This is a genomic window from Streptomyces sp. NPDC126499, assembly GCF_040302485.1.
GTDB lineage: Bacteria > Actinomycetota > Actinomycetes > Streptomycetales > Streptomycetaceae > Streptomyces.
In genome coordinates, this window is sequence record NZ_JBEOUO010000005.1 from 57672 (window position 1) to 170721 (window position 113050).

General features: G+C 72.9%; 96 protein-coding genes, 1 tRNA gene, 5 pseudogenes and 1 riboswitch (2 of these 103 only partly in view). Of the genes and pseudogenes, 30 read left to right on the forward strand and 72 right to left on the reverse strand.

Translation table 11 applies throughout. The features are described 5' to 3' along the window. From ABTZ91_RS08785 to ABTZ91_RS08815, 7 genes are all read right to left on the reverse strand, one after another. Positions 1 to 2359: the 5' portion of an amino acid adenylation domain-containing protein gene (locus ABTZ91_RS08785; protein WP_352076432.1), read on the reverse strand. Its footprint begins 2594 nt before the window's first position; the window shows 2359 of its 4953 coding nt (coding positions 1-2359); the start codon lies at positions 2357 to 2359; its stop codon lies off the left edge, out of view. Positions 2360 to 2585: 226 nt separating this feature from the next. Continuing rightward, entirely contained in the window at positions 2586 to 3845 is a 1260-nt protein-coding gene (locus ABTZ91_RS08790) for a glutamate synthase-related protein (protein WP_352076433.1), read from the reverse strand. Further along, positions 3842 to 4843 carry an asparagine synthetase A gene (locus ABTZ91_RS08795; protein WP_352076434.1) on the reverse strand — a complete coding sequence of 334 codons (1002 nt, stop codon included), beginning with the start codon at positions 4841 to 4843 and terminating at the stop codon, positions 3842 to 3844. Before ABTZ91_RS08795 ends, ABTZ91_RS08790 begins: the two co-directional genes overlap by 4 nt. Further along, positions 4840 to 6288, reverse strand: coding sequence for a methylaspartate mutase (locus ABTZ91_RS08800; RefSeq protein ID WP_352076435.1), 1449 nt, complete (start codon positions 6286 to 6288; stop codon positions 4840 to 4842). The genes ABTZ91_RS08795 and ABTZ91_RS08800 overlap by 4 nt, the downstream gene beginning before the upstream one ends. Then, entirely contained in the window at positions 6285 to 6773 is a 489-nt protein-coding gene (locus ABTZ91_RS08805) for a cobalamin-dependent protein (protein ID WP_352076436.1), read from the reverse strand. Before ABTZ91_RS08805 ends, ABTZ91_RS08800 begins: the two co-directional genes overlap by 4 nt. 331 nt (positions 6774 to 7104) lie before the next feature. Further along, positions 7105 to 8364: a helix-turn-helix domain-containing protein gene (locus ABTZ91_RS08810; protein ID WP_352076437.1), complete on the reverse strand. Its 1260-nt coding sequence runs from the start codon at positions 8362 to 8364 to the stop codon at positions 7105 to 7107. Positions 8365 to 8684: 320 nt separating this feature from the next. Continuing rightward, on the reverse strand, positions 8685 to 9104 hold the full coding sequence (locus ABTZ91_RS08815; protein WP_352076438.1) for an alpha-amylase: 420 nt from the start codon (positions 9102 to 9104) through the stop codon (positions 8685 to 8687). Between the two features lie 39 nt (positions 9105 to 9143). On the opposite strand from ABTZ91_RS08815, the gene ABTZ91_RS08820 reads away from it, so the two are divergent. Then, positions 9144 to 9452: a hypothetical protein gene (locus ABTZ91_RS08820; protein ID WP_352076439.1), complete on the forward strand. Its 309-nt coding sequence runs from the start codon at positions 9144 to 9146 to the stop codon at positions 9450 to 9452. A 24-nt stretch (positions 9453 to 9476) separates the two neighbouring features. Here the strand turns inward: ABTZ91_RS08820 and ABTZ91_RS08825 are convergent, their stop codons facing one another. The 11 genes from ABTZ91_RS08825 to ABTZ91_RS08875 all read right to left on the reverse strand — a co-directional run bounded on the left by ABTZ91_RS08825 (position 9477) and on the right by ABTZ91_RS08875 (position 24534). Further along, positions 9477 to 10685: a cation:proton antiporter gene (locus ABTZ91_RS08825; RefSeq protein ID WP_352076440.1), complete on the reverse strand. Its 1209-nt coding sequence runs from the start codon at positions 10683 to 10685 to the stop codon at positions 9477 to 9479. A 179-nt stretch (positions 10686 to 10864) separates the two neighbouring features. Further along, a complete protein-coding gene (locus ABTZ91_RS08830; protein ID WP_352076441.1) occupies positions 10865 to 11536 on the reverse strand; it encodes a potassium-transporting ATPase subunit C in 672 nt (223 codons plus the stop codon). 6 nt (positions 11537 to 11542) lie between these two features. Then, on the reverse strand, positions 11543 to 13681 hold the full coding sequence (kdpB, locus tag ABTZ91_RS08835; RefSeq protein WP_352076442.1) for a potassium-transporting ATPase subunit KdpB: 2139 nt from the start codon (positions 13679 to 13681) through the stop codon (positions 11543 to 11545). Next, positions 13678 to 15342, reverse strand: a complete 1665-nt coding sequence (gene kdpA, locus ABTZ91_RS08840) for a potassium-transporting ATPase subunit KdpA (RefSeq protein WP_352076443.1) — start codon at positions 15340 to 15342, stop codon at positions 13678 to 13680. Before kdpA ends, kdpB begins: the two co-directional genes overlap by 4 nt. An 8-nt stretch (positions 15343 to 15350) precedes the next feature. After that, positions 15351 to 15440 (reverse strand): K(+)-transporting ATPase subunit F, encoded by a 90-nt coding sequence (gene kdpF, locus ABTZ91_RS08845; RefSeq protein WP_033204243.1) that lies wholly within the window; start codon positions 15438 to 15440, stop codon positions 15351 to 15353. Between the two features lie 202 nt (positions 15441 to 15642). After that, positions 15643 to 16974: an FAD-binding oxidoreductase gene (locus ABTZ91_RS08850; RefSeq protein ID WP_352076444.1), complete on the reverse strand. Its 1332-nt coding sequence runs from the start codon at positions 16972 to 16974 to the stop codon at positions 15643 to 15645. Between the two features lie 76 nt (positions 16975 to 17050). Continuing rightward, positions 17051 to 18598: a long-chain fatty acid--CoA ligase gene (locus ABTZ91_RS08855; protein WP_352076445.1), complete on the reverse strand. Its 1548-nt coding sequence runs from the start codon at positions 18596 to 18598 to the stop codon at positions 17051 to 17053. A gap of 45 nt (positions 18599 to 18643) precedes the next feature. Then, positions 18644 to 20134, reverse strand: a complete 1491-nt coding sequence (locus ABTZ91_RS08860) for an aldehyde dehydrogenase (protein WP_352076446.1) — start codon at positions 20132 to 20134, stop codon at positions 18644 to 18646. After that, positions 20134 to 21231 carry a Zn-dependent alcohol dehydrogenase gene (locus tag ABTZ91_RS08865; protein WP_352076447.1) on the reverse strand — a complete coding sequence of 366 codons (1098 nt, stop codon included), beginning with the start codon at positions 21229 to 21231 and terminating at the stop codon, positions 20134 to 20136. Before ABTZ91_RS08865 ends, ABTZ91_RS08860 begins: the two co-directional genes overlap by 1 nt. Positions 21232 to 21315: 84 nt before the next feature. Beyond that, positions 21316 to 23691, reverse strand: coding sequence for an AMP-binding protein (locus ABTZ91_RS08870; protein WP_352076448.1), 2376 nt, complete (start codon positions 23689 to 23691; stop codon positions 21316 to 21318). Positions 23692 to 23826: 135 nt separating this feature from the next. Continuing rightward, entirely contained in the window at positions 23827 to 24534 is a 708-nt protein-coding gene (locus tag ABTZ91_RS08875) for a transporter (protein ID WP_352076449.1), read from the reverse strand. A 208-nt stretch (positions 24535 to 24742) separates the two neighbouring features. On the opposite strand from ABTZ91_RS08875, the gene ABTZ91_RS08880 reads away from it, so the two are divergent. Continuing rightward, the gene (locus tag ABTZ91_RS08880; RefSeq protein WP_352076450.1) at positions 24743 to 25333 is read left to right on the forward strand and encodes a TetR/AcrR family transcriptional regulator; all 591 of its coding nucleotides are present in this window, start codon (positions 24743 to 24745) and stop codon (positions 25331 to 25333) included. 119 nt (positions 25334 to 25452) lie between these two features. Here ABTZ91_RS08880 and ABTZ91_RS08885 read toward each other — a convergent pair whose 3' ends face one another. Genes ABTZ91_RS08885 through ABTZ91_RS08895 form a run of 3 tightly spaced genes read right to left on the reverse strand, consistent with a single transcriptional unit; the run spans position 25453 to position 28248 of the window. After that, positions 25453 to 26226, reverse strand: coding sequence for a gamma-glutamyl-gamma-aminobutyrate hydrolase family protein (locus ABTZ91_RS08885; RefSeq protein ID WP_352076451.1), 774 nt, complete (start codon positions 26224 to 26226; stop codon positions 25453 to 25455). Beyond that, positions 26223 to 27593: a glutamine synthetase gene (locus ABTZ91_RS08890; protein ID WP_352076452.1), complete on the reverse strand. Its 1371-nt coding sequence runs from the start codon at positions 27591 to 27593 to the stop codon at positions 26223 to 26225. Before ABTZ91_RS08890 ends, ABTZ91_RS08885 begins: the two co-directional genes overlap by 4 nt. Next, entirely contained in the window at positions 27586 to 28248 is a 663-nt protein-coding gene (locus ABTZ91_RS08895; protein ID WP_352076453.1) for a hypothetical protein, read from the reverse strand. The genes ABTZ91_RS08890 and ABTZ91_RS08895 overlap by 8 nt, the downstream gene beginning before the upstream one ends. A gap of 159 nt (positions 28249 to 28407) precedes the next feature. Between ABTZ91_RS08895 and ABTZ91_RS08900 the strand changes: the two genes are divergently transcribed. The 3 genes from ABTZ91_RS08900 to ABTZ91_RS08910 all read left to right on the forward strand — a co-directional run bounded on the left by ABTZ91_RS08900 (position 28408) and on the right by ABTZ91_RS08910 (position 31553). Then, entirely contained in the window at positions 28408 to 29397 is a 990-nt protein-coding gene (locus tag ABTZ91_RS08900; RefSeq protein WP_352076454.1) for an alpha/beta hydrolase, read from the forward strand. A gap of 108 nt (positions 29398 to 29505) precedes the next feature. After that, complete coding sequence (locus ABTZ91_RS08905; RefSeq protein WP_352076455.1) at positions 29506 to 31170, forward strand: NAD(P)/FAD-dependent oxidoreductase; 1665 nt, start codon at positions 29506 to 29508, stop codon at positions 31168 to 31170. Next, positions 31167 to 31553 (forward strand): hotdog domain-containing protein, encoded by a 387-nt coding sequence (locus ABTZ91_RS08910; RefSeq protein ID WP_352076456.1) that lies wholly within the window; start codon positions 31167 to 31169, stop codon positions 31551 to 31553. Before ABTZ91_RS08905 ends, ABTZ91_RS08910 begins: the two co-directional genes overlap by 4 nt. A 62-nt stretch (positions 31554 to 31615) precedes the next feature. Here the strand turns inward: ABTZ91_RS08910 and ABTZ91_RS08915 are convergent, their stop codons facing one another. The 4 genes from ABTZ91_RS08915 to ABTZ91_RS08930 form a co-directional block, all read right to left on the reverse strand. Then, positions 31616 to 33223 (reverse strand): sodium:solute symporter family transporter, encoded by a 1608-nt coding sequence (locus tag ABTZ91_RS08915; RefSeq protein ID WP_352076457.1) that lies wholly within the window; start codon positions 33221 to 33223, stop codon positions 31616 to 31618. 4 nt (positions 33224 to 33227) lie between these two features. Beyond that, positions 33228 to 33566 (reverse strand): hypothetical protein, encoded by a 339-nt coding sequence (locus tag ABTZ91_RS08920; protein WP_352076458.1) that lies wholly within the window; start codon positions 33564 to 33566, stop codon positions 33228 to 33230. Between the two features lie 386 nt (positions 33567 to 33952). Beyond that, positions 33953 to 34840 carry a crotonase/enoyl-CoA hydratase family protein gene (locus ABTZ91_RS08925; RefSeq protein WP_352076459.1) on the reverse strand — a complete coding sequence of 296 codons (888 nt, stop codon included), beginning with the start codon at positions 34838 to 34840 and terminating at the stop codon, positions 33953 to 33955. 19 nt (positions 34841 to 34859) lie between these two features. Beyond that, positions 34860 to 35834 (reverse strand): nitronate monooxygenase, encoded by a 975-nt coding sequence (locus ABTZ91_RS08930; RefSeq protein ID WP_352076460.1) that lies wholly within the window; start codon positions 35832 to 35834, stop codon positions 34860 to 34862. 294 nt (positions 35835 to 36128) lie between these two features. Between ABTZ91_RS08930 and ABTZ91_RS08935 the strand changes: the two genes are divergently transcribed. Beyond that, positions 36129 to 38270 carry a SpoIIE family protein phosphatase gene (locus tag ABTZ91_RS08935; RefSeq protein WP_352076461.1) on the forward strand — a complete coding sequence of 714 codons (2142 nt, stop codon included), beginning with the start codon at positions 36129 to 36131 and terminating at the stop codon, positions 38268 to 38270. 74 nt (positions 38271 to 38344) lie between these two features. Here ABTZ91_RS08935 and ABTZ91_RS08940 read toward each other — a convergent pair whose 3' ends face one another. After that, complete coding sequence (locus tag ABTZ91_RS08940; RefSeq protein ID WP_352076462.1) at positions 38345 to 38989, reverse strand: TetR/AcrR family transcriptional regulator; 645 nt, start codon at positions 38987 to 38989, stop codon at positions 38345 to 38347. 160 nt (positions 38990 to 39149) lie between these two features. Here ABTZ91_RS08940 and ABTZ91_RS08945 point away from each other — a divergent pair, with 160 nt between their 5' ends. Then, a complete protein-coding gene (locus tag ABTZ91_RS08945) occupies positions 39150 to 40379 on the forward strand; it encodes an acyl-CoA dehydrogenase family protein (RefSeq protein WP_352076463.1) in 1230 nt (409 codons plus the stop codon). Positions 40380 to 40474: 95 nt separating this feature from the next. Continuing rightward, positions 40475 to 40882 (forward strand): FKBP-type peptidyl-prolyl cis-trans isomerase, encoded by a 408-nt coding sequence (locus ABTZ91_RS08950; RefSeq protein WP_352076464.1) that lies wholly within the window; start codon positions 40475 to 40477, stop codon positions 40880 to 40882. Positions 40883 to 40982: 100 nt separating this feature from the next. Here ABTZ91_RS08950 and ABTZ91_RS08955 read toward each other — a convergent pair whose 3' ends face one another. The 7 genes and pseudogenes from ABTZ91_RS08955 to ABTZ91_RS08985 all read right to left on the reverse strand — a co-directional run bounded on the left by ABTZ91_RS08955 (position 40983) and on the right by ABTZ91_RS08985 (position 47359). Continuing rightward, positions 40983 to 41834, reverse strand: a complete 852-nt coding sequence (locus ABTZ91_RS08955; protein ID WP_352076465.1) for a DUF72 domain-containing protein — start codon at positions 41832 to 41834, stop codon at positions 40983 to 40985. 80 nt (positions 41835 to 41914) lie between these two features. Then, the gene (gene surE / locus ABTZ91_RS08960; RefSeq protein ID WP_352076466.1) at positions 41915 to 43024 is read right to left on the reverse strand and encodes a 5'/3'-nucleotidase SurE; all 1110 of its coding nucleotides are present in this window, start codon (positions 43022 to 43024) and stop codon (positions 41915 to 41917) included. A 115-nt stretch (positions 43025 to 43139) separates the two neighbouring features. Then, positions 43140 to 44918 carry a glycoside hydrolase family 3 N-terminal domain-containing protein gene (locus ABTZ91_RS08965; protein ID WP_352076467.1) on the reverse strand — a complete coding sequence of 593 codons (1779 nt, stop codon included), beginning with the start codon at positions 44916 to 44918 and terminating at the stop codon, positions 43140 to 43142. Between the two features lie 31 nt (positions 44919 to 44949). Next, on the reverse strand, positions 44950 to 46203 hold the full coding sequence (locus tag ABTZ91_RS08970; RefSeq protein WP_352076468.1) for an MFS transporter: 1254 nt from the start codon (positions 46201 to 46203) through the stop codon (positions 44950 to 44952). Between the two features lie 215 nt (positions 46204 to 46418). After that, positions 46419 to 46604, reverse strand: a complete 186-nt coding sequence (locus tag ABTZ91_RS08975; RefSeq protein WP_352076693.1) for a prolyl oligopeptidase family serine peptidase — start codon at positions 46602 to 46604, stop codon at positions 46419 to 46421. 43 nt (positions 46605 to 46647) lie between these two features. Further along, positions 46648 to 46776: pseudogene (locus ABTZ91_RS08980) on the reverse strand (DUF1427 family protein); the annotation flags it as partial. A 22-nt stretch (positions 46777 to 46798) separates the two neighbouring features. After that, positions 46799 to 47359 carry a quercetin 2,3-dioxygenase gene (locus tag ABTZ91_RS08985; RefSeq protein WP_352076469.1) on the reverse strand — a complete coding sequence of 187 codons (561 nt, stop codon included), beginning with the start codon at positions 47357 to 47359 and terminating at the stop codon, positions 46799 to 46801. 103 nt (positions 47360 to 47462) lie between these two features. Here ABTZ91_RS08985 and ABTZ91_RS08990 point away from each other — a divergent pair, with 103 nt between their 5' ends. The 8 genes and pseudogenes from ABTZ91_RS08990 to ABTZ91_RS09025 form a co-directional block, all read left to right on the forward strand. Next, the gene (locus tag ABTZ91_RS08990) at positions 47463 to 47906 is read left to right on the forward strand and encodes a MarR family transcriptional regulator (RefSeq protein ID WP_352076470.1); all 444 of its coding nucleotides are present in this window, start codon (positions 47463 to 47465) and stop codon (positions 47904 to 47906) included. 422 nt (positions 47907 to 48328) lie between these two features. Further along, positions 48329 to 49509, forward strand: a pseudogene (locus tag ABTZ91_RS08995) (ABC transporter); the annotation flags it as partial. 2 nt (positions 49510 to 49511) lie between these two features. Then, on the forward strand, positions 49512 to 49718 hold the full coding sequence (locus ABTZ91_RS09000; protein WP_352076471.1) for a hypothetical protein: 207 nt from the start codon (positions 49512 to 49514) through the stop codon (positions 49716 to 49718). Continuing rightward, the gene (locus ABTZ91_RS09005; protein ID WP_352076472.1) at positions 49715 to 50299 is read left to right on the forward strand and encodes a methyltransferase domain-containing protein; all 585 of its coding nucleotides are present in this window, start codon (positions 49715 to 49717) and stop codon (positions 50297 to 50299) included. The genes ABTZ91_RS09000 and ABTZ91_RS09005 overlap by 4 nt, the downstream gene beginning before the upstream one ends. Positions 50300 to 50334: 35 nt before the next feature. Next, the gene (locus ABTZ91_RS09010) at positions 50335 to 51498 is read left to right on the forward strand and encodes a bifunctional class I SAM-dependent methyltransferase/NUDIX hydrolase (protein WP_352076473.1); all 1164 of its coding nucleotides are present in this window, start codon (positions 50335 to 50337) and stop codon (positions 51496 to 51498) included. Positions 51499 to 51541: 43 nt separating this feature from the next. After that, positions 51542 to 51689, forward strand: a pseudogene (locus ABTZ91_RS09015) (PIG-L family deacetylase); the annotation flags it as partial. Positions 51690 to 51900: 211 nt separating this feature from the next. Continuing rightward, positions 51901 to 52266 carry a MazG-like family protein gene (locus tag ABTZ91_RS09020; protein ID WP_352076474.1) on the forward strand — a complete coding sequence of 122 codons (366 nt, stop codon included), beginning with the start codon at positions 51901 to 51903 and terminating at the stop codon, positions 52264 to 52266. Positions 52267 to 52294: 28 nt separating this feature from the next. After that, positions 52295 to 52821: pseudogene (locus ABTZ91_RS09025) on the forward strand (FtsX-like permease family protein); the annotation flags it as partial. Positions 52822 to 52997: 176 nt separating this feature from the next. On the opposite strand, the gene ABTZ91_RS09030 reads toward ABTZ91_RS09025, so the two are convergent. Next, positions 52998 to 53071 (reverse strand) — tRNA-Pro (locus ABTZ91_RS09030). Between the two features lie 124 nt (positions 53072 to 53195). Here ABTZ91_RS09030 and ABTZ91_RS09035 point away from each other — a divergent pair. The 3 genes from ABTZ91_RS09035 to ABTZ91_RS09045 all read left to right on the forward strand — a co-directional run bounded on the left by ABTZ91_RS09035 (position 53196) and on the right by ABTZ91_RS09045 (position 56705). After that, positions 53196 to 53894, forward strand: a complete 699-nt coding sequence (locus ABTZ91_RS09035) for a transketolase (protein WP_352076475.1) — start codon at positions 53196 to 53198, stop codon at positions 53892 to 53894. Between the two features lie 47 nt (positions 53895 to 53941). Beyond that, on the forward strand, positions 53942 to 54844 hold the full coding sequence (locus tag ABTZ91_RS09040; protein ID WP_352076476.1) for a transketolase C-terminal domain-containing protein: 903 nt from the start codon (positions 53942 to 53944) through the stop codon (positions 54842 to 54844). Between the two features lie 661 nt (positions 54845 to 55505). Further along, positions 55506 to 56705, forward strand: coding sequence for an acyl-CoA dehydrogenase family protein (locus tag ABTZ91_RS09045; protein ID WP_352076477.1), 1200 nt, complete (start codon positions 55506 to 55508; stop codon positions 56703 to 56705). A 104-nt stretch (positions 56706 to 56809) separates the two neighbouring features. Here the strand turns inward: ABTZ91_RS09045 and ABTZ91_RS09050 are convergent, their stop codons facing one another. From ABTZ91_RS09050 to ABTZ91_RS09075, 6 genes are all read right to left on the reverse strand, one after another. Next, entirely contained in the window at positions 56810 to 57379 is a 570-nt protein-coding gene (locus tag ABTZ91_RS09050; protein ID WP_352076478.1) for a GAF domain-containing protein, read from the reverse strand. Next, positions 57376 to 58011 (reverse strand): ATP/GTP-binding protein, encoded by a 636-nt coding sequence (locus tag ABTZ91_RS09055; protein WP_352076479.1) that lies wholly within the window; start codon positions 58009 to 58011, stop codon positions 57376 to 57378. Before ABTZ91_RS09055 ends, ABTZ91_RS09050 begins: the two co-directional genes overlap by 4 nt. After that, positions 57989 to 58360, reverse strand: a complete 372-nt coding sequence (locus ABTZ91_RS09060) for a DUF742 domain-containing protein (protein WP_345484374.1) — start codon at positions 58358 to 58360, stop codon at positions 57989 to 57991. Before ABTZ91_RS09060 ends, ABTZ91_RS09055 begins: the two co-directional genes overlap by 23 nt. A 2-nt stretch (positions 58361 to 58362) precedes the next feature. Next, the gene (locus ABTZ91_RS09065; RefSeq protein ID WP_352076480.1) at positions 58363 to 58797 is read right to left on the reverse strand and encodes a roadblock/LC7 domain-containing protein; all 435 of its coding nucleotides are present in this window, start codon (positions 58795 to 58797) and stop codon (positions 58363 to 58365) included. 7 nt (positions 58798 to 58804) lie between these two features. Continuing rightward, the gene (locus ABTZ91_RS09070; RefSeq protein ID WP_352076481.1) at positions 58805 to 60697 is read right to left on the reverse strand and encodes an ATP-binding protein; all 1893 of its coding nucleotides are present in this window, start codon (positions 60695 to 60697) and stop codon (positions 58805 to 58807) included. Positions 60698 to 61215: 518 nt separating this feature from the next. Beyond that, complete coding sequence (locus ABTZ91_RS09075; RefSeq protein ID WP_352076482.1) at positions 61216 to 61593, reverse strand: hypothetical protein; 378 nt, start codon at positions 61591 to 61593, stop codon at positions 61216 to 61218. A gap of 81 nt (positions 61594 to 61674) precedes the next feature. Between ABTZ91_RS09075 and ABTZ91_RS09080 the strand changes: the two genes are divergently transcribed. After that, entirely contained in the window at positions 61675 to 64968 is a 3294-nt protein-coding gene (locus ABTZ91_RS09080) for an NACHT domain-containing protein (RefSeq protein ID WP_352076483.1), read from the forward strand. Positions 64969 to 65093: 125 nt separating this feature from the next. Here the strand turns inward: ABTZ91_RS09080 and ABTZ91_RS09085 are convergent, their stop codons facing one another. Further along, complete coding sequence (locus ABTZ91_RS09085; protein WP_352076484.1) at positions 65094 to 66293, reverse strand: MBL fold metallo-hydrolase; 1200 nt, start codon at positions 66291 to 66293, stop codon at positions 65094 to 65096. Between the two features lie 117 nt (positions 66294 to 66410). Between ABTZ91_RS09085 and ABTZ91_RS09090 the strand changes: the two genes are divergently transcribed. Beyond that, a complete protein-coding gene (locus ABTZ91_RS09090) occupies positions 66411 to 67067 on the forward strand; it encodes a TetR/AcrR family transcriptional regulator (RefSeq protein WP_352076485.1) in 657 nt (218 codons plus the stop codon). Between the two features lie 560 nt (positions 67068 to 67627). Here the strand turns inward: ABTZ91_RS09090 and ABTZ91_RS09095 are convergent. The 3 genes from ABTZ91_RS09095 to ABTZ91_RS09105 all read right to left on the reverse strand — a co-directional run bounded on the left by ABTZ91_RS09095 (position 67628) and on the right by ABTZ91_RS09105 (position 70584). Beyond that, positions 67628 to 68410 carry an SIMPL domain-containing protein gene (locus ABTZ91_RS09095; protein WP_352076486.1) on the reverse strand — a complete coding sequence of 261 codons (783 nt, stop codon included), beginning with the start codon at positions 68408 to 68410 and terminating at the stop codon, positions 67628 to 67630. A 234-nt stretch (positions 68411 to 68644) separates the two neighbouring features. Then, positions 68645 to 69409: an SGNH/GDSL hydrolase family protein gene (locus ABTZ91_RS09100; protein ID WP_352076487.1), complete on the reverse strand. Its 765-nt coding sequence runs from the start codon at positions 69407 to 69409 to the stop codon at positions 68645 to 68647. Between the two features lie 188 nt (positions 69410 to 69597). Next, entirely contained in the window at positions 69598 to 70584 is a 987-nt protein-coding gene (locus tag ABTZ91_RS09105) for a LysM peptidoglycan-binding domain-containing M23 family metallopeptidase (RefSeq protein ID WP_352076488.1), read from the reverse strand. Between the two features lie 4 nt (positions 70585 to 70588). Then, a riboswitch (cyclic di-AMP (ydaO/yuaA leader) is annotated at positions 70589 to 70743 on the reverse strand. Positions 70744 to 71115: 372 nt separating this feature from the next. On the opposite strand from ABTZ91_RS09105, the gene ABTZ91_RS09110 reads away from it, so the two are divergent. Further along, positions 71116 to 71913 carry a tyrosine-protein phosphatase gene (locus tag ABTZ91_RS09110; RefSeq protein ID WP_352076489.1) on the forward strand — a complete coding sequence of 266 codons (798 nt, stop codon included), beginning with the start codon at positions 71116 to 71118 and terminating at the stop codon, positions 71911 to 71913. Between the two features lie 11 nt (positions 71914 to 71924). Here ABTZ91_RS09110 and ABTZ91_RS09115 read toward each other — a convergent pair whose 3' ends face one another. From ABTZ91_RS09115 to ABTZ91_RS09200, 18 genes are all read right to left on the reverse strand, one after another. Further along, positions 71925 to 72080, reverse strand: a complete 156-nt coding sequence (locus ABTZ91_RS09115) for a DUF6126 family protein (protein WP_345484386.1) — start codon at positions 72078 to 72080, stop codon at positions 71925 to 71927. A gap of 19 nt (positions 72081 to 72099) precedes the next feature. After that, the gene (locus tag ABTZ91_RS09120; RefSeq protein WP_352076490.1) at positions 72100 to 72738 is read right to left on the reverse strand and encodes a helix-turn-helix domain-containing protein; all 639 of its coding nucleotides are present in this window, start codon (positions 72736 to 72738) and stop codon (positions 72100 to 72102) included. Positions 72739 to 72813: 75 nt separating this feature from the next. After that, the gene (locus ABTZ91_RS09125; RefSeq protein ID WP_352076491.1) at positions 72814 to 74199 is read right to left on the reverse strand and encodes an aspartate aminotransferase family protein; all 1386 of its coding nucleotides are present in this window, start codon (positions 74197 to 74199) and stop codon (positions 72814 to 72816) included. A gap of 7 nt (positions 74200 to 74206) precedes the next feature. Beyond that, positions 74207 to 75226, reverse strand: a complete 1020-nt coding sequence (gene hpnH, locus ABTZ91_RS09130; protein ID WP_352076492.1) for an adenosyl-hopene transferase HpnH — start codon at positions 75224 to 75226, stop codon at positions 74207 to 74209. 7 nt (positions 75227 to 75233) lie between these two features. Next, complete coding sequence (locus ABTZ91_RS09135; RefSeq protein ID WP_352076694.1) at positions 75234 to 75857, reverse strand: 1-hydroxy-2-methyl-2-butenyl 4-diphosphate reductase; 624 nt, start codon at positions 75855 to 75857, stop codon at positions 75234 to 75236. Between the two features lie 167 nt (positions 75858 to 76024). Then, positions 76025 to 78157 (reverse strand): squalene--hopene cyclase, encoded by a 2133-nt coding sequence (gene shc, locus ABTZ91_RS09140; RefSeq protein ID WP_352076493.1) that lies wholly within the window; start codon positions 78155 to 78157, stop codon positions 76025 to 76027. Positions 78158 to 78275: 118 nt separating this feature from the next. Then, positions 78276 to 79376 carry a polyprenyl synthetase family protein gene (locus ABTZ91_RS09145; protein ID WP_352076494.1) on the reverse strand — a complete coding sequence of 367 codons (1101 nt, stop codon included), beginning with the start codon at positions 79374 to 79376 and terminating at the stop codon, positions 78276 to 78278. Further along, positions 79373 to 80851: a hydroxysqualene dehydroxylase HpnE gene (gene hpnE, locus ABTZ91_RS09150; protein WP_352076495.1), complete on the reverse strand. Its 1479-nt coding sequence runs from the start codon at positions 80849 to 80851 to the stop codon at positions 79373 to 79375. The genes ABTZ91_RS09145 and hpnE overlap by 4 nt, the downstream gene beginning before the upstream one ends. Positions 80852 to 81557: 706 nt before the next feature. Then, positions 81558 to 82508 (reverse strand): presqualene diphosphate synthase HpnD, encoded by a 951-nt coding sequence (gene hpnD, locus ABTZ91_RS09155; protein WP_352076496.1) that lies wholly within the window; start codon positions 82506 to 82508, stop codon positions 81558 to 81560. Next, positions 82505 to 83425, reverse strand: coding sequence for a squalene synthase HpnC (hpnC, locus tag ABTZ91_RS09160; RefSeq protein ID WP_352076497.1), 921 nt, complete (start codon positions 83423 to 83425; stop codon positions 82505 to 82507). Before hpnC ends, hpnD begins: the two co-directional genes overlap by 4 nt. Positions 83426 to 83762: 337 nt before the next feature. Next, entirely contained in the window at positions 83763 to 84425 is a 663-nt protein-coding gene (locus tag ABTZ91_RS09165; protein WP_352076498.1) for a TetR/AcrR family transcriptional regulator, read from the reverse strand. A gap of 141 nt (positions 84426 to 84566) precedes the next feature. Then, a complete protein-coding gene (locus ABTZ91_RS09170; protein ID WP_352076499.1) occupies positions 84567 to 85355 on the reverse strand; it encodes an ABC transporter ATP-binding protein in 789 nt (262 codons plus the stop codon). Further along, complete coding sequence (locus ABTZ91_RS09175; RefSeq protein ID WP_352076500.1) at positions 85348 to 86277, reverse strand: ABC transporter permease; 930 nt, start codon at positions 86275 to 86277, stop codon at positions 85348 to 85350. The genes ABTZ91_RS09170 and ABTZ91_RS09175 overlap by 8 nt, the downstream gene beginning before the upstream one ends. Positions 86278 to 86327: 50 nt before the next feature. Beyond that, the gene (locus ABTZ91_RS09180; protein ID WP_352076501.1) at positions 86328 to 87212 is read right to left on the reverse strand and encodes a glycosyltransferase; all 885 of its coding nucleotides are present in this window, start codon (positions 87210 to 87212) and stop codon (positions 86328 to 86330) included. Positions 87213 to 87223: 11 nt separating this feature from the next. Further along, positions 87224 to 88003, reverse strand: coding sequence for a CDP-alcohol phosphatidyltransferase family protein (locus tag ABTZ91_RS09185; RefSeq protein WP_352076502.1), 780 nt, complete (start codon positions 88001 to 88003; stop codon positions 87224 to 87226). Continuing rightward, entirely contained in the window at positions 87981 to 89042 is a 1062-nt protein-coding gene (locus ABTZ91_RS09190) for an iron-containing alcohol dehydrogenase family protein (RefSeq protein WP_352076503.1), read from the reverse strand. Before ABTZ91_RS09190 ends, ABTZ91_RS09185 begins: the two co-directional genes overlap by 23 nt. Further along, on the reverse strand, positions 89030 to 89779 hold the full coding sequence (locus ABTZ91_RS09195; RefSeq protein ID WP_352076504.1) for a phosphocholine cytidylyltransferase family protein: 750 nt from the start codon (positions 89777 to 89779) through the stop codon (positions 89030 to 89032). The genes ABTZ91_RS09190 and ABTZ91_RS09195 overlap by 13 nt, the downstream gene beginning before the upstream one ends. Beyond that, positions 89776 to 91581, reverse strand: a complete 1806-nt coding sequence (locus ABTZ91_RS09200; RefSeq protein WP_352076695.1) for a DUF5941 domain-containing protein — start codon at positions 91579 to 91581, stop codon at positions 89776 to 89778. The genes ABTZ91_RS09195 and ABTZ91_RS09200 overlap by 4 nt, the downstream gene beginning before the upstream one ends. Positions 91582 to 91997: 416 nt before the next feature. Between ABTZ91_RS09200 and ABTZ91_RS09205 the strand changes: the two genes are divergently transcribed. From ABTZ91_RS09205 to idi, 3 genes are all read left to right on the forward strand, one after another. Then, on the forward strand, positions 91998 to 92939 hold the full coding sequence (locus tag ABTZ91_RS09205) for a cation diffusion facilitator family transporter (RefSeq protein WP_352076505.1): 942 nt from the start codon (positions 91998 to 92000) through the stop codon (positions 92937 to 92939). Positions 92940 to 93189: 250 nt separating this feature from the next. Then, on the forward strand, positions 93190 to 94455 hold the full coding sequence (locus tag ABTZ91_RS09210; RefSeq protein ID WP_352076506.1) for a bifunctional class I SAM-dependent methyltransferase/N-acetyltransferase: 1266 nt from the start codon (positions 93190 to 93192) through the stop codon (positions 94453 to 94455). Between the two features lie 140 nt (positions 94456 to 94595). Continuing rightward, positions 94596 to 95204 (forward strand): isopentenyl-diphosphate Delta-isomerase, encoded by a 609-nt coding sequence (gene idi, locus ABTZ91_RS09215; RefSeq protein ID WP_352076507.1) that lies wholly within the window; start codon positions 94596 to 94598, stop codon positions 95202 to 95204. A 142-nt stretch (positions 95205 to 95346) separates the two neighbouring features. On the opposite strand, the pseudogene ABTZ91_RS09220 reads toward idi, so the two are convergent. Next, positions 95347 to 95793 (reverse strand): annotated as a pseudogene (locus ABTZ91_RS09220) (ATP-binding protein); the annotation flags it as partial. Between the two features lie 130 nt (positions 95794 to 95923). Then, positions 95924 to 96583 (reverse strand): DUF308 domain-containing protein, encoded by a 660-nt coding sequence (locus ABTZ91_RS09225; protein ID WP_352076508.1) that lies wholly within the window; start codon positions 96581 to 96583, stop codon positions 95924 to 95926. A 64-nt stretch (positions 96584 to 96647) separates the two neighbouring features. On the opposite strand from ABTZ91_RS09225, the gene ABTZ91_RS09230 reads away from it, so the two are divergent. After that, a complete protein-coding gene (locus ABTZ91_RS09230; protein ID WP_352076509.1) occupies positions 96648 to 97391 on the forward strand; it encodes an enoyl-CoA hydratase-related protein in 744 nt (247 codons plus the stop codon). Positions 97392 to 97428: 37 nt separating this feature from the next. On the opposite strand, the gene ABTZ91_RS09235 is transcribed toward ABTZ91_RS09230, so the two are convergent. Both ABTZ91_RS09235 and ABTZ91_RS09240 read right to left on the reverse strand, forming a co-directional pair. Further along, complete coding sequence (locus ABTZ91_RS09235) at positions 97429 to 98073, reverse strand: DJ-1/PfpI family protein (protein ID WP_352076510.1); 645 nt, start codon at positions 98071 to 98073, stop codon at positions 97429 to 97431. 14 nt (positions 98074 to 98087) lie between these two features. Beyond that, positions 98088 to 99059, reverse strand: a complete 972-nt coding sequence (locus ABTZ91_RS09240; protein WP_352076511.1) for a DJ-1/PfpI family protein — start codon at positions 99057 to 99059, stop codon at positions 98088 to 98090. Positions 99060 to 99573: 514 nt separating this feature from the next. On the opposite strand from ABTZ91_RS09240, the gene ABTZ91_RS09245 reads away from it, so the two are divergent. Then, on the forward strand, positions 99574 to 100437 hold the full coding sequence (locus ABTZ91_RS09245) for an SCO6745 family protein (RefSeq protein ID WP_352076512.1): 864 nt from the start codon (positions 99574 to 99576) through the stop codon (positions 100435 to 100437). A gap of 95 nt (positions 100438 to 100532) precedes the next feature. Continuing rightward, a complete protein-coding gene (locus tag ABTZ91_RS09250) occupies positions 100533 to 102950 on the forward strand; it encodes a Tex family protein (protein WP_352076513.1) in 2418 nt (805 codons plus the stop codon). 306 nt (positions 102951 to 103256) lie between these two features. On the opposite strand, the gene ABTZ91_RS09255 is transcribed toward ABTZ91_RS09250, so the two are convergent. Genes ABTZ91_RS09255 through ABTZ91_RS09265 form a run of 3 tightly spaced genes read right to left on the reverse strand, consistent with a single transcriptional unit; the run spans position 103257 to position 106035 of the window. Further along, entirely contained in the window at positions 103257 to 103661 is a 405-nt protein-coding gene (locus ABTZ91_RS09255; RefSeq protein ID WP_352076514.1) for a hypothetical protein, read from the reverse strand. Then, entirely contained in the window at positions 103658 to 104398 is a 741-nt protein-coding gene (locus ABTZ91_RS09260; RefSeq protein ID WP_352076515.1) for a 2-phosphosulfolactate phosphatase, read from the reverse strand. Before ABTZ91_RS09260 ends, ABTZ91_RS09255 begins: the two co-directional genes overlap by 4 nt. After that, on the reverse strand, positions 104398 to 106035 hold the full coding sequence (locus ABTZ91_RS09265; protein ID WP_352076516.1) for an ABC-F family ATP-binding cassette domain-containing protein: 1638 nt from the start codon (positions 106033 to 106035) through the stop codon (positions 104398 to 104400). Before ABTZ91_RS09265 ends, ABTZ91_RS09260 begins: the two co-directional genes overlap by 1 nt. Positions 106036 to 106094: 59 nt before the next feature. Here ABTZ91_RS09265 and ABTZ91_RS09270 point away from each other — a divergent pair, with 59 nt between their 5' ends. Continuing rightward, positions 106095 to 107066 carry an FAD-dependent oxidoreductase gene (locus ABTZ91_RS09270; RefSeq protein WP_352076517.1) on the forward strand — a complete coding sequence of 324 codons (972 nt, stop codon included), beginning with the start codon at positions 106095 to 106097 and terminating at the stop codon, positions 107064 to 107066. Between the two features lie 276 nt (positions 107067 to 107342). On the opposite strand, the gene ABTZ91_RS09275 is transcribed toward ABTZ91_RS09270, so the two are convergent. The 3 genes from ABTZ91_RS09275 to ABTZ91_RS09285 all read right to left on the reverse strand — a co-directional run bounded on the left by ABTZ91_RS09275 (position 107343) and on the right by ABTZ91_RS09285 (position 111110). Then, positions 107343 to 107651: a hypothetical protein gene (locus ABTZ91_RS09275; RefSeq protein WP_352076518.1), complete on the reverse strand. Its 309-nt coding sequence runs from the start codon at positions 107649 to 107651 to the stop codon at positions 107343 to 107345. Positions 107652 to 107769: 118 nt separating this feature from the next. After that, positions 107770 to 109071 (reverse strand): M14 family metallocarboxypeptidase, encoded by a 1302-nt coding sequence (locus ABTZ91_RS09280; RefSeq protein ID WP_352076519.1) that lies wholly within the window; start codon positions 109069 to 109071, stop codon positions 107770 to 107772. Then, positions 109068 to 111110: a Xaa-Pro dipeptidyl-peptidase gene (locus ABTZ91_RS09285; RefSeq protein WP_407077922.1), complete on the reverse strand. Its 2043-nt coding sequence runs from the start codon at positions 111108 to 111110 to the stop codon at positions 109068 to 109070. The genes ABTZ91_RS09280 and ABTZ91_RS09285 overlap by 4 nt, the downstream gene beginning before the upstream one ends. A 296-nt stretch (positions 111111 to 111406) precedes the next feature. On the opposite strand from ABTZ91_RS09285, the gene ABTZ91_RS09290 reads away from it, so the two are divergent. Next, on the forward strand, positions 111407 to 113050 hold the 5' portion of the coding sequence (locus ABTZ91_RS09290; protein WP_352076520.1) for a M1 family metallopeptidase. The gene runs 57 nt beyond the window's last position; only the first 1644 of its 1701 coding nucleotides appear in the window; its start codon is at positions 111407 to 111409; its stop codon lies off the right edge, out of view.

Consider the following 113050-nt stretch of genomic DNA (forward strand, 5'->3'; position numbering starts at 1 on the left):
GTGAGCCCTCGTCCCAGACGATGTGGTGGCAGAGCAGCAGCAGGGTGGACGTGGCGCCGGTGCGGTAGAGGTGGGCGCGGACCAGCGGGCCGGTCTCCAGGTCGAAGGGGACGAGGGCGGCCTCGGCGAGCAGGGCGTCCAGGGCCTCGGTGGTGGTCTCCCGCACGGTGAACGGCAGCTCCACGGACGGGTGGACGACCTGCCGGGGGCCGTCCTCGGCCGGCTCGAAGGTGGTGCGCAGCGCTTCGTGCCGGTCGACGACACCGGCGAGCGCCCGGCGCAGCAGTTCGGGGTCGACCGGCCCGGCGAAGCGGAACACCCAGGGCACGTTGTACGTGGGCGCGCCCGGGTTCCACTGGTCGAGGAACCACAGTCCGCGCTGGAGGTTGGCCAGCGGCGCCTCGGTGGCGCCGGTCCGCTGCAACGCCGGGCGTTCGCCGCCGCCGTCCGAGGCGGCGGTGACGGCGGCGGCGAACTCGGCGAGGGTCGGTGCGTCGAAGATGGTGTACGGGGAGATCATGCCGAACACGTCGAAGACGCGGCCCACGACCCGTACGGCGGTGAGGGAGTCCCCGCCCAGGTGGAAGAAGTTGTCGTCCGCGCCTACCTCGGGCACGCCGAGCACGTCCGCCCAGACGGCGGCGATCAGCTGCTCGGCGGAGGTGCGGGGCGGTCGGCGGCCGGCAGCCGGTGCGGCGGGCACGGCCTGGGGCTCGGGCAGCGCCGTCCGGTCCACCTTGCCGCCCGCGGTCAGCGGGAAGGCGGCCAGCGGTGTGACGGTCGCGGGGACCATGTGCTCGGGCAGCCGCGCGGCGAGGTAGGAGCGCAACCGGGCGGCGTCGGGGCCCGGGGACGGAGCGTCGGAGGCGGTCCCGGTGCCGGGCCCGGCACCTGTGCCTGTGCCTGTCCCCGCCCCTGTTCCTGTGCCTGTCCCAGCCCCTGTACCTGTGCCTGTCCCAGCCCCTGTACCTGTGCCTGTCCCCGCCCCTGTACGCGTCCCTGCCCCCGCCCCTGTTCCTGTGCCGGTGACGTAGGCGGCGAGGCGGCCCTCGTGCGCGACCACGACGGCTCCGGCGACGTCCGGGTGGCGGGCGAGCACCTGCTCGATCTCACCGGGCTCGACCCGGAAGCCGCGGATCTTCACCTGGTGGTCGGTGCGGCCGACGTACTCCAGCGGGGCGTCGGCGTCGCCGGACCGGCGGACGACGTCACCGGTGCGGTACATCCGGGCGCCCGGCTCGGGGGCGAAGGGGTCCGCGACGAACCGGCCGGCCGTCAGGCCCGCGCGGCCGTGGTAGCCGGAGGCGAGCAGGGGCCCGCCGACGTACAGCTCGCCTGCCGTGCCGGGTGCGACCGGCCGCAGCCCGTCGTCGAGCACGTACGCGCGCCGGTCGCCGAGCGGGCCTCCGATCGGGACCGTGTCGCACTCCCCCGCCGCCGGGCCGGCGAGCTCGTGGACGGTGGCGGTGACGACGGTCTCCGTCGGCCCGTACGCGTTGAGCAGCGGCACGCCGGTGGCGGTCCACCAGCCGGCGGCGGCGTCCGGGTGGAGCCGGTCGCTGCCGGAGATCATCAGCCGGAGGGCGCGCGGGACGCGGCCTCCGGCCCGTAGCGCGGCCACCACCTCCTGGAAGTACCCGGCGGCGAGGTTCGCCACGGTGACGCCCTCGGCGTCGAGCAGGTCCAACAGAGCGGCCGGTGCGAGAAGTCGCTCCTCGGGTACGAGAACGCAGGCGCCGACCGAGAGGGCGGTGAGCACCTGTTCCACGGCGACGTCCACGGTCGGGCGGGCCATGTGCAGCACCACGTCGTCCTCGGTGAGGCCGAAGCGCTCGACGGCGGCGGCGAGGTGGCCGGTCAGCGCGGTGAGCGGAACGTGCACGCCCTTGGGGCGGCCCGTGGTGCCGGAGGTGTAGACGAGGTAGCCCGCGGCGGCCTCCCGGCCGCTGCGGGGCGCGCCTTGGGCCCCGGCACCGGCACCGGCCCCGACCCCGCCTTCGCCTCCGGTCCCGGCCTCGGCCCCGGCGGTCCCGGCCCCGGTCCCGACGAGTGCGCCGTCGGTGTAGGCGAGGGTGGGACCGGCGTCCTCGCGGATCCAGCGGTTGCGCTCCTCGGGCGCCTCCCGGTCCAGGGCCAGGTAGGTGGCGCCGGCGCGGAGGGCGGCGAGCAGGCCGACCACGTGGTCGAGCCGGTCGCGGCCGGTGACGGCCAGCGTCCGCCCGGGGGCGATCCGTGCGGCGAGGGCGCCGCTCAGCTCGTCCAGTTCCCGGTAGGCGACGGTCCGCGCGCCGAGTCTCAGGGCCGGACGGTCCGGGAACCGGCGTGCGACGGATATGAAGGGGAAACCGCGAGATTCCATCATCCAACCCCGATGAATTGACGACGCTGCGAGCAGTGAGGTCGACGATAGGGCGGCGTCTCGGGGCCGATCGGCAGAATGCACGGAAGTCCATCGGCAGTTTCATCTGCCGCTCGACCTGCGGTGATGTGCGAAATGCGGGCAGCCCACCGACACGCGCACGGGCGCCATTTCGGTGGGCTGCTGAAAACTGGGACTCAGGGGGATCAGAGAAATTCAGGGGAATTCAGGGGAATGCGGGGGACCAGACGTCGTCGGGGTCGAGTGCGGCCGGCGCGTATTTCCCCAGCGCGCTGATCAGCAGGCGCAGTTCCAGCGCGAGGCATTCGGCGAAGCGGACGAGCCCCGCGCGCGGGTCCTCCGCCGTGGCGAGCAGGGCCGCCCGGCCCAGGCCCACCGCGCGGGCGCCGAGCGCGAGGCTCTTCACCGCCCGGCCGCCCTCCCAGATCCGTCCGGAGACCAGCAGGCAGGGCGGGGGCCCGGCGGCGGCGAGCCGGCGCAGGCACTCCGCCAGGGGCAGGCCGACCTCGGCCGGGAAGGCGTCCGGCGCCCAGCCGGTGCCGCCCTCGGCGCCGTCCACGGTGACGGCGTCCGCGCCGGCCTCGGCGGCCACCCGGGCGGCCTCGGCGACGTCCCGGCCGGGGTGCAGCTTGACCCAGACGCGGGCCCGGGGGAAGTTGTTGCGCATCAGCCGGACCTGCTGGCGCAGGATCTCCGCCGTGAAGGTGCCGGGCGTACCGGACCGCAGCACGCGGCCGTCGCCGAAGACGTCGTCGATCCCGTACCGGTCGCCGAGCCGGGCGGCCGCCTCGGCGTCGAGCACGGTCATCCCGCCGAGGCCCGGTTTGGCGCCCTGCCCGAGCTTCAACTCGAAGGCCAGCCGACCCGATTCCAGCAGCGGGAGGGCCGCCGGGTCGCTGTAGACGAGGTTCCACACCTCGGCGTCCGCGTCCTCGGTGGACTGCTGCACGGCGACGCCGCCCTGTCCTTCCGGCAGTGCCTCGGCGTAGGCGCGGAGGCGGCCGAGGAGCGCCCGGTCCGCCGCCTCGCCGAGCCGGCCGTAGCCGTTCACCGGGACGACGTTCTCGCCGATCACCATGGGAATCCCGAGGGCGCCGGCCTGTCGGCTGAGCGCGAGGCCGAGGTCGCCGCCGGCGGCCCGGGTGGAGCCGAGCGCCGACACGTACACGGGCAGGGAGGAGGTGAATCCTCCGATGGCGGTGGTCAGTTCGACGTCCCGGTAGTCCGGCTCCCGGCCCAGGTCGATCAGCCGGGCGAGCCGCTGGGGCATGAAGACCGGCGGGGTGATCCGCAGGGCGTCGAGCGGGTCCCGCTCGACGCCCGGGCGGGGCCGGTCGCCCCGGTGCTCCGCCCCGAACAGGACCCTGCCGTACGCGCCGGGCGGCGGGAAGGCCGCGGCCGCCCCGGTCCGGGCGCGGTGCCGGACCTCCTCCTCCGGGAAGCCGGGCGCCGAGAGGTCGCTCACGGCGACACCACCCCCGCCAGTTTGGGGAAGGCGCTGGCCTGCCAGACCGCGTCCAGACCGGCGACGTAGCGGGTCAGCCGCTCGACGCCGATGCCGAAGCCCGCGCTGCCGGGGACGCCCTCGCGGACCAGGTCCAGGTACCAGCGGTACTTCTGCGGGTTCTCGCCGGTCTCCCGCATCCGGGTGACGATCTCCGCGTAGTCGTTGGTGCGCTGGCTGCCGCTGCACAGCTCGCCGTACCCCTCGGCCGCGATCAGGTCGAAGTTGCGCAGCAGCCCCGGGTTCTCGGGGTCCTCCCGGTCGTAGAAGCCGCGCGAGCCCTTCGGATAGTCGGTGACGAAGAAGGGGCGGTCCCGCCGGGCGGACAGCAACGCCTCGCCCTCCCAGTCGAGTTCGGCGTCCGTGCTCTGCGGATGGCCGAGTCCCCGGAGTTCGGCGACCGCCTCGGTGTGCCGCATCCGGCCGAAGGAGCCCTTCAGGAGCTCGGCGAACGCCTCGACATCGCGGCCGAGTTCGGCGAAGTCCTTGGGCAGCTCACGGATCGCGCTGTCGACCATGTGTACCACCAGCTCCTCGACGAGCCGGACGGCGTCGTCCCTGCTCGCCCCTGCTATCTCCACGTCGAGCTGGTGGAACTCCGCGAGGTGGCGGCTGGTGCCGGCGGTCTCCAGCGGTTCGAGACGGACGTTGGGAGCGATGCAGAAGATCTTGTCGAAGGCGAGGAGCGAGGCCTGCTTGTAGAGGATGGCGCTGGTCATCAGCTTGTAGCGGTGACCGTAGAAGTCGACGTCGACCTGCTTGGAGCCGCGTGAGCCGGGGTCGGTGACCGGCCCGATGATCGGCGGCAGCAGTTCGGTGAAGCCGCGCTCGCGCAGGAACGCGCGGGCGGAGGAGAGCAGGTGATGCTGGATCCGCAGGGCGCTGCGGGTGGCCGGGGCGGTGAGGTGGCGGCCCGGGTCCGGGAGCGGTGCGGTGGCCGTGTGCCCGTCGGTGGTCATGGTGTGGTGAGTCCCAACTCTCGTCGTGGCGTGGACGTCGTACGGGGCGGTGCGGCGGACGCTCCGGGCGGCTCGGGGGCGGCGGCGACGGCACCGGTGACGGCCGGGCGTGCGGCGGCGCGGGCGTCGTAGGTCCGCTGGACGTGGGAGAGGGACGCGAGCAGCCCGGCCGAGCCGAGGATCGGCGGACGCGGCCCGCCGTCGCCCAGTCCGGCGATGGGCATCGACCCGACGCTCGACCAGTGCAGCCGCCCGTCGGGCGCGAGCGAGCTGCGGGCCCGGCCGGCGTTGTCGGGATGCAGACAGTAGGGGACGTCCAGATACCCGGCGGCGAAGGCCCGCACCAGCGCGCGCCCGATGTCGGCGTCCAGGTCGAGAACGGCCCCGATCAGGGCCCGCGCCTCGGCCTCGATGCCGGTGTCATCGATGCCCGTGTCCGCGCTACCGGTGTCGTCGGGGCGGGTGCCCGGGTCGTACGGGCCGGGGGCGCCGGCCCGTACCAGCCGGGCGCGCTCGTGGGCGGCGGCCGTGGCGGCCGTCTCCAGCGCCCGGACGTTCTCCTCCACGGTCGGGATCCGGTGCGCCTCGGCCGTGGTCTTGACGATCAGCCGGGCCGCACCGGCCCGTACCGCGAGGCGGGCCGCGTCCTCCAGGAGCAGCCGGGCCCCGCCGGGCGAGCGCGGGAAGACGCCCATGTACGCGTAGAGGACGAGGTGATGGTCGACGTCCGGCAGCAGTTCCCCGGCGAGCCGCCCCAGCACGGTGAGTGCTTCCTCGTCCTGGCGCGGATCGGCCTGCTGGGCGTAGCTGAGCGAGATGTCACGCAGCCCGTGCTGCCGGAAGAACAGGGCTTCCAGCACGCTGACCGCGACGAGCAGGCTCGGCGGGCAGAGCTGCCCCATCAGGCAGCCGCCGAAGGTCTCCAGGTGCGGCTCGGCGCCGAACTCCCTCACCGACGCGAGCAGTTCGCAGCTGCGCCGCCATTCCTCGACCGCCTCGCGCAGCGGCGTCCGGCTGTACGGCAGACAGTACGAGACCGGGCCGCCCTCGGTGGCGTCCAGGCCGGCCGCGAGCAGGGCGCGGACGATGTGCTGCGGCGCCGGAGAACCGTGCCGGACCTGCACCGGGAAGCGCGGGTCCGCGATGCCCCGCAGCACGGCGCGGGTGGTGTCCGCGGAGTGGGTGGCGATGGGGTAGCCGTTGAGGCCGGCGCCCTCGGCGAGCGCACGCCGGGCGGCGGCGAGGTCGCCGGTGCGGGTGTAGCTGTCGAGGGTGATCGTGCCGACGGTGACGGCGTCGGCGCGCCGGGTGGAGAGCAGGCCCTCGCGCATCCGCGACGGATCGGCCATGCCCATCCTGGGCTGGACCACCAGCTTCCCGGCTGCCCTGGCCCGGGCGACGAAGGCGCCGAATCCTGCCGACGGGAGGGCGGCGGTCCCGGTCACAGGAGCACCCCCGCGCCGGCGGCCGGCGTCCCGGATCCGGCGGACAGCGAGCGGACGAAGGACGGGAACTCCCGTACCGACCGGTCCTCCTCGAAGACCCCGTCGAAGCCCGCCGCCAGCAGCGCCCGCCGCCGGGCCGGGGCGCCGGATCCGGCGATCCCCAGCTTGCCTCCGATCACGGTCGTCGTACGGGCCAGCGCGGGGCAGGCACGCAGCGCCGCGATCACCCGCAGTCCGTCGTGGAAGCCGTGTCCGTTCACGCTGCTCAGCACGATCAGATCGGGCTCGATCCGGCGGCACTCGGCGACCAGCAGGGCGTCCGGCACACATGCGCCGAGGTTGGTGACCCGGTGACCGAGCTCTTCGAGGAGCAGGTGGAGGAAGACCAGGTTCCAGGTGTGGGAGTCCGACGCCATGGTCGTCACGACGACGTCCAGACCGGCCGGCTCGGCCTTTCCGTGCTGCTCCACGGCATGCTGATCCACGGCGCAAACCCTCTGTGTCGGTAGGTGGTGGGGAGTCCCGGGGGTGGTGGGGCCTCCGGGCGTCCCCAGGTCCGGGTGTCCGGCCCGCCCGGCCGTGGACAGAACGCTAGGGAGTATCGGGGCGTCGGACCGGCAGCTCACCCGGCAGGATGCGGGCAGTATCGCCGTACGGGACGGCTGTGCGGACCGCTGTCGGGACCGCTGTACGGACTGCCCCGTACGGGGCCGCCGTAAGGGACCGCTGTACGGCCCCGAGGACGAACCCGCCGCCCGACGTGGCCGCACGAGCACCGCCGTACGAGGAGCGCGGCACGATCCCGCCGTACGAGCCTCAGCTCACCGTCGCCAGTTCCGCGTAGGCGACGCGGCTCCCGCACAGGCTCCGGCAGAGGTTCAGGACGGTGAACCGGACGCCGTCGCGGGCCTGGACGCTGCGGATCAGACCGCTCGCCAGGAGCTCGTGCACCGCCGCCAGGCACTCCTGCGGCGGGCGGCCGCTCAGGGCGACGGCGTCCTCGCCGGACCAGTCCCCCGGTTCGGCCGCGAGCCGCTCAAGCAGGTCCCGCTGGCCGAGCGTCAGCCGGTCGAGGGCGGCCCCGAGGGCCGCCCGGATGTCCGCCCTGCCGCCGTACCCGGCGGGCGGCGGCGCCAGGTGGAACGGCCCGTCCGCGAGGCGCGCCACCAGCTGGCGCGGGGACAGCACCGTGGACCAGCCGGCCACGAGCTCCAACGCCCCGGGCAGTCCGTCGAGTTGGCGGCAGAGGGCGGCGACGGCGGGGGCCTCGTCGGGTTCGAGGCGATAGCCGGGGCGCAGTCGGCGCAGGTGCGAGAGCAGCAGCCGGACGGCGCCGACCTCGGCCAGGGCGAGCGGGTCGTGGTCGAGTTCCGGCCCGGGGGTGGGCAGCGGGGCGAGCGGGATCACCTGGCCGCCGGGAAGCGGCTGCGGGACCCGGGCGGTGATCAGGACCCGGAGGCCGGGGCAGCGCTGGAACAGTTCGTCGAGGAGTGCCGTGTCCACGCCGGCGTCGGCGCCGTCCAGGACCAGCAGGGTGGGCCGCTCCCCGATCGCGCGGGCGAGGTCGGTGCGGCGTTCGAGCCCGGCGACGGGCAGCCGGCCGCAGTCGATCCAGCGCACCGACCAGCGGGAGGCGAGGTGCAGCCGTCTCGCGACCTCCAGGGCGAGGCGGGTCTTGCCGACCCCGCCGAGGCCGGCCACCGTGACCAGCCGGTCGCCGTGCACGGAGAAGGCGTCGGCCAGCACCTCGACCTCCAGGTCGCGCCCGACGATGGCGCCCCGGGCGACCGGCGGTGCGGCCGGTTCGTCCGCCGGTTCGTCGGCGAGCGTCTGCCGGCGCGCGGTGGCCTCGAAGAGGGACCGGTTGCGGCCTTCGAGGCGCAGGGCGTCGGCGAGCAGCCGGACCGTCTCCTGCCGGGGGCGCCGCACCCGCCCGCTCTCCATGTCCCGGATGGCCCGGACGCTCAGGGTGGCGTGATCGGCGAGCACCTGCTGGGTCAGGCCGACCCGCTCGCGCCAGATCCTGAGCAGCTCTCCGAAGCCCGCCGTCGACTGCGGCGACCGCACACCGTCCATGCCTCGTCCACCTTCCGTGGGATGGCCAACTACGGGGGACGGGGGACCCGGGCGGCCGTCCGGCGCGCCGAGGCGGCGCCGGACGGTGGTGACCGCCGAGCCGTCTTCCCCCCTGGCACCGATGGTCCACGGCACGGCTCTACGGGCGATCAACGGCCGATCACCAGGGCGTCGGCTCCGTCACCGACATGGTCGTCTTCGCCAGACGGGTGGCCCACCTCGCCGAGGTCACCACCGTGACCGGCCCCGTAGACGGCCCGGCCGCCTACGGGTTCACCGGCCCGCTGACCGCCGCCGCCGCGAGTGACGGTCGGAGGCGTTCACACGGCGCCGGGATCGCAGGTTCTCAGCCCGGTGACGCCATCGGGCCGCGACCCGTACCCGGCGAAGGTCGCCCACGCGCCGGGTTCGAGGACGCGGCACGGGGCGACCTGTCCGTCGGCGTACTCGACGGTGACGGCGACGGTCACGTCGCAGCCGTTCTCGACGCTGGTGTAGCGCCAGCCCGCGTAGTACCGCACGCACTCCGGAGGTGTGGATTCGGTGGCCGCCACGGCGGTCGGTGCGGCGGTCAGGGCCGTCGCCAGGAGCCCGGTGGCGGCGGTGGCGGCGAGCGCGGCAGGACGCGCGATGCGCGTGATGAGCTTTGTCATGGCCCGGATCATCGAGGTGCAAAAGTTCTTGCGCAAGTTGCTGAAACTATTTTCAGCCAGCACGCGGGGGTCGATGGCGGCAGACATGTCGGACTCGAATCGAATTCGAAACTGTATCCTGGCCTCATGGACACCGAGGCGTGTGGGACCACCTCGCACATCACCCTTCACGGGCATTCCGGCAAGGCACGGAACTGGCACAAGGCCGGCTGGAGCCGGGTCCTGCGTGAAGGAGTCGTGGGAAGCCTGATCATGCTCATACCGGCCCTGCTCCTCGGGTTCTTCCTCTCCTGGTGGATCGGCGTCGCCATCATCGGGGTGACGGCGACGTCGGCCGTCCTCTCCTCGGTCTTCTTCTCGCTGCGGGGGCACCGGCCGGCATGCTCGGTCAAGAAGGGCCTCGTCCTCGTCATGGGGTGGTGGGAGCGCCTCTGAAGGCGACTCCGTCCCGGCCGGCCGTCAGCCCGCCGGGACGGAGTCGCGCCGCTGCCGTCGGGCGAACCAGCGGGCGGCGGGCTCCGTGGTGACGCCGTGCAGGACGACGCTGAGGAGGACGGTCGCGCAGGTGACGTTGACGACGAAGGCGGCGTCGTCGTCCGGCAGCCGGCTGTAGGCGAGGGCCGCGAAGACGATGGAGGTGACGCCGCGTGAGCCGAACCATCCGATGGCTCCGCGCTCGGCCCGGCTGAAGCCCGTGCCGGTGAGCGCGGCGGCCACGGGCACGATCCGGGCGACGGTGAGGACGAGCAGCGCGTACGCCATGACGGGAAGGTCGATGCCGTGGGCGAACTCCTCCGCGATCAGCGCGCCGAAGGTGAACCAGACCGCGAGGGCCATGAGATGGCTGATGTCGTACACGAGGCCGAGGTGGTCGTCGCCGAGCGGGTGCGCGGTGTGGGCGTAGCACACGCCGGTCACGAAGGCCGCGACGAAGCCGTTTCCGCCGAGGGGCACGGCGGCCGTGTAGGCGAGGAACGGCAGGGCGAGACCGGCCAGTCGCAGCCCGGCGGGGGCGGCCCAGCCGGCGGCCAGGCACGTCCGCACCAGCCAGGCGGCCAGGAAGCCGAGGGCCACGCCGACCAGGACCGCGTACCCGGCACCCTTGAGGGCGCTCAGGACCAGGTCGCCGAAGGAGTCGCCCTCGGCCGTGACGAGGTTGGCCACGCAGAACACGAAGAGGGGGGAGACGAGACCGTCGTTGAAGCCGCCCTCGATGTTCAGGGCGGCCCGCACCCGCAGCGGGACCCGCTCGTCCCTGAGGAAGGTCAGGGCGGGGGCGAGGTCCATCGGCATCACGACGAGCGCGGCCACGGCCAGGAGCCACCCGTTCGTGCCGGGGAAGAGCAGGGCGCCGAAGAGGACGGCGAGGACGACGGAACCGGGCAGGGCGATGCCGAGGAGCCGGCTCTCGCCCACCGAGCCGCCCAGCCGCTGGTAGTCCCTGGTCTCGGTGGCGTCGGTGAAGAGCATGACGGCCAGGACGAGTTCGACGCACGTCCGGAAGGTGTGGGTGTCCATGTCGAAGGCGACGGCCGGCCGGTCGCCGCCGGTCAGCACCACCCCGGCGGCCGCGAACGCGATGGGCGCCGTGATGCTCCACCGGGTCAGCCGCTCGGAGACCAGCGACCACAGGAACAGCAACGACAGAAGCACGAGAACAGCGACCATGGACACTCACAAAGGGGAGGAACGTGATGAATCGACCCGTGCGACCATCCTCGCAGCATCGTCAGCGGGGTTCGCCTCCGCCCCCCGTGTCCCCGGCCACATTCCCGCGCCACGCACGAAGGAGTGCCGGCCTCGGACCGCTACCACCGGTCGGCGGGCGGCAGGTGACACGCCGGTCCTCAGCCCTTGGCCACCAGGTCCCTGAGCGCGATGTTGAGCTTCAGGACGTGGACGCGGGGCTCGCCGATGAAGCCGAGGATGCGGTCGTCGGTGTGGTCGGCGACCAGCTTCTCGACGGTGGCGACGGGCAGGTGGTTGCGTTCCGCCACGCGGTGGATCTGGAGCCGCGCGTACTCCGGGGAGATGTGCGGGTCCAGGCCGGAGCCGGAGGAGGTGACGGCGTCGGCCGGCACGTCGGAGGGCTTCACCGTGTGGTCCGCGGTGGAGTTGTCCTTCACCACCGCCGCCTTGGCGTCCTTGACCCACCGGATCAGGTCGGCGTTGTCTCCGGAGCGGTTGGTGGCACCGGACAGGAGGAGCGCGTACCGGGTGTTCACGGAGTTGGTGCCGAGACCCTTCGACGGGCGCGGCTGGAACCAGCGCAGGTCGGGGGTGGGGGCCTCGTCGCCCTCCTTCGACGGCAGGTCGTAGCGTTGGCCGATGAGTTCGGAGCCGACGACCCTGCCGCTCGCGTCCCGGATCTCGGAGCCGTTCGCCTTGCCGGGGAAGGCGAGTTGGGCGAGGCCGGTGACGGCGAGCGGGTAGAGCACGCCGCAGACGACGGTCAGGACGAGCAGGGCGCGCAGGCCCGCCCCGAGCACACGCCCGGTGTTTCCTACGGAGTTGTTCATCGTGGGTCAGCCGATTCCGGGGATGAGGGAGAGAAGCATGTCGATGAGCTTGATGCCGACGAACGGGGCGACCAGGCCGCCCAGGCCGTAGAGTCCGAGATTGCGGCGGAGCATCGAGTCCGCGCTGGAGGGCCGGTAGCGCACGCCCTTCAGCGCCAGCGGGACCAGAGCGACGATGATCAGCGCGTTGAAGATGACGGCCGACAGGATCGCGGACTCGGGTGAGGTCAGGCCCATGATGTCGAGCTTGTCCAGCGACGGGTAGGCGACGGCGAACATCGCGGGGATGATCGCGAAGTACTTGGCGACGTCGTTGGCGATCGAGAAGGTGGTCAACGCACCGCGCGTGATGAGGAGCTGCTTGCCGATCTCGACGATCTCGATGAGCTTGGTCGGATCGGAGTCGAGGTCGACCATGTTGCCGGCCTCCTTCGCGGCCGACGTGCCGGTGTTCATCGCCACGCCCACGTCCGCCTGCGCGAGCGCCGGGGCGTCGTTCGTGCCGTCACCGGTCATCGCGACCAGCTTGCCGCCGGCCTGCTCGCGCTTGATGAGGGCCATCTTGTCCTCGGGGGTGGCCTCGGCGAGGAAGTCGTCGACGCCCGCCTCCTCGGCGATGGCCTTGGCGGTCAGCGGGTTGTCACCCGTGATCATGACGGTCTTGATGCCCATGCGGCGCAGCTCGTCGAACCGCTCCCGCATGCCCTCCTTGACGACGTCCTTCAGGTGGATGACGCCCAGGACCCGTGCGCCCCTGTCGTCCTCCACCGCCACCAGCAGCGGTGTGCCGCCGGCTTCGGAGATCCGGTCCGTGAGCGCCTGCGCGTCCCCGGCGACCTCGCCGCCGCGCTCCTTCACCCAGGCGACGACGGATGCCGTGGCACCCTTGCGGATCTTCCTGCCGTCCACGTCCACGCCCGACATACGGGTCCGGGCGGTGAACTCGATCCACGTGGCGTGCGCCGGCTCACCCTGGTGGCGCTCCCGCAGCCCGTACCTCTCCTTGGCGAGGACGACGATCGAGCGGCCCTCGGGCGTCTCGTCGGCGAGCGAGGACAGCTGGGCGGCGTCCGCCACCTCGGCCTCCGTCGTACCGCGTACGGGCACGAACGCGGCCGCCTGCCGGTTGCCCAGGGTGATCGTGCCGGTCTTGTCCAGGAGCAGGGTGCTCACGTCGCCGGCGGCCTCGACCGCGCGGCCGGACATGGCGAGGACGTTGCGCTGGACGAGCCGGTCCATGCCGGCGATGCCGATCGCGGAGAGCAGCGCGCCGATCGTCGTCGGGATGAGGCAGACGAGGAGGGCGGTCAGGACGATGAGGGAGGTCTGCCGGTCGGCCCCGGCGTAGATCGCGAAGGGCTTGAGGGTGAGGACCGCGAGCAGGAAGACGATCGTCAGCGAGGCCAGCAGGATGGTGAGGGCGATCTCGTTCGGGGTCTTCTGCCGGGCGGCGCCCTCGACCAGGCTGATCATGCGGTCGATGAAGGTCTCGCCCGGCTTGGTGGTGATCCTGACGACGATCCGGTCGGACAGCACCTTCGTACCGCCGGTGACGGCCGAGCGGTCGCCGCCCGACTCGCGGATGACGGGTGCGGACTCTCCGGTGATGGCGGACTCGTCGACGGAGGCCACGCCTTCGACGACGTCGCCGTCGCCGGGGATGACGTCGCCGGCCTCGCAGATCACCAGGTCGCCGACGCGCAGTTCGGTCCCGGGGACGCGTTCCTCGCCCGTGGTGGTGATCCTGCGCGCCACGGTGTCGGTCTTGGCCCTGCGCAGGGTGTCGGCCTGGGCCTTGCCGCGGCCTTCGGCCACGGCCTCGGCCAGGTTGGCGAAGAGGGTGGTCAGCCACAGCCAGGCGGTGATCGCCCAGCCGAAGCGGTCTCCGGGGTTCTTCACGGCGAGCACGGTGGTCAGCACCGAGCCGACCAGGACCACGAACATGACCGGCGACTTGACCATCACGCGCGGGTCGAGTTTCCGCAGCGCGTCCGGGAGGGACGTGACGAGCTGCTTCGGGTCGAAGAGGCCGCCGCCGACACGGCCGGCCGGCTGGGGTGCGCCCGGCAGGCCGCCGTGCGGTGCCTTCGCCGTGGTGGCGGAGAGGGACATGGTGTTCTCGTGTTTCCGTACGTCGATGGTCATGCCGCGAGCCCTTCGGCGAGCGGGCCGAGAGCGAGGGCCGGGAAGTAGGTGAGACCGGTGACGATCGTGATCGTGCCGACGAGCAGGCCGGTGAACAGCGGCTTCTCGGTCCGCAGGGTGCCCGCGGTCTCGGGTACGGGCCGCTGCCCGGCGAGGGAGCCGGCGAGCGCGAGCACGAACACCATGGGCAGGAACCGGCCGAGCAGCATCGCGATGCCGATCGTCGCGTTGAACCACGGGGTGTCGGCGTTCAGGCCGGCGAAGGCGGAGCCGTTGTTGTTGGCGCCGGAGGTGTAGGCGTACAGGATTTCGGAGAAGCCGTGCGCGCCCGCGTTCGTCATCGAGTGCGCCGGGGAGTCCAGGACGAGGGAGGCCGCGGTGAAGCCGAGCACGAGCGCCGGGGTGATCAGGATGGAGCAGGCCGCGTACGTGATCTCGCGGGTGCCGATCTTCTTGCCCAGGTACTCGGGTGTGCGGCCGACCATCAGACCGGCGAGGAACACGGCGATGACCGCCATGATCAGCATGCCGTAGAGGCCGGAGCCGACGCCGCCGGGGGCGATCTCGCCGAGCTGCATGCCCAGCAGGGTGATGCCGCCGCCGAAGCCGGTGTACGAGGAGTGGAAGGAGTTCACCGCGCCCGTCGAGGTCAGCGTGGTCGCCACCGCGAAGATCGACGAGCCGGCGATCCCGAACCGGGTCTCCTTGCCCTCCATCGCGCCGCCGGCCAGCTCGAACGCGGGGCCTTCGCCCGCGAACTCGGTCCACAGCATCAGGGCCGTGAAGCCGATCCAGATCACGGCCATCGTGCCGAGGATCGCGTACCCCTGCCGGAGCGAGCCGGTCATGCGGCCGAGGGTGCGGGTCAGGGCGAACGGGATGACCAGGATCAGATAGATCTCGAAGAGGTTCGACAGCCCGTTGGGGTTCTCGAACGGGTGGGCGGAGTTGGCGTTGAAGTAGCCGCCGCCGTTGGTGCCCAGCTCCTTGATGGCCTCCTGCGAGGCGACGGCGCCGCCGTTCCACTGCCGGGTGCCGCCCGCGAACTGCCCGACCTCGTGGATGCCGGAGAAGTTCTGGATCACCCCGCAGGCGACCAGGACGAGCGCTCCCACCACGGAGACCGGCAGCAGGATCCGTACGACACCGCGGACCAGGTCGGCCCAGAAGTTGCCGAGTTCGCCGGTACGGGAGCGGGCGAAGCCGCGGACGAGCGCCACGGCGACCGCCATGCCGACGGCCGCGGAGACGAAGTTCTGCACCGCGAGGCCGCCGGTCTGCACGACGTGGCCCATGGCCTGTTCGCCCGCGTACGACTGCCAGTTGGTGTTGGCGACGAAGGACGCCGCCGTGTCGAAGGCCTGGTCCGGGTCGATCGACTCGAAGCCGAGCGAGCCGGGCAGGGCGCCCTGGAGGCGCTGGAGACCGTACAGGAACAGCACGCTCACCGTGGAGAAGGCGAGCACCCCGCGCAGATACGCCGGCCAGCGCATCTCCGCCGACGGGTCCGCGCCGATCGCCCGGTAGATCCACCGCTCGGGTCTGTGGTGCTTCTCCGAGGAGTAGACGCGCGCCATGTGGTCGCCGAGCGGCCGGTAGGACAGGCCCAGGGCGACGATCAGCGCCAGAAGCTGGAGGATCCCAGCGAGAACGGGACTCATATCCGTACTCAGAACCTCTCCGGCTTGACGAGGGCGAGCACGAGGTAACCCAGGAGGGCGGCGGCCACGAGCAGGCCGACGATGTTCTCGGCACTCACAGCTTCGCCACCCCCCTGGCGACGAGGGCCACCAGCGCGAAGAGCGCGACCGTGGTGACGACGAAGGCCAGATCGGCCATCGTGAGCTCCTGACGGAAAGAAGAGCGGATTCTCGGACGAGACGAGAAAACAGCCTTCTCGGCCGCGCTCCGGCGCCGTTGACGCTCCCCTGACGCCCTCGGCCCTCCTCTTGACGCGACCCCTACGCGCGCCGGGCGTTCCGCCGGCTTCCGTTGACCAGGTCGTTGAAACGGTCGACGGTCCAGATGGTCCGCAGCCCCGGGGCGCCCATCATCACGGGGCGGGGGAACTTCGGCTTCTTCACCCAGATCGCCTTCAGGTCCTCGTGCGCTTCCCCGTCCGCGATCAGGTCGGCGAGGAGGGAACCGACGTAGGGCGCCTGGGCGAGGCCGTGGCCGTTGCAGGCGACGGAGTAGTAGACGTCGTCGCCGATCCGCCCGGCGAGCGGAAGCCACGACGAGGTGATCGCGACCCACCCTCCCCAGGCTCGCGCGGCCGCGACGTCGGCGAGCGCGGGGAAGCGCGTCTCGAAGGCGCGGGCGAGATCGGCGACGACGGCCGCGTCCGGCGTCCGCACGGGAAGCGGGTGGTGCTTCCCCCGCTGGAGGCGGCGGACGCCGAACACGATCGTGTCGCGCGAGGTCAGCCGGTAGTTCTCCATGATGTTGTGCTGGGTGACCATCCCCGACCGGCTGGTCCACCCCAGGGCGGCCAGGCGTGCGGGGTCGATCGGCTCGGTCTCCACCTCGGTGACCCAGATCGGCGAGGAGAGCCGCCGGGGAGCGAGGGGAAGCTCGCCGCCGAAGGCGTTCGTCGCGAGCACGAGCTTGTCCGCGCGCACCTCGCCTCCGGCCGTCCTGATGACGAGGTGGCCGTCGTTCCGTGTGACGTCGGTGACCCGGGTCCGCTCGAAGACGCGGGCGCCGGACGCGAGGACGGCGTCGCGGATGCCCAGGCTGAACTTGCCGGGGTTCAGGATGCCGCCGACGGACTCGCGCATGCCGCCGAGGAATCCGCGGGGGATGCCGAGCTCCGCGCTCGTGCCGAGTTCGACGTGCGCGCCGGCCTTCCGCAGGAGCTTCGTCACACGGCGTACGCGGCCCATCTGCCCCCGGGACACGGCGGCGCAGACGTTGCCCGTCGGCTCGTAGTCGCAGTCGAGTTCCAGTCGTTCGATCAGCTGCTCCACGAAGTGCCCGGCGTGGTCGGCCATCCGGACGATGGCGGGAAACCTCCTGGGGTAGAGCATGCTCAGGAGCTGGATGTCGCCCCCCGGGGCGCCCGCCACCTGCCCGGCGTTGCGGGAGGCGGAGCCGTGGCCGCAGAACTCGGCCTCCAGCAGCACGACGTCCCGGCCGTGCTCGGCGAGCCGCAGCGCCGTCGACATGCCCGCCAGGCCGCCGCCCACGACGGCGACCTCGCAGGTGACGTCCTCGCCCAGGGCGGGGCGGACATCGGTGGGCGGGTCGACCCACCCGCTGAAGGTGGTGTACTCGACGTGGTCCGTCTTCATCTCGCTGTTCCTCGTTTCGCGCGTCGTACGCAGGGGGCGCCGGGCCGGCACGGCTCGGCCTCGGCTCGGCTCGGCCTCAGCTCAGCTCGCGCTTGAGGATCTTTCCGGTGCCGGTCATGGGCAGGCTCGACACGAGCTCGACGATGCGGGGGTACTTGTAGGAGGCCATCTGCTCCTTGCCCCAGGCGACGAGCTCCTCGGGCGTGACGGCGGCGTCCTTCTCGGGGATCACGAAGGCCTTGATCTCCTCGCCGTGGCTGTCGTGCGGCACGCCGATGACGGCCGCCAGGCTCACCGCGGGGTGGGTGAGCAGGACCTCCTCGATCTCGCGCGGGTAGACGTTGAAGCCGCCGCGGATGATGAGGTCCTTCACACGGTCGACGATGTAGTAGAAGCCGTCCTCGTCGCGCCGTGCGAGGTCTCCGGTGCGGAACCATCCGTCGCGGATCGCCTCGGCCGTCTCCTCGGGGCGGTTGTAGTAGCCCTTCATGACGTTGTGGCCCCGGACGGCGATCTCGCCGACCTCCCCGGGCGCGGTGACCTCCGTCCAGTCCGGCCGGATCAGCTTCACCTCCACGCCCCAGATCGGGCCGCCGATCGAGCCGGGCCGGGTGCCCCGCCGGGGGTCGCTGAAGGTGGCGACGGGCGAGGTCTCGGACAGGCCGTACCCTTCGAGCACGGTGATGCCGAGGCGCTCCTTGATCTGGGTGATCATCTCGACCGGCAGGGCCGCCCCGCCGGAGATCCCGATCCGCAGGTTCGCGGCGATCCGGTGGACGTCGATGTCGTCGGTCAGGGCGCCGAGCAGGCCCCACCACATGGTGGGAACGCCCGCGAAGAACGTGATGACCTCGCGGTTCATCAGCTCGACGACCTCACGGGCGGCGAAGCGGGGCACGAGGTGCAGCGTCGCGGCGACCGAGAAGCCCGCGTGCATCTGCACCGTCGCGCCGAAGGTGTGGAACAGCGGCAGACACACCAACTGGCTGTCGGTGGCCGGTTCGGCGCCGAACAGGCGGTTGCAGGCCATCACGTTCATCAGCGTGTTGGCGTGGGAGAGTTCGGCGCCCTTGGGCCGGCCGGTGGTGCCCGAGGTGTACAGGATGATCGCGGTGTCGGTCGGCTCGGTGACCACCGACTCGAAGGCGGTGCTCATGCCGGCGAGTGCCTGGCCGAGCGTCTCGGTGCCGGCGATCGGGCTGGGAGCCTCCGGGTCGGCGGTGATGACGAAGAAGTGCTCCACCGCCGTGGCCTCGCGGTATCCGGCATGGCCCTCCGCGGCCATGGCGAGTTCCGGTGTTCCCTCGAAGCAGAAGTACGCCGAGACGTCCGCGTCGTCCAGGTGGTAGGCGATCTCGCGGCCCTTGAGCAGGACGTTGAGGGGCACCACGACCGCCCCGGCCTTCAGGACGCCGTAGTAGACGATGGGGAAGTACGGGAGGTTGGGACAGCTCAGCGCGACCTTGTCGCCGGGCCGGACGCCCCGGGACACCAGCAGGTTGGCGACCTGGTTCGCCGCCGCGTCGACCTGACGGTAGGTCAGTCGCCGCGGACCGAGGACGAGCGCGTCCCGGTCCGGGAAGGCGCGGGCGGAGTCTTCGAGGAGGATCGAGAGGTTCAGCATGGGGGTTCTCCAGCGGCGGTGGGTTCGTTCATCGGGCGACGGGTCTCACAGCGGAAGGTCCGGCGAGTCGACGCCGACCACCCGGTCGCCGCAGAACACCCGTACCGACTCGGCGGGGCCGTGACCGCCGACGCCGGCCGGGCCCCAGAAGCTCTGCGCGGAGTCGTCGCCGAGGTCGGCGACCTTGGCGCCGTTGACGCGCACCTCGCCGGCCAGCACGCGCGAGCCGACCTCGATCGCACGCTCGACGTCGCCACCGAAGACGTACGCGTCGAGTCCCGACGGGTTCGCGTTGGCGATGCGCAACGCCTCCTCGTCGGAGTCGACGGCGTGCAGGGACACGAGGGGGCCGAACAGCTCCGCGGTGGCCTTGGCGGGGTCGGCGCCGGCGGCGACGGTCGGCGAGAGAAAGAATCCGTCGAGGTCCGGCAGCCGGGCCGGCTGGTGGACGGTGGCCCCGAGGGCGTGCAGTCCGTCGATCCGGCTCCGCAGCGTCGCGAAGTGGGGTGCGTTCGAGATCGGGCCGAGTTCGGCGCCCTCGTCGAGCGAGTGGCCGACCACGGTCTTGGCGATGCGCTCGGTGAGCGCTTCGAGCAGCGGCCCCACCAGGCTCCGGTGGGCGAGCACCTTGCCCGGCCCCTCGCACCACTGGCCGTTCAGCTTGGTCATTCCCTCGAAGATGCCGTCGGCGGCGACCTCGACGTCGGCGTCGTCGAGGACGAGCGCGGGGTTGTTGCCGCCGAGCTCCAGCTGGAGGACCTTGAAGTCCTCCGCGGCGGCGCGGGCGATGGCACGGCCGGCGACCGGACCGCCGGTGAACGAGACGATCTTGACGCGCGGGTCGCCGGTCAGCGCGGCGCCCACCTCGCCGCGGCCGTGCACGAGCTGCAGGGCCCCGGCGGGCAGTCCGGCCTCGACGAAGCACTCGACGACGATCTGGGCGCTGCCCGGGGCGTGCTCCGACGGCTTGAGGATCACCGGGCAGCCCGCCGCGACCGCGCTCACGACCTTCGCCGCGGGGATGAAGCTCGGGCCGTTCCACGGGGTGAGGATCGCGGCCGGTCCCCACGGGACCTTGTGGAGGCGGACGTCACGGCCGCCCGCCTCGAGCGCCCGTACGCGAGGAATGGTCACCAGGTCGGCTGCCGTCGCCCGGATCCTGGCCGGCAGGAACGCCGCCACCTTCCGGGTGACGCCGATCGGCACGCCGCTGGTGAGGGAGTCGGTGCGGGCGATGTCCTCGGCCCGGCCCTCGAGGAGCACGGCGACGCGTTCGAGGATGTCGGCGCGCTCCCGGCGGGCCTCCTCGTCCCACCGGCCGACGCCGTACACGCGCTCGGCGTGCCGCAAGGCCCGTTCGACGTCCCCGGGACCGGTCGTGACCATGGGGTGGACCCGTTCCCGGGTGTTGGGGTCGACGTTCCATTCGTCCCGGACCGTCTCGCAGTCGCTCCAGGCGTCCTCGATGTAGTTCACCGGACGGGGAATCGCCGTCTCGCCGCTCGTCATGTGCGTCGCCTCCGCATTCGTGTCCATCAGGCCTTCAGGTCGACGACGACGCGGGTCACGTCGCCGCCGCGCATCGCCGTGAAGCCCTCGTTGATCTCGTCGAACGGGATGACCTGGGTGACCATCTCGTCGAGCAGCAGACGCCCCTGCTGGTACAGGCGCGCGAGCTGGGTGATGTCCTGCCGCACCTGGCCGGAGCCCATGTACGAGCCGATGAGCCGCTTCTCGCCGAAGAAGAAGTCCGAGGCGGGCAGCGTGAGTTCGGTGCCTTCCGGGGCGATGCCGACCAGGCACGCGGTGCCGGTCGCCCGCAGCACCGACAGCGCCGTGGCCGCGGTGCGCGCCGAGCCGACGGCCTCGAACGCGTAGTCGACCCCGTCGCCCAGCAGGTTCCGTATCTCCGCGGCGACGTCCTCGGCGCGCCCGTTCACGACGTGCGTCGCGCCGTAGCCCCGCGCGGCCTTCAGCCGGGCGTCGTCCAGGTCGATCGCGACGATGGCCGAGGCTCCCGCGAGCCTGGCGCCCTGGATGATGGCCGAGCCGACGCCGCCGCAGCCGATCACCGCGACGGTGCTGCCCGGGCGGACCCGGGCGCCGCGGAAGACGGCGCCCACGCCCGTGATGACACAGCACGCCAGGAGGCAGCCCACGTGCAGCGGCACCGCGTCGTCCAGCTTCACCAGCGCGTTCTCCCGCATGAGGGTGTGCCGGGAGAAGGCGCCGATGTCGCCGAGCCGCTCGACGGGCCGGCCGTCCGGCAGTCGGAAGGCGGGCCGGGGGCGGCGCCGGATCTCCTCGACGCGCAGGCACTGCGTCGACCGGCCGGCCTCGCAGTTGAGGCACCGGCCGCACGACGGGGTCAGCGCCCCGACCACGCGGTCGCCCGGGCGCAGTCCGGTCACCGCGGAGCCGACCGCCTCGACCACGCCGGCCACCTCGTGGCCCACGACCACGGGCAGAGGGGTCGGCACCGTTCCGGTCATGTAGTGCAGGTCGCTGTGGCACAGGCCCACGTGGGAGACCGCGACGCGCACCTCGCCGGGCTCGGGATCGTCCACCTGGATCGCCGTCATCTCGAGCGGCTCGTTGAGCGCGGTGAGCACCGCGGCCTCTGTGTCGATCACGTCCAGTCTCCTCTGTCGTTCGTTGTGTGCATGTGTGCGGTGTCGCCCCCGTCTGCGTCCTCGCCCCCGTCCCCGTCCCCGGAGCTATGCGCCGGCGCCCTTCGCGGCCCAGAAGCCGTCGATGCCGGCGCTGAACACCCCGCCCTCCCAGGCGGTGCGCGCGGCGGCGTCCTCGCGGGCGAAGGCCTGCTCGATCTCCTCGGGCCGCGGGCGCAGGAGCGCGAGGTGCTGCGCCGTCGTGTTGCCGGCCGGCGTCCACGCGTGGACCAGGTCGACGGCCTGGTCGATCAGTTCGCCGGGCGGGACGATCTCGTCCAGGAGCCCGATCCGCAGGGCTTCTTCGGCGCCGATGCGCGGTGAGCCGAGGACCATGCGCATCGCGTGGTTGCGGACGAGACGGGTGAGCAGCAGGCTCGACGCGTTGGAGATCGTGATGCCGCGGCCGTTCTCGGGCTGGTAGTACTCCGTCGCCGGGGTGCCGATGCGCGCGTCGCAGCAGAGGGTGATCTCCGAGGCGCCGCCGACGGCGAGGCCGTTGACCGCCGCGATGACGGGGACGCGGGTCTCCACGACGGCCCGGGTGATGTCGTGGAAGCTCTCGAACGCCTCGCGGACCTCCTCGTACGAGGCCGGTACGGACGTGAGGTCCTCGCCGGACGAGAACGCCCGGCCCTCACCGGTGAGCACGATCCCGCGTACGTTCTCGCCGGTGCCGTACGCGCGGACGGCGCTCGCGAGGCGCAGCCGCGTGGCGACGTCGAGGGCGTTCAGCTTCTCGGGACGGCGCAGGGTCAGGACCGCCACCTCGCGGACGACGTCGACGCCGAGGAAGTCGGTGGACGCTTCGGCGGGCGCGCCGGTGGTCCCGCGTCGGGCGCCGAGGTCGTAGGTGACGCCGGGCTCGGCGGCGGCGCGCTCCTTGAGCGCCGGCTTGGAGACGCGCTCGGACGGGGTACGGGGGAAGTCGGCGACGAACTCGACGTAGCGCGGCACCTTGAAGCGGGCGAGCTGGCGGCCGGCCCGGTCGATGATCCGCGCGGCGGTCGTGCGGTCGGCCGGCACGCCGGGGGCGAGCTGGACGAAGGCCTTGACCTCTTCGCCGAAGGTCTCGTCTGGTTCGGCGACGACCGCGCTGGCCACGACCGCGTCGTCCCGTTCGAGGACGGCCTCGACCTCGGCGCTCGCGATGTTCTCGCCGCCGCGCCGCACCATGTCCTTGATCCGCCCGACCAGCCGGATGCCGCCGCCGTCCGGCTCGCGGACGACGACGTCGCCGGTGTGCAGCCAGTTTCCCCCGGCGGCTACGCCCTCCTTGCCGCGGGGACCCCCACTGCGCAGCACCCGGGCGGTGTCCTCGGGGCGGTTCCAGTAGCCGAGCATCATCGGCTTCCCCGAGACGATCATCTCGCCGGGCTCGCCCTCGGGCACGTCGGCGCCGTTCGGATCGACCACCCGGACCCGCTTGGTCGGCACCGGACGTCCGAGGCTGCCGCTGCCCACCGCGGTCACGTCGTCGACGGGACTGAACAGGTCGACGCCGGACTCGGTCATGCCGTAGATCTCCCGCCACGGCGCTCCCCAGCGTCGCTCCAGGTCGGCGTGGAGGCCGACCGGGATGCCCGAACAGAGCACCAGGCGCAGGTCGTTGTCCAGGTCGTCGGGGCTGGGCGGCTGCTTGAACAGCAGCGTGGGCATGGACCCGAGGACGTAGAAGAAGGTGGCGCGGTGGCGGCGGACGTCGGCGAAGAAGCCCGAGGCGGAGAACCGCGGGAGCACCACCAGCGGGGCCCCGACGGTCAGGGCGAGCGCGGTGTTCCACTGCGGGTCCATGTAGGAGAACGGCTGGGCCGTGAGCAGGACGTCCTCCGGCCCGAGGCCGGTCACCGCCGCGCAGGTCCACGCCAGCCGCACCCAGTAGTCATGGGTGAGCATGCACGCCTTGGGGAAGCCGGTGGTGCCCGACGTGTACTGCAGGTTCGCCAGCTTCTCGGAGGTGGCGCGCACCTTGGGCGCGGTCGCCGGGAAGGCCTCGGAACCGTCCTCGGCGACGTCGACGATGCGCAGGTCGGCCACGTCCGGCTCGCTGGAGGCGACTTCCTTCAGGAGACCGGCCCGCTCCTGGTCGGTGAACACGACCCGGGCTCCCGAGTCGCGCAGGAGGAACGTGAGATCCGCCTGCTTGTACGAGGAGTTGACCGGTACGGCCACGGCGCCGGCCTTGAGCACGGCCAGCCACACGACCGGCCAGTGCACGATGTTGGGGAGCATGAGGGCGACGCGGTCGCCGGGCCGGACGCCGTCGACGTCGATCAGCCGGTGCGCCAGCCGGGAGGTCCAGGCGTCGATCTCGGCGAAGGTCCAGGATTCGTCTCCGAAGCGGAGGAACTCCCGGTCCGGCGACCGCCGGGCGCGCTTCGACAGCAGCCCGGTCAGCGTCGCGGTGGGCGGGTCCTCTCCCATCTGCTCGGGCCTGACGGCCGGTCGCGGACGCCGCGAGGCCGCGTCTCCCTCTCGTGCGGGCGTTTCTTTCAGGGCCACGACTGCTTCCTCCGCATGGGACGTTTTCCTTGGTTCTGGTGCCTTGACCGCGGCTGCTCAGGCGCCGGCGCCCGCGACGGGGCTCTGTTCACGGCGCTCCGGCTCCGCCTCGGCCGACTCGTTGTGGGCGTGCAGGGCGCGGTAGGCGAAGTAGTACATGCACATCTGGAATCCCCACGTGCTCAGCGCGGCGATGTAGAAGAGGGTGTGCGCCGCGTCGTCGCCCGGGATGCGGACGAAGTCGTAGGTCGCGGCGATGGTGAACGCGGCGGCGGTCGCGAGGCCGGCGCCGATGGCCATTCCCTTCGCGCCGATCGCCCAGAGCCGCTTGGAGAAGTAGATGAGGAACAGCGTCGTCAGCACGTTGACGACGACGTAGAAGATGTCCAGGGCGAGGCCCAGCCGTTCGCCGAACAGCTGCAGGAAGAGCCCGACGGCGGCCGCGAAGGCGAACACCCCGACATCGGTGGCCTTGGACGGCTTGTACCGGTGCGTCGCGCCCATCAGGCCCATGACGAGGATCAGCGTGATGCCGACCGACCGGGAGAACGCGTCGAGGAAGTGCGCCGCCGTGTACATGGGGCTGGTCTCGTCGCCGCCCAGGAGCGCGTACACGAGGAAGTTCGACCCGGAGGTGGCGACGATGATCCATTCGAGGCCGAGCAGGTAGTTGCCGTAGTTCCGGATGAACTTCCATCCGAAGGTGAAGCCGACGGTGATCATCCAGACGTCGGCGAGCAGGAAGAGCGCGTCTCTGATTGCCATGGTGGGGTCCCTCCGGTGGAGAGCGGCGAGGGCTCAGGGCCTTCGCGACGGGGGTGAGGTTTATGCTGCTGCATCACGGTCGGCCGATCAAGTCATCTGACCAACTATTTCGACGCAGGGGCTCCGGCCTGGGCCGATGCCCGCTGATCCGCCTGTTAGCCTGGTGGCTGACTTGATCGATCGTCCAACTTCGACGGGGGGGGCACACGTGGCACGCGTACCGGCGGCCGAGCGGCGCAATGATCTGGTGAACGCCGCCATCCAAGTGATCGCGCGCCACGGGGTGGACGGTGCGACGACCCGCCGGATCGCCGAGCAGGCCAACGCTCCGCTGGCGACCCTGCACTACTGCTTCCAGTCCAAGGAGTTGCTGTTCGCCGCCGTCTTCGAGCGGCTGGCGGAGCGGTACCGCGAGGTGCTGATCGCGAACGACGTGCACGGCGACGTGGCCGCGACGGCGCGCGCGATCCTGCGCGGACTCATGGACTGGTACATGGAGTCCTCGGACTTCGCCTCCGCCACCGTCGAGCTGATCAGTTGGGCGCAGCGCACGAAGGAGCATCCGGCCGAGGCCGTGTACAGCGAGGCGTACAAGGTCATGAGCTCGATCCTTGGGACAGCGGCCTCGGGACAGGACGTCGCGCCGGAGACGATCGACCAGATCGGCTACGTCGTCGGCGCCCTGTCGGACGGCTTCGTCATGAACTGGCTGACGCACGCCGACCGGGCCCAGGCCGCCCTGCAGGCGGAGGTCGTCATCGACGTCCTCGATGCCTGGCTGGCCACGAAGCTCGCCTGATCGGGCGGCCTCCTCGGCGAGCGGGACCGCGGGGCCGCCCGGCACGGCGGTGGACGGCGGCCGGCGGATCCGGGCGGGTCCGCCGTCGGCCGTCGGCGGACCCGCCCGGATCCCGCTCGTCACAGGCGTTTCACGGCCTGCTCGACGATCCAGGTCATCGTCGGATCGTCGCTCTCCATCCATTCCGGATGCCACTGGACGCCCAGCACCGGAGCGTCCGGGAGCTCCACCGCCTCGACCACCCCGTCCGTCGTCCGGCCCGTCACGACGAGTCCCGCGCCGCAGCGATCGACGGCCTGGTGGTGCCAGGAGTTGGTGACGGCCCGCGTTCCGAACAGTCCCGCCACGATCGAGCCGGGCTCGAAGGTCACGAGGTGATCGGCCGTGCCGTCGGTGGGCGCGGCCTCCGGTGACAGATGCCGCACCTCACCGGGCGGCAGGTCGGCGACGAGCGTGCCGCCGAGCGCCACGTTGAGGACCTGCATGCCCCGGCACACGGCGAGCACCGGGATCCCCCGGTCGAGCGCGGCGCGCGCGAGCGCGAGCTCGTGCGCGTCCCGCTCGGGGTCGTGGACCATCGGGTCCGTCCGCGGGTCGACGTCGCGGACCACGGACTCGTCCCCGCCCCAGCACGCCGGATGCAGGTCCTGCCCGCCGGTGATGACGACGCCCGCCAGCCAGTGGCAGACCGCCTCCGGATCCGTCTCGTACGAGAGGTTCACCGGAAGCCCTCCGGCCCTGGCGATCCGTATCCCGTAGTCGGACATGTAGCTGTCGGCGCAGCGGTCGCCGTACCGGGGGTCCGCGCCCCGGATCAGATCCAGCCGGAACCGCCGGCCGGTGATGCCGATGAGCGGCCGCACCGCGGTCGGCCCGTCTCCCCGCCCGCTCACGGCAGTTCGAAGTATCGCTGGGACTCCCACGGGGAGAGTTCGGCGAAGGGGTCACCGCCCGCGGTGTGGAACTGCATCCACTCCCACCGGCGCGATCCGACCCAGTAGTCCACGAACTCGGAGCCGAGGAGGTCGCGCAGGATCGGATCCGCTTCGAGCGCGGCGGCGGCCTTCGTGATGGTGTCCGGCAGGCGCGGGATGATCCCGGGCGGCATGCACCAGGCCATGTCGGTGACCGGCTCCGGCGGCTCGATCTTCCGCTCCAGGCCCGCGACGACACCGGCGAGGACACCGGCCAGCGCGAGGTAGAGGTTCGCGTCCGCGCCCGGGACCCGGTACTCCAGGCGCGAGTACGCCGGGTGCCCGCAGACCGCCCGGACCGCCGCGGTCTTGTTGCTGATGCCCCAGCTGACGGTGACCGGCGGACCGCTGAGGTCCACCAGGCGCCGGTACGAGGTGATCTGCGGGAGCACGATCGAGGTGTTGCCCTCGAGCGTCGTGAGCAGGCCGCCGATGGCGTGGCGCATCGTCTCCGACGGCCCCTCCTGCGCGTAGAACGCGTTGACCCCGTCGCGCTGGAGGGACAGGTTGATGTGCGAGGCCTGTCCGTAGCCCGCGGTGGGCTTGGCCATGAAGGTGACCGTGCGCCCGAGGTCGAACGCGACCTCGCGCATGATCTGGCGGGTGCGCGCCCAGGCGTCGCCGACCGCGATCGGGTCGCCGGGCGCCAGATTGATCTCGATCTGACCGGCGGCGTCCTCGTCGCTCCACGCCTCCCACTCGATGCCGACCGCGTCGAGCCGGGCGGCGACGGCGTTCATGTACCCGGTCCAGTCCTTGGACTTCGCGAGGTGGTAGGCCGTGCCCGCGCTGCCGCCGAGCGGTGTCAGGTCGCGGTATCCGCGGGCGCGCGCCTCCTGGACGGACTCCTCGAAGACGGTCGCCTCGATCTCGACGGCGACGGTCGCGGTGTAGCCGAGCGTGGCGAGCCGGCTGGTCATCCTCCGCGCGAGGTTGCGCGGACAGAGGGGAACCGGCGTGCCGTCCTTCAGCCAGTAGTCGCCGATCACCGCGTCGAGGCCCGGCTCCCACTCGACCAGCGTCGACATGTCGGGGCGGAAGTAGACGTCGTCCAGATGCCCGCGCCAGTCGGGGAAGGCGAAACCGAGGGCCGGGGCGTTGCCGAGGTCGAGTCCGAACAGCAGGTCGGCGAAGGCGAATCCCGAGTCCGCGCCGGAGGCGAACTTCTTCGGTGTCACGGTCTTGCCGAGGAACGAGCCGTCGTGGTTCGTCGCCTCCAGCCGGACGGCCCGGGACCGGGCGCCCGGGGCCTCGACTCCCGTGCGGGGCTGGGTGAGTTCAGACATCGTAACGAACCTTCCAGGATGCGCCGACCATGACCGACAGCTGGGAGAGGGTGCCCTGGACGCCGAGCGCACCCGTGGACAGAACGGCGAGCAGGTCGTCGGTTCCGGAGAACACGCCGGCGAGCGTCTCGGGGGCTCCGGCGATCAGGTAGTGCGTCGTGCCCTCGCCGAGCACGACCTGCTCCAGGCCGTCGGGGCCTTCGGTGACCGCGACGAGCACGTCCGGGATGCCCGGCACGGAGCGCGCGGCGGTCCAGAAGTGTTCGGCGGCCGCCTGCCAGTCGGGCACCGGCGGCGACAGCGCGCTCAGCGCGTCCGCGGCGAGTTCGGCGTCGCCCGAGGGGGCTTCGGCGGGCGCGAACCGGGCGTTCAGGTCGACGGTGATCGTGGCGTCGGCCTCGGTGGTGACGCCGCTCGACACCTCGACGACGCCGCCGCCGAAGGTGATCGTCGCCGCCTGCGGCGTGTCGTGGGACCGGATCGCCACGGTGGCGGCCGGCTTCCGCAGCGCCGCGAGGGCATGGCCCGCTCGGGCGGAATCCCGCAGGGTGCGGCCGATCAGCCGAACGAGGGGAGTCGCGTCGTCCTCGATCCGTACGTCGATCGGTAGGGCCGCCGCATCGGACACCGCAGGGACCGTCGTGGTTTCGGTCATCCTCCAGTCCTTTCACCTTCGGGAGATCGCGCGTACCGCGCACCGGCCGCTTCGGATCTCACAGGGGGGAGTGATCGACATGGTCAATTGACTCGATCAGATGACTAGGATGGTGGGGCACGGGTTACCCCATGTCAATGACTTCGGAGAGGTCCCACCGTGAACGAAGCGCAACCGTCGTACTGGGATCAGCTGGACGCCGATGCCCGATCCGTCGCCCAGGTCATCGCCGAAACCTTCCGGACGCCGATGCGCGAACTGGGCGTGGAGGCGGCACGCAGGCTCCTGGCGAGCTCACCGGCGAAGCAGCCCCTCACCCCCCTCGACCGGGTCGACCGCCTCACGCTGCCCGCCCGCGCCGGCGAGCTCCGCGCCCGCCTCTACCACCCGGACGGCCCGTCGGCGCCGGGCAGCCCGCGCCCGGTGCTGATGTATCTCCACGGGGGCGGATTCGTGCTCGGCACCCTCGACGGAGTCGACGAGGTCTGCCGTGCGATCGCCGCCCGGTCCGGATGGGCGGTGCTCTCCCTGGAGTACCGGCTCGCACCGGAGAACCCCTATCCGGCAGCGCTCGACGACTGCTTCGACGCGCTCGCCTGGCTGCGCCGGTCGGCCGCGGGGCTCGGCCTCGACCCGCGCACGATCGCCGTCGGAGGGGACTCCGCGGGCGGGAATCTCGCCGCCGCGCTGTGCCTCAAACTGCGGGACCTCGGGCTGGATCAGCCGGTGACCCAGGTCCTCGTCTACCCCGCCGTCGACGACTCCTTCGCCTCCCCGTCGTGGACCGAATGCGCCGACGCCCCCCTGCTGACCAGCGCGGACGCCCGCTGGCTCTGGGAGCAGTACATCGGCCCCGACCGCGTGGGCGCGGTCGACCACCTCGCGGCCCCGATGCGCGCCGAGTCGCTGCGCGGTCTCCCGCCGGCGCTCGTGCTCACGGCCGAGGTCGACCCGCTGCGGGACGACGCCGAGGCGTACGCCGAGAGGCTGCGGCGTGAGGGCGTGGAGGTGAGCCTGACCCGCTGCGCCGGCGTGTTCCACGGCTTCTTCACCGAAGTGGGGGTGTTCGCGCGGACGGAGGAGGCGCTGGCGCGGGTGGTGCGCCACCTGCGGGAGATCGCGGGAGCGGGAGCGGCCACGGACGCGTAACTCGATTCAGGTTCGACTATTGACCGCCGCGCGGGCCGCCCATAGCCTGATTTGGTCAAATGACCAAATCAAATGACCAAGTCCAGTCGACTACCCGAAGGCAGATGCATGACTGACCAGACTCCAGCCACCTCCCCCGTCGTCGACGTCCTCTGTGTCGGTGCCGGATTCTCCGGCCTCTACGCCGCCTACAAGGTGGCGGAGAAGGGCTGGTCCTTCGCCGGATTCGAGGTAGCGCCCACCGTCGGCGGCACGTGGTACTGGAACACGTACCCCGGTGCGCGATGCGACGTGGAGAGCGTCTACTACTCCTACTCGTTCAGCGAGGAGCTTCAGCAGGAGTGGACCTGGAGCGAGCGCTTCGCTCCGCAGGCCGAGATCCTCAGCTACATCAACCACGTCGCGGACCGCTTCGACCTGCGCCGGCACTTCCGCTTCAACACCCGGGTGACCTCGGCGACCTGGCTGCCGGACGAGCGGCTCTGGGAGGTGACCCTCGACTCCGGGGACACCCAGCGGGGCCGCTATCTGCTCGCCGGCTCGGGCGGCCTGTCGACGCCCAAGGACTTCGACGTGCCGGGCCTTGCGAACTTCACCGGGACCACGGTCTCGACGAGCCGGTGGAACATCCCGCTGAGCGATCTGGCCGGCAAGCGCGTCGCCGTGATCGGCACCGGCTCCTCCGCGGTGCAGTGCATTCCGCTCATCGCCGAGGTCGCCGAGCACCTCACCGTCTTCCAGCGCACCCCCAACTACGTGTTCCCGGCCCGCAACGCCCCGCTGACGCCGGACGTCGTCGACGAGATCAAGAGCAATTACGCGGCGATCCGCGAGGAGTGCCGCCACTCCCTCGGCGGCATCCCGGACCGCATCCCGGACGCCGCGGCGTTCGACGTCTCCGACGAGGAGCGGCGCGCGCGCTACGAGAAGGCCTACGAGCGCAGCGGATTCAACGGCGTCGGCGGCGAGTTCTCCGATCTGCTGACGAACCCGAGGGCCAACGAGACGGCGGCGGAGTTCGTACGCGAGAAGATCCGCCAGATCGTCCGGGACCCCGAGACCGCCGCCGTCCTCGAACCCCGCTTCCACCCGCTCGGCGCGAAGCGCAGCTGCTTCGGCACCGACTACTACGAGACCTTCAACCGCCCGAACGTCCAGGTGGTCTCGCTGCGTGACGAGCCGATCGAGACCATGACGAGCGACAGCATCGTCACGGCCGGCGGCTCCTACGAGGTCGACGTCATCGTGATGGCGATCGGGTTCGACGCCTTCACCGGCCCGCTGTACGCGCTCAACATCTCGACCCCCGAGGCCGGCCGGCTGCAGGACGCCTGGCGCGACGGGGTCAGGACGTACCTGGGCATCATGACCACCGGGTTCCCGAACTTCTTCATGATCGGCGGACCGCAGAGCCCGGCCCTCGCGAGCAACGTGGTCGTCACGATCGAGCAGGCCGTCGACTGGATCACCGATCTGATCGGCCACGGGCGGGCGGGCGGCGCCGAGGTCATCGAGGCGACGGCCGAGGCCCAGGACGACTGGGTGAGGATCACCGAGGACACCGTCAACCAGACGCTGTACGCGACCACCGACTCCTGGTACCGGGGTTCGAACGTGACCGGCAAGCCGTCGACCTTCCTCGGCTATGTGGGCGGTGTCGGCAAGTACCGCCGGATGTGCACCCACATCGCCAAGCAGGGCTACCCGGGCGTCGAGCTCGACGGCAGGACCGTCGCCCGCCGTATCGGCCGCGTCGACGAGGAGATCGCGTGAAGGTCGTGCACCAGCGCTACGTCGCCCACTCCGAGGCGCACTACGGCGGGAACCTGGTCGACGGAGCCTTCGGGCTGAAGCTGTTCGGAGACGCCGGCACCCACCTGGCGATCACCCTCGACGGCCACGAGAGCCTGTTCGCCGGGTACGCGTCGGTCGAGTTCCTCGCCCCGGTCCGCGGCGGCGACGTCGTCGAGGCCGAGGCCCGCCTGGCGTCGAGGGGCACCCGGAGCCGGACCGTCGACTTCGAACTCCGGATCATCTGCCGCGCGGTCGACGATACCGGCCGGGCCGAGGTCCTGGCCGAGCCCATCGTGGCCACCCGGGCACGGGGAACCGCCGTCGTCCCGGCCGACGTCCGGCAGGCCGACGCGGAGCGGTGACGAGTCGGAGCACGGCGAAGGGGCGGCAGTCGCATCTGCCGCCCCTTCGTCGTGTTCCCCGGCTACACCACCTTCCGCCCTCCGGCCACGGCCTGGCGGGAGGGGCGCGGCGCCCGCGCGGGCCTCCTGCTGCCGAGCCACCCGAGGAGGAACGCGGCCGGGACGGAGATCAGCCCCGGGGTGTGGAACGGGTACCAGTCGAAGGACAGGTCCGGCCACAGCGCGTACGGGGTGCCGGAGACGGTCGGCGAGAAGAACGTGAGGACGGTGCAGAGCACCAGTCCCCCGTACACCGACCACATCACTCCCCCGCGGTTGAACCCCGGCCAGAAGAAGGAGCAGACCAGCACCGGAAAGACGCAGGTCGCCGCGACGCCCAGGGAGAAGGTCACCAGGAACTCGACGGGATAGCGGTGGACCGACGTGGACAGGACCACCCCGCCGACGCACAGGACGGCGACGCCGGCCCGAAGGGTCCGCACCTTTGCGACGGCGGTGAGGGGACGGCGGGTGCGGGCGAGGACGTCCTGCGTGAGGGAGACCGCGGCGGAGAAGGTCAGGCTGGTCACGGCCGTCAGCACGGCGAGGAAGGCGACGCAGGCCACGACGGTGATGAGGACCACGCGTGCCGTCGATCCATGACCGAGGACACCCGAGGCCAGCAGGATCGGCGCCGCCTGACCGTTCGCGTCGACCGCGCCGATCGTCTCGCCGCCCACCACGGCCGCCGCCGCGAAGCCGGTCATGATCAGCAGCAGGTAGAAGGCGCCCGTCAGCCCCACGGCGACGCTCGTGGAGCGCCGGGCCGACTGCCCGCTGCGTGACGCCGCGACGCGGAGGATCAGATGCGGCATCATCGCCATGCCCAGGATCACCACGAGGTGGTCGCTGATCGTGTTCAGCGGACCGAGACCCGCCGTGTGCGCCCAGAGCCCCCGGCTCAGATACCCGTCCGGAGCGGCGCTCCGCTCCACCGCGGCCGACAGCAGGTCTCCCGGACTCCAGGAGAACTTCGACAGGGCGAGCAGGACGACCACCGCCAGCGTCACCAGGGTGACGGGCACCTTGACGACCTGGACGAAGCTGGTGCCCCTCAGGTCCGCCACCGCCGCGAAGAAGGCGATCAGGCAGCCCATCAGGATCGTGCAGGCGACCTGGGCGGTGTCGCTCGACATGCCGATCAGGAGCGCGGCGCTGATGCCGGCGGCCCGCAGCTGGACGATGAGCAGGGGGACCGTGATGAAGAGCGTGACCACGGCCGCCGCCGTGCGCGGCCCCTGGCCCGACGCCCGCAGCGAGAAGAGGCCGCCGAGCGTGTAGTGGCCGCTGGCGCGGATCCTCCGGGCGAGGAGGAGCAGGACACCGAGCGCGATGACGCTGTCGACGGCGGAGGCGAGTCCGTCGTAACCGAAGAGGGCGATCGCCCCGGAGGCCGCGAACAGGGTGACGACGGTGATGTACTCGCCGGCCAGGGCGAAGCCGTTGAAGACCGGTGAGAGGGAGCGGTCGGCGGTGTAGAGCCGTTCCGGACGTTCGTCCGGGCTCGCGAGGGTGAAGACCCACAGCAGACACAGACCGATGAAGATGAGGAAGGCGCTGATCACGGGGCCGCGGGCGGCCGAGCCGACCGGATCGAGGACGCCCGAGCTCAGCAGGAGCGGATTCGTCACCGGTTCACCAGCCCGACTCTCGTACCCCGTACGGGGGTTGGGGGGACGGTGACCGTCCGCCGGGATCGCGCGGACGCGCCGCCCGGTGCTCGTACCACCACACGCTGCCGAGGAAGACGCCGAGTTGCAGCGCGCCCCAGACGACACCGAGGGTGAGCCGTCCGTACACCTGGACGGCGGTGAGCGCGGTGGAACAGGACAGCGCGACGCCGATGCCGAGCGGCACCGCGTTGACGGTCAGGAACGTCCGCCGGAGTTGCCGGCCGCGGCTGCCGGGGTCGTCGTCCCGTCGGGATGAGGCGGGCGGTCGGGCGGCAGGAGTCGGGTCGGAAGGCAGGCGCACGGAACCTCCGGGCGGTAGGGGTGAGGGGGCCCGGGCGTGAGGAGGAGGCCCGAGCCTGGGGACGGGGCCCGCGGCGCGGGGGCGGTTGTCCGTGGTACGGGGACGAGGCCCGCGGCGCGGGGGCGGGGCCCGCCGCGCGGGGGGCCTGAGCCCGGGACGGGGGCCGCGGAGCCGGGGCGGTTGTCGGTGGTACGGGGACAAGGCCCGCGGCACGGGGGCGGTTGTCCCTGGTACGAGGACGAGGCCCGCGGCAGCGGGGACGGCCCGCGGCAGCGGGGCGGTTGTCGGCGGCACGGCGGCGGTTGTCCGCGCGGCGGGCCGCCGGTCCGCGGCACGGGTACGCGACACGGCGGCGGCCACCCGCGCGGGCGGGCCGCCGGTCGGGCTCAGGCGTTCTCGGTGGCGGCGATCCACTCGTCGTAGAACGGCGGCATGCCGGAGGCGGGCCGGGTGAAGCGGGGGGCGCGCTTCTCGCGGAAGGCCGCCACTCCCTCGGCGCCGTCGCCGATGCTGGAGTAGAACATCGCCAGGGACTCCACGCGGTGGGCGTCCTCGGGTCGTTCCAGGCTCGCGTTGCGGACCGTCATCTGACGGGTCAGCGCGGTCGCCACGCGGGAGCGGCCCAGCGTCCAGCGGTCCGCCAGCGCGCGGGCCTCCTTCGCGAGGTGGTCGGGGTCGTGGACCGCGTTCGCGAGACCGACGGCCTCGGCGGCCGCCGCGTCGAGGATCTCGGCGGAGTAGAGCAGGTCCAGCGCCTTGGGCAGGCCGACCAGGCGGGGCAGGAACCAGGTGGAGGCGGCCTCCGGTGTGATGCCGAGCCGGCCGAAGACGAGGCCGAAGCGCGCGGTCGTCGACATCAGCCGCGCGTCCATCGCGAGCGTCATGGTCGCCCCGATCCCGACGGCGGGACCGTTGATCGCGGCGATCACGGGCTTCCGGCAGGCGTGGATCGCCAGGGTCACCCGGCCTCCGGTGTCCCTGACGCGGCGGATGTCCGGGCTGTTCAGGTCCCTCATGTCGGCGAGGGTGGGGGTGCGGGACTCGTCGAGCCCGAAGACGTTGCCGTCCGAGCCGAGGTCCATGCCGGCGCAGAACGCGGTGCCCGCGCCGGTGACGACGACGGCCCGCACGTCGTCGTTCTCGTTCACCTCGGTGAAGGTCCGCTCGAGCTCACCGGCCATGGTGGGCGTAAAAGCGTTGAGGCGGCCCGGCCGGTCGAGGGTGACGGTGAGGACGCCGTCGTCGAGGTCGTGACGGAGGGTGGTCCAGGTCATGGGTGTGTGCTCCCGTTCCTCAGCCACGGAGATCGGCGAGCCGGCCGATGATCTTCTCGGCGTCGGCCACGATGCCGCTGACGATCTCCTCGCAGGTGGCCACCGACTCGATGAGCCCCTGGGCCTGGCCGGCCCACCACAGGCCGTCGTCCATGTGCCCCTCCTGGAGCACGCGGGTCCGGCCGCGGACGCCGGAGGCCAGCTCGGCGATGTCCTCGAAGACCGCTCCGGGACGCTTCGACCGGGCGACGATCTCCTCGGAGATCGCGTTGCGGGCGACCCGGCCGGTGTTCCCGAACTCGCGGAAGACCAGCTGGGTGGCCCGCTCGTCGTTGGCGACGATCTGGTCCTTGACGTTCTGGTGCACCGGGGCCTCGGCGCTGGCGACGAAGCGGGTGCCCATGTTGATGGCGCAGGCCCCCAGCGCGAGTGCGGCGGCGAGGCCGCTGCCGGTCGCGAAGCCGCCGCTGGCGATGACCGGGATCTCCAGCTGCCGGACGGCGGCGGGGACGAGGACCAGGCCGGGGATGTCCTCCTCCCCCGGGTGCCCGGCGCACTCGAAGCCGTCGATGCTGACGGCGTCGACCCCGAGCTTCTGCGCCTTGAGGGCGTGCCGCACGGCCACCGCCTTGTGGATCACCTTGACACCGGCGGCCTTGAAGTCGGCGACGTGCTCGGCCGGGTTGCTGCCGGCCGTCTCCACGACCCGTATGCCGCTCTCGATGATCACCGCCCGGTACTCCGCGTAGGGCACCGGCTTGAGGGTGGGCAGGACGGTCAGGTTGACGCCGAAGGGCCGGTCGGTCATCTCGCGGCACCGCGCGATCTCGCGCGCCAGCGCCTCCGGGGTGGGCTGGGTCAGCGCCGTCAGGAAGCCGAGCGCTCCCGCCTCGGCCACGGCGGAGATGAGGTCCGCGGTGCCCACGCCGGTCATTCCGCCGCAGACGATCGGATGGTCCACTTCGAACAGTTCGGTGAAGGTGGTCGTGATCATGGGTGAGGCCGGCCAGGGCCCGCTCCGTTCTTCTGCGTCGCCGTGGCGCGCCACGCGCGGCGCCTGGCGACCCGTGTCGCCGTCGGCGTGGCGGGCCGAGAGCGAGATTCGATCTGGAATCGGATTTGAGTTTAGGGCCGCCCGGTGAGGCACTGTCAAGGCCGTCCCGGACCCGGAGTCCTGCCGGGACCGGAGTCCTCCCGGACCCGGAGTCCTCCCGGATCCCTCCCGGGACCCGGTCGGCCACGGCCCGCAGGACAGGCGGGCGACGGGGTCCTTGGATACGTTTCACTCATGGAGAAGGACGTCTCCGCGTTCCTCAGCCGCCTGGCACGTGACGTGAGGCCGAGCTCGCAGCAGTGGGCCGAGCTCCTCATGCGGCGCATGCGCGGCGAGCTGCCGCAGCTGTGGCAGCACGAGGACCTCGCTCGGCGCGCGATGGGCGAGACGGCCGACCACGTCACCGCCGTCCTCGACGTCCTGGAGCACGGCCGCGCCGCGACCGAGGCGCCGCCACCTCCCGCCGCCGTGGAACTGGCCCGCGCGTTCGCCGAGGGGGGCGTACCGCTCAGCACCCTGCTCCGTGCCTACCGCCTCGGGCACCTGACCCTGCTCCAGCTGCTCACCCAGGAAGCCGCCCGGCTCAGCGACGACCAGCGGCTGATCCACGCGGCGACCCTCCGGCTGATCGCGACGGCGTTCGAGTACGTCGACCACAACTCGGAGCGGGTGGTCACCGCCTACCAGGAGGTACGCGACCGGCGGATGCAGCGCAGGCTCATGCTGACCGACGAGGCGAGCCGACGGATCGGGACCACTCTCGACACCGCCCGCACCGCCCAGGAGCTGGCCGAGGTCGGCGTGGACCACTTCGCCGACCTCGTCACCGTCGACCTCCTCGACTCCGTACTCCACGGCGGAAGGCCGCAACCGCCCACGGACAGACCGACGGTGCGGCGCATCGCCCAGCGTTCCGCCCTGGACGCATCGCCGGACTCCCCGGTGGGCACCGGCCGGACACACACCTACCCGGCGCGTTCCGCGCCGGCGGAGGCACTGGCCACCGGACGGCCCCTCCTGCTGCGGCTCACGGCGACCGACGGCGCTCCCACTCCGTCCGCGCCACCCGGCCTGCCCGACTTCGGCATCCACTCCGTCCTGCTGCTGCCCCTGCACGCGCGCGGGGCGATCCTCGGCCTGGCACAGTTCGCCCGCGATCGCACCGCCGCCCCCTTCGACGACGACGACCTCCTGCTCGCACAGGAGATCGCGGCCCGGGCGGCGGTGTACATCGACAACGCCCGCCGCTACACCCACGAACACACCACGGCACTGACCCTCCAGCGCAGCCTGCTGCCGCAGGGCACGGTGGAACAGTCCGCCGTCGATGCCGCCTCGCGCTACCTTCCCAGCGGGTCCGGGGCCGGCGTGGGCGGTGACTGGTACGACGTGATCCCGCTGTCCGGCGGCCGTGTCGCCCTCGTCATGGGCGACGTCGTCGGCCGCGGCCTGAAGGCCGCCGCCACCATGGGCCGCCTGCGCACCGCCGTCCGCGCCTTCGCCGACATCGACCTGATGCCCGACGAACTGCTCACCCACCTGGACGACGTGGTGATCCGCCTCCAGCGGGAGGAGGCCCCCGAGGACGGCGAGCTCAACGCCACCTGCCTGTACGCGGTCTACGACCCCGCCACCCGCCTCTGCACCCTGGCCAGCGCCGGGCACGTCCCGCCGATCGTGGCGCCGCCCCCGGCCGCTTCGGGGGCGGCCGGCTTCCCGGACCTGCCGATCGGCCCGCCGCTGGGACTGGGCGGACTCCCCTTCGAGACGGCCCAGTGGGAGCTCCCGGAGGGCAGCCTGCTCGCCCTGTGCACCGACGGCCTCCTGCAGAGCCGTGAGCGTGACGTCGACGTCTCGCTCGCCCTGCTGGGCGACACGCTCGCGCAGGCCTCACGGTCCGCGATGGCACCGGACGAGGTCTGCGAACGGCTGTTGACCACGCTGCTCCCGGAGCGCCCCGCCGACGACGTGGCCCTCCTGGTCGCGCGGACCCGGGCGCTCGACCCCGGCCACGTCGCCACCCTCGACCTCCCGTCGGACCCGGCGGCGGTCTCCGGAGCACGCCGCTTCACCGCCGAGACGCTGGGCGCGTGGGGCGTCGACGAGCTGGCCTTCACCTCGGAACTCATCGTCAGCGAACTGGTGACCAACGCGATCCGCTACGGCAGGCCCCCCGTCCGGTTGAGGCTCGTCCTCGACTCGGCCCTGACCTGCGAGGTCTTCGACGCCAACAGCACGGCTCCGCACATGCGCCGCGCCCGGACCTTCGACGAGGGCGGCCGCGGCCTGCTGCTCGTCGCCCAGCTCGCCGAGCGCTGGGGCACGCGCCACAGCCGCGAGGGCAAGGTCATCTGGGCGGAGCAGGCGCGCCAGTGAGCAGGCGCGGCCCTCGACGGACCGACCGCCCGCGCCGCCGCCCGGCCGGGCCGCCCCGTCCTGGGCCCGGCGCATCAGCCGCGCCGCCCCGGCCCTTCGGGGGCGTACGTCTGGAGGTAGGCGGTGACGAGGCGGCGCGCTTCGGCGATCGTGGCGTCGTCACCGGCCGGCGAGCGCCGGAACGCGCTGTCGAAGAGCCGGGTGCCGACCTCGAAGGCGAGGACGACCGCGAGCAGGGGCGTGTCGGCGGAGACGAGGCCGCGCTCCCCGAGGTGCCGCCACAGCCGCTCCGCCTGCGTCTCGTCGAAGGCGCGCACCATGTCGTCGAGCCTGTCGTGGCGTCCCGCGAACCACAGTTCCGTGCAGCTCGGGTGCCCGCGGAAGTAGTCGAGATGGAGGTCGACCAGGATGTCGACGGCCTCGGCCAGCGTCCGCGCCCGCGGGTTTTCCAGGGCGGCGCCGATGAGCGCGTCGAGCTCGCTCATGTGCTGCTCCAGGAGTTCCGCGTCCACCTGGTGCCGGTCGGGAAAGTAGTGGTACATGGAAGCGGTCGGGATGCCCGCCCGTTCACCGATGGCCTTGAGGGTGGCGGCCTCGTAACCCTTCTCGCCGAGCAGCTCCGCGGCCGCGTCGAGGATGGCGCGCCTGCGCTCCTTACCGCGGCGCTGTACCACGGTCGGGCGAGTGGGGGACGGGACTTCCGATTTCTTCTCGAACACGATTCGGAATCGTATCAGTGACACTCCCGATTCTCACCCGGCCCGGGATTGACAGGCGCCGGTCGACCATTAGATTCGAATCCGAATCGAGATCGATTCCAGTGCGTCGTGGCGTCGGCCCCGCTCGACGCCGGCCTGCCCCACCCGAGGACCACTGATCATGCACTTCGCCTTCGACCCGCGCACCGAGCTGCTCCGGGAGAACCTGCTCGACCTGATGTGGAGCCACGTCCATGCGGCGGAGCGCGTGTTCGGGCAGCAGCTCGCGGCCCTCGACGACCGCTGGGCCTGGGACTCCGTCCCCGTGCTCGGCGAGCTCCGGGCCGAGGCCCGCCGCCGCGGCCTCTGGAACCTCTTCCTCCCCGGGGACGACGGCGGCGGGCTGACCCACCTGCAGTACGCGCCGCTCGCCGAGATCACCGGCCGCTCCCCGGAACTCGCGCCCGCCGTCCTCAACTGCGCGGCACCGGACACCGGCACCATGCACGTGCTGTCCCTCTTCGGCACCGAGGCCCAGCGCAAGGAGTGGCTGGAGCCGCTGCTCCGCGGCGAGATCCGCTCCGCCTTCGCCATGACGGAGCCGGACGTGGCCTCCTCCGACGCCACCGACCTCAGCACCTCGATCGTCCGCGACGGCGACGACTACGTGATCAACGGCCGCAAGTGGTGGATCACCGGAGCGATGAACCCCAACGCCCGGGTGTTCCTCGTCGTCGGCAGGACCGACCCCGAGGCCGACCCCCACCGGCGGCTGTCGATGATCCTCGTCCCCCGCGACACCCCCGGCCTGGAGATCAGGCGCGCCATGGAGGTCTTCGGGTACGACGACCACGACCACGGCGGCCACGCCGAGATGGTCTTCCACGACGTACGGGTCCCGGCCGCGAACCTCATCGGCCGGGAGGGCGACGGAGGCGCGATCGCCCAGGCCCGGCTGGGCCCGGCGCGGATCCATCACTGCATGCGTTCCATCGGCGTCGCCGAGCGGGCGATCGAGCTGATGTGCGCCCGCGCCGAGGAACGGGTCGCCTCCGGCAGGCCGCTCGCCCGCCAGGGCGTGATCCGCGACTGGATCGCCGAGTCCCGGGTGCGGATCGAGCAACTGCGCCTGCTGGTGCTCAAGACGGCCTGGCTGATGGACACCGTCGGCGACAAGGGCGCCCGCACCGAGATCCAGACCATCACGATCGCCACGCCCCGGACGGTCCAGTGGATCCTCGACAAGGCCATCCAGATCCACGGACCGGGCGGCCTCTCCCAGGACTTCCCGCTCGCCCGCGCCTACGCGGGCGTCCGCTCCCTGCGCTTCGCCGACGGCCCCGACGAAGTCCACAGGAACGCCGTCGCCCGCGCCGAGCTCAGCCGGAGGGCCGGCACGCGACCGGCATAGGCTGCCGGGGAGAATCCCTGTGTCCGGCCGGTCCGTGCCGGGCGCCGGGGCCGGGCGCCGAGTGCCGAGTGCCGGCAGAGAGCGATGAGGCTGTGATGAGTGAGCAGACGAAGCCCGAGGTCGACGTTCCGAAGGGTGCCGCTCCCACCGAGCTGACCATCCGCGACCTGGTCGTCGGGGACGGGCCCGAGGTGAAGCCGGGCATGGTGGTCCGGGTGCACTACGTAGGGGTGACCTTCGAGTCCGGAACGCAGTTCGACGCGTCCTGGGACCGCGGCGAGCCGTTCAAGTTCACCGTGGGCGGCGGCAGGGTCATCAAGGGCATGGACCGGGGCGTGCGGGGGATGAGGGTCGGCGGCCGGCGCGAGATCGTCGTTCCTCCGCGTCTCGGCTACGGCAAGGAGTCGCCCTCACCGTCCATCCCGGCGCACTCGACCCTGGTCTTCGTGGTGGACCTGCTCGACTCGTACTCCGGTGCCGCCGGATGGAGCAGCACGTCCTGAGAGCGGAGCAGCACGTCCTGAGAGCGGCCGGCGTCCCCGCGACCGGCGCGGCGCGGGGCTCGGAGACGTACGAAGGCCGCCCTGTCACGGAGGAGACGCCTCAGGACCCCTCCAGCAGGTCGCGCAGCGTCTCGGCGGCGCGTACCGCGGCGTCACCGCAGCAGTTGTTGAACAGGACGTGCAGCTGCTCGGTCCGGTCCGCCAGGGCGCGCAGGCGCGGGAGCCAGGCGGCCAGTTCCTCCCGCGTGTAGGTATGGCGGAAACGGTCCTCCTTGCTTCCGGTCCCCCAGGCGGCGCTACGGCCGTGAAAGCGGACCACCGCGAGCCTCGGGGACGTGACGGGTGTGACGGCGGGCATCGAGCCGGGCAGCCCTTGGACCGTGTCGACGGCCACCGCGGTGGCGTCCAGGTCCCTGAGCAGGGCGGCCGTGCGCTCCCGCAGGTCCTCGCGCCACCAGTCGGGATGGCGGAACTCCACGGCCACCGGCCACTGGTACGCCCGCTTCCTGGTGGCATGGAGCACGGTCTCCGCCCGCGCGCCCGGACGGAACCACGGCGGGAACTGGAACAGTACGGCGCCCAGCCGACCGGACTCGTCCAGGGGCCGCAGGGCCGCGCCGAAACGGTGCCAGACCTCGTCGAGCAGCTCCGGGTCGCCGAGGGCGTGGCCGCGCAGGTCGGCGGGCAGGGCGGTCTTGCGGGTCGGGTGGCCGGTGAGGAGGGAGAACGCCTTGACGTCGAACCGGAAGCCCGGCGGCGTGCGTTCGCTCCACAGCAGACTGTTGCGCACGCTGGGGAGAGCGTAGTAGCCGGCGTCGACCTCCACGACGGAGAAGCGTTCGGCGTAGTGCCGCAGCCTCCCCTCCGGGTCACGCCGCCCGGGCGGGTACCACCCGCTCGCCACCAGCGCCTTGTCCGTCCACGAACAGGTCCCGATCGACAACTCGCCCATACCGGCCGTCCTTTCCTCGCGGCCCGTCTACCCGGGAAAGCGCTCCGAGAGCCGGTCGGTCCGCGCACGGCCGGTCCGGGTCAGGAACGCGGAGCGTGGTGCTCGACGTACCACTCCAGGCGGGCCAGGTCCCGCTGCCCGGCAGCGCTGGTCCTGACTCCGTAGGTGCGGTCGGCGGTGACGGGAGCGACGGCGATGTGACCCCGGCCGAGCAGGGCGGTGGAGTCGGCGTCCCTGACGGTCTCGGTGCAGGCGCTGGTCGGCTCGTCGTCGCAGACGCCGAGGGTGATGTCGAAGAGGTCACCGCCCGTTTCGCCCGGCGTGCGGGCCTCGTAGGCGTGCCAGACGACCTTGCCGTGGCCGACGCTCGTCCATACCGGGGGCTTGGCCTTCTGCCCGGCGCTCACGTCCGGGTAGTCGACCTTGAGCGCGAAGCGGTCGGTGAACATTTCCCGCTCGCGCAGCCCGCCGAGGAACCCCGCGGCGAAGCGGGCGTGCGCCCGGTAGTTGGCGACCGGAAAGTTCAGCTGGCTCGCGTCACCGGACGAGGAGAAGGCGACGGCGGGGACGCCCTCGTCGAGGGCGGCGAGCGCGGCGCCGACGGTGCCGGAGTCGTTGACCTGGGCGCTGACGTTGGGGCCGGAGTTGATGCCGGTGACGACCAGGTCGGGTCCGGTCTTCCAGCCGGCCTTGGCGGCGAGGCCCCCGCGCAGGGCGAACTTGACGGTGTCCGTGGGGGTGGCGCTGGGCGAGTCGGGGCCGCACGGTCCGGTGGCCAGGCACACGCCGTGAACGGGTGCCCCCGACGGGGCCCCGGAGCAGTCGTTCTCGTATCCGGCGGGAAGCCGGGTGCGGTGGCTCAGGGAGAGCGTGCCGCCGTTGGTGACGGCCGTGCCCTTGCCGGACTGGACCTGCCAGGGCGCGATGGTGACGACGTCGGCGCCGGCGTCGCACAGGGCCTTGCGGATCTCGTACAGACCGAGGCCGTCCGCGTTGTTGGACTTCGCGGCCCGCATGGAGTCGTCGTTGGTGAGCAGGACCTTCAGTCCCGCGAGCGGCCGGGACTGGCCGGTCCCCCGGGAGTGACGGGATTCCGGGGCGGTCGCGGAGGCGGCCACGCCCGTGCAGGTGAGGGCGGCGGTGGCCGTGAGGGCGAGGAGCGTACGTCTGCGGTGCGGGGTGCGGTTCATGGTTGCGGTCCTCGGGTGCGGCTCGGACGGTCGGACGGTGTGTGCGGTGCGCGTGGGAGGTGGGGGCGGGACCGGGGGCGGCGGGCGGGACGGGGTGAGCGCCGCCCCCGGCGGCTCAGAGGGACAGCCCGGCCCCGTACGGGAAGACCGGGTCGGCGGTGCTGTTCGGCACGTCGCTCGGGGAGGCTTCGACGGCGGCCATGGAGCGGGGGAGCTCGTACGGCAGGCGGCCCTCGGGCCTGGCACGGCCGAAGGTGACGTCGAGCAGGGCGGCGTCGCTCGCGCCGTAGTCGGCGACGACCGCGGCGGCGCGTTCGGCGATCTCGGGGATGGCGGCGGGCCGTTCGAGGTGGAGCAGGACGACGGTCGGCACCGCGTCGAGGACGGCGAGGATCGGCCCCAGCTCTTCCTCGGTGAAGTTCAGCCGGCCGGTGTGGAACAGCGACTCGAACGCGTTGTCGCGGTGCTCGTACGGGGTGTGCAGGCGCAGCAGGGCCAGGTCGGCCTCGGCGGGTGCGTCGACCGGGTCCCCGTACGCGGCCGCGGTGTGAGCGTCGATGCCCTCCACGTACAGCTTCGGGCGCGGCCGGGTGACGGGCAGCGTGGCGTCGCGGTTGACCAGGACGGTGAGCGAGCGGCGTTGGGCGGCCTCGCCCGCGGCGCGGAACTCACCGGCACCGACGATCTCTTCGGCCAGGTCCGGGTCGACGTACGGCTGGTCGAAGAGGCCGAGGACGAACTTCTCGCGGAGCAGGCGGCGTACGGAGGCGTCGACGCGCTCCTCGCTGATGCGGCCGGAGCGGACGAGCTCGACGACGACCTCGGGGCAGGCTTCGCCGCCGAACTGGTCCACACCGGAGTCCAGGGCCTTGGCGGCGCGCTCGGCGAGGATGAGGTGTTCGACGCCCCAGGCGCGGGCCTGCTGCGGCTCGCCGAAGACGGGGGCGTCGGTGAGCAGGCCCCAGTCGGTGCAGACGATGCCGTCGAAGCCGAGCTCCTCACGGAGCAGGCCGGTGACGACGTCCTTGTTGAAGCCGAAGCCGACCTCCTCCCAGTCGGTGCCGATGGGCTGTCCGTAGTACGGCATCATCTGGGACGCTCCGGCGGCGATGGCCGCCTTGAACGGCTCCAGGTGGTGGTCCCGCATGCCACCCGGGTAGACCTGCTCCTTGCCGTGGGGGAAGTGCGGGTCCTCGCCGTCCTTCTGCGGACCGCCGCCGGGGAAGTGCTTGACCATGGTGGCCACGCTGTCCGGGCCGAGGACGTCGCCCTGGAAGCCGCGGATGTACGCCTGCACCAGCTCGCTCGTGAGGGTGGCGTCGGCACCGAAGGTGCCCGACTGGCGCGCCCAGCGGGGCTCGGTGGCCAGGTCGATCTGCGGGTGCAGGGCCACGCGCAGGCCGACGGCGAGGTATTCGCGGCGGGCGATGTCGGCGAACCGGTGGACGAGTCCGGGGTCGCGGACGGCGGCCAGGCCGGTCGGCTCGGGCCAGGCGGAGAACGCTCCGGCGCTGAACGAGGCGCCGATGTTGGTGGTGAAGGAGTGGCGCGGGTCGGTGGAGACGGTGACCGGGATGCCGAGCCGGGTGGCGGCGGCCAGCTCCTGGACCGCGTTGTGCCACTCGGCCATCTGCCGCGGCCCGGAGCCGCCCAGCAGGTTGAAGTGGCTCAGCAGCTTCGCCCCGATCAGGCCACTGGTGTCGGCGGGGATCACGGCCGTCTCGTCGCCCGCCTCGACGGGGCGGCCGTCGTCGTGCAGGGGGAGCATGGTGTGGAACATCTGACCGGCCTTCTCCTCCAGGGTCATCCGGGACAGGAGATCGGCGACCCGCTCCTCCACGGGCAGGGAGGGGTTCTGGTAGGGATGACCGTCGTTGCGCGGTGCGGGAATCATGGGTGCTCTCCAGGTGGGCGGGCCGGCGGGGTCAGCGCACGCCGCGGATCGGGACGACGGACAGGGCCCCGACGACGGTGATCAGCGCGCCCGCGGCGAACAGGGCGTTGTAGCCGCCGAGTGAGGCGACGACCAGGGAGGCCAGGAACGGGCCGATGATCTGGGGGCCGGCGTTGGCGATGTTGAGGACGCCCATGTCGCGGGCCGCGTCGTCGGCGCTGGGCAGGACCAGGGTGACCAGGGCCGTGTCCACCGCCATGAAGCAGCCGAACGACAGCCCGGTGACGACCGCGAAGGCGATCATGCCCGTCCAGGTGGGACTGGCCACCGGGATCAGCATGCCGATCGCGGTGAGGGCGCAGGAGACCGCGATGAACGGCTTGCGCCGTCCCATCCGGTCGGACAGCAGCCCGCCGACGACCGTCGCCAGCAGCATGCACACGGCGTTGACCGGGGAGAGGATCGCCATGGCCACGGCCGGTCCGACCTCCGGGGGAAGGCTGATGTGGTCCTGCAGGACGTACAGCTGGAAGAGCGTGACCATGAAGTAGCCGAGCATCATCAGGAACCGGCCGGTGAACGCCCAGCGGAAGTCGCCCGCCTTCAGGGCCGTACCGAAGGCCGCGAGCTGCCGGCGCAGCGGTACCGGCTCCCGAGCGGGAAGGCGCTGCTCGCGCACCAGCGCCGTGAACAGTACGGCCACCACGGCGATCACCGCGCCCAGGGCCAGGTAGCCGGTGCGTATGCCGTCGGGAACGAAGGCGGCGGCGAGGGTGACGCCGGCGATCACGCCGAGCGGGGTGCCGATGCCGACCATCGCGGAGGCGAGGCCCCGGCGCTCGACCGGGACGCGGTCGGGGACGACGGCGGTGATGGCGGCCTGGTAGATGTTCATCATCGCCTGCACCAGGCACCAGCCGATGGTGACGAGCAGCAGGGTGCGCATCGCGCCCAGCAGGGCGAGCGCGCCCAGGGCGGCGAGACCGCCGCCCAGGATCCACGGATTGCGTCGCCGGGAGCGGTCCGACAGCAGTCCGGCCAGTGGATTGAAGAGCGTGGCGAAGACCGCGGAGACGCCGGAGACCAAACCGAGGTTGGCGACCTTCTCCGCCGGGTCCAGCAGTTCCACCTGCACGGGCAGCAGCACCTGGCCGACACCCATGTAGACCATGAACATCGCCGTGTTCCCGACGGCGAGCAGGACGAGCAGCCGCCCCAGGGGCCCGCCGCCGGAGCGGGCGGCCGGTGTCTCCTGCGGCGGAATCCGGATCTCGGGTCTCCTCATGACGGCCTCCTTGAAGCACAGCTGAGCCCCGGTACGGGGAGGGGTGGGGACGCGCGGTCGCGGCACGGCAGAGGGTGGGACCGTGAGAGGCGATCCGAGGAAGTTACACGTGTCAATCGGTGCCCTTTGTATAACAGCCCGGCAGCTTCCCGCCTAGAGGTCGACCGAGAATCGCCTGGCTGACGCAGGACGTCGTGCGTTCAGGAGGCGGGAGCTCACAGGGCGGTCGAGCCGATGGCTGCGCGTGATCGGGACGGTAGGCGGGCGCCGGCCCGGCGGAGGGCGCCCGTCAGGTGCTCGCCCTGAGCGAGCGGGATGAGGGTGTCCGCGGTGCCGTGCAGGACGAGGAACGGCGGCGCGCCGGCGTGCACATGGGTGACCGGGCTCGCGTCGCGGGCCAGGCCCGGCGGGCGACCCCGGACGGGCGGGCCCGGCGCGCGGCGGTCACAGCGGCCCGAGGGCGCTCTGCCCGGCGACCATGGCGAGCAGGCCGGACAGGGCGATCAGCGGGGGCGCGGGGGCTTTCACCCGCAGCGCCGCATAGAGGATGCCGACCAACACCCCGGCCCGCGGAGTCCGGACGTACGGCGCGGGATCAACTCCCGGAGCGCCACTGGTGGTCGGGCAGGAAGCGCACGTCGTACCGCTGGGGCACGGTGGCGAACTTGTGCGGTGCGGGTACGTACGGCTCGGACGGCAGGCCGAGTTCCTCGGTGGGGACGCCGAGGGTCTCGAAGAACCGCTCGAAGGTGCCGCCGGGTCCGGCGGCCACGCCGACGACCCGGCTGTGGTGGCGCTCGATGCGGTAGGCGTGCGGGCAGTCCTTCGGCACGAAACCGAAGTCGCCGGCCGTGAGCAGCCTCTCGTGCTGCTCGCCCTCCAGGTCCTCGACGAACAGCCGTACGGCACCGTCGGTGAGGTAGAAGACCTCGTACGTGTCGGAGTGGACGTGGGCCGGGATCACCTCGCCCCTCGGGCCCTCGACGGTGAAGAAGTTGAAGGCGTTCTCGGTCTGTTCGCCGCCCGCGTAGACGGTGACCAGGTCGGTGAAGAGGTGGGCGCGGTCGCCCATGCCCTTCTCGATGAAGTACGGCTTCCCCGGCTCGGCCGGGATGTGCGAGCGCGGGCGGCGGGGACGGGCGAACTCCATGGTCATGGGGACCTCCGGCGGGACGACAACGAACGTCAGGCTACCTGACATTCACGGCGGGAGGTCCCCGTACGGTCGTTATGCTCGAAGCCCCGTCCCGTGAGGAGCCATGACCACCCCTCCGCGCAATCTGCCCCAGCTGCTCGCCGAGGCCAAGCGCTGGTTCGACGACGCGCTGCTGGCCAGCATGCGGGCCGCCGGCGAGCAGCCGGTCACCGTCGGCCAGGCGGCCGTGTTCGCCGCCCTCGACGAAGACGGCACCACGATCGCGGAGCTCGCCCGCCGGATGGGCGTCACCCGGCAGACCGCCCACCAGGCCGTGCACGCCCTCATCGGCATGGGACTGCTGGAGCAGGCGCCGGATCCCGCCTCCGCCCGCAGCCGCCTGATCCGCCCCACCACCGAAGGCGCGCGCGTGCACCGGCGCGCCCAGGACACCCTCGAGGTCATCGAAGGCGTCCTGTCGGACCGCATCGGCGCCGACGCCGTCGCCGCCCTGCGCGCGGCGCTGACCCTCCCTCTGGGGGAACCGCCCCTGGTGGAAGCGCCCTGACGGCGTCGGCCCCAAGCAGACAAGATCCGGTCGCACGGCGCGCATCTACGCCTGCGCCGTTCGACGTCGCGGACCCGGTGTGGTCCCCAACGAGCCCCCCAGACGCACGCGCCTCCGGTGAGGCGCGCCCACCCCAGGACCCGGGTGAGGCGTGCAGGACGGCGTGCGGGCGGCGGCCCTCAGCCGCGCGGGCGGAATGAGGTCCGGCACGCCCGGCGCGCGGCCCGCAGCCGCTCCATCGGCGTTTCGGCCAACCCCCTCTCTTCGCACTGCTGTTGCGAGAGGCGGATCGATGCATCCTTCACGCTCCGTCGCCCGCGCCATCCCGGGGTTTCCTGCTCGACCGAAATACACACGTTCGATATCCCGGCTGGCTCGTTGAGCCTCGCGAACCGGCCCCGCCCACGAGACAGGGGGACAGCTTGACCGTGGAAAGCACATCCGAGCAGGCGAGCGCAGGCGAAGCCGAGGGAACGCCCCCGGAGAGCGCGAACACCGTGCAGGAGGAGGAGTTCCGGTTCCGGGACGAGTCCCGGCTGCGGGCCGGCGAGCAGATGACGACTGCCACGATGGCCCGGCGCCTGCCCTTGTTGGTCGGGCGCTCGTTGGCCATGGCCTGGCAGGTGGACCGGGGTGCGACGGCCGAGCTGCTGGCGTGTCAGATCGGGTCCGGCGTGCTGGCCGCTCTGGGCCTGTTCGCCGTCACCGGGACGCTCACCGCGCTGATCGCCTCCGGTGACATCACCGAGCGGCTGCGTGAGGCGGCTCCGCAGCTGGCCGTGATCGCCGCGGCCACCGGCCTGCGTGCCCTGCTGGGCATCACCGTCACGTGGCTGACCGGCCGGCTGCGCCCGGTGCTCGCCCGGGCCGCGGAGGTGAGCATGGTCGAGGCGGCGCTCGGCGCGGAGGCCGCGGCGAACAACAAGCCGGGCTACAACGACTCGTACGACATCGCCGACCGCGGCGCCCAGGTCACCCCCGACCTCGTGGAGGAGGCCCAGGACGTCCTGGCCGCCACCGCGAGCCTCGCCGCCGGAGCGACCGTCCTCGCCGTGATCCACCCCCTTCTGCTTCCCCTGCTGCTCCTGGCGTGCCTGCCACAGGCCGCCGCGTACGTGCGGGCGGCGCGGGTGGTGTACCTGGCGGGCCTGGAGACGTCGGGGCGCCGCCGGATGCTGCACAAGCTGCGCTGGCACATGTCGTACATGGAGTCCAGCGAGGAGATGCGGGCCTGCCTGGCCGGCCCGTTCCTCCTCGGCCGCTACCGGCGTCTCGCCGCGTCGGTCAACGCCGCCGAGCGCAAGGCGGCCGGCACCGGGGCCTGGATGGGCCTGGTCGGGGCGGCGGCCGGCGGAGTGGCGTCGGCGGCGGTGTGGGTGACGCTGCTGTGGCTCCTGGTCTCCGGCCGGATGACCTGGCCGCCGGGGGCGGCGCGGTCTTCGCCCTGCAGACGGCCACCGGCTCCGTACGCGGCATCATCAACGGCGGGGCCCGGCTGGTGCGCACGGGCTGGTACGTGCAGGACTGGCAGAACTTCCTCGACAACGCCCACGGGCAGGCGATGACGGCCTCGCGCGGTTCCGATGTGCTGCCGGTGGCGCCACGGTGACCGCCGGAAGCCGCCCCCTGGCCGCCGCGACCGCCGGCGCTCTCGTGCTCGTCCTGGACGTGCCGACCGTCCTCGCCGTCGGCGCCCTCCTCCAGGCCGTGCCGGTCCTCCTGTTCGTGGCCTCACCCGTACGCGCTCTGCGAACCATGCCCGTCCTGTCCGCCCCCGCGGCCGTGCCGCACGCCCGAGAAGGAACACCATGACCACCACCTCGTCCACCGCGAGCCCCGCCTACTGGGAGCCGCTCTGGGCCGCCGGCCGCCGCTACCGGCAGCTGTGCGAGGCCGAGAAGCAGCTGATGGCCGGGCACCTCGGACCCGGCAAGGGCCGCCCCGCCCTCGACATCGGCAGCGGCGACGGCAGTCTCGCCCGCCACCTCCACCACGAGCTCGGCTACCGCACGACCGGCGTCGACTGCTCCCCCAGCGCACTCGCGCTCGCCGCCGACCAGGACGACGGACCCGGGCCGACCTGGCAGCGCGCGGACATCACCACCGACGACCTCAGCGCCCTCCCGTACACGGCCTACGCCCTCCTCACCTGCCGCCTGGTCTACCGGTGGATGGACGACAAGCCCGGCTTCCTCGACCGCGTCCGCCGACTCCTGACGCCCGGCGGCACCTTCTGGGTCGTCACCGGGATCGCCGACCGCCGCACGACCACCGACCCGGGCCTCCTCGAACTCGGCATCTCTCCGGCGGACGCCGAACTGCTCACGACCGGCTGGTCCGTCGTGCGCACCGCCGACCTCGACGTCCTGCGCTGCTACGCCCTGCGGCCCTGATCCGAACCCCACCCGCGACCGGAAGGAAGCACCCCGTGCTGGACATCGAGAAGCACATCGCCGAGATCTGGACGCTCTACGGCCGTCACCAGCTCGGCCGGACCTTCGACCTGCCCGAGCTGGACGACTGGGCCTGGGACATCCCGCAGGCCGGCCCCGGCATCGACACGCTCGGCGACGTCGCCGGCCTGCGCGTCCTGGACCTGGGCGCCGGCGTCGGCCGGCACGCCGCCCGGCTCGCCACCCTCGGCGCCCACGTCACCGCCGTCGACGCCTCCCCCACCCAGCACCAGCGCGCCCTCGCCCGCTACCCCGACACCCCCGGGCTGCGCCTGGTGTGCGCCGACGCCGTCGACCACCTGCGGGAAGCCGCCCCGTACGACCTCATCTACTCCGTCAGCGGTGTCCCCTTCCTGAATCCGCACCGCCTTCTGCCCGCGTTGGCCAATGCCCTCAAGCCAGGCGGGCGGCTGCTGTTCACCGCCCTGCACACCAACTCGCGCGGCGAGGGGCCGTCCGACTCCGTCACCGCGCGCCCCGAGGTGCTGCGGCTGCCCGGCACGGACACCGACCACCGGATGCACATGTGGGTCCTCGAACCCCAGCTCTGGGAGGACCTCCTCGTCGACCACGGCCTCGTCATGGAGACGGTGACGAGGATCGACTCCCCGAAGGCCGGCCAGCCACTGTCGTACCGGCTGTACGCGGCCCGCCGCCCGGAGCGGGTGCCGAGCCGCCCCCGCTCGAACACCCCGCCCCCACCGAACGCCGTCCTCGGGGTGGGGGTCATCGTGCACGGCCCGGACGGCCTCCTGCTGGGGAAGCACCGTCTCGGCACGTGGGAGCTCCCGGGTGGAGTCGTGGAGCCGGGCGAGACGTTCGCGCAGGCCGCGGTGCGAGAGCTCGCCGAGGAAGCCGGACTCGTCGCCGATCCCGCCGACGTGCAGGTTCTCGGGACGCTCCTCGACCGTGTCGACGACGTCGTGCGGGTGACGGTGCCCGTCCTCGTCCCCCACTGGTCCGGCGTCCCGCAGCAGCGTGAAGACACCATCGGCGACTGGCACTTCTGGCCCGAAGAGGCCCTGCCGCAGTCGCTGTTCGTCCCGTCCAGCCAGTGCCTGACGGCCTGGAAGCCGAACCTCCCCCTCGACCATCCGCCCGCCCACTTCCAGCCCTTCTCCGCCACCGCACGCGGCTAGCCCAGCGTTCGTCCACCAGACCTCGCAGAAAGGCCCCTTCATCGTGCCCCCTCCCCCTCCCCCTCTCCCTCCCCTTCCGTCCCTGCTCGGAGTCTTCGGTCACCCCGACGACGAGGCGCTTCTGGCCGGCGGCGTCCTCGCGCGGCACGCCGCGGCCGGCGCGACGACCGCCGTGGTCACCGCCACCCGGGATCCGGCGCGCCCCCGGAGCATCCGGTACACGTCATCGGCACGGTCGCGAAGGGCGCCGGGCACCTCCCCTCCGGCCTGGTGGGGCGCCTCCTGCGTGGCCGCCCCTCGGAGACCGTGCCGCGGTCCGGTCACGACGTTGCCACGTGAGCACAACGCCCCGGCCGGCGTCTGCGGACGCTTGCGCCCCCTACAAGGACCAAGGAGCCCGATGTGAACACCTCGCCGTGGGAGACCATCGGCCGGCTGGCCGAACTCTTCACCAGCCTCGACACCGCGCGGGGGATCCCCGCGGAGCAGCAGTGGACCCTGCAGGTCCTCAAGGTCGCCGAGGAGGTCGGCGAGTCGGCCCAGGCCGTGATCGGCGCCTGGGCCACGAACCCCCGCAAGGGACAGAGCCACACCTGGCAAGACGTCCAGGAGGAGATCGCCGATACGGCGATCACCAGCCTGGTCACGCTCCACCGGATGCTCGGTGACGAGGCACCGGCCTTCTTCGACGCCCTGCTCACCCGGAAGGCCGCGAAGTTCCTCGCCTTGGGCGACCAGGCCGGCGCGCCGCCCCGCGAAGAGGTGTGAGCAGCGTATGAAGACCACTGCCCGGCCACGCGGCAGCGTGCGCAGCGGCACCTGGCTGAACGCCGCGACCGGCACGTACCCGGCCCTCGGCGACGTCGCCGCCCAGCGCCTGGGCATCACCAGCCCCGGCCAGCAGGTCTACATCGCCGGCCAGTACCACACGGTGATCGGCATCCTCGACGAACTGCCCCTGGCACCCGAGATCGCCCGATCCGCCCTCCTCGGCTGGGACACCGCCACGAGCCGGCTCGGCTTCGACGGCCACCCCACCACCGTCTACGAACGCTCCGCCGACCAAGCCGTCACCGCGGTACGCGCCCTCATCCCGCGGACCGTCGACCCCCAGACACCCCGCAACTCCAGGTCAGCGACCCCTCGGCCAACCTCAAGGCCAAAGCCGCCACCGAAGGCGCCTTCAGCAGCCTGCTCCTCGGCCTGGGCGGCGTCGCCCTCCTCGTCGGCGGAGTCGGCGTCGCCAACACCATGAGCATCTCCGTCCTTGAGCGCCGCTTCGAGATCGGCCTGCGCCGCTCCGTCGGCGCCACCCGCGGCCAGCAAGGTCAACCCGGCCCGGCGCAGCGGCCGGCAGCGCCACGAGCTCGGCATCGAGCACCTTCGACGACACGGCCTTCGCGCCCGCGCCGGCCACCCTGGTCCCCCACTGGTCCCCCAAAACGATCGAGGCCGTATCGAATACTTCCGATACGGCCTCCGACCTGCGTGAAAGCAAGTCGGGACGACAGGATTTGAACCTGCGACCCCTTGACCCCCAGTCAAGTGCGCTACCAAGCTGCGCCACGTCCCGGTGCCCGTCTGACCTGGGGTTTCCCTGGCCGAACGCGCATGAGAACAATACCGCACTTCCGCGCGTGGTCACGAACCGGTTTGCGGTTGACCTCAAGCACACTTGAGGTAGCACGGTGTGTGCCATGACGAACACGACGTACGCACGGGACGACATCCAGCGGCTGCACCGGCTGATGGCGCAGATGACCGGAGACGAGAAGCACTCGCCCGCCGCCACCTCCACCCTCGACGCGCTGTGGGTGCTCTACGACCGGGTGCTGCGGGTGTCGCCGGAGACCGTGCGGGATCCGGGGCGGGACCGGTTCCTGCTGTCGAAGGGGCACGGGCCGATGGCGTACTACGCCGCCCTCGCCGAGAAGGGGTTCATCGGACAGGAGGTGCTCAGCGGGTTCGGCGGGTACGACTCGCCGCTCGGGCACCATCCGGACCGCACGCTGGTGCCCGGGGTGGAGATCGGGAGCGGGTCGCTCGGGCACGGGCTGCCGCTGGCGGTGGGGAGCGTCCTCGGGCTGCGGGCGCAGGGGCTCACCGAGCCGCGGGTGTGGGTGCTGATCGGGGACGCCGAGCTGGACGAGGGCAGCAACCACGAGGCACTGGCCTTCGCCGGGCCCGCCGGGCTCGAACAGCTGCACACGCTGGTGATCGACAACGGCTCCGCCAGCTACGGCTGGCCGGGCGGGATCGCCTCGCGGTTCGAGGCGGCCGGGTGGTCGGCCGAGACCGTGGACGGGCGGGACCACCAGGCGCTGTACGCCGCGTACACCGCCCCGCACCCCGGACGGCCCCGCGCGGTCGTCGCCCGCGTCGAGCCCAAGAGCTGACCCTCGCAACCCCGCCCCTCCCCCACGCCACCCTGGAGAAGATCCTCATGGACACCATGCGCGACCGCTTCATCGCCACCACCACCCGCCTGCTCGATGACGACCCCCGCCTCGCGCTCCTGCTCGCCGAGATCAGCAAGGACGGCTTCCAGCAGGCCCTCCTGCGCCACCCCGAGCGGGTGATCAACGTCGGGATCCGCGAGCAGCTGCTCATCGGAGCCGGCGGCGGAATGGCCCTCACGGGGATGCGGCCGATCATGCACACCTTCGCCAGTTTCCTCGTGGAGCGCCCCTTCGAGCAGGTGAAGCTGGACTTCGGACACCAGGACGTGCACGGGATCCTGGTCAGCGCGGGCGGCTCGTACGACTGGCCGGCCGGCGGCTTCACCCATATGTCGCCCGGTGACGTGGCACTGATGGACACCCTCGACGGCTGGACCGTGCACGTGCCGGGGCATCCGGACGAGGCGGAGGCGCTGCTGCGGCAGGCGGCCGCCGGGGACGGGTCGGTCTATCTGCGGCTGTCGGTGCACGCCAACACCTCGCCGTACGCGCTCGGCGGCGGGGGCGGGGGCGGTTCCACCGTGCTGCGCGAGGGCTCTCGGGGGGTCGTCGTCGCGGTGGGTCCGATGCTCGACAACGTGCTGGCCGCGACCGAGGGTCTGGACGTGACGGTGCTGTACGCGACGACCGTCCGCCCCTTCGACGGCGAGGGCCTGCGCCGGGCCGTCGCCGGGGCGCGCCCGGACGTGGTCCTGGTGGAGCCGTATCTCGCCGGGACCTCGACGGCGGTCGCGAACGACGCCCTGGCCGAGGTGCCGCACCGGGTCCTGGGGCTCGGCATCGCCCGGCGCGAGCTGCGCCGTTACGGCTCCGTCGACGAGCACCTCGCCGGTCAGGGTCTTGACCCGGCGACGCTGCGGGCGAGGATCGCCGCCTTCCTCGGGTGAACGGCATCGGGGAGCCGGCCGCCGCCGGCTCCCCCGGCGACCCCGGACCGCGCCCGTCGGCCCCTCCTCGCGCCAGCCCCGGAGCGCGCCCGTCCGCCCCTCCTCGCTCCGGCCCCCGAGGATGGCCGGCGGGCATGCCCCAGGCGCACGCCCACGCGCCCGCCCCGCGCCCACCCCCGCGCACGCTCCGTGACGAGCGCTGGCCGCTCCGTTCACCACGCTCCTGCGCCGGGGGATGCCTCCACGCGCCCCCGCAGCAACCCCACAGAGGGATTCACCCGCCCGCGCACCCGGTGGTTCCTGGCCTCCGCCCCACCGGGGACGGTTCCGGAATGCCGCCTCTTCGGTGATGAAGTGACGTATGAGGCGACCCGGCCCTCCTCGACGCCATATGCCCGTGAACCCGTTGCCGTTGGCATGTGGCAGAAAGATGCCCCCGGGGAATGCCCTTCGGACCGGACTGAGCAGGCCAAGACCACGCGAAACACAGTCAGAAACAAACGTCAACCGTTCCGTTTTCGGACAAACTTGGTGGCGATATTGCTCCACCTCATAAAGATCAACACCATGAAGTGGTCGGCCTGTTCGGGACGGGACCACTGCCGATGCACCACCTGCTCGGACCACTCGACGAGCAGGCGTTTCGCAGGGGAGGACTCGAATGGACGGCTACTTCAGCAGTCGGCTGCATCACCAGCTCCGGGACGAGGTCCGGGACTTCGCGGAGAGTGAGGTTCGGCCACGGATACCGGAGATGGAGGCGTCGCGCACGGTCCACCACGAACTGTCCCGGCTGATCGCCCGACAGGGCTGGCTGGGCGCGACTATCGGCCACGAGTACGGCGGCATGGGCGCCGGCCATCTGGCCAAGACGATCATCATCGAGGAGCTGTCGCGGGTCAGCGGCGCGATGGGTGCCATGGTCCAGGCCTCGCAGCTCGGCACCGCCAAGATCGTGCACTTCGGCAGCGACGAACAGCGCAAGACCTGGCTTCCGGCCATCGCCGCCGGCGAGTGCCTGCCGACCATCGCGGTCACCGAGCCCGAGTCCGGCGGCCACGTCCTCGGCATGTCCGCGAGCGCGGTACGTGACGGCGACGACTACATCCTCAACGGCAGCAAGGTCTACGTCGGCAACAGCCATGTCGGCGACCTGCACGGTGTCGTGGTCCGAACCGGTCCCGGTTCGAAGGGACTCACCGCCTTCCTGGTCGAATCCGATCGCCCGGGATTCAGGACCGGTCCGCAGCAGGCGGCCATGGGACTGCACGGCTTCAGCTTCGGCGAGCTCATCTTCGAGAACTGCCGGGTGCCGGCCTCCAACCGGCTCGGCGACGAGGGGGACGGCCTGGCCGTCGCGTACTCCTCCAGCGTCCTCTACGGCCGCGCCAATCTCACCGCCGTGTCGCTCGGCATCCACCAGGCGATCCTGGAGGAGACCACCCGATTCACCACCGAGCGCATCCGCTACGGCAAGCCGCTGGCCGAACTCCCCACCGTCAAGCTCAAGCTGGGGCAGATGCAGTCGCGTCTGATGACGGCCCGGCTCGCCGCCTACCACGCCGTCCATCTGCTCGACCAGGGCATGTCCTGCGACACCGAGCTGATGAACGCCAAGCTGGTCAACGTCGAGTCCGCCATCGACTCCGGGCGCAACGCCATGGAGATCCACGCCGCCGCCGGCCTCTTCACCGACCGGCCCATCGAGCGGTACCTCCGCGACGCGCACCACATCTTCGCCCCCGCGGGCACCTCCGACATCCAGCTCCTCCGCCTCGCCGAGGTCGCCCTCGGCCAGGACAAGGGCAGCTGGTCGGAGCGGCTGTCCGATCTGGTCCGTATGGAACCCGCGCACATCTGACGTGATGCCGACGGAAAAGACGTGCCCCGGAGTCCGGCGAGGGAGCCGAACACCGGGGCACTGGTACGCGTCCCCGTACGCCCGCGAAGGGGCCGAGGACGTCGTCAGATCCTGCCGTCCTCGCGGCGGTGGATCTGCTCCACCAGCTCCGCCGCCATCGCCTTGATCGTCTCCAGACCGGCGCGCCCCCAGGGCCGCACGTCCGTGTCGACCACGCAGATCGTGCCCAGGGCCACGCCCGTACGGTCGATCAGCGGAGCACCCATGTACGAGCGGATGCCGATCTCGTCCACGACCGGGTTGCCCGCGAACCGCGGGTAGTCGCAGACGTCCTCCAGGACCAGGGCCTTGCGGCGCACGACCACGTGCGGGCAGTAGCCGTGGTCGCGGGCCATGAAGCGGCCGACACCGCCGCCGGCGGCGGTCGCCCCGAGGTCCGTGCCGGAGTGGGTGCCGGCCGGGGTGTGCAGGCCGGCGAAGAACTGCCGGTTCTCGTCGATGAAGTTGACCATCGAGAAGGGGGCGCCGGTCACCTCCGCGAGACGGTGGGCGAACTCGTCGAAGGCCGGGTCGGGCTGCTCACCCAGCCCCAGTTCGCGCAGGCGGCGGACCCGGGCGGGCGCCTCCTGGTCGATGGGGGTCAGCAGCAGGTGACCGGTCGGATCGTAGGTCATGGCGTGGCTCCGTAGCTCGGCACGGCGGCCGGGATGGTGGTGAGCAGATGCTGGACGAGGGTCAGCAGGGTGCGGATGCCGGAGCTGGAGATCCGGGCGTCGCAGAGCACCACCGGGACCGTGGGCTTGAGGTCGAGGGCCGCCCGTACCTCGTCCGGGTCGTAGCGGTAGGCGCCGTCGAACTCGTTGACCGCGACGACGAACTGGATGCCCCGCCGTTCGAAGAAGTCGACGGCGGAGAAGCAGTCCTGGAGGCGTCGGGTGTCGGCGAGAACGACCGCTCCGAGCGCGCCCTCGGAGAGCTCGTCCCACATGAACCAGAAGCGCTCCTGGCCCGGCGTGCCGAACAGGTAGAGCACGTTCTTGTCGTCGAGGGTGATGCGCCCGAAGTCCATCGCGACCGTGGTCGTGGTCTTGGACTCCACGCCCTCCAGGCTGTCGGTGGCCGCGCTGACCGAGGTCAGCAGCTCTTCGGTGCTCAGCGGTTCGATCTCGCTGACGGCGCCCACGAACGTGGTCTTGCCCACGCCGAACCCGCCCGCCACCAGAATCTTCAGCGCGGTGGGAAACGGGTCGGTCGCGAAGCCTTCGGGACCACGTTCGTGGCGCTCAGAGCCGTTGTCGTAGGCCATCGAGCACTGCCTCCAGCAAGGAACGGTCGGTTGGATTGGCGTGGAAGCGGGGAGCCCTGGCGGTGAGCGCCCCGCAGTCCACGAGGTCGGAGAGCAGGACCTTGGTGACGACGGCCGGGAGCCGTAAGTGCGCCGCGATCTCCGCCACCGAGGTGGGTCCGTCGCACAGCCCGAGGGCCAGGCTGTGTTCGGGACCCATGTGCGGCTGCGGTGCCGTGCCGGTCGCCATCACCATCGAGAGCAGGTCGAGTGCCGCCGTGGGCTGGGTCCGCCCGCCGCTGACGGTGTACGGGCGGATCAGCCGGCCGGCCGCGTCGTCGAGCCAGGGCCCTTCCTGTGGGGACCCCATGGTCACTGCCCCGTACTGCCCGCCGCGCCGGCGCCCTGTCTGGCCGGCGTGACCAGATACGGCCGCACGCTCTTGACGAGCATGGCCATCTCGTATCCGAGGACGGCGGCGTCGGCCTCCCGGCCCGCGAGGACCGCGAGACAGGTGCCGGAGCCGGCGGTGGAGACGAACAGCAGCGTGGAGTCCAGTTCGACCACGACCTGCCGGACCTCTCCGCCGTCGCCGAAGCGGGCGCCGGCGCTGCGGCCGAGCGAGTACAGACCGGACGCCAACGCCGCCATGTGGTCGGCCGCGTCGGGGTCGAGGCCGTGGACGGACTTCACGAGGCCGTCGGAGGAGAGCAGTACGGCGTTACGGGTGTAGGGGACCCGCTGGACCAGGCCGCTGAGCAGCCAGTCGAGATCCGAGGAATGGCCGTTCGGCGCATTGCTCGCCATGGTGCATCTACTCCTTGTGCGCGTCACCGGGACGCAGCGGTTCACGGGGGGCGGGCTGGGATTCTGCGAGGCCGATGCCGCGCTGGAACGCGGCCATGAGGCCCGGGTCGTGCAGGGCGTGCTCCTCGGGCCTGCGGGCCGCGGGCTCGTCGCGCAGCTGCGGGACGAGATGCTCCTGGGCGCGCCGCTTGGGGAGGACGGGCCTGCCGGGTGCTCCGGAGACCGGGGCCGGGGGGACCTCGGTCGCCGAGGCGTGGGGGGCGGTGCCGGAGCCGTGGCCGCCGGCGTGGGGGGACTGCGCGGGGACCCCGGGGGTGCCGGTCATCGCGCCGGTGGGGGTCGCGGGCCGCTGTACGGGGGGCGCGGCCTGCGCGGCGGGTGCCTGCGAGGACGGCTGGTGGGCCTGCGCGTGCGCCTGGGCCTGTGCCGGTACGGGGGCGGGTGCCGGCGCGGACGCGGGTGCCGGCGCGGCGGGGGCCTGCGGCATCGGGGCCGGTGCCGGGGCCGCGGCCGGGGCGGTGCGTTCCGGAGCCGCGGGTGCCGTCTGCCGCATGGGTGCCTGGCCGTCGAGCTCCCGGGCGTGCGCCTGTGCCTTCGCGGCGACCTGGGCCTGGGCCTGTGCGGCCTGACCCTCGCCCCGGGCGAGGCCCTCGGGGTCGGCGCCGAGCAGGCCCTGCGGCAGGACGAGCACGGCCTGCACGCCTCCGTAGATGTTCGACTGGAGCCGTACGGCGATGCCGTGGCGCCGGGCGAGGGCGGAGACGACGAAGAGCCCGATGCGGCCGTCCTGGAGCAGGTGCGCCACGTTGACCTGGTCGGGGTCGGAGAGCAGCGCGTTCATCTTGTTCTGCTCGGCGACGGGCATGCCGAGGCCGCGGTCCTCGACCTCGATGGCGAGGCCGGCCGTGACGTACTGGGCGCGCAGCAGCACGGTGGTGTGCGGCGCGGAGAACAGCGTCGCGTTCTCGACCAGTTCGGCGAGGAGGTGGATGACGTCGGCCACGGCATGGCCCCGGAGCGTACCGTCGATCGGCGGGACCAGCTTCACCCGCGGGTACTGCTCGACCTCGGCGATGGAGGAGCGCAGCACCTCGGTCATGGTGACCGGGTTCGACCACTGGCGGCGGGAGATGGCACCGCCGAGGACGGCGAGGTTCTCCGCGTGCCGGCGGATGCGGGTGGCCAGGTGGTCGACGTGGAACAGGCCCTTGAGCAGCTCGGGGTCCTCGACCTCGTTCTCCAGCTCGTCGAGGAGCTGGATCTCGCGGTGGACGAGGGACTGGAGCCGGCGGGCGAGGTTGACGAAGACTTCGACCTTCTGTTCGTTCCCGACGCTGCTGGACAGCTTGGAGGCCTGCACCACGGCGGTGACGGCGGCCTCGTGGGAGCGGGTCAGCTCCTGTGCCAGCAGGTCGAATTCGTCGCCGGAGGGGGAGCCGGCGGGCAGCGCGGGCCGGGGAGCCGGGCTCTCGCCCCTGCGCAACTGTTCGAGGATGGTCCGCAGTTCGCTCTGGCTGCGGGCGCTGGAGCGGCGCAGGGCGTTGGCGCGGTCCAGGACGGCCTTGGCGGCCCGGTCGGCACCGAGCGCGGCGGCGGTCACCGAGGCCACCGTGAGCGCCGCGGCGCCGGTGAGCGCGGCCCACAGGCCGGGCGTGAGGGCGGCGCCGGTGGAGCGGATCGTGAACAGCACGGCGGCGGCACCGCCGAGCGCCACGGCGACCGCGGGGAGAACGGAGGTACGCAGGAGTTGGGGGCGTATGCGGGCCTCGGTCGGAAGCGGCGCGGGGGACGGGGAGGAACCGGCACCGGTCGCGCCGACGGCGGAGCGGGTGCCTGACCGGCCGTGCCGCCCGCCCTCGCGGCGTTCGGACCGCGCGGCGGGTGCGCGAAGTTGAGACATGAGTGTCCTTGGTACGTGCCCAGGATTCGGCGTACTACGGGGGTGCACTACAGGGGGAGGTGTCCTACGTGGGTGTGATGAGCCTACCGATGATCACCAAGCAGCCACTGTAGTCGTCAACCGTTCATGTGCGGTGCGCAGTTGGCAAACTTACCCGTAGAGCGCCCCGGTCTGGTATCGCCCTTCGCACGACAGGCCGAGAAGGATTGGCCGAAACTCGCCTTACGGGAAGGTGCGGGAGCGGAGCGGAAGAGGGCGTACGCGGGCACGGGCCGCCTGGCTCCGCGGGCGTCGTCGCCGACCGGAATCCGTTGCAGGGGCGCACACCAGGGAGCGCGCCTCCGCTCCGGCGCACGCCACCCACGCCCTTCACACCGCCACTCCGGCGCGGACCGGCCTCCTCCGGATTCGCGTCCGCACAGGTGTGCGCACGGCGGGCCGACGGTGCGTCAGGAAGACGCGACGGGCGGGCGGCCGGCGGGCACGGGCACCCTTGGCCCGCCGGTGCGCCCACCCTCTCAGGAGGAACGGCCGCCGAAGGTGATGTCCCCGTGGAAGTCCCGGCCCTGGATCACCGTTCCCTGCGTACCGCCCGTGATCTGGTTCGTGACGTCCCCGGACCGCGCGGCGACCTCCGCGTTCGCCCGCCGCCGCCAGGTCTCCAGCGCGGTGGCGAAGTCCGGATCCTGCCGGGCGCGTTCGTTGAGCAGCGCGGCGAGTTGCGCGGCCCGTTCCTCGGTGCGCGGGGGCTCGGCCGTCATCGCCGGTTCGTCCTCGCCGGGACGGGTCCCCCTTCGGGTGACCAGATCGCGCAGGGACGCCCAGATCTGTTGCCCGGCCGCACCGGCCGTCCCCGAGGCGAGAGCCACGAGCAGTCCTGCCGTGATGGGTTCCACGCAAGCCCTCCAGTCGTTCGTGAAACGTGAACGTGCGCGTATGGGTATGGTGCCGCACGACGGTCTGCTGACGGGGTGCGCATGGCGACAGAACCGACCAAGGACCCGGACGGGCCGGAGACCCGCCGGCCGGTCTCGACGCACGTCTACAGCGGCAACGCCCAGGTCGTCGTCCAGGCACGCACGATCGTCGGCCAGCTCGTCTTCCCGGGCAGCGGAGCCAACGCCTGGCCGGCGGTGGCCGCCCACGCCGTCGCCCTCGCCCTGTCCGTCGCGACGGGACTGCTCGGCTGGCAGGCACTGGACCGCCTGGGCTCCCAGAAGCCGCCGGCGCTCACCTGGCTGCTGGCCGCGGGCGCCCTGCTCGGCCTGGCCGGCACCGCGCTGCAGCTACGCAGAGCCCGACGCAGATGGCGGGGTTATCGCGCCCTGGACGAGGAGTACCGGCTGAACTCGGCCGCCGCGCTGCTCGCCGCCACCACGGAGGCCGCCTGGAAACGGGAGGAGCAGGCCCGCCGGTTGTACGACCCCGCTCCGCTGCCGGTGCGCTGGCACTGGGTCGACCGCCCGCTCCCGGAACACGCGCCGGACGCGCGTGCCGAGCCCCTGGCGCCGGGCGGAAGCCTCGACGACGTCCGGCACGCCTTCAGGACGGCGTCGAACCGTCTGGTCGTGCTGGGCGGTGCCGGGGCCGGCAAGTCCGTCCTGGCCGCGCGCTTCGTGCTGGCCCACCTCCGGTACCGCAGGGACCACGCCCCCGGGGAGCCCGTCGCGGTCCTCCTGCCGCTGTCCTCCTGGAATCCGGCGACGACGCCCTTCGAGAGGTGGGTGGCCGCCCGGGTCGTCCAGACGTGCCCCTCGCTCGCCGATCTGGGCGATCCCGACACCGCGGTCAAGCTGTACCGCACGGGCAGGCTCCTGCTGGTCCTCGACGGCCTCGACGAGTTGCCCGAGGCCGCCCGCCCCGAGGTCATCGCCGCCCTCAACGAACGGCAGGGCGCGACCACCGGCCCCGTGCTGCTGACCAGCCGCCCCACGGAGTACCGGGATGCGACCCGGGCGGACGCGGGCTCCCTGCGCCCGTCCGCCACGATCGAGCTGGCGCCGCTGGAGGCGGAGGACCTCAGGGAGTTCCTCCCCCGCACCGTCGATCCGGTCCGCGACGGCGACGGCGAAGAGGGCGACTCGGACTGGACGACGGTCCTGGACGCCCCCGGAGAGCAGGGCGCGCTCCTCGGCGAGGTCCTGTCCACCCCGCTGATGGTCGCCCTCGCCCGCGCCGCCTACAGCGACACCGACGCCTCCCCGTCCGAACTGCTGCGGGAGGACGTCTTCCCCGACCGGGACGCCGTCGAGCACCACCTCCTCGACCAGTTCGTCACCGCCGTCTACCGCCGCGGCCCGGGCCCCGATCCGGCCACGGGTCGGCCCGGCCCGGAGTGGACCGCCGCCCAGGCCCGGGCGTGGCTGACCACGCTCGCCCGGCGCCTGCAGCGCCTGGGACTGCGCGAGATCGCCTGGTGGCGGCTGACCCCGGGCGTCCCCGAGGCCGCCCGCGCGGCGCTGGAGGTCCTCGCCCTGGCCCTCACCCTCGCGGTCACCGGCTGGCTGGTCCTCGGACAGCCGCCCCGGCCGGAGCGGCCTCCCCCGCCGTACGTCCTCGGCATCCAGGCCGCGGCGTGTCTGGCCGCGCTGCTGACCCGGCCGTTCGGGACCCCGGACACCGGGATCACGCCACGCCGGATCACCGTGCGCGGGCGGTGGCGGGAGTTCCTCGTACAAGGCGCGATCGCCGCGGCCGTGGTGCTGCCGCTCGGGCTGTCCCTGCACGTCACGCCCCTCGTCCTGGCCGGTCTGACGCTGCTGTTCGCGTCGCGCGCCTTCGTCGACCACGCCGTGGACGTCACCCGGGCCGGCAGCCCCTGGCAGCTGCTGCGCTCCGACCGCGCCTCGGTGCTGCTCCTCGGCCCGGTCCACGCGTTGCGCGGCGAGGGTCCGGCCGCGGTCCGCTCCTGGCTCCTCGCCTGGGCGGCCCTCGCCCCGCTGGTCGTCGTGACGGCCTGGCACCGCACCGGTGGCCAGGACGCGGTCGGTCCGGTGATCTGGACGGTCGCCGCGGTCGGCTCACTCGTGGCGCTGGCGCTGCTCGGCGTCGCCGCGTCGGCCTGGTGGGCCTTCACGGCCACCCGGGTCGCCCTCGCGACCACCGGCCGGCTGCCCTGGGCTCTCGGCGCCTTCCTGCAGGACGCCCACGACCGGGGCGTCCTGCGCCAGGCCGGCGGTGTCTACGAGTTCCGCCACGCCCGGCTCCAGGAGCGTCTCGCCGGCCGCCCCGCCCCGGAACCCGCCGAGCCCGGCCGCCCCCTGCTCCCGCCCTCGTGGGTCAACCTGTCCGCGGTGCCCGCCGCCCTGGCGATCCTGCTGGGCACGAGTTTCACGCCGGGCGCGCCGGGGCCGTACACGAGCGAGGGGCTGGACTGCCCGCCGCTGGACGTGCCGACGGGCTACGTCCTGAGGGCGACCGAGCGGGAGGACCCGGACCGGTACTCCTGTTCCTGGGAGGGTGAAACGGATACGGCCTCGGCGCCGCTGCTGGAGACGTCGGGCCCCCTCGCCGTCCCCGACAGCCGTTACGTGGGCTCCTACTTCCTCAACCTCTTCGTGGAGGTCGTGCGCCCCGAGACCTCCCGCAGCGCCGTGGAGGTGGCCTCCGAACTGTTCGGCCGCATGAGCGACGAGTGGGCGACGCACAGGGTCCACGGTATCGGTCAGGAGGCCGCCGTCTCGGGGCCCGGCACTCCGTCGTACGCCCTCGTCCGGGTCGAGAACGTCATCGTCTCGGTGCAGACCGGGGACCTGCGCCCGGTCTGCCTCGACACCACCGACGACGTCGCCCTCGCCCAGGCCGCGGCGGCCCTGCGCGCCTTGGAGATCTCCGACGACGAGCCGCCGGCCGACGCCTCTTCGACGCCCTGGTGCGAGGCTTCCCTCGACACGGACGAGCGGAACACTCCGCCCCCGACGCCCACGCCCACACCGAGCCCGGCCCCGGCCCCCTCCGATTCGCCCGAGGCGTCACCGGCTCCGACAGAGCTGCGGATCGACACCGACGGTGTCGAGCGGACCCACCACTGCCGCGGAGGAGCGGTGGAGATCTACGCCGACGAGGTCAGCCTGACCCTGACCGGCTCCTGCGACGGACTGTACATCCGGGGGGAGCAGAACTCGGTCTGGGTGCGGAAGGCCGACACGGTCCAGCTCACCGGCAGACGCAACATCGTGTGGTGCCAGGAACCCGCCTCCCAGGTGTACGACCTGTCGGGCGTCGCGTACGGCGAACCGCCGACCGGCATGCTCTTCGGGTGCAGGCCCTGAACGGGACGATCGAGCCGATGACGGCCGGGGATTGTCAGGGGACGTCGAGGTGCCTCCGTCGGCTTCGTCGGCTCGTACATGACCTCGGCCGCCGGGGCCCTCGACCGACTCGTCCTCCTCCGACGTCAGCGATCACCCGCCAGATCGAGATCGCGCTCCGGAGCCTCGGCGGGAGGCTGCGCCGGTGCCGGCCGGCGCCACGGGCGGGCGATGGGCCGGGAGATCCCGCGCCACCACGGCTCCCCCGGCAGCGTCCCGGTCGGCTCGAACGGCTCACCAGGACGAGGGAACGCCACCGCCTGCCCCGCCTCCTCCGCCACGTCCTTCGTCCACTCCCCCGGCTCCGCCCACGCGTGCGGGGCCAGGTTGAAGGTGCCCCAGTGGATCGGCAGCAGCACCCCGTGCGGGGCGCCGCCCTGGAGGTCGAGGTGCGCGCGCAGGCCCTCGGCGGGGGTCATGTGGATGTCCGGCCAGTACTCGGAGTAGGCCCCGATCTGGATCATGGTGACGTCGAAGGGGCCGTGGGCGGCGCCGATCTCCTGGAAGCCGGAGAAGTAGCCGGTGTCGCCGCTGTGATAGATCCGGTGCTCGGGGCCCTCGACGACCCAGGAGGCCCACAGGGTGTGCTGCTGGTTGCGCAGGCCACGGCCGCAGAAGTGGCGGGCGGGGGTCGCGGTCAGCCGCAGGTCGCCGACCTCGGCCGACTCGTTCCAGTCCAGCTCGCGCAGCCGGGAGGCGGGCACGCCCCAGCGCTCCAGGTGGGCGCCGACGCCGAGCGGGACCGCGAAGAGGGTGTCGGTGCCGGCCAGCGCGTTGATCGTGGGCAGGTCGAGGTGGTCGTAGTGGTCGTGCGAGATCACCACCACGTCGACCGGGCCGAGCGCGGCCAGCGGTACGGGGACGGGGTGGAGGCGACGGGGACCCGCGAAGGCGAAGGGCGAGCAGCGCTCGCCCCAGACCGGGTCGAAGAGCACCCGGTGTCCGTCGATCTCGGCGAGGACGCTGGAGTGCCCCATCCAGGTGATCCGCAGACCGTCGGCCGGCGGCCGGGCCAGGTCGGCGACGGTGGTCGGGTGCACGGGGATCGTGCCGCTGGGGGCCCGGCGCGCCCGCGCCTCCTTCTCGAAGTAGACCTTGGCGAACTCGACGGTCGAACCGGAGGGCCGGTGCCGGGCCTCCTGCGGGTTGCGGAAGACGCCGTCGGCGAAGTTCGGGGAACGGCGGATGCGCTCCAGGCGCTCCCCCGCTGGGTCGGCGCCGAAGGCCGCGGGGCGCAGCGCGCGCAGCCGTGCCCGCAGCGTGTGGTCGGAGCCAGTGCCGGTCACAGGACCTCCTGAAGTCGAGGGTCCCTTCATTATGAGCGGCCCGGTGCGGCGTCGGCGGCACGGACGGCCCTGCATGGACTGATCATGCCCTTGTCATGTGCTGTGTAGGGTCGGACCGTGGCGAGAGAGCGGTTGAGCGTGGCGGAGCGGCGGGAAGCGCTGCTGCGGGCTGCCGTCGTCCAGATCGAGGCCCGGGGGGCCACGGCCGTCCGGATCGCCGACGTGGCCGCCGAGCTCGGGGTGAGCAACGCCCTGGTGCTCTACCACTTCGAGACCAAGGAACAGCTGGTCGCGGCGGCCTTCGCGCACGCGGCCGAGGAGGACCTGGCCCGGCTGCGCACCCTGCTCGGCCGGCGCACCACCGCGGTACGGCGCTTGCGGGCGGCCGTCCGCTGGTACGCCCCGACCGGCCAGGCCAAGGGCTGGCGCCTCTGGATCGAGAGCTGGGCGGCCGCCCTGCGTGAACCGGCCCTCCGCGAGGTCGCCGCCTCGCTGGACCGGGCCTGGAAGACGGAACTCGCCTCGGTGATCGCCGAGGGCACGGCGGCCGGCGAGTTCGCCTGCGCCGACCCGAACGCCGCGGCCTGGCGCCTCACCGCCTTCCTCGACGGCCTCGCCGTCCAGATGACCTGCTACCCCGGCGCCCTCCCCCGCGCCACGATGCTGGACTGGGCGGACACGGCCCTCGCCCGCGAGCTCGGCCTGCCGTCGGTGTCCGACAGGAGGCGGAGGCGCGGGCGAGAGGGCGGGACGGACGGGGACGCAGGCGCGTAGGGCGGGCGTGGGCGCGGGCCGGCGTGCCGGGTGCGGGCGCGGCCCCGCATGCCGGGTGCGGCACGTAGGCCAGGCGTGGGCGCGTAGGCCGGGCGTAGGCGCGGCCCCGCCTGCCGGGTGCGGACGCGTAGGCCGGGCGTAGGCGCGGCCCCGCCTGCCGGGTGCGGGCACGTAGGCCGGGCGTAGGCGCGGCCCCGCCTGCCGGGTGCGGGCACGTAGGCCAGGCGTAGGCGCGGCCCCGCCTGCCGGGTGCGGGCACGTAGGCCAGGCGTAGGCGCGTAGGCCGGGCGTGGGCGCGGCCCCGCCTGCCGGGTGCGGGAGCGTGGGCCGGCACCAAAACCGTACGGGCCGGGGCCGGGGCGGCTTTCGGACCGCGCAGGCCCAGGGCGGGCGGCTCAACCGTCGCGGGGCCGGGCGGCTCCCCGACCGTGCGGGCCCAGCCGGCGCCTCGCCGCGCGGGCCCCGGGCGGCTCCCCGCCGCACCGGCCCCGGACGGCACACCGACCGCACTCGCCCCGGGCCGCCCCCACCCCCGGCCGACAGCACCGCGTCCGCCGCGGTCACACCAGTTCGTAGACCGCCGTCACCGTCACGTGCTCCTCGATCTCGCCCGGTGCGAGCGGCACGCCCTCGCCGCCGTCGGCGGGGGCGCTGGGGACGGCTCCCGGGGCGGGGCGGACGGCTTCGCCCTCCGTGAGGGACACCAGTCGCCCGAGCCGGTGACCGCTGAGGCGGGCGTGCTGGGCGGCCTTCTGGTGGGCGTCGCGGTAGGCCGCCTCGCGGGCCCTGGCGCGCAGCGCGGTGGGGTCGGCCACGTCGAAGACGACGCCGTTGATCCGGCCCGCGTCCCCGGTGGCCTCGCTGACGGCGCCGACGATCTGACCGGTCCTGTCGATGTCGCGGACCTTCACGGAGAAGCCCTGTCCGGCCTGGTAGCCGGTCACCTTGCTCTCGCCTCCGCCGGTCTGCGCGTACACCGGCGACAGGGACAGGCTCTCGGTGCGGATGTCCCGGTCGGCGACGCCCTGTTCCCGCAGCGCGGCGAGGAGCGCCTTGGCCGCCGTGCTCTGGGCGGCCATCGCCTCCTTGGCGGTCTTGCGGGTGGCCTCGACGCCGACCGAGACCACGGCCACGTCGGGCGCGGCGGCGGCCCGGCCGCTGCCGCTGACCGTCACGGTGGCCGGTGTGGCCGGCCGTACGGCGGCGGGCGCCGTGGTGGCAGCGGGGGCGGCGGCGAACACGGGCGCGGCTGCGGCGCCGGCGAGCAGCAGCCCGCCGAGCGCGGCGCCCGCGGCGAGGGCGAGGGCTCCGGGACGGGCTCCGACGGGGTGACGGGACGTCATGGGCGGTCCTTTCGGCGGTGGTTGCCGTGGCGGGTGCCATGGCGGGTGCCGTGTGCGGCGCGGACATCCCACCAGCCGCCCCCGGCGGCGCCTCCGCGCCACTCCTGGGCGGGACCGATCCTTCACCTCTCCGTACCACCGGTGCCCGGGCCCGCACCCTGTTCGTCGCCGACGAGGTCCAGTCCGGAATGGCCCGTACCGGCGCGACCCGCGCCGCCCCGGCGCCCCCGCCCCCTACAGCGGCATCAGATCCGGACGCTTGGCCGCCACGTGGTCGCCCGAGCTCTCCCCGCGCAGGCGCCGGCCGATCCAGGGGACGAGGTACTCCTTCGCCCAGTGGATGTCGTCCTTGCGGACCTCCAGGGTGCCGCGCGCCGGCAGGGGCGGCCAGGGCTGCTCCGGGTCGGCCGGTACGGGCAGGCCGAGGACCTGGGCGGCGCGCATCGCGACGCGGGTGTGGCCCTCGGGTGACAGGTGGAGCCGGTCCTCGTCCCAGGCGCGGCGGTCCTGGACGGACCTGAGCGACCACAGGTCGAGGACGGGGCAGCCGTAGCGGTCGGCGATGGCCCGGACGTGCCCGTTGTACGTGGCGATCTTGCCGCGCAGGTGCTTGAGGAGGGGCACGTCGCGGGTGTCGAAGCCGGTCGTCACCATGACGGTGCCGACGGCGGACGTCAGGTCGGCGACGGCGCGCTCGAAGCGTTCGGCGACGTCGTCGGGGTCGGTGCCGGGGCGGATGATGTCGTTGCCGCCGGCGCAGAAGGTCACGAGGTCGGGGGCGAGTTCCTTCGCCCGCGGGACCTGTTCCGCGACGATCTGGTCGAGAAGGCGCCCCCGTACCGCCAGGTTGGCGTAGCGGAAGTCGTGCTCCGGCAGCTGGTCGGCGAGGAGGACCGCGAACCGGTCCGCCCAGCCGACGTAGGTCCCGTCGGGCCCGGGGTCTCCGACGCCCTCGGTGAAGCTGTCACCGATCGCCGCGTACGACCCGAATGCGTTCATGTCTCTTGATGTCGAATCGTCTGCCACGGGAGCACATCATTCCCCTCCGGGTGTGACCTACGCGACCGTAAGGAGGGGTTGACGCAGGGTGACATATGCCACCGATAAAGATTGTCCCAAGCCGGAATACGCCGGGGCCCGGCACGTGGTGTGCCGGGCCCCGGGCGGACGCGCTGTCGGACGGCGTGTCAGATGCCCACGCCGTGCTGGCGCAGGTAGGCCAGCGGGTCGATGTCGGAGCCGTAGCCCGGACCGGTGCGGATCTCGAAGTGCAGGTGCGGGCCGGTGGAGTTGCCGGTCGAGCCGGACAGGCCGATCTGCTGGCCGCCGCTCACGGACTGACCGGTGGAGACGGACAGCGAGGAGAGGTGGGCGTACTGCGAGTAGGTGCCGTCGGCGTGCCGGATGACGACCTCGTTGCCGTAGGCGCCGCTCCAGCCGGCGGAGTGGACGGTGCCGGCGCCGACCGCGCGGACGGTGGTGCCGGAGGAGGCGATGAAGTCGACACCGGTGTGGTAGCCGGAGGACCACATGGAGCCCGAGGCGCGGTACGGGGTGGAGATGCCGCCGCTGACGGGGGCGACCCAGCCGGACGACGACGAGGAAGAGGAGGAAGAAGAGGAGGAGGAGGACGAGGAGGCGGCCGTGGACGCCGAGGCGGAGGTGCCCGCGTCCGAGGAGCGCTCGCTGCCACGGGAGGCGCGCTGCCCGTCACCGGAGGACTTCGCGGGGCTCTTCGCCTTGGAGGCGGCCTTCGCGGGGGCCTTGGGCGCGGCGGCCGGGGCCTTGGCGGGGGACGTGCCGCCGAGGGTGAGCTCCATGCCGGGCAGGATGAGCGAGGGGTTGCCGCCGATCACCTGACGGTTGTCGCGGTAGAGCTTCTGCCAGCCGCCGGCGAGGTCGTGCTCGTCGGCGATCTTGGACAGGTAGTCGCCGCGGACGACGGTGTACGTCGTGGGGGCGGCCTTCTTGGTCGCCGCGGCCGGGGCCTTGGCGGGGGCCGCGGCGGCGACGGCCTGCTGCGGAGCGGCGGCCGGCGCCGCCTGCTCGGCGGCGTGCGCGCCGGTGGCGCCGATGAGCGGGAGGGCGACGACGGCGCCTCCGGCGCCGGCGGCCACGAATCCACGGGTGATCGGGTTGGCCTTGGGACGGCGGTGCTTACCCTTCGCGGGCATGGCGAATTCCTCTCCGTCGCCTGCGAGGTGAGCTGTCGGGTTCGGACTGGAGATGTCCGGCCGCGTGGTCGCGCGGCTTCACCCCGAGCCGTCCTTCGTCGAGGGATCGGCGTAGTACCTGGGTCCCCCGCTCCTGCCTTGTACGGGTGGGTGCGGATTCCGGGCGGTGGCAGGATTCGGCGGTCCGTCCGGATTGAGCGCGACGCTAGACGAGGGGAGCCGACGGGAACAAGCCACTGTTTTCGCCAGGGCCGTGATCCCGTGATATCCGACCGGAATTCCGGTCACCCTCCGTCGATGACGGTCCCTCGATTTCCCTTTCCACAAGGGAATTTGGAAAAGACGATCAGGCACGGTCCGTCACGTTTATGACGCTGCTCACGCCCGGATCCTCATCTCCCCTGCAACCAGGGCGCGTTATACCTAAACCCTCAATTCGGACAGAACGCCTATTCCTGCCCGAGGGGGTGCGTGCGGGGCCTCCCACCTGGATGATTGCCCCGGGAACCGATCTCGAGACCAGGAGCAACCGTGACGCAAGCGACGACCGAGCCCGAGCTCACCGGCGTACGCAACTTCCGCGATGTGGGCGGACTGCCGACCGTGGACGGCCGGACCGTGCGCCCCGGACGGCTCTTCCGCAGCGGACACCTGGCGCACGCCACCGCCGAGGATGCCGCCTTCCTCGCCGGCCTGGGCCTGCACACGGTCTTCGACTTCCGCAACGAGGCGGACCGGCGCGTGGAGGGGCCGGACGTGGAGCTGCCGGGTGTGCGGAACGTGAACATACCCCTGAGCGACCCGGCCGACGGCAAGGAGTTCTGGGCGCTCGTCCGCTCGGGTGACCTCGCCCAGCTGCGCGAGCTGCTCGGTGACGGCAAGGCCGCGGCCCGGATGTCCGCTTCGTACCGGAAGATGATGGTCGAGCGGACCGCCGAGCACAGCCGGATCCTGCACGCGATGGCCGAGGACAGCGTCCCCGCGCTGATGCACTGTGCCGCCGGCAAGGACCGGGCCGGTCTGTCGATCGCGGTGTCGCTGCTGGCGGTGGGCGTCGAGCGCGACGCCATCGAGGAGGACTACCTGAAGTCGAACGCGCCGCACCGCCGCTACAAGGTGCAGCGCAGCTCCACCGCCCCGGACGGCATGTCGCCGGAGGTGATGGAGCTGCTGAGCCCGCTGTTCGACGCGCGGGCGGAGTATCTGCGGGCCGCCTTCGAGACGATCGACGCGACCTGGGGCTCGGTGGACGCCTACCTCACGGAGGGACTGCGGCTCTCCCCGCAGACCCGGGAGCTGCTGCGCGAGCGGTTGCTCGACCAGGGGTGAGGGCGGGCGGCCTACTGGTTCTGGCCGCCCAGCATGAAGAGCAGGTAGAGGAAGCCGGCGAAGAGGTGCCCGGCGACCAGGTAGGCGAAGAGGCGGAGCACCAGCCCCTTGGGGAACTTGCCGGCGCCGCGCTCCTCGCCGGTGACCGGTACGGACTTCTCGGACATGGCGGTACCTTTCGGGACGTCAGCGGCGGTGCGGAGGACCGTCGCCGAGGCACAGCTCGGCGGCGGGGCTCTGCATCAGGGTGTGGACGAACAGCAGCTCCGCCCCGGCCGGGGTGGCGGCCCCGATCCGGTGCGGGGTGAGCGAGTCGAAGTGCGCGCTGTCCCCGGGGTCGAGGACATGGACCGCCTCGCCGAGCGCGAGCCGCACCCGGCCCTCCAGGACGTGGATCCACTCCTCGCCGGGATGGACCCGCACGATGTCCGCGCGGGTGGCGTACGGCACGTGCACGCGCAGGCACTGCATCGCGCGCCCGGCCCCGCCCGCCTGGCGGTAGGTCCAGCCGTCGGCCTCGACCGGCTCGGAGCGCCCGCCGCGGACGACGGGGTCGCGCTCGGGCGGCACCTCGCCGAGGAGCTCGGACACCGTCGTACCGTAGATACGGGCCAGGGCGAGCAGCATCGGCAGCGAGGGCTGCCGGTTGCCCGTCTCCAGCCGTGACAGGTGCGCCGGGGAGAGACCGGCGCGCTGGGCGGCGGCCTCCAGGGTGAGTCCGCGGCGCCGGCGCAGGTCCCGCAGCCGCGGGGCGACGTCGGGCAGCGCTTCGGGAGCGGGGCGCGCGGCGGGATCCGGGGAGCCGCCCTCGGGGACGTGGTCCATGCGTCCATTGCGCCAGGATCATGCCTCTGGGGCAAGTTTCTTGCCCCAGAGGCAAAAACTCCGGGTCCCCGCGCGCTAGCGCTGCGCGACCGCCTGCTTGACCAGTGTCCTCCCGAAGTCCCACAGCAGTCCGCCGCCGCCGTGGGCGTCGTCCATCACCGCCGTGAAGGCGGTCACGAAGCGGTCCACGTCCGCCTCGTCGATGACCAGCGGCGGGATCAGCTTGATGACCTCCAGGTGGTCGCCCGACACCTGGGTCAGGATGCGGTGGCGCTGCAGCAGCGGCACCACGACCATCTGGGCGAAGAGTCCCTTGCGGGCCGCCTGGAGCATCGTCCAGCGGCTGCGCAGGGCCAGCGAGGACGGGCGGCCGAACTCGATGCCGATCATCAGTCCGCGGCCACGGATCTCGTGCAGCAGTTCGTAGCGCGGCACGAGCTCGCGCAGCCGGCCGGCGAGCAGGTCGCCGATCCGGCGGACGTGCGCCACCGTGCCCTCGGCCTCCATCACCGAGAGCACGGCCAGGCCCGCCGCCATGGCCTGCGCGTTCGAGCCAAAACTGGCCGAGTGGACCAGCACCCGGTCCATCGACGAGTAGACCTTCTTGAAGATCCAGTCCTTGCCGAGGGTGGCGCCGACCGGCACATAGCCGCCGGAGAGCGCCTTGGCGACGCAGACCAGGTCCGGCTCGACGCCCTCCTCGTGCTGGTACGCGTAGAAGTCGCCGGTCCGGCCGAGGCCGGTCTGCACCTCGTCGGCGATCAGCAGCGCGCCGTGCCGGTGGAGGAGCTCCTGGGCGGCGCGCAGGAAGCCGGGCGGGGCCTCGTGGACGCCCTTGCCCTGGATGGGCTCCACGACGAAGGCGGCCACGTCGCCCCGCCGCAGTTCCCGCTCCAGGGCGTCGAGGTCGCCGAGCTCGATCGCCGTGTCGGGCAGCAGCGGTGCGAAGCCGTCCCGGAAGCCCTTCTCCCCGTTGACGGAGAGCGAGCCCGTGGTCAGGCCGTGGAAGGCGTGGGAGCAGTAGACGACCCTGGTCCGGCCGGTGGCGTACCGGGCGAACTTCAGGGCGGTCTCCACGGCCTCGGTGCCGCTGTTGCCGAAGAACACCCGGTCGAGGTGCGGGCTGTGGGCGAGCAGCTTCTCGGCGAGCAGTCCGGGCAGCGGCTGGCAGTCGAAGCGGGTGAGGTCGGCGAGCTGGGCGTCGAGGACGTCGTGCAGCGCCTTGCGGACGACGGGATGGTGCCGGCCGAGGCCCATGACGCCGAAGCCCGCGAGCATGTCGAGGTAGTCCGCGCCGTCGGCGTCCCAGAAGTGGGCGCCCTCGGCCCGCTCGTACACCTTGTCGAAGCCGATGGTGTGCAGCATGCGCGGCAGCTGGTGGTTGAGGTGCCGGGCGTGCAGCTCGTAGCGCTCGCCGCCGCGCTCGGCGAGCAGCGCCCTCAGGTCGAAACCGCCCGTCATGACGCGGTCACCCGTTCCCGGAGACGGTCTCGCGCATCGCCCGCAGCGACTCCCTGAGCGAGCCCATGGTGGCGAGGACGGCGGTGGGCTCGTAGCCGCAGTGCGCCATGCAGTTGGCGCAGCGCGGGTCCTTGCCGCGGCCGTACTTGTCCCAGTCGGTCTCCTCGATGAGCTCGCGGTACGTGGGGACGTAGCCGTCGCTCATCAGGTAGCAGGGGCGCTGCCACCCGAAGAGGGAGTAGTTGGGGATCGCCCACGCGGTGCAGGGGAAATCGGCCTTTCCTTCGAGGAAGTCGAGGAAGAGCGGGGAGTGGTTGAGCCGCCAGCGGCGCCGGTTCCCACCCGCGAAGGCCTTCTTGAAGAGTTCCCTGGTCTGTTCCACGCCGAGGAAGTGCTCCTGGTCGGGGGCCTTTTCGTAGGCGTAGGCGGGCGAGATCATCATTTCGTCGACCTTGAGGTCGTCGTTGAGGAAGTTGAGCACCTCGATGATCGTCTGCGGGGTGTCGGTGTTGAAGAACGTGGAATTGGTGGTGACCCGGAAGCCGCGCCGCTTGGCCTCCTTGATCGCGGCGACCGCCTCGTCGAAGACGCCCTCCTTGGCGACGGATTCGTCGTGGCGTTCGCGCAGTCCGTCGATGTGCACGGCGAAGGCGAAGTACCGGGAGGGGGTGAAGTCGTCCAGCTTCTTGCGCAGCAGCATCGCGTTGGTGCACAGGAAGACGTATTTCCGCTTGGCCACCAACTGGCGCACGATCTCGTCGATCTGAGGGTGCATCAACGGTTCTCCACCGGCGATGGAGACCATCGGCGCCCCGGACTCCAGGACGGCACCGACCGCCTGGGCGACCGGCATGCGCTGCTTCAGGACGCCCGCCGGGTGCTGGATCTTGCCGCAGCCCTCGCACTTGAGGTTGCACGCGTACAGCGGCTCGAGCTCCACGATCAGCGGGAACTTGTCCCGCTTGCGGAGCTTCTGTTCGAAGAGGTAGGTCCCGACCCGGATGGACTGACGGAGCGGCATGGCCATAACTCGCTCACCTCCTGGGGAGCAGCAAAGAACGGTGCCATTCGAAGAATGCGGGAAGGACGGCACGAAGGACGCGGAACGCCGATATTCCCCCGCGTACCGTGCCGATCCGGACCAGTTCGTGTTCCGGGGCGTCCACGACCACCCGTACGGCCGCCACCGGGCGGGGTCCGGTCGCCGTCGCGGTACGCAGGGTGGCGGCCGACTCCATGTCGACGGCGATCGCCCCGCCGGCCCGCAGCGCGGCCCGCTCCGGGCCGCGCACCACGTGGTCGGAGCCGGTCAGGGGTCCCGTGTGGACGGTCCGGCCCGGCACGGCGCGGGTGAGCGCCTTCACCAGGAGCTCGGTGCCCACGCAGGGGGTGACGCCGTCGGGGCCGCGGGTCTCCTCGGCGACGATCAGGTCGCCGGGGTGCATGCCCGGAGCGAGCCCCGCGCAGAAGCCGGAGGCGATGACGGCCGCGTCGCGCCACGCCTCCCGCTCCAGGGCGCGGGAGACGGCCCGGCGCGCCTGCGCCGGGCCCATTCCGGTCCGCACCACGGTGACGGGCGCGGGCGCTGTGCCCCGGTCGCCGCTGCGCAGGGCCAGCTTCTCGATGCCGAGGGCACAGGCGATGACCAGCGGGGGCACGGCGGCCGGTGCGGGGCCGGGGGCGAGAGCCCCGGTGGTCCCAGGAGTCCCGGTCGTCCCAGCGGCTCCAGCGGTCCCGCCGCTGTCCGCCGCGCCGGCGGCCCCAGCCGCCCCGGCCGGCTCGCCGCCCGCCGCCGCGCCGGTGGTCCCGGCCGGCTCCTCGGCCATCAGCCGCCCTCCAGGCCGTGCAGCACGGGCTCCCCGTTCACATAGCGACCGAGCGCGGTGAGCGGGAAGACCTGGCGGTAGAGGTGGTAGTTGATGGAGAAGTCCCAGGGGAAGCCGGTGCCGGTGAAGTACGGCTCGTCCCAGGAACCGTCCTCCCTCTGCGTCTCCACCAGCCAGGCGACGCCCCGCCGGACCGCGGCGGACTCCCGCTCGCCGGCCGCGAGCAGGGCGATCAGCGCCCACGCGGTCTGTGAGGCGGTGGAGGCGCCGCGGCCGATCCACCGCTCCTCGCGGTAGGAGCGCAGGTCCTCGCCCCAGCCGCCGTCCTCGTTCTGCACCGACTCCAGCCAGGCGACGGCCCGCCGGATCGCCGGGTGGCCGGTGGGCAGGCCGGCGGCGGTCAGGGCCGGGACGACCGAGCCCGTACCGTAGACGTAGTTGACGCCCCAGCGGCCGAACCAGGCGCCGCAGGGCTCCTGTTCGGCCAGCAGCCACTCGATGCCCCGGCGGGTGCGGGGGTCCCGTGCCTTGCCCTCGTAGGCGAGCATCTCGACCACATGGGCGGTGACGTCGGCCGAGGGCGGGTCGATGACCTCGCCGAAGTCGCAGAACGGCAGCCGGTTGGGGAAGGCGCTGGTGTTGTCGGCGTCGAAGGCGCCCCAGGCGCCGTTCCTCGACTGCATGCCGAGGGTCCAGCGGACACCGCGGGCGACGGCCGCGTCCAGCCGCTCGGGATCGGGGTGCCGGACCCGGCGCAGCGCGAGGACGACCTCGGCGGTGTCGTCGATGTCGGGGTAGTTGTCGTTGTGGAACTCGAACGCCCAGCCGCCCGGCGGCAGTCCGGGCCGTCGCACCGCCCAGTCCCCCTTGCGGGCGATCTCCTCGCCGAGCATCCAGTCGGCCGCCTTGACCAGCGCGGGGTGGTCGGGGCGGACGCCGGCGTCGGCGAGGGCGATGGTGGCGAGGCAGGTGTCCCAGACCGGGGACTGGCAGGCCTCGATCATGCGGGCGCCGTCCTCGCGCCACACGGCGAACCGGTCGAGGGATTCGAGGCCGGCCCGCATCACGGGGTGCTGGAGGTCGTAGCCGAGGAGGTGGAGGGCGATCACCGAGTAGACGGCCGGCGGCTGGATGCCGCCCCAGCAGCCGTCGTTCTCCTGCCGCTCGACGATCCAGCGGGCGGCGACGTCCATGGCGATCTTGCGCAGCCGTCGGGGGGCGATCTTGCGGTAGAGGTGCAGGCCCTTGTCGACGCGCTGGAAGACGCCGTCCCAACTGGCCACGGGGGCCAGGGGCTTGCCGGGATTCGGGCGGGCCGGGTCGGTGTGCAGCTCGTCCAGCGGGAAGGGTGCGGGCCGCACCGGCCGCTTGGCGGAGACGACGGTGAGCGGCACGATCGTCTGCCGCGCCCAGCAGCCGAAGTCGTAGATGTTCAGCGGGAACCAGCTCGGCAGGAAGATGAGCTCGGGCGGCAGCTCGGGCAGGTCCTCCCAGCGCCACCAGCCGAAGAGTGCCAGCCAGATGCGGGTGAAGACACGGGCCTCGGCCATGCCGCCGTGCGCCCGGATCCAGGCGGAGGCGCGGGCCATGTGCGGGGCGTCCGGGGGGTCTCCGGCGAGCCGCAGGGCGACGTAGGCCTCGATGGTGGCGGACAGTTCGCCGGGTCCGCCGTAGAAGGTGGCCCAGGTGCCGTCCTCGCGCTGTTCGCCGCGGATGTGGAGGGCGGCGGCGCGGGTGGTGTCGGGGTCGAGGATCCCGAGGAACCGGCGCAGCAGCAGGTCCTCGGCGTCCATGGTGACGTTGGTCTCCAGGTCGCCCTTCCACCAGCCCTCGGCGTCCTGCCGGCCGAGGAGGTGCTCGATCGAGCGTTGCGCCGCCCTGGCGGCGGCCTCGTCGAGGCCGCCCGCCGTCAGGGGCGGGCCCAGGACGCCCGCCTGCCGGGGGCTTTCGAGGACACCCGCCTGTACGGGCCCGTCAAGGACGCGTGCTTCCGGAGGCCCGTCGAGGACACCCGCTTGGGTGGGCCCGTCGAGGACGCCCGTCTCCGAGGCGGCGGCGTCGGTGGTCGTTTCGCTGGCCGCGGCTGCCCGGGGTCCCATGGGCCCGGCGCTTCCGTCGGTCGTCGCTGTCATGGCTTCCCCTTCGTGCAGTCGGTGTACTTCCGCGTACGTCTGCTTCTTCGGGTCTGCCGTCGGCCGGCGCCGGAGGGCACCGGCCGGCGACTGCGAACTCATATCAGAGCGATGGTGATCATCTCTTCCGTACGACGACGAAATCGGCCAGGGCCGTGAGCTGGGCCCGGACGTGGGCCGGCAGGTCCACCGCGTGCAGGGCCTCGATGGCGGTGGCGTGCTGACGGCGGGCCTCCTGAGAGGTCCACTCGCGGCCGCCGGCCTCCTCGATGAGGGCCGCGCGGGTGGCGAACTCCTCCTCGGAGAAGGAGTCGAAGTCGATGCTCTTGGCGTCGGCGGCGAGCAGTTCGCCGAGCCGCTCGGAGGCCGGGCCGCCGGCCGCGAGGGCGGCGACGACCGGCAGCGACTTCTTGCGCTGGCGCAGGTCGGACCAGGTCTGCTTGCCGGTGGCCACCGGGTCGCCCCAGATGCCGAGGAGGTCGTCGATCGCCTGGAAGGCGAGGCCCAGGTGGTAGCCGTACTCCTCCAGCTTGTCGGCGGTGCGGTCGTCCGCGCCGCCGAGGACGGCACCGATGGAGACGGCGCAGGCGATGAGGGCGCCGGTCTTGTTGCCCTCCATCTCCAGGCACTCCTCGACGGTGACCCGCTCCCGGTGCTCGTAGGAGATGTCCTGCGCCTGACCGTCGATGAGCTTGCGGGTGGCGGTGGTCAGCCGGCGGGTGGCGCGGCCGGCCTCGACGGTGCCGATCTCCAGCAGCAGCTCGTTGGCGAGGGCGAAGAGGGCGTCGCCGACCAGGATCGCCTGGGCGGGGCCGTGCACCTTCCACACCGTGTCGCGGTGGCGGCGCTGCTCGTCGCCGTCCATCAGGTCGTCGTGCAGCAGCGAGAAGTTGTGGACCAGCTCCACGGCGACGGCGCCGGGGACGCCGACCTCGGGGGCGGCGCCGGCCGCCTCGGCGGAGATGAGGGCGAGCGCGGGGCGGACGGCCTTTCCGCTGTCGCCGTCGGCGGGCCTGCCGTGGGCGTCGATCCAGCCGAAGTGGTAGGCGGCCACGGTGTTCATGGGCGGCGCGAGGCGGTCGACGGCCGCCCGCAGGACGGGCGTGGACAGGGCTCGGCCCCGCTCCAGCAGTGCGGCGACATCCGCGGTGTCGACGGCCGGATCTCCCGGGGGCGCAGTCGGCACGGTCTCTCCTCTTGTTCCGGTACTCACACTCATGCCGCCTCCTGCAGCGGATGGTCGTAATGGCGGCCGAGGGCGAAGAGCGCGGCGGCCGCGGCGCTGAAGCCGCTGCGGACGGCACCCTCCATGGTCGCGGGCCAGCCGGTGGCGGTCCACGCGCCGGCCAGGTGGAGGCCGGGTGCGTGGGTGCGGGCGCCGGGGCGGAGCCGGCCGACGCCAGGGGTCGGGGCGAACGTGGCGGTCCGCTCGCGGGTGACGAAGAAGTCCCTGACACCGGCGCCGCGGGCTGCGGGCAGCAGGCGCTCCAGCTCCGGGAGGTAACGCTCGCGCAGCGCGGCGACGGGCTCGTCGATGTCGTCGTGGGCGGCGGACTGGGAGACGGCCAGGTACTGGCCGGGGCCCGTCATGCCGGAGGACTCGGTGCGATCGAAGACCCACTGGACCGGGGAGCCGAGCGCGGTGAAGAAGGGCCGGCGCAGCACCTTGCGGTCGTAGACGACGTGCAGGTTGAGGATGGGGGCGGTGCCGATGTCGAGGAGCCGGTCGGGGTCGTCGAGGGCGCCGTCGGGAAGCAGCTCGCGGGTCTCGCGCTGCGGTACGGCGAGCACGACCGCGTCGGCCTCCAGGGTCTCCCCCGGTACCTGGACGGCCCAGCGGCCGTCGTCGGTGCGGCTGATCCGCTCGGCCTTGGTGCGCAGCGCGGTGCGGACGCCGAGGGAGTCCAGGGCCTTGCCGGCGAGGGTGTCGTGGAGTTCGCCGAGCGGGACGTGTGCCCAGCCGATGTCGGCGGCGCCGGGCTCGGAGAGGAGCCCGGTCTTGAAGACCATCGCGGCCAGGCCCATGGAGGCGTACGGCGCGGTGGCGTTGAGGGTGGCGACGCCGACCAGGTCCCACAGGGCCTCGACGGCGCGGGCGGACTGGCCGTGGCGGCCGAGCCAGGTGGCGAAGTCGATGCCGTCGAGGGCCGGGTCGGCGGGGTCGAGCTTCTTCAGCGCGAGCGCGGCGCGGGCGACGCCGGCACGCTCGGCGAGCGAGAGGTGCGGGTAGGTGGCGAGGCTGTGCGCCAGGTGCAGCGGCACGGGCAGGGCGGTGCGCCGCAGCCGCCCGAGCCGTGGCCCGCGCGGGTGGGCGACGTCCAGCACGGGCACGTCGAGCCGCGGCTGTACGGGGGCGAGGTGGGCGCCGCCGATCCGGTCGAGGAACCAGCGGTACGCGGTGCAGCAGCGCAGGTAGACGTGCTGGCCGTTGTCGACGGACAGCTCGCCGCGCTGGAAGGAGAACGCCAGTCCGCCGAGCCGGGGCCGGCCTTCGAGCAGGGTGACGCGCACGCCCGCCTCGGCCAGCTGCAGGGCGGTGGTCACCCCGGCGAGCCCGCCGCCGACGACGACGGCGTGCGGTCGCGAGCCGCCCCCGTGCCCGGTGCCGGCCGGTCCGGCGGGCCTGACGGTTCCGTGGCCGGGCCGGACCGGCTGGATGTCTTCGGCCGCGGCGCGGCCCTCGTCGGCGGTCATGCGGCCTCCCCTCGGAGTGTCGTGCTCAGGGACGCGGAGCCGCGCCCACGGGTTGTCCCGGGTGTCCGGGACGGCGCGGCGCCGGCGGGACCGGCGAGCGCCCGGAGGCCGCCGTCCGGGCAGCCCGTCGCGTGCGCGGCCCCGAGCGGGACGCCGCAGGGCCCGTTCGCCCCGGGCGTCCTGCCGACCGCACGCCGGAGCACCGTACTGCGCCCGGCGCGCGGACCACGCCTCGGCACACCGAACGCGCCGGCCCCGGCCCCGACCGCGCGGCCACATCCGGCCACCACGCGCGCTCCGGCCCGTACCGCCACGGAGCCGAGGGCACCGGTCGCACTCCCCCCGGCAGCCGGGCGGCCGACCACGACAGAACGGCGGCGGACACCCGTAGCCACGGCGCCCAAGACCTCCGGGCCACCGGACACGACGGCCACGACGGCGCCCGGGGAGCCTGCCCACACCGGCACCGAGCAGCCCGCCACGACAACCCCGAGGCGGACACCCGTAGCCACGGCGCCCAGGACCTCCGGGCCACCGGACACGACGGCCACGACGGCGCCCCCCGAGCCTGCCCGCACCGGCACCGAGCAGCCCGCCACGACAACCCCGGGGCGGCCACCCGACGCCACCACGCCCAAGACCTCCGGGCCACCGGGCCCGGCCGCCCTGGAGCCGGTTCCCCGGCGGGCCGGGGCCGGGGCGCGCGTCACACGGGCCTCCGGGGGGTGCGGCGGGCGAGGTGGCGGGTGTCGAGGCCGGAGAGGCCGCGGACGGCGACGTAGGCCTTCTCATGGCCGGGGAGCGACACCCGGCCGCGCAGGACGGCCTCGGGATCGCGTTCGATGCGGTCGAGGAGGCGGCGGTAGATGCCGGCCATGGCGGCCACGCAGGCGCCGCTGCGGCGGTCCAGCATCGGCAGGAGCCGGTAGCCCTCGGCGAAGAGGGCGCGGGCGCGGCGGACCTCGAAGTGGACGAGGCCCGCGAAGTCGGATCCGGCGGGCGGGGTGGCGGCGGCGAAGCCGTCGGAGCAGCCGAACTTGGCCAGATCGTCGGCCGGCAGGTAGGTGCGGCCGTTGCCGGCGTCCTCGCGGACGTCGCGGAGGATGTTGGTGAGCTGGAGGGCGAGGCCGAGCGTGTCGGCGTACTCGGGGGCGCGCTCGGCGCCCGGCGCGCCGGGCTGGGTGCCGAAGACGCCGAGGGAGAGCCGGCCGATGGCGCCGGCCACGCAGCGGCAGTAGACCTTGAGGTCGTCCCAGGTCTCGTAGGTCTCGCCGCGCACGTCCATGAGGACGCCGTCGATGAGCTCGTCGAGCCCGTCGAGCGGGAGGGGGAAGCGGCGGGCGGAGTCGGCGAGGGCGACGGCGACGGGGTCGGTGTCGTCCTCCTCGATCTCCCCGGCCCGGATCCGGCCGAGGAGCGTGCGGGTGGCCTCCAGCCGGTCCTTCTTCTCGGCGGGCGGGAGCAGTCCGTCGCCGATGTCGTCGACCCGGCGCGAGAAGGCGTAGAGCGCCGACATGGCCTGGCGCTTCTCGGTCGGCAGGAGCCGGATCCCGTAGGCGAAGTTACGGGCCTGACCTCCGGTCACGGCCTCGCAGTAGCTGTACGCGGCCTGGACCGGCGCGGACGGCTGCGGCTGTCCCTCCACGGTGCGGCTCACCCCTCTCTCCGCGCCGTGAGCAGGACGGCGCCCGCCCGGCGCATCAGACTCCGTTTGGCGGCCTTGGGCGGCCCGGGCAGCACGTCGAAGCCCGCGGCGGCGATCGCGTCGAGCGCCGCGTGTCCGCCGGCGGTGAAGCCGGCGAGGAGCAGACGCAGCCGGCCGTGGACGCTGCCGACGAGCGGGGCGCCGGCGTCGAGCAGGGCGCGGGCCCGGTCCGCCTCGAAGGCGATCAGGGCGCGCACCGAGGCGCCGGCGGTGGGGCGGGCGAGGTCGTCCTCGGTGACGTGGAACCGCTTCAGGTCCTCGGCGGGCAGATAGATCCGGTCGCGCGCGAGGTCCTCGGCGACGTCCTGGAGGTGCTCGACGATCTGCAGCGCGGTGCAGATCTCGTCGGAGCGGCGGATCCGCTCCGGGGTGGCGGTGCCGGTGAGGGCGAGGACGAGCCGGCCGACGGGGTTGGCGGAGAGCTCGCAGTAGGCGAGGAGGTCGTCGTAGGTCTCGTAGCGGCGGACCAGCTGGTCCTGGCGGTTGGCGGCGACGAGGCCGAGGAACGGCTCCGGGGTGAGCCGGCAGCGCTCGACGGTGGGGCCGAGGGCGCGCAGCAGCGGATGGCGGGGGGCTCGGCCGGCGGGGTCGAAGACGCGCATGAGGTCGGTCTCGAAGGCGTCGAGGAGGGCGAGCCGGTCCTCGGCGTGCTCGGGGGCGACGCCGAGGTGGCGGGCGTCGGCGCCGCCGGGGGCGAGGTCGCCGTCGCCGATGTCGTCGACCAGGCGGGCGAAGCCGTACACGGCCATCAGGTCGTCGCGCCAGGCCCGCGGCAGGAAGAAGGGGGCCACGGGGAAGTTCTCGTCCGCGGCCTTGCCGAGTGTGGTGTGCGAGGAGGCGTCGGGGCGCACCTGCCGGGTTCCCGTCACCGGCCGCTGCCCGACGCGGGGACGGCGACACCCTCGTGGAGCTGGAGATTCTGCGTCATGGCCGTCACATCTCCCGTTCTACACTGCGGATCCAAAACATCCTATTTCGGACACGCCGCCGACCCCTGCACGTGGCTCGGTGCCCGGTGGCCGGGCACCTGGGGGTATCGCCCCACTTGCCGCGAAACAGACCGGTACAGCTTACGTTGTACGAGGCTTCGTGCCGCGCCGGGGCCCCACCGGTGGGTCGGGCGCCCGGTCACGACGGCGCGGGACACGCCAACCTTCCCGGCGGGCAAGGAAGTTCACCTGACGGACACCTTCGGTCAGGCGGTGTTCACGGCGCGCGGGTGCCGGAGACGACCATGGCGAGGGTGGACTCGACGACGTCGTCCCTGCGCTGGGCGGGCAGGCGGCGCAGCGGCCCTTCGAGCAGGAGGAGGGACAGTCCGTGCACGGCCGACCAGGCCGCCGCCTCGGCGGCGGGGCGGGTGGCGCGCGGCGGGCGGGCGGTGGCGGCGAGTGCGGTGAGCGCGTCGGTGAGCAGGGAGAACGCGCGCACCTCGGCGGCGCAGGCCCCCGAGTCGTCGCCGGCCGGGCCGGGGAGGCCGGCGTCGTCGGCGGGGGTGCGGAGGTCGGTGAAGGCGGAGCGGTAGAGGCCGGGCTGGGCGACGGCGAAGTCGACGTATCCGCGGCAGAGGGCGGCGAGCCGGGCTTCGGCGGCGAGGACGGGATCGTCGGCGCCCGGGGCGCGGGCGGCGGTCCGCTCCATGGCGTCGGCGAGGGCCCGCCGGGCGTGGTCACGGACGGCCGCGAGGAGGTCGCCGCGGCCTTCGAAGTGCCGGTAGGCGGCGGTGGGCGAGACGCCGACGCGACGGGCCGCCTCGCGGAGTACGACCCGTTCGGGGCCTCCTTCGGTGGCGAGGTCGACGGCCGCGCAGATGAGGGCGTTGCGCAGATCGCCGTGGTGGTAGGTCTTGCCTCCCGAGATCGCTGCCATGCGCTCATCCTGCCCGATGTTGACCGCATGAACATTCCAGGCGGTCTCCCGACCGGCGATGACCGCACGCTTCCGGACACGGGGCCGCCCCCGCCGATCGGGTCGGCGGGGGCGGTCGCACGGCGGGATGGAGACCCGGGGCTACTTTCCGGTCTCGCGCTCGTAGGCGGCGATGACCTCGTCGGTCGGGCCGTCCATGAGCAGTTCGCCCTTCTCCAGCCAGAGCACGCGGTCGCAGGTGTCGCGGATCGACTTGTTGCTGTGGCTGACCAGGAAGACCGTGCCGGCCTCCTTGCGCAGCTCGCGGATGCGCTCCTCGGAGCGGATCTGGAACTTGCGGTCACCGGTCGCGAGGGCCTCGTCGATCATGAGGACGTCGTGCTGCTTGGCGGCCGCGATGGCGAAGCGGAGCCGGGCGCCCATGCCGGAGGAGTAGGTCCGCATGGGCAGGGAGATGAAGTCGCCCTTCTCGTTGATGCCGGAGAAGTCGACGATGTCCTGATAGCGGCTCTTGATCTCGTCACGGCTCATGCCCATGGCGAGGCCGCCGAGGATCACGTTGCGCTCACCGGTCAGGTCGCTCATCAGCGCCGCGTTGACGCCGAGCAGCGAGGGCTGGCCGTCGGTGTAGACCTTGCCGCTCTCGGTGGGCAGCAGGCCGGCGATGGCGCGCAGCAGGGTCGACTTGCCGGAGCCGTTGGTGCCGATCAGGCCGATGGCCTCGCCGCGGTACGCGGTGAAGGAGACCCCGCGCACGGCGTGCACCTTGCGCACACCGCGCTCGGTCTCGCCCTTGCGGCGGCGGAGGATGCGGCTCAGGGCGGCGGTGGCGCTGCCCTTGCCGCCGGCGGCGCCGTTGACCCGGTAGACGATGTGGACGTTGTCCGCGATGACGGTGGGCACGCGGTCCTGGGTGTCGTGGTCAGCCACGGCCGTACCTCTCCTCGGCCTTCCAGAAGTAGATGAAGCCGCCGACGCCGATCACCACGGACCAGGCCACGGTGATGGCCCAGACGTGCGGCGGGAGGTTCGAGGACCCGTAGCCGTCGATCAGGGCGAACCGGATCAGGTCCATGTGGAGGGCGGCGGGGTTGTACTGCAGCAGGTCGGCGATCCAGGCGGGCTGGTCCTTCAGCATCACCGGGATGGAGAACATCACGCCGGACGCGTACATCCAGGTACGCATGATGAACGGCATCAGCTGGGCGAGGTCGGGCGTCTTGGCGCCCATCCGCGCCACGATCATGGCGAGTCCGGCGTTGAAGACGAACTGCAGCACCAGGGCGGGGATCATCAGCAGCCAGCTCAGGGCCGGGTAGCTGCCGAAGGCCACGGCGATGACGATGAGCACGACCATCGAGAACAGCAGCTGCTGGAGCTGCTGGAGCGCGAACGAGATCGGCAGCGAGGCCCGCGGGAAGTGCAGCGCCCGCACCAGGCCGAGGTTGCCGGAGATCGCGCGGACGCCGGCCATCACCGAGCTCTGGGTGAAGGTGAACACGAACACACCGGTCACGAGGAACGGGATGTACACCGAACGTGACATGCCCCGGTCCGCGTCGAGGATCAGACCGAAGATCAGGAAGTAGACCAGCGCGTTCAGCAGGGGCGTCACCACCTGCCAGAGCTGACCGAGCTTGGCCTGGCTGTACTGGGCGGTGAGCTTCGCCTGGGAGAAGGCCAGGATGAAGTGGCGCCGGCCCCACAGCTGGCGGATGTACTCCACGAGCCCCGGCCGGGCTCCGCTGACGGACAGACCGTACTTCGCGGCCAGCTCGGCCGGGCTCAGGCCGTCGTCGACGGACGGTCGGGTGCTCGTCACGACCCCACCGTCCCGGGATGTGTCACTCACAAGTCGAAACTTTCGTGTTCAAGATGCGCGGCAAGTCGGGTACCACGATGTCAGACGACGGGCGGGCGTCCCAGTCGGGTCAGCCGCCACACCGTACGCCACCTCATGGGTCGCCGAGGTCCGCAGGGGGCCGTCCAGCCCTCCCGGAAACCGCCGAACCAGGCCTTGAGAGCGGGTACGGAGGGTCGCCGTGCCAGGGTGAGCAGCAGCCACACGCCGAGATAGACCGGCACCAGGGGCGCGGGAAGATTGCGGCGAGCCAGCCACACCCGGTTGCGGGCCACGTTGTAGTGGTACGTCGCGTGCCGGGAGGGCGGGGTGGTGGGGTGCAGCAGCACCATGTCGGAACGGTAGTCGATCATCCAGTCGGCGTCGAGGGCGCGCCAGGCGAGATCGGTCTCCTCGTGCGCGTAGAAGAACGCGTCGGGCAGGCCGCCGACCTCGGCGAACACCTTGGTCCGCACCGCGTTGGCGCCGCCGAGGAAGGTGGTCACGCGGGAGGAGCGCATCGGGTCCGAGGCGCGCAGCCGGGGCACGTGCCGCCGCTGGGTGAGTCCGGTCTCGGGGTCGGCGATCCGGAAGCTGATGATGCCGAGGCGCGGATCGGCGGTGAAGGCCTGGCGGATCAGCTCCGCGGTGTCGGTGTTGGCGAGCAGGCCGTCGTCGTCGAGGAAGAGCAGGGCGTCGACGTCGCTGCCGCCGGGGCCGAAGGCCTCGATGCCGACGTTGCGGCCGCCGGGGATGCCGAGGTTCTCGGGCAGGGTGACGGTGCGGACGCCGTCGGGCAGGCCGGTGATCTCGACGCCCTGGCCGACGACGACGACCTCGATCGGGTCGCCCTCCTGCTTGGCGACCGAGTCGAGCAGCGCCCGCAGGTCGTCGGGCCGGTTGCCCATGGTGATGATGACGGCGCCCAGCTTCATCGGTGCGGTCATGACGGGCGCCCTCACTTCAGCCTGCTGGAGGCGAGGATCGACACCAGGTGCAGCACCGTCTGCAGCAGGGCGATGCCGGCCAGGACGGCGACGCCGAGCCGGGAGAAGAACAGGTCTCCCCGGGCCTGGTCGACGACGGCGAGGACCAGGATCAGCAGGGAGGCCTCGATCCCCAGGATCAGGCGGTGGAACTTGAGCGCGGCGGCGGCCCGGCGGGCCAGCGCCATGCCGGAGGAGCGCGGCTCGGAGGCGGCCTCCTTGACCGGCGGCAGGCCGCCCTGGTGGCGGGCGACGCCGACGAGGTCGGTCTCGGCCTTGATCAGGATGGCGCCGAGCGCGGCCAGGGTGCCGAGGAAGGCCCACAGCCAGTCGATCCGGCCGCCGCCCCACAGGTCGGCGGCGCGCAGGCCGAAGCCGACGAGGACGGCCGCGTCGCAGAGGTACGCGCCGACCCGGTCCAGGTAGACGCCGCCGAGCGAGAACTGCTGCTTCCAGCGGGCCACCTCGCCGTCGACGCAGTCGAGCAGCAGGTAGAGCTGGACCATGAGCACGCCGAGCAGCGCCCCCGGGATCCCGGGGATCAGCAGCGCGGGAGCGGCGAGGACACCGGCGAGGGTCATCACGTACGTGAGCTGGTTCGGCGTGACCCTGGTGTGCACCAGGTGCCGGGTGATCCGCAGCGAGATCTCCCGCATGTACAGGCGGCCGCCCCAGTGTTCGCCGCTCCGCCGGTCCTTCACACCCGGCGGGTGGACGACCGGGCGGAGCTCAGCTACCGATGGCTTTTGCATAGTCGGCGTATGCGTCCCTGATCTCGTCGGCGGACAGGTCGAGGTGTTCGAGGATGGTGAAGCGGCCGGGCCGGGTCTGCGGGGCGAAGTCCACCGCCCGTACGAACTCGTCGACGGTGAAGCCCATCTCCTCGGGCAGCACGGGCAGGCCGTGCCGGCGCAGGGTCTGGACCATCTGGGCGGACTCCTCGCGGGCCCCGCGCAGGTGCATGGCGAAGGCGGCGCCGAGGCCGCACTGCTCGCCGTGGCTGGCCGCCCGGGTCGGGTAGAGCAGGTCGAAGGCGTGGCTGATCTCGTGGCAGGCGCCCGAGGAGGGGCGGCTGTCGCCGCTGATCGACATGGCGATGCCGGACATCACCAGGCCCTCGGAGAGGGTGACGAGGAAGTCGTCGTCGCCGACGCCGCCGGGGTGGCGCAGCACCGCCTCGCCCGCGCTGCGGGCCATGGCGGCGGCCAGGCCGTCGACCTTCTCGCCGGTCTCGCGGTGGGACAGCTCCCAGTCGGCGATGGCGGAGAGATTGGAGATGGCGTCGCCGATGCCGGAGCGGACGTAGCGGATCGGCGCGTCCCGGATCACGTCGAGGTCGATGACCAGCGCGATCGGGGTCGGGACGCCGTAGGAGCCGCGGCCGTTGTCGTTGTCCAGGGTGGAGATCGGCGAGCAGATGCCGTCGTGCGACAGGTTGGTGGCGATGGCGACGAGCGGCAGGCCGACCCGGGCCGCCGCGTACTTGGTCACGTCGATGATCTTGCCGCCGCCGAGCGCGACGACCGCGTCGTAGCGCTTGCCGCGCATGGCGTCGGCGAGCTTGACGGCCTCGTCGATGGTGCCGCCCGCCACCGGGTACCAGTCGGCGTCCGGGAGCTCGGCGGCGAAGCGGTCACGCAGTTTCAGGCCGGAGCCACCGCTGATGGCGACGGCGATCCGCCCGTTGCTGGAGATCCGCCTATCCGCGAGGAGCGCGGACAGGTCGTCCAGCGCCCCTCCGCGGATGTCGACGACGACCGGCGACGGAATGAGCCGGGTCAGTACTGGCACGCGATGTCACGGCCCTTCGCCAGGTCGTCGTGGTTGTCGATCTCGACCCACTTGACGTCGCCGATGGGCGCCACGTCGACGGTGAAGCCGCGGTTGACGAGCTCCTGGTAGCCGTCCTCGTAGTAGAGGTCGGGGTCGCGCTCGAAGGTGGTCTTCAGGGCGTCGGCGAGCTCCTCGGCGGCCTCGGCCTCGATGAGGGTGACCCCGATGTACTCGCCGGTGGCGTCGGCCGGGTCCATCAGCTTGGTGATCTTCCGGACGCCCTTGCCGTCGGCGGTGACGACCTTCATCTCCTCGTCGGCGAGGTTCTTCACCGTGTCGAGGGCGAGGATGATCTTCTGGCCGTCGCCGCGGGCGGCGAGCAGGGTCTTCTCGACGGAGACCGGGTGGACGGTGTCGCCGTTGGCGAGGATCACACCGCGCTTCAGGACCTCACGCGCGCACCACAGGGAGTAGGCGTTGTTCCACTCCTCGGCCTTGTCGTTGTCGATGAGGGTCAGCGCGATGCCGTACTTCGCCTCCAGGGCCTCCTTGCGCGCGTACACGGCCTCCTTGCGGTAGCCGACGACGATGGCCGCCTCGGTGAGGCCGACCTCGGCGAAGTTCTTCAGCGTGAGGTCGAGCACGGTGAGAGAACCGTCACCGGCGGGGTCCACGGGCACGAGGGCCTTCGGGAGCGTGTCGGTGTAGGGGCGCAGACGCCGTCCGGCACCGGCTGCCAGTACGAGGCCAATCATGCTGTCTCTCCTTCGTCATGTACGGCGGGTGCTCCGGAGGAGACCCAGAAGCGGACCGACTCCACGAGCACCACGAGGCCCACGGCGACCGCGAGGGCGGTGAGCGCCGAGGTGAAGTCGTTGCCGCGATTCGCCGCCAGAGCGGCGAGTACGGCCACCACGAGCGTGCGTCCCTCGTGGCCGCCGATGGTGCGCACCAGCCAGGCCGGCGGCGCGCCGGCGTTGCCGCGGATGCGGTACACCGTGTCGTAGTGATGGTAGGCGACCGCCGCGACCAGCCCGAATGCGGCGGGGAGGGCCTGGGCGGCGTCGGCCTCGGCCGCGAGCAGCAGGACCGTGCCGTACTCGGCGGCGCGGAAGACCGGCGGGACGAGCCAGTCGAGCCGGCCCTTGAGGGGGGCGGCGACGGCGAGGCCGGAGAGCAGGACATGACCGCCGGCGGCGGCCACGACGGCCCAGCCGGGGCCGGTGAGGGCGGCGGTGACGAGGACGGCCGCCGCGCCGAGGGCGGCGAGCAGCGGCGCGAGGAATCCGGCACGGGCGCGGCGGGCGGTGATACGGGCCACGGCCTCGGCGAGCGGGCCGGAGTCGGCGAGGTCCGCCAGCGCCTGGGCGGCGCTGTCCGTGCGGGGCGCCGTGCGGCTGAGCGAGCGCAGCAGCCGGCCGGCGGTGGTGTAGCAGGCGCCGAAGGCGCAGCCGATGATCAGCGCCCAGAAGACGATCCGGGGGGCGGTGACGGCGGTGAGGACGGCGATCATCGCCCAGCGCTCGCCGATCGGCAGGATGATCATGCGGCGGGCCCAGACGGTCCAGCCGACGTTGTCGAGCCGGTTGGACAGCGCCAGGCTGGTCTTGGCGGTGGCGCCCGCGCTCTGGGCGTTCGCCTCATTGAAGGAGAAGTCCACGACATGCCGGCAGGTCATGAGGACCATGGCGCCGAGCGCGAGGAACCACACGTCGTCGCCGTTCCGGGCGGCGCCGAGGGCGAGCCCGGCGTAGAACGCGTACTCCTTGGCGCGGTCGAAGGTGGCGTCGAGCCAGGCGCCCATCGTCGAGTACTGCAGCGAGTAGCGGGCGAGCTGCCCGTCGGTGCAGTCCAGGACGAAGGAGACCAGGAGCAGCACGCCGGCCGCGACGTAGCCGGCGCGGTCGCCGGTGGCGGCGCAGCCGGCCGCGAGCAGCGCGGTGAGCAGCGACGCGGTGGTGACCTGGTTGGGGGTGAGTCCGCGGCGCGCGCACCAGCGGGCGATGTAGCGCGAGTACGGGCTGATGAAGAAGGTGGTGAAGAAGCCGTCGTGGGCCTTGACGGCGGAGCGCAGCCGTACGGCCTCCTCGTCGACGGCGTCGACGGCGGCGCGCGCCCGGTGGCGGGCCTCGGGGTCGTCGGGCACGGCGGCGACGAGGGTGCCGAGCTGCGGCCGGTGGACGGCGACGCCGTCGGCGTCCAGCGCGGCGGCGAGGGTGTCCGGGAGGACCGCCACGGTGGCGGGCGCGCCCGCGGGCACGGCGGCGGCGGCGAGCGCGCGGGCCAGGGCCGGGCGGGCCTCGGGCTGCGCGGTGAGGACGCCGGGCGCGGCGGCGGCCGGGAAGCGAGGGTCGGTGAGGGCGAGCCGCAGGGCGTGGAGGTGGCCGACGAAGCGGGGGTCCACGACGGCGACGCGCCGGTCGGCGGGCACCCGGGCGAGCAGAGTGCCCGTCTCGTGGGGGCCCGAGGCGATCTCGACGTGGAAGCCGAGGGACCGCAGATCGGCGTCGAGCGACGATCCGGGTACCGGCGGACCGGTGAGGATGGCGGTCGACAGGGCGAACTCACTCCTTGGAGCTGGCGGACGGGCCGGCGGGGCCCATGGCACGGCCCCGGGCGCGGCGAGGCGGCCCGGCACCGGGCGGCGGCACGTCGGCTGAGGCTATCGGATGCGACAAGCGCGAGTTCACCGAGGTTTCGCGGCACGGCCTCCCCCGGGCCGCCTCGCGTCCGCACGGGTGCGCCTGATGCTGTCGTGATCATCATGGGTGATCGGCGGCCCAGCCTCCAAACCGCCCGGGAGGCCCCCCGGGCGCAGGGTTTCGGCCATACCCCGTCCGATCCACATAACCGCAGGTCAGAGCATATGACAACGGTGTTCAGTACCGTGTTGCGCATACCCCCCACCCGTAGTTCACTTGCGCACCGGGGACACCACCGAGCACGTCGTCGACACGACCGGGAGGCCTTGTCATGGGGGCTGGACACGATCACGGGCACAGCCACGGCGGACCGCCGCCGAGCGGCACCGCGGCCCTGGCGTACAGGAACCGACTGCGGATCGCACTCGGCATCACGCTCTCCGTGATGGTGATCGAGATCGTGGGTGGCATCCTCGCCGACTCGCTCGCCCTGATCGCCGACGCGGCCCACATGGCGACCGACGCGGTCGGCCTCGCGATGGCCCTGCTCGCCATCCACTTCGCGAACCGGCCGCCCACGGGCAACCGCACCTTCGGCTACGCGCGCGCCGAGATCCTCGCGGCACTGGCGAACTGTCTGCTGCTGCTGGGGGTCGGCGGCTATGTGCTGTACGAGGCGATCCAGCGGTTCGTCGAGCCGGCCGAGACCCGCGGCGGACTGGCCATCACCTTCGCCCTGGTCGGCCTGGTCGCCAACATCGTCTCCCTCTCGCTGCTCATGCGCGGCCAGAAGGAGAGCCTGAACGTGCGGGGCGCCTATCTGGAGGTCCTCGCCGACGCGCTCGGCTCGGTGACGGTGATCGTCGCCGCGGGCGTCATCCTGCTGACCGGCTGGCAGTACGCGGACCCGATCGCCTCGATCGTGATCGGTCTGATGATCGTCCCGCGCACGGTGAAACTGCTGCGGGAGACCCTGGACGTGCTCCTGGAGGCCGCGCCGAAGGGCGTCGACATGGCCGAGGTGCGCCAGCACATACTGGATCTCCCGGGCGTCGAGGACGTGCACGACCTGCACGCCTGGACGATCACCTCGGGGATGCCGGTGCTGTCCGCGCACGTGGTCGTCACCCAGGACACCCTGGACGCGGTGGGCCACGAGAAGATGCTGCACGACCTCCAGGGGTGCCTGGGCTCCCACTTCGACGTCGAGCACTGCACCTTCCAGCTGGAGCCGGCCGGTCACGCCGAGCACGAGGCCAAGCTCTGCCTGTGAGCGGCTGCTAGCCTGGGCGCGACAGACGTGGCAGGGAGAGGAGCTGAGGTTGATGACCGTCGCGATGGTGGCCGCCCACGGCGGCGGCGCCCGGTTCAGCCCCAGCTCCCGGGTCTCCGGCCGATCCGACGTTCTGCGTCGCTCCTGACGTACTCGTCGTTCCTGACGTTCCTCGTCGGCTCTGACGTTCCTCGTCGGTCCCGACGTTCCTTCGTCGGCCGGGGCCCCCTTCCACCAAGGGATTCCCACGTTGTCCGACAACGACATCACCACCGAGTCGCTTCGCGACGCCTTCTTCGCCCTGCACCACGGTCTGCCGCGGCAGGGCCCCGGCTCCGACACCACCACCCGTCGGCTCCTCACCCTGGCCGGCCCGCTGCCCGCGCGCCCGCGCGTGCTCGACCTCGGCTGCGGTCCCGGCCGCTCCGCGCTGCTGCTCGCCGCCGAGGCGGGCGCGGAGGTGACCGCGGTCGACCTGCACGAGCCGTTCCTGGCCGAGCTGCGGGAGGCCGCCGCCGCCCGTGGGCTCGACGGCCGCGTCCGCACCCTGCGCGCCGACATGGGCGCCCTGGAGCAGCTGCCCGACGGCGCCTTCGACCTGGTCTGGGCCGAGAGCTCGGCCTACGCGATCGGCTTCGACCGGGCGCTCGCCGAGTGGCGCCGCCTGCTCGCGCCCGGAGGGACCCTGGTCCTCACCGAGTGCGAGTGGACGACCGAGGAGCCGGGCCCGGTGGCCCGCGCCTTCTGGGAACGGCATTACCGGCTCCGTACCACCGCGGAGAACACGGCCGCGGCCGTCGCCGCCGGCTATCACGTCCTCGGGACCGTACGGCAGCCCGAGAGCGACTGGGACGAGTACTACGGCCCGCTCGCGGCGCGGGCCGCGGCCGCCGACCCGGCGGCGCCCGGGATGGCGGCGGCGCTGGCCGCGACCCGGGAGGAGCTGGAGCTGCGCCGTGCGCACGGCGGCGACTACGGCTACACGGGGTACGTCCTGCGGCCCGCCGATCCGCGCTGGCGGACCCGTCCGGAGACGGCGGCCGACCTGGCGGCCGTACGGCGGGTCGAGGCCGGCGCCTTCCCGACCGAGGCGGAGGCGGATCTGGTGGACGCGCTGCGGCGGGACCCGGAGGCGTGGCTGCCGGGCCTCTCGTACGTCGCGGAGGCACCGGACGGCACCGTCGCCGCGCACGCCCTGATCACCCGCTGTCATGTGGACGGCGTCCCGGCGGCGGCACTCGCGCCCGTCGCGGTCGCTCCGGAGCGCCAGCGCCAGGGCGCCGGGGAGGCCGTCGTACGGGCCGTGCTCGACGCGGCGCGGCTGCGCGGGGAGCGGTTGGTGCTCGTGCTCGGCCACCCGGAGTACTACCCACGGTTCGGGTTCGTACGTGCGTCCGCGTATGGGATCAAGCCAGCCTTCGAGGTGCCCGACGAGGCGATGATGGCCCTCGATCTCGACGGTTCCGGGGCCGTGGCCAGGGGCACGATCTCGTATCCGGCGGCTTTCGGGGTCTGACACGAGCGCCCTCCCGCCGCGCCGGATGTACTCCGGTGCGGTGGGAGCGGCCATGTCCGGCCGCCGAAGTACGGACAAGCCGGTTTTGTACGGCAGACTGAGGTCGCCCCTCAGGGCGAGGACCGAAGCGAAGGATGGGTATGCCGACCACACCAGCCCCCGTGGCCCACAGCTCCTCGAACGGCGCCCGGCCGATCGCGGCCGAAGAGCCGATCATGCTCGAACTGGTCGACGAGGACGGCGTCACGATCGGTACGGCGGAGAAGCTGGCCGCGCACCAGGCGCCCGGGCAGCTGCACCGCGCCTTCTCGGTCTTCCTCTTCGACGAGGCGGGGCGGCTGCTGCTCCAGCGGCGCGCGCTCGGCAAGTACCACTCCCCCGGCGTCTGGTCGAACACCTGCTGTGGCCACCCGTACCCGGGCGAGGCGCCGTTCGCGGCGGCCGCCCGGCGCACCTTCGAGGAGCTGGGCGTCTCGCCGTCGCTGCTGGCGGAGGCGGGCACGGTCCGCTACAACCACCCCGACCCGGCCTCGGGCCTGGTGGAGCAGGAGTTCAACCACCTCTTCGTCGGCCTGGTGCAGTCGGGAGCGCGGCCGGACCCGGAGGAGGTCGAGGAGACCGCCTTCGTGACCGCGGCCGAGCTCGCCGAGCGCCACGCGGCCGCGCCGTTCTCCGCCTGGTTCATGACGGTGCTCGACGCGGCGCGTCCGGCGATCAAGGAGCTGACGGGTCCGTCCGGGGGCTGGTGACCCCGGGGACTCCGGGCGCGGTGCCGGTGCCGGTGGCCGCGATGGTGCCGGTGCCGGTGCCCGCGACGGTGCCGAGACCGGGCATCGGTCCCGGCATCGCGCCCGGCACCCCTGTCCCGGGCGGTGCCCCGCCCGGGACGAACGGGTTCAGGGGCAGCGCCGCCCAGATGATCTTGCCGCCGCTCGCGGTGTGCTCGACGTCGCAGGCGCCGCCGGACTCCAGCGCGATCTCCCGGACGAGCAGCAGTCCGCGCCCGCCGGTCTGGCCCCAGTCCGCTTCCAGGGCCTTGGGCCGGTAGGGGTGGTTGTCCTCGACGGACACCCGGACCCACTCCGCCCCGATCGCGACCTCCACCGCTATCTCCGGCGAGAGCAGCGCGGCGTGTTTGACCGCGTTGGTGACCAGTTCGGAGACGATGAGGAGCAGTCCCTGGACGGTGTCGTCGTGGACCGGGACGCTCTGCCTGATGAGAAGGTCGCGGACCGCGTGCCGGGCCTGCGGCACGGAGACGTCGACCGCGGGAGCGGTGAAGCGCCAGACCCCTTCGTAGGACGGTGGCCGGGCGGGGACGCTCCCGCGGCTCTCCATAGTCCGGCTCCCGCCCTCGTGCTCGATTGTCGCCACAGGTCGAGTCTTGGGAATCCGCCGGTGCGGCTCGGGATACTGACCAGAAGTCGACACTTATCGATCGACTTCTGATCGGGTGAGTATGCCAACGTCAGTTGTTCGACTGCTCCTGATCCTCCGCTGACGACTTCGGAAGATTGGCGTCCGGTGTGACCATACTGACGATACGGCGGCCCCCCACTCCCATCGCGATCAGGCCGAGTCCGTCGAAGAGCAGCGCCAGCGAGAAGAACGTCCCGAGGACGTACCGGCTGCTGTCCGGCCAGTCGAAGAGCACCAGCAGACCGAGCAGCAGCCCGAAGGCGCCCTGCAACAGGGTCCAGCCGAACTGCGGGCCGCGCACCACCACGCTGCCGACCAGGCGGAACACCCCGCCCGTCAGGAAGAGCAGGGCCGCGAACATGGTCAGCGCCTCGGCGGAGCCCTCCGGGTTCCGGATGACGACCAGACCCGCCGCGATGTTCAGCGCGGCCACCACCACCGCCAGCCAGAAGTAGCTGCTGCCGCGCGACTCGATGGCGTGCAGCAGACCGACGACCCCACCGATCAGCAGCAGCCAGCCGAAGAGCAGCATGGTGGTCAGGGTCGCGACCCCGGTGTAGACCAGCCCTACGGCGCCCGCGAGCACGAGCAGGACGCCGAGGGCGGCCAGCCAGCCGAAACTGCGGCTGAGTCTTCGCCCCTCGTCGCGGGCCGTCTCGTCACTCGTGCGGTCCGTCGTCCGCCGCGGGGGCGTGTCCTTGCCGGCCATGAGTGTCTCCTCTCACACCCCCATGCCGATCGTACGTAGCAGGGGCCCGGATAGCATCCGGCGCATGGAGCCGCAGCTGACCGTCAGCGTCGCCGACGAGGTCGCCACCGTCGTCATCGCCAACCCCGCCAAACGCAACGCCATGACCGCGGGCATGTGGCGGTCCCTGCCCGGGCTGCTCGCCCCGCTCGCCGCCGACCCGGCGGTGCGCGCCCTGGTGCTGACCGGCGCGGGCGAGACCTTCTGCGCCGGCGCCGACATCTCGACGCTGCGCGAGCCGGGCGACGAGCAGCAGGCCCTCGCGGTCCGCGCCGAGGAGGCGCTCGCCGCCTTCCCCAAGCCGACGCTCGCCGCGATCCGCGGCTACTGCGTCGGCGGCGGCAGCCAGCTCGCCGCCGCCTGCGACCTGCGGTTCGCCGAGGAGGGCGCGCGCTTCGGGATCACCCCGGCCAAGCTCGGCATCGTCTACCCGGCCGCCTCCACCCGCCGCCTCACCGCCCTCGTCGGCCCCTCGGCAGCCAAGTTCCTGCTGTTCTCGGGCGAGCTGATCGACAGCGAGCGGGCGCTGCGCACCGGTCTCGTCGACGAGGTGCTCCCGGCGGGCGAACTGGACAAGCGGGTCGCCGAGTTCACCCGTACCCTCGTGTCCCGCTCGCTGCTCACCCAGGCCGCGGCCAAGGAGTTCGCCGACGGCCGCACCGACCGCGACGCGCACTGGGCCGGACAGGCGCACGGCAGCGGCGACACCGCGGAGGGTGTCGCCGCCTTCCTGGAGCGCCGCCCGGCCCGCTTCACGTACGGGCGCTGAGCCCGCGGCGGCGGGCCCCTCGGGGACGGGCTTCGGCTCAGCTCTCCGTGGCCAGGGAGTCCGTCCTGACGCCGCGCCACCGGGCGACGAGGTGGGCCGGGGCCTTCTCCGGGGAGCCCGCGTCGTACGGGGGCTGCGGGTCGTACTCGGTGAGGAGCTGCACGGTCTGCGCGGCCTCGTCGCCGGCGATCCGGCCGAGCAGGTGGAGCGCCATGTCGATGCCGGAGGAGACCCCGGCGGCGGTGACGTACTTGCCGTCGAAGACCACCCGCTCGCCGGTCGGTTCGACGCCGAGGGCGCGCAGCTCCTCGTAGGCGAGCCAGTGGGTGGTGGCGCGGCGGCCCTTCAGGAGGCCGGCGGCGCCCAGGATCAGGGCGCCGGTGCAGACGGACGTGGTCCAGGTGCTCGTCTCGTCGGCGCTGCGGAGCCAGGCCCGGATCTCCGGGTCGTTCATCGCCTCGCGGGAGTCGGGTCCGCCCGGGACGAGCACGATGTCCGGGCGGGGGATCTCGAAGAGGGCATGGTCGGCGACGAGCGCGAGGCTGCCCTGGTCGTTCCTGACCGGGCCGGGCTCCTTGGCGACGAAGACGGTCTCGGCTCCGGGCAGCCGGCCGAGGATCTCGTACGGTCCGACGGCGTCGAGCGTGGTGAAGCCGGGGTAGAGCAGGACGGCGATCTGCATGCCGGTGATTCCTTTCAGCGGACGGGTGCGTGGAAGCGGCGCCGGTAGTCCGCCGGGGCGGTGCCGAGCGCCTTGACGAAGGCGCGGCGCATCGCCTCCGGAGTGCCGTATCCCGAGGCGCGGGCGACCTCCTGGACGCCCTGGACGGACTCCTCCAGGAGCCTGCGGGCGTGTTCGAGGCGTACGCGGTCCACGTAGCGGCCCGGCGTCGTGCCGGTCTCGGCGTGGAAGGCGCGCGCGAAGTGCCGCGGCGAGAGCCGGGCCCGGGCGGCGAGGGCCTCGACGGACAGGTCCGCCTCCGGGTGCTCGGCGATCCACTGCTGGAGGTCCCGCAGCGGTTCCCGCCGGGCGGTCTGCGCGGCCAGCTGGGCGCTGAACTGGGCCTGGTTCCCGGGCCTGCGCAGGAAGACGACCAGGTGGCGGGCGACGGTGAGGGCCGCGTCCCGGCCCAGGTCCTCCTCGACCAGCGCGAGCGCGAGGTCGATGCCCGCGGTCACCCCGGCGGAGGTGGACAGGCGGCCGTCCCGTACGAAGATCGGGTCGGGGTCGACGTCGACCTCCGGGTAGCAGCGGGCGAGGTGGTCGCAGGCGACCCAGTGCGTGGTGGCACGGTGCCCGTCGAGCAGCCCGGCCTCCGCGAGCAGCAGCGCCCCGGTGCACACCGACACCAGCCGCTCCGCCCGGGGCGCGTGGGCGCGCAGCCAGTCGACGAGCGCCGGGTCGGGCGCGCGGGTTCCCTCGCCGCCGGGCACGAGCAGCGTGTGCGGGGGTCCGTCGGCCACGGCGTCCGCGAGCGTGGTGTCGGGCAGCAGCCGCAGTCCGCTGGAGGACCGGACCGGGCCGCCGTCCAGCGACGCGGTCCGGATCGGATACCCGGCCCGCCGCCCCGCGGCACGACCGGCACCGGCGAACACCTCCACGGGACCGGTGACGTCGAGGCTCTGCACGCCGTCGAAGAGGACGACGAGAACGGGTCGCTGCGTCATGGGCCCATCCTTGGCGGCGGCGGGGATGGCCGCAATGACGTCCTGCCCACCTTTCCTGCCATGGGTGTGCCGACCCGCCGACAGGCGTCCGCACCGGTCGGCCGGGGCGTCTTGACTGGCCGGACGGGCGGGCGCGCACGGCGGGGCCGACGGCCTGGCGGCGGGCGGGCTCGGCGACGCCTGGCGGGGCGGGCCGACCGGAGGCGGGCAGGGCCGACCGCTCGGCGGCGGGACTCACCGGACGGCCGGGGCGGGCACGGCGGGGCGGACCGGCCGGGGACGGGCGGGCCAGACGGGCCGGGTCGGACAGGCCGCGGGGCGGGCAGGGGTCGGACGAGGCCCCGTGGGGCGGTGCAGGCCGGGCCATGCGGGCCAGACGGCGCCGGGTCGGACAAGCGGCGGGCGGGCAGGGCCCTCGGCCCGGAGGGCGGAACGCGGCGCTCGGCCCGGCCGCGGGGTCGCGGGGCGACCCGGGGATACCCCACGTACCGACCAGTAGGTAAGGTGCGGCCTCATGACGAACCTGCCGCCCCGCGCGGGCCGCCGCTGCGCCCACCCGGTGAACCTGCTGCACGCGACGCTGTTCTTCTCGCCCGATCTCGACGCCGAGTTCCAGCGGCTCGGCGTCACGGACCGGAGCGCCGCGCGGCTGGCCGCGCGCAGCGCGCCGCTCGGGGCCGTGGGACCCGGGACGGTCGCCGCGGCCTTCTACAACTACAACCACGCCTTCCTCGCCCGGCACCTGCCGGCCGTCTGGGAGGCCGCCTCCCCCGCCGCCGTCCTCGACGCCCGGCTGCGGGCCGCGGACGCCACGCTGCGCCGGCTGCTCGGCGAGGAGGCCCTCGCCTCCGCCGAGATGGCCGAGGCGGCCGAGCTGGCCCTGCGCGCCGCCGAGGCCTGCACCCGGCACGCCCGCCCGCTGTACGCGGGCAACGCGGACCTGCCGGTGCCCGACGCCCCGCACCTGCGGCTCTGGCACGCCACGACGCTGCTGCGCGAACACCGCGGGGACGGCCACCTGGCGGCCCTGCTGAGCGCGGGACTCGACCCGGTGGAGGCCCTGGCCAGCCACACCGCCACCGGCCGGGGCATGGCTCCGCGCTGGGTCCTGGGCACCCGCGGCTGGCGGCGCGCCGACTGGGACGCGGCCGTGGAACGGCTGCGCGGGCGCGGGCTGCTCGACGCGGAGGGCGAGCTCACCGAGGCGGGCGCGGCGCTGCGCGAGGCCCTGGAGGAGGAGACCGACCGCCTGGACGCCGCCCCGTACGAGCACCTGGGCGCGGACGGCACGGCCCGGCTCACCGAGCTGGCCAAGGGCTTCCTGGTGACGGCGGTCGGCGCGGGCGCGTTCCCGGCGGACCTCACCGGCAAGGCGTAGGGGGCGAGGGGGCGGGTCGGTTGCCACGGACGGGTGACCGACCCGGCAGAATGCATCCCGCAAGCTTGAGGCACGAGAAGGCGGGTCGGGACATCGTGACGACGTCCATCGAGGCAAGGATCGCCGAGGAGCTCGGCGTACGCGAGCGGCAGGTGAAGGCTGCTGTCGAACTGCTCGACGGCGGTTCCACGGTGCCGTTCATCGCTCGCTACCGCAAGGAAGCGACCGAGATGCTCGACGACGCGCAGCTGCGCGCCCTGGAGGAGCGGCTGAGGTATCTGCGCGAGCTGGAGGACCGGCGGACCGCCGTCCTGGACTCCGTACGCGAGCAGGGCAAGCTGACGCCCGAGCTGGAGGCGCAGATCCGGGCCGCCGACACCAAGGCGCGCCTCGAGGACATCTATCTGCCGTTCAAGCCGAAGCGGCGGACCAAGGCGCAGATCGCCCGCGAGGCAGGTCTGGAGCCGCTGGCCGACGGGCTGCTCGCCGATCCCTCGGTGGAGCCGCTCGCCGCCGCGGCCGCGTTCGTCGACGCCGGCAAGGGCGTCGCGGACCCGGCGGCCGCCCTGGAGGGCGCGCGGGCCATCCTCACCGAGCGGTTCTCGGAGGACGCCGACCTGATCGGCGAACTGCGCGAACGCATGTGGGGCCGGGGCCGGCTGGTCGCCCGGGTCAAGGAGGGCAAGGAGGAGGCGGGCGCGAAGTTCGCCGACTACTTCGACTTCGCCGAGCCGTTCACGGCGCTTCCCTCGCACCGCATCCTCGCCATGCTCCGCGGCGAGAAGGAGGACGTGCTCACCCTGGAGCTGGAGCCGGAGGAGCCGGGCGAGGGCCCCGCCGCCACCTCGTCGTACGAGCCGATCGTCGCGCGCCGCTTCGGCGTGGCCGACCGCGGCCGCCCCGGCGACAAGTGGCTCCTGGACACGGTCCGCTGGGCCTGGCGGACCCGGATCCTGGTCCACCTCGGGATCGACCTGCGGCTGCGGCTGCGTACGGCCGCCGAGGACGAGGCCGTACGGGTCTTCGCCGCGAACCTGCGCGACCTGCTGCTCGCCGCTCCCGCCGGGACGCGGGCCACCCTGGGCCTGGACCCCGGCTTCCGTACGGGCGTGAAGGTGGCCGTGGTGGACGCGACCGGCAAGGTCGTGGCCACCGACACGATCTACCCGCACGTCCCGGCGAACCGGTGGGAGGAGTCCCTCGCGAAGCTGGCGCGGCTCGCGAAGGAGCACGCGGTCGAGCTGGTCGCCATCGGCAACGGCACGGCGTCCCGCGAGACCGACAAGCTCGCCGGTGAACTCATCGCGAAGCACCCCGAGTTGAAGCTGACCAAGGTGATGGTGTCCGAGGCGGGCGCCTCGGTCTACTCCGCCTCCGCCTTCGCCTCGCAGGAACTCCCGGATCTGGACGTGTCGTTGCGCGGCGCGGTGTCCATCGCCCGCCGCCTCCAGGACCCGCTGGCCGAGCTGGTGAAGATCGACCCGAAGTCCATCGGCGTCGGCCAGTACCAGCACGACCTGTCCGAGGTGAAGCTCTCGCGCTCCCTCGACGCGGTCGTCGAGGACTGTGTGAACGGCGTCGGCGTCGACGTCAACACCGCCTCCGCGCCGCTGCTTTCGCGTGTCTCCGGCATCGGCGCCGGCCTCGCCGAGAACATCGTGGCCCACCGCGACGCCAACGGTCCCTTCCGTTCCCGCCGCGCCCTGAAGGACGTGCCCCGGCTCGGCCCGAAGGCGTACGAGCAGTGCGCGGGCTTCCTGCGGATCCGCGGCGGTGACGACCCGCTGGACGCCTCGGCGGTGCACCCGGAGGCGTACCCGGTCGTGCGCCGCATGGTGAAGGCCACGGGCGGCGAGGTCGCCGCGCTGATCGGCAACACCGGGGTGCTGCGCTCGCTGCGCGCGGACGACTTCGTCGACGAGACCTTCGGTCTGCCGACGGTCACCGACATCCTGAAGGAGCTGGAGAAGCCGGGCCGCGACCCGCGGCCCGCGTTCAAGACGGCCACCTTCAAGGAGGGCGTGGAGAAGATCTCCGACCTGTCCGCCGGGATGGTCCTGGAGGGGGTCGTCACCAACGTGGCCGCGTTCGGCGCGTTCGTCGACGTCGGCGTCCACCAGGACGGTCTGGTCCACGTCTCGGCGATGTCGAAGAACTTCGTCAAGGACCCCCGGGACGTGGTGAAGCCGGGTGACGTGGTGCGCGTGAAGGTCCTGGACGTCGACATCCCGCGCAAGCGGATCTCGCTGACGCTGCGCCTCGACGACGAGGCCGCGGCGGCGGAATCCCCGGCCCCGAAGCGCGAGCGCGGCGGCCGCCCGCCCCAGCAGCGGCGCGGCAGCGGCGGTGACCCCGACCGGAGCCGTGACCGCGACCGGAGCCGCGACCGCGACGGGAACCGTGGCCGGGGCCAGGGCGCCGCGGCCCCCGCGAACAGCGCGATGGCGGACGCCCTGCGGAAGGCAGGCCTCCTGAACGAGGGCGGTGGCGGCGGCAAGCGGCGCGGGCGGTGAGCCGCCGCTGAGGTGGAGCCGCCGCGGACAACGGGCGGGCCCGGCCGGGAGGCCGGGCCCGCCGCCGGGTCTTCGGCCGGCCCTCTCATGCGGGGCGGAGCTCAGGTCCCTGGCGTGGCGTCGAAGGCCCTCCGGCCGGCGTCGCCGAGGGCGTGCCGCGCTTCGCGGGAACGTGCGGGCGTGCCGCGCCTTCGCCGGAACGTGCCGGCCTGCCACGGCTTCGCCGGAACGTGCCGGCGTGCCACGCCTTCGCCGGAACGTGCGGAGGAGCTGTCAGGCTCCCCCGCACGCGAGGAGACGCGGAGGCTACGGCACGAAGCGGAGCGCCCAGTCCGCCCGGTTCGCGACCGACAGGTCGTCGTCCTCCGTCAGGGGGTGGAGGAGCCGCTGGGCCGTCTTCGGGTCGGCCTGGACGAGGTCGACGATCTCGGCGGCCAGGCCGTCCTGGTCGTCGCCCAGGTCGACGGCGGAGGCGCGGACGAGGACGGGCAGCTTCTCCGTACCGCCGAGGGCGGCGACGACACCACCGAGGAGTTCGCGGGCGTAGGAGTTGCGGTCGGCGACGGCGCGGTCGAGTTCCGCCTCCAGGCGCGGCAGCGCCCCCCGGTCGCCCGATGCGGCGATCTCGTCGGCGAGGTCGATCGTCTCGTCGACGTCGGCTTCGGGGTCGTCCAGCATCTCGATGAGCCGGGTCACGCGGTCGTCGGTCATGGTGCCTCCTGGAATGCGCCGTCCACGAGGACGGGAACCGCGGTCGACGCGTCGATCTCGGCGGCCACCTCCACGTCCCGCGGACAGCCGTACTCGTACAGTTCACGGCCCGAGTCGCAGCCGTGCAAGGCGGCGACCGGGTCCTCGGTGGCCTCCCACAGCGTGGCCGCCGCGGTCGCCTCGGGGGTGAAGGGGTGCGGCGCCAGGTCCCGCAGCGCGGCCAGCACCGCTCCGGCGCCGAGCAGGTCCTCCAGGGCCGGGCGCAGGGAGCCGTCGGGCCATCGTTCGCCGGCGGCGACGACGGCGAGGGGCCGCTCGGCGGTGCCGTAGCCCTCGGCGGCGAGCCGGCGGGCGACGGCGGTGGGGTTGCGCAGCGAGGCGGCGACGACGGTCGCCCGCCCGGACGCGGCTTCGGCGGCGATGGCGGAGCCGTTCGGGGACGGCAGGACGAGCCGGTCGGGCCGGGGCGCGGGCGCGGCGCGCAGCGCGGCCGGGGACAGCGACCAGGGGTGCGCCTCGGTGGCCTGGCCGCGGCCCACGGCGAGGACGGCGTCCTTCTCCTTCGCGTACGCCACGGCGCCCGCGTCCCGCCATCGGTACGGGTGGACGGCGGTGCCGCCCTCGACGGCGACGCCGACGGCGGTCGTGAAGGAGAGGACGTCGACGACGACCACGCAGCCGCCCTGGCGGGCGAGGGCCCGCGCCTCGACGGGTCCCCAGCCGAAGGACACGGTCATCAGAGCTCGGTCACCTTGCCGTCGGCGACCTCGATGCGGCGGGTGGTGCGGACGGCGTCGAGCATCCGGCGGTCGTGGGTGACGAGCAGCAGGGTGCCGTCGTACGAGTCGAGGGCGGACTCCAGCTGCTCGATGGCCGGCAGGTCGAGGTGGTTGGTCGGCTCGTCGAGGACGAGGAGGTTCACTCCGCGGCCCTGGAGGAGGGCGAGCGCGGCGCGGGTGCGTTCGCCGGGCGACAGGGTGGTGGCGGGGCGCAGGACGTGGTCGGCCTTGAGGCCGAACTTGGCGAGCAGGGTGCGGACCTCGGCCGGCTCGGTGTCGGGGACGGCGGCGCAGAAGGCGTCGAGGAGCGTTTCCGGACCGTGGAAGAGCCCGCGGGCCTGGTCGACCTCGCCGACGACGACGCCGGGGCCGAGGGCCGCGTCGCCCGCGTCCAGCGGGAGGCGGCCGAGGAGGGCGGCGAGCAGGGTGGACTTGCCGGCGCCGTTGGCGCCGGTGATGGCGACCCGGTCGGCCCAGTCGATCTGGAGGGTCACGGGCCCGAAGGCGAAGGCGCCGCGGCGGACCTCGGCCTCGCGCAGGGTGGCCACGACCGCGCCGGAGCGGGGCGCGGCGGCGATCTCCATGCGCAGTTCCCATTCCTTGCGGGGCTCGTCGACGACGTCGAGGCGTTCGATCATGCGCTGGGTCTGGCGGGCCTTGGCGGCCTGCTTCTCGCTGGCCTCGCCGCGCAGCTTGCGGCCGATCTTGTCGTTGTCGGTGGCCTTGCGGCGGGCGTTGCGGACGCCCTTGTCCATCCAGTTGCGCTGCATGAGGGCGCGGGATTCGAGCGAGGCCTTCTTGTCGGCGTACTCCTCGTACTCCTCGCGGGCGTGCCGGCGGGCGGTGTCCCGCTCCTCCAGGTAGGCCTCGTAGCCGCCGCCGTAGAGGGTGATCTGCTGCTGGGCGAGGTCGAGTTCGAGGACCTTGGTGACGGTGCGGGCGAGGAACTCGCGGTCGTGGCTGATGACGACGGTGCCGGCACGCAGGCCCGTGACGAAGGTCTCCAGGCGTTCCAGGCCGTCGAGGTCGAGGTCGTTGGTGGGCTCGTCGAGGAGGAAGACGTCGTAGCGGGAGAGCAGCAGGGAGGCGAGTCCGGCGCGGGCGGCCTGGCCGCCGGAGAGGGAGGTCATCGGCTGGTCGAGCCCGACGGTGAGGCCGAGGCTCGCCGCGACCTCCTCGGCGCGCTCGTCGAGGTCGGCGCCGCCGAGGTCGAGCCAGCGCTCCAGGCTGACGGCGTACGCGTCGTCGGCACCGGGGGTGCCGTCGACGAGGCCCTGGGTGGCCTCGTCCATGGCCGCCTGGGCGGCGGCGACGCCGGTGCGCCGGGCCAGGAAGTCCCGGACGGTCTCCCCTTCGCGCCGCTCGGGCTCCTGCGGGAGGTGGCCGACGGTGGCGGTGGGCGGGGAGAGCCGCAGCTCTCCGTCCTCGGGGGTGTCGAGGCCCGCGAGCAGCCGGAGCAGGGTCGACTTCCCGGCTCCGTTGACGCCGACGAGGCCGATGACGTCCCCGGGGGCGACGACGAGGTCGAGCCCGGAGAAGAGGGAACGGTCGCCGTGGCCGGCGGCGAGGTTCTTGGCGACGAGGGTGGCAGTCATCAGGGGATGAATCCTAAGTGAGGGGCCGCGGGGGGCCGTATCCCGGTACGGTCCCGGGCATGGACGGTGACGGGGTCGTGGACGTGGTCGTGGTGGGCGGCGGGGTGGTCGGTCTGACGGCCGCGATCCGCCTTGCGGAGCGGGGGCTGCGGGTGCGGGTCCGGTCGCGGGACGGGGTGGCGGGGACGACCTCGGCGGTGGCGGGGGCGCTGTGGTGGCCGTACCGGATCGAGCCGGCGGCGGAGGTCGGCGCCTGGGCGCTCGCCTCGCTGCGGGTGTACGAGGAGCTGGCCGCCGACCCGGCCGCGACGGGGGTGCGCCTGGTGAGCGGGGTGCACGCGGACACGCGCCTGGCGGGGCTCGGCGGCTGGGCGCGGGAGGTCGGCGGTCTGCGGCAGCTGGCGCCGGAGGAGGTGCCGGGGCCGTACGGGGTGGGGCTCGCGGCCCGGCTTCCGCTGATCGACATGCCGGTCCACCTGGGGTGGCTGCGGCAGCGGTTCGAGGCGGCCGGCGGAATCGTCGGGCACGGGGCCGTGACGAGCCTGCGGGAGGCGGCGGCCACGGCGCCGGTGGTGGTGAACTGTACGGGGCTCGCCGCGCGGGAGCTGGTGCCGGACCCGGGAATGCGGGCGGTGCGGGGGCAGCTGGTCCTCGTGGAGAACCCGGGCGTGGACACCTGGTTCACGGCGGCCGACGGGGCGTCGAGCGAGACGACGTACTTCTTTCCGCAGCCGGGGCGGCTGATCCTGGGCGGTACGGCGCAGGAGGACGACGAGCGCGCCGAGCCGGACGCGGCGACGGCGGCGGCGATCGTGGCGCGGTGCGCCCGGATCAGGCCGGAGATCGCGCGGGCCCGGGTCCTGGGCCATCGGGTGGGGCTGCGCCCGGCGCGCGCGGCCGGGGTGCGGATCGAGGCGGAGCCGCTGCCGGGCGGCGGCCTCCTGGTGCACGACTACGGGCACGGCGGGGCGGGCGTCACGGTGGCCTGGGGGTGCGCGGACCGGGTGGCCGAGCTGGTCTGCGGGAGCTGACGGGGTTGGGGGGTCGGGCCTGCTCGGCCTCGCGGTCGAGAGGCGGGAGGCCCGCGCCGTACAGGAGCGCGCGGCGGACCGGGCCGTACGGGAGCCTCGTACCGTACGGGGGCGGGCGGAAGCCCCGTATCCGCGCGGGGCCGAGCGGCAGGCCCGCTACCGTTCGCCGCCGCGCCAGCCCGCGCCGTGCGACCGGGGTCGTACGGGACGACAACGCCCGCCCGGTGGGCCGGGGGCCTGCCGGGCGGGCGCCGAGGGGCGAACCCTCGGGGGTTTCTAGCGCGGGAAGGGCTTCGACGCCTCGTTGTCGCCGTCGACGCAGGCCTTGATCCGGCGGTCGAGGGCGTCGGCCATGGCCAGGGCCCGGCGGGCCTCCGCCGTGGCGCCGAGGCGCTTCAGCTGGGCGGCCTTGTCGCGGAGCTGGCGGGACTGCTTGCTCATGTCCTCGACGTGGCAGGTGCCCACCTTGCCGGCGGCCTGGGCCGGCGGGGCGGTCACGGTCTGGCCGAGCAGCAGGCCCCCGGCCAGCAGCGTCGTGGCGGCGAGAGCCGTGAGGGTGCGGCGCAGCGGCGTCGCGTTCGTCATGGTGTCACTCCAAGTTCCGGGCAGGGAAACGCCCGTTCAGGTATGGTCAGTACCGATGGGTAACCATAACCCGGAATGATCATGATCCTGGACACCGCTGACGCCGGTCACCAGGTCCTCAACACCTCTCCACAGGCTCTCCCCGAGTGATCCCGTACGCGGCCCGGGGGTCGAGCAGCAGGGCCACGAGCGCCCTTTGGGACTGCCGCAGCGGCACCAGCACCCCGTCACCCTCGTGGCGTACGACGACTCCGTGCAGATCCAGTTCGTCGCCGACCTCCCCGTACTGAGCGTCCGTCAGACGGTAGGCGCACGGCGGGTCGTGAAGGATCTCCGTGGGTTCGGCCGGGTCGTTGTCGGCGCCGCCGAGCAGGATGGGGCCGCGGTCGGCGAAGCCGGTGTGGCGGGCCCGGGCGGTGGCGGCCAGGAGCCGGCCGCCGTGCTCGTCGAGGTAGGCGAAGGCCCCTTGGAGGGCGGCCCGTTGGGTGGCGACCCGGCGCCGGTGGCTCAGGGCCGGGTCGCTGTGTTCGTCCGGTTCGCGGGCGTCCTCGCGGGTCTCGACGAGCAGCCCGACGGCGTGCTTGATGCCGGCGGTGTTGCGCAGGATGCGTTCCTGGCCGTCGCCCGCGACCTGCTTGACGGGCTTGCCGGTGACGGGGTCGGTCCAGATGCCGTAGATGCCGCTGTCGTGGCCGGCGCGTCCGGCGGCGGGCCGCACGTACGCCTCGGAGAGGGTGTGGGACTCGTCGTGGACGCGCGGGTCGGTGTTGAGGTTGCGCGGCCAGAGGGTGAGCAGGTCCTTGTCGTAGTAGTGCGGGGTGGCGCCGTACTCGTGGAGGTCGTAGATCAGCTCGGGCCGCCGGTCACGGACGAGCGCGGCCAGCGCCCGGGCCTCGGCGGTGCGCAGGGCGAGGTGGTCGCGGTTGATGTCGACGCCGTCGCTGTTGCCGCGCGTGTTCGCCTCCCGGCCGTCGGGGTTGGCGGTGGGGACGACGAGGACGGTGGTGCGGGCCAGGAAGGCACGGGTGGTGTGGTCGCGGGCCTGGGCGAGGTCCCGCAGGGTGGTCAGACAGGCTTCGCGGCCCGAGGGCTCGTCACCGTGCTGGGAGCAGATCAGGAGCACGGTGGTCGGGCCCGTACCGACGGTGGCGAGGCGCAGCGGGCGTCCTTGCGCGGTGGTGGCGACCGTGCGGACCGTGAGGCGTGGGCTGCCCCGGTCGAGGGCGGCCAGGAAGTCCGTCTCCTCGGCCTCGGTGGTCCACCGGGCACCGTCGCTGATCTCGAAGCCGGTGCGCGGTGCGGGCGGCGGGGGCGCGCTGCCGACGGCCTCGGTGGGGGCGGCGAGCAGCGGCAGGGCGAGGGCGGCGGCGCCCGCCGCGGCCAGGAGGGCGCGCCGGGGGCTGCGCGGGGTGCGGGTCATCGGGCCTCACCGGGGATCGGGGCGCCGGTGCGCGCGGGCGCGGCGGCGCCGGTCGGGGCGACACGGTGCTGAACGTCCGCGCCGGGCGGAAGGTCACCCGTCGGGCCGGGCCCGGTGGTGGCGCGGTGGAAGGCCGACGGCCCGCCGAGCAGCGGTACGGCGGCCCGCGTGCGGGCCAGGTCGAGGGTGAGGGTGGGCCGGGTCGACGGAGGGTCGAGCAGGTCCTTGTCGGTGCCGGCGACGATCAGGGCGAGCCGGTGGCCCGCGGGGACGACATGGTCGGTGGCGGCGAGGTTCAGGGTGATCGTGTACGCCCGTCCGGGGGTGAGGGGCCGGCCCCGGCGGGGGTCCGCCCAGGTGCCGAGGTCGGCCCAGCCACGGCTGACGACGGTGTGGGCCACGTCCGCGGTGCGGGCCTGCGTCTCCTTGTAGCAGGCGCTGTCGCCGGCGGTGCTCGCTCCCCAGCAGGTGCGTGTGGCAAGGGTGGTGATGCCTTCGCCCGCCGCGTTGTACGCGCGGATGGTGTCGGGGCCGAGGTCGACGAGGACGGCGGTCAGATGCGCGGTCTCGGTGGTCGGCGTGGCGGTGACGGTCACCGTCGAGGCGCCGGAGATCCGCAGGTCGCGGGTGAGGGGCCGGGTGGTGAAGGAGACCTTGGCGGGGGTGGAGCGGTCGGCGTCGGCGGCCCAGTCGAGCTCGTCGAGGGCCGGGTCGTCGGTGAAGGTCTCGGTGCTGCCGGGTGTGGCGGGGGTACGGCCGAGGGTGCCGACTCCGGGGGCGGTGCCGGGCGCGGGGCGGAGCACGGTGGGCGCGGTGCCGCGCGGCGGCCAGCTGCGGTCGGTGGTCCAGCGGTCGGGAGCGCGTTCGATGTCGGCCATCGGTTCGCGGTCGATGCCGTTGTCGTGGCCGAGGAGGTAGTGGTCGAACCAGCGGTGCAGGGTGCGGACCCAGTCGGCACGGCGGAAGTCGAAGGGGTCGACGTGTCCGGTCTGGGAGAGCCAGATCTTGCGCTCGACGCCGTGCGCGGCGAGGGCGTCCCACCAGCGGCCGAAATGGTGGGCGCGGACGTTGAGGTCCTGCTGTCCGTGCACGACGAAGACGCTGGCCCTCACCTTGCCGGCGTCGGGGACGTGGTCGCGCTCGCTCCAGGCCGGGGTCCAGTCGCCGCTGTACGGGGTGGCGGCGGCGATACGTTCCTGCACAGCGCCGCAACGGGCCCTGGCCTCGGGGCTGTTGACGTAGTCCGAGAGCCAGGTCGGGTTGGCGTCGTAGAGCGGGGCGCCCTGGGAGTGGAAGTAGTCGTACCAGGAGGAGATCGCGCCGATCGGGACGATGGTGCGCAGCCCCTCGACGCCGGTGGCGGCGACGCCGTTGGCGACGGTGCCGTCCCAGCTCTTGCCGATCATGCCGACGTCGCCCGTGGACCAGGCGGTGGCGCGGGCGGTCCGGTCTCCGGTGCGGGTCGTGTAGCCGCGGGCGCGGCCGTTCAGCCAGTCGACGACGGCCTTGGCGGACTGGACGTCCGAGCGACCGCCGACGTCGTCGCAGCCGTCGGAGCGGCTGGTGCCGGCGAGGTCGACGGCGACGAAGGCGTAGCCGCGCGGCACGAAGTAGTTGTCGTAGAAGAGCGGGAAGCCGACCGGGTCGCCGTCGGCGTCGTAGGTCTTCCTCTGCCCCTCGTTGCCGCGTCCGCAACAGGCGTAGTAGGGGCTGGCGTCCATGATGACCGGGATCCTGCGGCCGGCCGCGGCGGGCTCGCGGGGGCGGACGATGTCGACGGCGACGCGGTCCGTGCGGCCGTCGGCGTCGCCGTCGAGTCCGGTGTCGACCCAGACGGACTCGCGGACGGCGTCGCCGTAGGAGTACACCGGCCTCGACTCGGGGACCGACGGCGGGCCTGCGGCCCGGGCCCCCTGAGGGCTGATCAGGACCGCGGTGAGAGCGGTGGTGAGGGCGGCCGTCGCGAGGACGGCCAGAGGTCTGCGCGACGAACGGACTCGGCGGGTTCTCCGCCCACGTACCGGCACAGGTATCGGCATGGGGCGGAACGTACTCCGGTCGACTCCCGCGCAAAAGGGTGCCTCCCCGGGCAGTCGGTACGCGTGGTCCACGGCGGCGCGTGTGATGCGCGGCGACGCGCATGGTCCATGGCTGCGCGCGTGATTCATGACTGCGCGCGTGATGCAGGGCCGCGGTCGTGATTCATGTCGGCCGAATGGCGATCATGTGACAGGCGGTGCTCTGGACGTGACGGGGCGTCGCAGGGCTGAATAGGGTCGCTAAGGACCGACGACCACCCGTGCGTCTGACGATTCTTACGACTTGGGGAGCACCTGTGCACCGCAGACTCATCGTCCCGAGCGCCCTCGCGGCCTCCCTGCTGCTGGCGATCCCGGCATCGGCGGCCGACTTCAGCCCGGGCGCGCCGGGCATCGGCGACTCCTACTACCCGGCCAGCGGCAACGGCGGCTACGACGTCTCGCACTACGACCTGCGGCTGAAGTACCAGCCGGCGACGGACCTGTTGGAGGGCACGGCGACGATCCTCGCCACCACCACGCAGAACCTGTCGCGCTTCAACCTGGACCTGGGCCTCAGGGTCGGCGAGGTGCGGGTGAACGGCCGCGTCGCGAAGTTCAAGGCGAGCGGCGACCACGAGCTGGAGGTCACCCCGGCCGTCCCGCTGGAGAAGAACAAGTCCGTGTCGGTCGTGGTCCGTTACGCGGGCAAGCCGTCCGAGCTGAAGATCGGCGGCTGGACCGCCTGGCACCGCACCCCGGACGGCGGCGTCGCCGCCCAGGAGCCGGACTCGGCCGTCTGGTGGTTCCCGTCGAACGACCACCCGCTGGACAAGGCGACCTTCGACGTCTCGGTCCTGGTGCCGGACGGCACCCAGGCGATCAGCAACGGCGTGCTGCAGTCGACGTCCTCGCGGCTCGGCTGGACCCGCTACAACTGGCGCTCCAACAAGCCGCAGGCGACGTACCTCGCCACGCTGGCGGTCGGCAAGTTCGACATCACCACGGACAAGACAGCGGCCGGCCTGCCGGTCCTCAACGCGTACAGCAAGGATCTCGGCGACCACGCGGGCGCGGCGCGCGCGTCGATCGAGCGGACCGTCGAGGTCGCCGAGTGGCTGGAGTCGGTCTTCGGGCCGTACCCCTTCAACTCCCTCGGCGGCTACGTGCCCAACGTGACCAGCGGCTACGCCCTGGAGACGCAGACCCGGCCGTTCTACAGCCCGCGGCAGTTCGCGAACGGCGCGAACGTCTCGGTGGTCGTGCACGAGCTGGCCCACCAGTGGTACGGCGACAGCGTGTCGGTCGCCGACTGGAAGGACATCTGGGTCAACGAGGGCTTCGCCCGCTACAGCCAGTGGCTGTGGTCGGAGAAGGAGGGCGAGGGCACGGCGCAGGAGCTCGCCGACTACGTGTACCGGACGCGGGCGGCGGACGACCCGTTCTGGACCGTGAAGCCGGGCGATCCGGGCGCCGACGACCAGTTCCACATCGCCGTGTACGACCGGGGCGCGCTGGCGCTCCAGGCGCTGCGCAACGAGATAGGCGACGAGGACTTCTTCGCGACCCTCAAGGGCTGGCCGCAGGAGCACGCGTACGGGAACGCCTCGGTGGCCGACTTCGTGACGTACGCGGAGCGGATCTCGGGCAAGCCGCTGGCCGAGCTGTTCGACACCTGGCTGTACCAGCCGGTGAAGCCGTCCGCTCCGACGGCGGCGGAGGCCGGGGTCGCGGCGGCACCGGGCGCGCGGACGGCGGGTCCGGCGGGCTCGGCGGATCGGGCGGGTTCGGGGGCGGCCGTGAAGCCGGTGAAGCCGGTGCAGCCGAAGTCGTGGAAGAAGATCGCGGAGACGAACACGATCCACGACCACGAGGGTCACGGAGGCCGCGGAGGCCACGAGATCCACGGCGGCGCCCGCGGGCCGGAGACCGGGCACGGGTCGGAGGCCGGGCACGGACAG

What these genes read in the sequence shown, in the direction of transcription:
- kdpA (WP_352076443.1), bottom strand. Translation starts at nt 15,342, where the DNA reads ATGAGTCCCGTTCTCGCTGGGATCCTCCAGCTTCTGGCGCTGATCGTC.
- ABTZ91_RS08820 (WP_352076439.1), top strand. Translation starts at nt 9,144, where the DNA reads ATGGACACCGAGGCGTGTGGGACCACCTCGCACATCACCCTTCACGGG.
- ABTZ91_RS09280 (WP_352076519.1), bottom strand. Translation starts at nt 109,071, where the DNA reads ATGACCCGCACCCCGCGCAGCCCCCGGCGCGCCCTCCTGGCCGCGGCG.
- ABTZ91_RS09050 (WP_352076478.1), bottom strand. Translation starts at nt 57,379, where the DNA reads ATGACCTACGATCCGACCGGTCACCTGCTGCTGACCCCCATCGACCAG.
- ABTZ91_RS09045 (WP_352076477.1), top strand. Translation starts at nt 55,506, where the DNA reads ATGGACGGCTACTTCAGCAGTCGGCTGCATCACCAGCTCCGGGACGAG.
- ABTZ91_RS08875 (WP_352076449.1), bottom strand. Translation starts at nt 24,534, where the DNA reads ATGGCAATCAGAGACGCGCTCTTCCTGCTCGCCGACGTCTGGATGATC.
- ABTZ91_RS09080 (WP_352076483.1), top strand. Translation starts at nt 61,675, where the DNA reads ATGGCGACAGAACCGACCAAGGACCCGGACGGGCCGGAGACCCGCCGG.
- ABTZ91_RS09065 (WP_352076480.1), bottom strand. Translation starts at nt 58,797, where the DNA reads ATGGCGAGCAATGCGCCGAACGGCCATTCCTCGGATCTCGACTGGCTG.
- ABTZ91_RS09240 (WP_352076511.1), bottom strand. Translation starts at nt 99,059, where the DNA reads ATGACGCAGCGACCCGTTCTCGTCGTCCTCTTCGACGGCGTGCAGAGC.
- shc (WP_352076493.1), bottom strand. Translation starts at nt 78,157, where the DNA reads ATGACAGCGACGACCGACGGAAGCGCCGGGCCCATGGGACCCCGGGCA.
- ABTZ91_RS08855 (WP_352076445.1), bottom strand. Translation starts at nt 18,598, where the DNA reads ATGCTGAACCTCTCGATCCTCCTCGAAGACTCCGCCCGCGCCTTCCCG.
- ABTZ91_RS09265 (WP_352076516.1), bottom strand. Translation starts at nt 106,035, where the DNA reads ATGACTGCCACCCTCGTCGCCAAGAACCTCGCCGCCGGCCACGGCGAC.
- ABTZ91_RS08985 (WP_352076469.1), bottom strand. Translation starts at nt 47,359, where the DNA reads ATGACCATGGAGTTCGCCCGTCCCCGCCGCCCGCGCTCGCACATCCCG.
- ABTZ91_RS09145 (WP_352076494.1), bottom strand. Translation starts at nt 79,376, where the DNA reads ATGAGTGTGAGTACCGGAACAAGAGGAGAGACCGTGCCGACTGCGCCC.
- ABTZ91_RS09040 (WP_352076476.1), top strand. Translation starts at nt 53,942, where the DNA reads ATGGACACCATGCGCGACCGCTTCATCGCCACCACCACCCGCCTGCTC.
- hpnE (WP_352076495.1), bottom strand. Translation starts at nt 80,851, where the DNA reads ATGACCGCCGACGAGGGCCGCGCCGCGGCCGAAGACATCCAGCCGGTC.
- ABTZ91_RS09205 (WP_352076505.1), top strand. Translation starts at nt 91,998, where the DNA reads ATGGGGGCTGGACACGATCACGGGCACAGCCACGGCGGACCGCCGCCG.
- ABTZ91_RS08945 (WP_352076463.1), top strand. Translation starts at nt 39,150, where the DNA reads ATGCACTTCGCCTTCGACCCGCGCACCGAGCTGCTCCGGGAGAACCTG.
- ABTZ91_RS08950 (WP_352076464.1), top strand. Translation starts at nt 40,475, where the DNA reads ATGAGTGAGCAGACGAAGCCCGAGGTCGACGTTCCGAAGGGTGCCGCT.
- ABTZ91_RS08990 (WP_352076470.1), top strand. Translation starts at nt 47,463, where the DNA reads ATGACCACCCCTCCGCGCAATCTGCCCCAGCTGCTCGCCGAGGCCAAG.
- ABTZ91_RS09285 (WP_407077922.1), bottom strand. Translation starts at nt 111,110, where the DNA reads ATGCCGATACCTGTGCCGGTACGTGGGCGGAGAACCCGCCGAGTCCGT.
- ABTZ91_RS08795 (WP_352076434.1), bottom strand. Translation starts at nt 4,843, where the DNA reads ATGACCACCGACGGGCACACGGCCACCGCACCGCTCCCGGACCCGGGC.
- ABTZ91_RS08810 (WP_352076437.1), bottom strand. Translation starts at nt 8,364, where the DNA reads ATGGACGGTGTGCGGTCGCCGCAGTCGACGGCGGGCTTCGGAGAGCTG.
- ABTZ91_RS09005 (WP_352076472.1), top strand. Translation starts at nt 49,715, where the DNA reads ATGACCACCACCTCGTCCACCGCGAGCCCCGCCTACTGGGAGCCGCTC.
- ABTZ91_RS09120 (WP_352076490.1), bottom strand. Translation starts at nt 72,738, where the DNA reads ATGGACCACGTCCCCGAGGGCGGCTCCCCGGATCCCGCCGCGCGCCCC.
- ABTZ91_RS08850 (WP_352076444.1), bottom strand. Translation starts at nt 16,974, where the DNA reads ATGAAGACGGACCACGTCGAGTACACCACCTTCAGCGGGTGGGTCGAC.
- ABTZ91_RS08870 (WP_352076448.1), bottom strand. Translation starts at nt 23,691, where the DNA reads ATGGGAGAGGACCCGCCCACCGCGACGCTGACCGGGCTGCTGTCGAAG.
- ABTZ91_RS09255 (WP_352076514.1), bottom strand. Translation starts at nt 103,661, where the DNA reads ATGACCGACGACCGCGTGACCCGGCTCATCGAGATGCTGGACGACCCC.
- ABTZ91_RS09070 (WP_352076481.1), bottom strand. Translation starts at nt 60,697, where the DNA reads ATGTCTCAACTTCGCGCACCCGCCGCGCGGTCCGAACGCCGCGAGGGC.
- ABTZ91_RS09230 (WP_352076509.1), top strand. Translation starts at nt 96,648, where the DNA reads ATGGAGCCGCAGCTGACCGTCAGCGTCGCCGACGAGGTCGCCACCGTC.
- ABTZ91_RS08905 (WP_352076455.1), top strand. Translation starts at nt 29,506, where the DNA reads ATGACTGACCAGACTCCAGCCACCTCCCCCGTCGTCGACGTCCTCTGT.
- ABTZ91_RS09105 (WP_352076488.1), bottom strand. Translation starts at nt 70,584, where the DNA reads ATGCCCGCGAAGGGTAAGCACCGCCGTCCCAAGGCCAACCCGATCACC.
- ABTZ91_RS08970 (WP_352076468.1), bottom strand. Translation starts at nt 46,203, where the DNA reads ATGAGGAGACCCGAGATCCGGATTCCGCCGCAGGAGACACCGGCCGCC.
- ABTZ91_RS09275 (WP_352076518.1), bottom strand. Translation starts at nt 107,651, where the DNA reads ATGACGAACGCGACGCCGCTGCGCCGCACCCTCACGGCTCTCGCCGCC.
- ABTZ91_RS08935 (WP_352076461.1), top strand. Translation starts at nt 36,129, where the DNA reads ATGGAGAAGGACGTCTCCGCGTTCCTCAGCCGCCTGGCACGTGACGTG.
- ABTZ91_RS09165 (WP_352076498.1), bottom strand. Translation starts at nt 84,425, where the DNA reads ATGGCAGCGATCTCGGGAGGCAAGACCTACCACCACGGCGATCTGCGC.
- ABTZ91_RS09100 (WP_352076487.1), bottom strand. Translation starts at nt 69,409, where the DNA reads ATGAACGCATTCGGGTCGTACGCGGCGATCGGTGACAGCTTCACCGAG.
- ABTZ91_RS08955 (WP_352076465.1), bottom strand. Translation starts at nt 41,834, where the DNA reads ATGGGCGAGTTGTCGATCGGGACCTGTTCGTGGACGGACAAGGCGCTG.
- ABTZ91_RS08830 (WP_352076441.1), bottom strand. Translation starts at nt 11,536, where the DNA reads ATGAACAACTCCGTAGGAAACACCGGGCGTGTGCTCGGGGCGGGCCTG.
- ABTZ91_RS08965 (WP_352076467.1), bottom strand. Translation starts at nt 44,918, where the DNA reads ATGATTCCCGCACCGCGCAACGACGGTCATCCCTACCAGAACCCCTCC.
- ABTZ91_RS08925 (WP_352076459.1), bottom strand. Translation starts at nt 34,840, where the DNA reads ATGACCTGGACCACCCTCCGTCACGACCTCGACGACGGCGTCCTCACC.
- ABTZ91_RS09115 (WP_345484386.1), bottom strand. Translation starts at nt 72,080, where the DNA reads ATGTCCGAGAAGTCCGTACCGGTCACCGGCGAGGAGCGCGGCGCCGGC.
- ABTZ91_RS08815 (WP_352076438.1), bottom strand. Translation starts at nt 9,104, where the DNA reads ATGTCTGCCGCCATCGACCCCCGCGTGCTGGCTGAAAATAGTTTCAGC.
- ABTZ91_RS09225 (WP_352076508.1), bottom strand. Translation starts at nt 96,583, where the DNA reads ATGGCCGGCAAGGACACGCCCCCGCGGCGGACGACGGACCGCACGAGT.
- ABTZ91_RS09060 (WP_345484374.1), bottom strand. Translation starts at nt 58,360, where the DNA reads ATGGGGTCCCCACAGGAAGGGCCCTGGCTCGACGACGCGGCCGGCCGG.
- ABTZ91_RS08895 (WP_352076453.1), bottom strand. Translation starts at nt 28,248, where the DNA reads ATGACCGAAACCACGACGGTCCCTGCGGTGTCCGATGCGGCGGCCCTA.
- hpnH (WP_352076492.1), bottom strand. Translation starts at nt 75,226, where the DNA reads ATGGCCATGCCGCTCCGTCAGTCCATCCGGGTCGGGACCTACCTCTTC.
- kdpB (WP_352076442.1), bottom strand. Translation starts at nt 13,681, where the DNA reads ATGACCATCGACGTACGGAAACACGAGAACACCATGTCCCTCTCCGCC.
- surE (WP_352076466.1), bottom strand. Translation starts at nt 43,024, where the DNA reads ATGAACCGCACCCCGCACCGCAGACGTACGCTCCTCGCCCTCACGGCC.
- ABTZ91_RS09185 (WP_352076502.1), bottom strand. Translation starts at nt 88,003, where the DNA reads ATGCAAAAGCCATCGGTAGCTGAGCTCCGCCCGGTCGTCCACCCGCCG.
- ABTZ91_RS08825 (WP_352076440.1), bottom strand. Translation starts at nt 10,685, where the DNA reads ATGGTCGCTGTTCTCGTGCTTCTGTCGTTGCTGTTCCTGTGGTCGCTG.
- ABTZ91_RS09195 (WP_352076504.1), bottom strand. Translation starts at nt 89,779, where the DNA reads ATGATTGGCCTCGTACTGGCAGCCGGTGCCGGACGGCGTCTGCGCCCC.
- ABTZ91_RS08860 (WP_352076446.1), bottom strand. Translation starts at nt 20,134, where the DNA reads ATGGACACGAATGCGGAGGCGACGCACATGACGAGCGGCGAGACGGCG.
- ABTZ91_RS09125 (WP_352076491.1), bottom strand. Translation starts at nt 74,199, where the DNA reads ATGACGGGCGGTTTCGACCTGAGGGCGCTGCTCGCCGAGCGCGGCGGC.
- ABTZ91_RS09235 (WP_352076510.1), bottom strand. Translation starts at nt 98,073, where the DNA reads ATGCAGATCGCCGTCCTGCTCTACCCCGGCTTCACCACGCTCGACGCC.
- ABTZ91_RS09095 (WP_352076486.1), bottom strand. Translation starts at nt 68,410, where the DNA reads ATGACGTCCCGTCACCCCGTCGGAGCCCGTCCCGGAGCCCTCGCCCTC.
- ABTZ91_RS09270 (WP_352076517.1), top strand. Translation starts at nt 106,095, where the DNA reads ATGGACGGTGACGGGGTCGTGGACGTGGTCGTGGTGGGCGGCGGGGTG.
- ABTZ91_RS08890 (WP_352076452.1), bottom strand. Translation starts at nt 27,593, where the DNA reads ATGTCTGAACTCACCCAGCCCCGCACGGGAGTCGAGGCCCCGGGCGCC.
- ABTZ91_RS09055 (WP_352076479.1), bottom strand. Translation starts at nt 58,011, where the DNA reads ATGGCCTACGACAACGGCTCTGAGCGCCACGAACGTGGTCCCGAAGGC.
- idi (WP_352076507.1), top strand. Translation starts at nt 94,596, where the DNA reads ATGCCGACCACACCAGCCCCCGTGGCCCACAGCTCCTCGAACGGCGCC.
- ABTZ91_RS09260 (WP_352076515.1), bottom strand. Translation starts at nt 104,398, where the DNA reads ATGACCGTGTCCTTCGGCTGGGGACCCGTCGAGGCGCGGGCCCTCGCC.
- ABTZ91_RS09245 (WP_352076512.1), top strand. Translation starts at nt 99,574, where the DNA reads ATGACGAACCTGCCGCCCCGCGCGGGCCGCCGCTGCGCCCACCCGGTG.
- ABTZ91_RS09035 (WP_352076475.1), top strand. Translation starts at nt 53,196, where the DNA reads ATGACGAACACGACGTACGCACGGGACGACATCCAGCGGCTGCACCGG.
- ABTZ91_RS09180 (WP_352076501.1), bottom strand. Translation starts at nt 87,212, where the DNA reads ATGACCGCACCGATGAAGCTGGGCGCCGTCATCATCACCATGGGCAAC.
- ABTZ91_RS08930 (WP_352076460.1), bottom strand. Translation starts at nt 35,834, where the DNA reads ATGATCACGACCACCTTCACCGAACTGTTCGAAGTGGACCATCCGATC.